Here is a 115,343-nt window from a genome sequence, read left to right as displayed (position 1 = left end):
TGTCATCCCAGGAAGAGTGTGCACATCGTGAAGGAGATCGTAGAGAAGTTCCGCAGCGGAGAACAGGACAAGGCGGAGTTCTGGATCAACAAGCCGGAGGTGTTCCTCTACATTGTCTATATTGCCGTGCGTGATGCAGAGGGACGTTTCCGTGGTGTCTTGGAGATGATGCAGGACTGTACGCATATCCGGAAGCTGACAGGCTCGCAGACCTTGCTTACCTGGGTCGGTACAGAAGATGCGCAGGACGGATCCGGCGGTTCTGCACGTCCGGAGGATGCGGCGGAGACAGCAGCCTCGCAGGACGGAGAGAAAGACGGTGCGGAAAAGACCTCCGATGCTCTTGAACTTTCTCCTGACACACGTCTGAAAGACCTCTTTGCCGCTTATCCTCACCTGAAGAAGGAACTTGCGGCACGCTATCCCTCGTTCAAGATGATGAATACGCCTCTGGGCAAAATCATGCTCAAGAAAGCGACGATCCGTACAGCTTCCGAACGGTCGGGGCTGGGAGAGGAGCAGCTGATGAAGTTGATAAGGGAGTGCCTGTAACCCTGTCGCTGTCTGTCACGGCTGGTTGTCGCCGCCGTTCCCTCTGTCCGGACTGCCATCCGGACGGGGAACGGCGGCGACTTCTTTTCGTACCTCATTCTTGCAGGGTTCGGAGAAATTGCGTACTTTTGTGACAAGAATCATAGATTATGGCAAGACGAATATTCCGGTTCCTGCTCATGGGACTGATACTCTTAGGAGTAAGTGCCTGCAGGCAGGAAAAGAAATCAAACGATATTATCACGAAGATTGCGCCCAGGCCCAAGGTGCCCGCCGGTCCGCAGCAGATGTCCGACTTCCAGTACGAGAAGAAGGTGCAGTGGCTGGGAAGTACGTTCACAATCCGTATCCGCCGCTTCGCCGACAAGTCGCTCGCCATGGTACACGACGAGGACGGCAGGGAGTATTACGATAACAAGATCCTGCTTCAGGTGCTGCGGCAAGACGGTTCCCTGTTCTATGACCGTACTTTCACGAAGGATGATTTCAGGGATTGTACAGACAGTCAATACGGAAAGAACGGGGCACTTGTCGGTTTCATGTTCGACCGTGCAGAGGGGAAAGTGCTCTGTTTCGGCGCCAGCGTCGGATCTCCCGACCCGAACAGCGACGAGTATGTCCCCATGGACGTGACACTCGACAACATGAGCCACCTTCGCATCCGCAAGGCCACCCAGCTTGACACCTCCAGTGACCAGACTTCTCCCGAAACACCGAAGACGGAACAGGAACTGTCCGAGGAAGAAGGGGTGTGACGGATGTGTGTATGTGTGGAAACAGAAGCATCGGCATCAGGCCGGAGAACAGTTTGCAACGGAGATACAGACGCATCGTATGACGTTTTTCAAGTGACAGTCCCCCCCTGAAAACAGGAAAAGCCCATTTCTCTACTCATTATCGAGTTTGGAAATGGGCTTTTCTTCGTATGCCCAGCATGGGCATTGCCTGCCGGCTGTGAGTCCCCGGTAAGTCCTGACAGCGGGATTTGGATGGTCATAGTGCATGGCAAACATCGTCATGCTGTCGTTCTCTACTTGAGACATCAACATCCGACATCTCCTCCCTTCCTCTCGGTTCGTTTAGCCAAGTTTCATATTCAAGGGAACAGGAGGAAGGTCACCGTTGCCGTCTGTGCGTCCGCTGGTGAAGTAACGCCTCCTCTTTTTCGGGTACGTCTTGCACAACCGCCGCACCTCAGCCTGATGCCGGGTGTAGGCCGTCGTGTCAGTCACATAGAACTGGTAGCATCTTGAATCCCCGGTCTCTCTCACCGGCCCTTCGTTTACCTCTCCGACGACAACGACGCCCAGTCTGTCGTAGAACTTCCATTCGGTCGTTTCCCCGGCCTCATAAGGCAAGGGAATTTTATCAGCTGCCGTTCCGACAGCCCCCGCTTCTCACAGACGAAGGCGGCCGGACGGCAGCCGCGTTCCCCGCTCAGGACGATATGTGCGTCGTCTTCATACAGTACATCGCGCGGCGAGAAGAAGCCGGCAATGAAAATGTAGGAGATGCCTGCCAGCAGCATGACACCTGTCAGGGCGATACCCAGCAGCACCGCCCCCACCTTGCTGTAGTCTGCCACCCAGTCTACAAGCCGTCCGAAGAGATAAAGCCACGACGGTGCCGTCCACAGCATGGCATGATAGAGAGCTGTGTCCAGTGTGGCGTTGGGCAGAGCGTTGTCCGGCTGGAAGAAATGAAGCCCTAACCAGCAGAGGCTTACGAGGCAGTTCAGACAGATGATGAAACAGAAGAATCGCTTTATCGTCATATGTTTTTACGGATTTTGAGGGAAAAAGATAAGATGGGCTCATAAGAACCCTTGGCCTCTGGCGCTTTTGTTTTCATATCGGGAAGCCGTCATCCGCCCAGGCTTCAGTAGGTATGCCCTTTACAGGCTGACGGCTGTCTGCAAATTTATAAAAAACTGTGATTTACAAGCCAGTTGGATAAAGAAGGTCCTTTGTCTTTAAGGGAAAATAACAGATTATTTTCAGAAAGCGGCTGCAGACCGGCTTTTCTTATGTGTACAGACAAATCATGCCGGTCACGCTCGCCTGTTACAAAAAGATTGCGTACTTTTGCAGCACATAAAAACCGGAATCATGTACAGACTGACAACACTCATCCTTGCAATGCTGCTTACCTGCAGCCTCTCTGCCCAGCGGCTCTATGTGGGCACGTATAACATCCGGTATGACAACCCGGATGACCGGAAGGAGGGCAATGCGTGGGCACAACGCTGTCCGCAGCTATGCGACTTCATCAACTTCGAGCAGCCTGCCGTCTTCGGCACACAGGAGGTACTTGTCACGCAGCTGCGTGACCTCCTGCAGGGTCTGGAGGCCTATGCCTACATCGGTGTGGGGCGTGATGACGGCAGGGAAGAGGGCGAATATGCGGCAATATTCTATCGGAAAGACCTGCTGAAACTGCTCGACAGCGGTAACTTCTGGCTCTCACAGACGCCCGAACGCCCTTCGCTGGGATGGGATGCAGCCTGCATCCGTATCTGTACGTGGGGGAAGTTTGAGGACAGGGCGACGGGAAAGCAGTTCTATTTCTTCAATACCCACATGGACCACGTGGGCACTGTGGCACGGCGGGAGAGTGCACGGCTCATCCTGCAACGTATCGGGCTGCTCGCCAAGGCGCAGCCGACGATTCTGACGGGCGACTTCAACGTTGACCAGACGGACGAGATTTACGGGATATTCTCCCGTTCGGGCATCCTGCGCGACTGCTATGCCAATGCCCGACAGCGCATGGCACCCACCGGTACGTGGAACGACTTCATGCAGGACAGCCGCAGCAATGCCCGCATCGACCACGTCTTCGTCTCTTCCGATTTCGACATTCCGCATTATGCCATCTTCACCAACAGCTACTGGACCGGCAAGTCGCGCCGCAACATCTCAGACCATTATCCGGTCATGGTAAAGCTCTCATTCTCCCCATGCGGTACGCCGGAGAAGTGATCCGAATCGTCTTTTGTCCCGGTCGATTATTGAGGTCTGAAAGGGTCTGATGTCCAGTGTGAATCCTCAGAATATGCCTGAAAACAAAGAAAAGCCCATTTCTCTACTCATGAGCGAGTTTTGAAATGGGCTTTTCTTCGTATGCCCAGCATGAGCATTGCCTGCTTGTGAGAGGTTCCGGGTAAGTCTGTATTCAGCATACCTGTCCGGCGGTATTCGGATTCCCAGCCGTTGGGAATGCGAGTACCAGCCGTTGGGAATACGAGTACCAGCCGTTGGGAATCCTGTTCCCGGTGGCTGGAAAGACTGTCTTTGCAGTCCTCAAGAGAAGCAGGAGGCCTTCCCTGTTCCCTCGACCCGTCTGTAGAGAGGGGCAGGGCGGTCTCTTCCCGGGTTACAACGTGCCGTTGTTAGCCTGGCGGACCATCTCGGAGGAAGCATAGAGATAGACCTCAACACGACGGTTAGCCTGGCTGACGGTCTTGTTCTCGATGGGGTTGGCACTTCCGAAGCCCTGTACCGAGCGGATCTGCCTGCCGGTGACGCCCTGCCCTTTCAGATAGGACGATACAGACTCGGCACGACGCTGTGACAGTGGGATGTTGATGTTGTCGTTGCCGGAAGCATCGGTGTAGCCCTGGATAGCAACGTCGCAGTTGGAGTTGCGTTTCATCAGTCCTGCGAACTTGGTAAGGTCGTTCTTGGCAGATACGTTCAGGTTGGAACCGTTCAGCGGGAAGAGAATTCCTGAATCGAAGGTGACCTTCACGCACTGCAGTCCGTTGGCATCTGTCACCTTGTCGACGCGGGCATTCGGCAGCGCCTGGGCTGCCTCGCGTGCCACTTTGTCCATGTGACGGCCGATGAGTGCGCCGGCTCCTGCACCGATGGCGCCGCCGATGGCTGCACCGATGGCCGTGCTCTTGCCATTGTGACCGATGATCTGACCGACAATGCCGCCAAGTGCCGCACCGGCACCGCCGCCGATCAATGATCCTGTACCCTGTTTCGTCTGGCAGCTTACGACAGTCAGTAAGCACATGCCGGCTGCCATTACTTTCATATTCTTCATAACCAAAACTGTTTATGGATTAATAATTATCTTTTACCTTCAGTGTCCGACATTGTCGCCGCACCGATTCTGTTTTATTCATGCAAAGTTAAACAAATATATGCTATGGGGCATTTATTGCCAACATTTTTTTGTATTTTTGCAGAAAGTTAGCTGCACTCGACAAATGGAAGCAAGCTTCCTTTGTGCTCGTTTGCATAATTTTTGCAGAGAATTAGCTGCACCCGACAGATGGAAATAAACTTTCCTTCGTGGTCGCCTGCTGATTTCTGTACAAAGTTAGCGTTTCCTGCAAAGGGGACAAAAGGGAAACTCCTATAAGAAAATGGGAATCCCCTAAAGAATTAGTATAAAGCAAAAAAATATAATTATGGCAAAAGAACTGAAACACATGACCAAGAGAGCGGAGAACTACTCTCAATGGTACAATGACTTGGTAGTGAAGGCAGAACTGGCGGAACAGTCTGCCGTACGTGGCTGTATGGTTATCAAACCCTACGGCTATGCGATATGGGAGAAGATGCAGGCGCAGCTCGACAGGATGTTCAAGGAGACCGGCGTGCAGAACGCTTATTTCCCGCTGCTGATTCCGAAGAGCTTCCTCTCCCGTGAGGCTGAGCACGTGAAAGGATTTGCCAAGGAGTGTGCCGTGGTGACGCACTACCGCCTGAAGGCAACGGAGGACGGCAACGGCGTCGAGGTCGACCCCAATGCGAAACTGGAGGAGGAACTCATTATCCGCCCTACGAGTGAGACCATCATCTGGAACACCTATAAGAACTGGATCCATTCGTGGCGTGACCTGCCGCTGATGTGCAACCAGTGGTGCAACGTCATGCGGTGGGAGATGCGCACACGGCCGTTCCTCCGCACGTCGGAGTTTCTCTGGCAGGAGGGACACACCGCCCACGCCACCCGCGAAGAGGCGGAGAAGGAGGCGCAGACCATGCTGCGCGTCTACGCCGACTTCGCCGAGAAATGGCTCGCCGTACCGGTTGTGCAGGGTGTGAAGAGCGAGACGGAGCGTTTCGCCGGTGCGCTGGACACCTATACCATCGAGGCGATGATGCAGGACGGAAAGGCTCTGCAGAGCGGTACGTCCCACTTCCTGGGACAGAACTTCGCCAAGTCGTTCGATGTCACTTATCTCAACAAGGACAACAAGCCGGAGTATGTATGGGCAACATCATGGGGGGTCAGCACACGCCTGATCGGTGCGCTCATCATGACCCACTCCGACGACAACGGCCTGGTGCTCCCTCCGCGTATCGCACCGATTCAGGTGGCCGTCATCCCTATTTTCAAGGGGGAGGAGCAGCTGAAGGAACTTTCCGAAAAGCTGCAGCCGGTCATCGACGATCTGCGCTCGCTGGGCATCACGGTCAAATACGATGATTCCGACAACAAGCGTCCGGGATTCAAGTTCGCCGATTACGAGTTGAAAGGAGTGCCGGTGCGGCTGGCTATGGGCGGCCGCGACCTGGAGAACAACACCATTGAGGTGATGCGCCGTGACACGTTGGAGAAGGAGAGCGTCAGCTTCGACGGCATCGTCGGGCGTGTGAAGAGCCTCCTTGACGACATTCAGGACAACATCTTCAAGAAGGCAAAGGACTTCCGCGACGCACACATCTACGAGTGCGAAGACTATGAGGAATTCAAGGCGAAGGTAAAGGACGGGGGCTTTTTCCTCTGCCACTGGGACGGTACCGAAGAGACCGAGGCGAAGATCAAGGAAGACACGCAGGCCACTATCCGCTGCGTTCCTTATATGTTCGAGCAGACACCGGGTACGGACATGGTAAGCGGAAGGCCGGCCAAGTATCGCGTCATCATTGCAAGATCCTATTGACAGCCGGAGGCAGGGATTGGACCATCATCCCTGCCTTCCAACACCTAATAAACATTTAAACTAAACAACAACGCTTATGAAAAAGACATTTCTTACTTTTGCACTGCTTCTTGCCGTCACGGCACTGAGTGCACAGACACTCCTCAAAGTCAGCCTGCAGAAAGGCGACAAAGCGACCTATGAGAATGTTACCAGCATCGGCATGACGGCTCCCATGGGGGGAGGCTCGCAGAGCGTAAAGGTGACCAACAGGACATTTGTCGAGGTGAAGGATGCCACCCCTGATGGCTACAAGGTGGAGTTCCTCACGAAAGACACGAAGACGGAGGGGAATACGGAACTGGCTTATCAGGTGGGCGACCGGCTCAGCCGTTTTGTCGACAACGTGCCTCTTCTTTTCCAGACGGATGTGAACGGTGGACTGCAGAAGCTGTTAAACTATGAAGAGGTGGTAGGGAAGATGACGAGGGCTGCCCTTGCCGAAATCGATTCCACCTACAAAAAGAATCCCGATATGGAGAAGGTTTCGCCGAAGGCAAAGATGATCATGGCATTGAACGACCTGTTCTCTGAAAAGAGCGTCACAGACAACTTCAAGGAGAAGAGCCTCTTCAATCTTTATGGAAAGACCCTGAAGACCGGCGACAAGGAGGACAAGGAAATACAGGGCATCAAGTCGATTGTCAGCTATGAGGTAAGCAATATTCTCGGGATGCTCACGGTAGTGTCGCAGAGCAAGGCCAATATGGGAGAGAAGGATGTCAAGGCTTTCCTCATAGGCAATATGAAGAAGATGGGAATGGGAGAAGAGGTCACTTCCCAGATTGAGAACAACTGGGAACAGATGAAGGCCATGGGAATGACCGACATCGACTTCAACGGTACGGACACTTATCACTTTCTGAAGAACGGATGGTTGAACGACCAGACCGGGAAGGGGAAGATGAAGATGATGGGAATGAACATGGAGATGGAATCCACCTCAAAACTGATAGAACATAGTTGGAAATAACGATTTCCTCCCGGTCAATTCCTCTCCAAGGAGTTCACAATCACAATCCGACCTATAAAAAAACGTAAAAAATCCCAAACGGGACACGCTCCGTTTGGGATTTTACCTATTTATATGTACCTTTGCACGCCGTATCAGATCTGGATAACGGGAAACAGCTATATTTTAAGGAGGAAATAGTACACAATTCATGAGACAACTTAAGATTTCGAAGAGTATCACCAACCGATCGAGTGAGGCACTGGACAAGTATCTCGTTGAAATCGGGCGTGAGCCGATGATTACTGTTGACGAAGAGATTGAGCTGGCACAGGAAATCCACAAGGGCGGTCGCAAGGGCGAGCGTGCCAAGGAAAAGCTGATCAAGGCCAACCTCCGTTTTGTCGTTTCCGTGGCCAAACAGTATCAGCATCAGGGACTCTCTCTCACCGACCTTATCGATGAGGGGAACATCGGTCTGGTAAAGGCTGCCGAGAAATTCGACGAGACGAGAGGGTTCAAGTTCATCTCGTATGCTGTCTGGTGGATTCGTCAGAGTATTCTGCAGGCCATTGCCGAACAGAGCCGTATCGTGCGCCTGCCGCTGAACCAGGTGGGAGCCATCTCGAAAATCAATCAGGTCACGAATGAGTTTGTGCAGAAGCACAACCGCCGTCCGTCCATCCACGAGCTGGCCGAGCTGACCGGCATCGACGAGGCACGTATCCGTCAGAGCCAGAGCGCCGACAACCACCACATGAGTATCGACGCGCCGTTCAGCGATGACGATGACAATTCAATGAGTGATATGCTGTCATCGGGTGATGACTCGCGCACCGACCGTGGCGTTGACTTCGAGTCAATGTCTGACGATCTTCGTGCTGTTCTTCAGAACACGCTGAAGGATCGTGAGATCAAGATCGTCACGGAGTGTTTCGGCATCGGCTGCCAGGAGAAAGGGTTGGAAGAAATCGGTACGGAAATGGGACTGACCCGTGAGCGTGTCCGCCAGATCCGTGAGAAGGCTATCGAGAAGATCCGTGAGAGCGGCAATGCCCGTGTGCTGATGAAGTACTTGGGCTGAAACAGTCAAACCCATAAGAAGAATGATTCGGAGAGTCCTGCAATGTCGATTGCGGGACTTTTTCTTTTAAAGAATACCGGCCGTGGCGGCCGGGTACGTCGGGGGGATGCTCTTTCTCTCCGGAGACTGTCGGGCGAATGCAATAAAACAAAGGGCTCTGCGTTATATAGAAGTTATGAAACGTAAGGACATCCGAAAACATATATTACTGCTGTTGCTCCTTCTGACAGCTCAGCTGGTACCGGCACAGACATTCACGCTTCAGGGAAAGGTCTCCGACAAGGACGGCAATCCGATAGAACTGGCCTCTGTCATGGTCGTGTCGCAGGGAAAGCTGTCGATGACCAACCTCAAGGGAGAGTTCAGCATGCAGCTGCACAGCGAAGACTCCGTAAAGGTGCGCTTCTCGATGATAGGCTATAAGTCCAAGACGAGGGTGCTGCGCCGTCCGAAGGGGAAGCAGACACTGCTTGTCCAGCTCGCTGACGACAATGCGCTGCAGGAGGTCGTTGTCGAAGGGAAGAACAAACAGCACGGAACAACGGAGGAACTTGATGTCCAGAAGACAAGGCAGGGACCGTCTGCATCAGGCAATGCGGTGGAAGAGATGGTGCAGACACAGGCCGGTGTATCGACCCACTCGGAGCTGTCTTCACAGTACAACGTGCGCGGCGGTTCATTCGATGAGAACTCCGTATATATCAACAATGTAGAGGTGTTCCGTCCTTTCCTCGTGCGTAGCGGACAGCAGGAAGGCCTTTCCGTCATCAATCCGGGCATGGTGGAGAGTGTCGGCTTCTCGGCCGGCGGGTTTGAAGCAAAATATGGGGACAAAATGAGTTCCGCATTGGATATCACCTATAAACGGCCAAAGAAGACGGAAGCCTCTGTTTCAGCCTCGCTCTTAGGAGCAAGTGCCTACTTCGGACTGGCTACAAAGAAGTTGACATGGACCAACGGCGTGCGCTATAAGACCAACCGCTACCTTCTCGGTTCGCTCCAGACGAAGGGAGAATACCGGCCGTCGTTCCTTGACTATCAGACTTATCTGTCGTGGCAGCCTGATAAACGCTGGCAGATGGACTTCATCGGGAACATGTCCGACAATCACTATGACTTCCAACCGGAAGACCGTGAGACGAACTTCGGCACACTGCAGAACGTAAAGAAATTCCGTGTCTACTTCGACGGACAGGAGAAGGATCTCTTCCGCACGTTTTTCGGTTCGCTGGGCGTTACACGCCATCTGTCGTCCCGTACAGATCTGTCGCTCCTTGCATCCGCTTTCACGACCAAGGAGCAGGAGCGGTACGACATTCAGGGACAGTACTGGCTCACGCAGACCGAGACCTCCGAGAACCTGGGTGTAGGAACCTATATGCAGCATTCACGTGACTATCTCCATGCCGATGTGAAGAGTCTGAAGCTGATGGTGCTGCATCGTGCCGGCAGACACAGAATAGAAGGGGGACTGACTTATAAGGTGGAAAAGATAACGGAGAACTCGGCTGAATATGAATACCGTGATTCAGCAGGTTACAATATTCCTCATACAGGACGTGACCTGAAGATGATCTACTCGCTGCGGGCACGCAACGATCTGAATGCGAAACGCTTCGAGAGCTATCTGCAGGATGCGTGGAATTTCCAGACACGCGATTCCGTGCCGACGCTCTTCACCTTGAATTACGGTGTACGATTCGCCCACTGGGACTTCAGCGGTGAGAGCCTCTTTTCGCCCCGTGCTTCCCTCACCATCACGCCGGGCAGGAACCGCAATCTCAGTTTCCGTATTGCAGGCGGCCTCTATTATCAGGCGCCGTTCTACAAGGAACTCCGCGACACGTCGATGGTCAACGGCATCACATACGCCACACTCAATCAGAAGATCCGGGCACAGCGTTCCATCCATGCCCTGGCCGGTATGTCCTATCGTTTTGAAATGCTGGGCCGTCCTTTCAAGTTCACGGCCGAGGCCTATTACAAAGCGCTCTCACGACTTGTTCCTTATTCTGTTGACAACGTGAAAGTGACGTACTATGGCGATAATACGGCTACAGGGCATGCCGCAGGGCTCGACCTGAAACTCTTTGGCGAGTTCGTCCCAGGTACTGATTCATGGCTGACGCTCAGCATCATGAACACCAGTATGAAGCTGAACGGCAGGCGTATTCCGCTCCCGACGGATCAACGGTATTCGTTGAATCTCTACTTTACCGACTTCTTCCCCGGGTCGACACGCTGGCGGATGTCGTTGAAACTGGCTTTTGCAGATGGACTTCCCTTCTCTGCTCCGCATAGGGAACTGGAGAGCAATACTTTCCGTGCACCTGCCTATCGTCGTGCTGACATCGGCATGAGTTACCGTCTGCTGGACAACCATGATGGCAGTCGTAACATCATCTTCAAGAACATCTGGCTCGGCATAGACTGTCTCAACCTTTTCGGTATCAATAATGTCAACTCCTATTATTGGGTGACGGACATTGCCGGTCAGCAATATGCCGTCCCGAACTATCTCACGGGAAGACAGATCAACGGAAGGCTCACGGTAGATTTCTAAAGTGCGGACGGAAGACCGTGTCTTCGGATGAATCTCTTTGCAAAGGGCACATCATGCAATCGGGATTTACGGTTACAAAAGAAACAGGGACAGGCTGTCAACCTGTCCCTGCTGCTTTTGCTTTCTGTCCTGTCTGCTGCAAAGAGGACAGGACGACTGTCTGTCATCTCAGTTGTTCACCGTACCACCGACAATATCAAGAAGTTCTGAAGTGATGGCTGCCTGACGCGACTTGTTGTACTGCAGGTGAAGCGAACGAAGCAGGTCATCGGCATTGTCCGTTGCCGTCTGCATGGCGACCATACGGGCTGCATGCTCGGAAGCATTGCTGTCCAGAAGCGCCGTGAAGACCATGTGATGGAGCAGCTTGGGCACCAGTGTCCGCAAGACGGTCTGCAGGTCGGGCTCGACGATAAAGTCGTCGTTGAGGGGGACGACCGCCTCTGTGTCCGACTTCCGTGCGGTACTTTCCCCCTTTTTCTTGAGATACTCCTGTGCGGCTTTTGAGGAGACGTTCGACGAGAGGTCACGTTCCGTATCTGCATTGAGTTCCTCCTCGAGGTCGATCGGGAGGAAGTTCTTGCGTTGGAGAATCTGACTGCCTGCACTTTTGAAGTGATGGTAGATCATTTCTACTCTGTCAAACTCACCGTCCAGCCACTTCTGTCCCAGTTCCTTTGCAATGTTGCGGCAATCCTCGGAGTTGGGTTTCTCGGCAAGGTTAGGGTAGGGGTACACGCAGGTATATCCGCACTTCTTCGCTTTCTCTGCGACCTTCCGTCCGATGGGATAGATGACAATATCCTTGTCGGTCAGTCCCATGGCGTGATACTCGGCAATCGCCTGTAGCATGAGCTTGATGACATTGGCATTGAATCCGCCGCAGAGAGAACTGCTGGAGGAGAACACAAGCAAGGCGACACGCTTCACAGGCCGCTGCACATCGAACGGAGTATCCGTATCGGGCGTAGAGACAAGGAACGTCTTGAGAATGTGTTCGAGCATAGCCTCGTAAGGAAGCATACTCTCGATGGCATTCTGCGCATGGTGCAGCTTGCTCGAGGCAACCATCTTCATCGCACTCGTGATCTTGCGAGTACTCTGAACACTGGCTATACGGGTCTTGATTTCCTTTAACGATGCCATTCCTTATTGTCTTTATTTGTATTGTCCGGCAATATTGCCCATGACTTCCTCAATCACCTTTACAGAAGTTTCTTCCAGCTTCCCGGAAGCCAGTTCGCTGATTACGTCGGCATGAGCAGAGCGCATACTGTCGAGGAACTGGTCCTGGCAGCTGCGGATCTGGTCGACCGGCACATCCCGCATCAGTCCGTGTACGCCGCAATAGAGGATGGCTATCTGTTCTCCGACCGGCATAGGATTGTACTGCGGCTGAATCAACAGCTGGTTGTTCTTACGGCCGCGGTCGAGGGTCATTGCGGTGACCTTGTCCATATCGGAAGAGAACTTGGAGAAAGCCTCCAGCTCCCGGTACTGCGCCATGTCGATTTTCAACGTACCGGCCACTTTCTTCATGCTCTTCACCTGTGCCGATCCGCCTACACGGGATACGGAGATACCCACGTTGATGGCGGGACGGAAACCTTGGTTGAAGAGGTCTGTCTCAAGATAGATCTGACCGTCAGTAATGGAAATCACGTTGGTGGGGATGTATGCTGACACGTCACCTGCCTGTGTCTCGATGATGGGCAGGGCGGTGAGTGATCCGCCACCCTTTACATGCCCCTTCATGCATTCGGGCAGGTCGTTCATTCGTTCGGCGATCTCCTGCTGGTCGTTGATGCGTGCGGCACGTTCCAACAGACGTGAGTGGAGATAGAATACATCTCCGGGATAAGCTTCACGACCGGAAGGGCGACGGAGAATCAGGGATACCTCACGATAGGCAACCGCCTGCTTTGACAAGTCGTCATAGACGACAAGGGCAGAGTAGCCGCGGTCGCGGAAGTACTCGCCGATGGCTGCACCGGCAAACGGAGCATAATACTGCATGGCGGCCGGGTCGGCGGCTGTCGCGCTGACGATGATCGTATAAGGCAGTGCTCCATGATCCTTCAGGTTCTGCACCAGGGTCGCTACGGTAGAAGCCTTCTGGCCGATGGCGACATAGATGCAGTAGACCGGTTTCCCCTGTTCGTAGAAGCTCTTCTGATTGATGATGGTATCTACGGCGATAGCAGTCTTGCCGGTCTGCCGGTCGCCGATGATCAGTTCGCGCTGGCCACGGCCGATAGGAATCATCGAGTCGACAGCTTTCAGACCGGTCTGCAAGGGTTCTTTCACCGGCTGACGGAAGATCACCCCCGGAGCCTTGCGGTCCAGCGGCATCTCGAAGGAGTCGGCCAGATCAATGTCGCCCTTTCCGTCGATTGCCTCTCCGAGCGGGTTGACTACACGTCCCAAGAAGTTGTCATTGACACGGATGGAGGCAATGCGGTGCGTACGTTTCACGCTTTCTCCCTCTTTGATCCCTGAGGTAGGTCCCAGGAGAATACAGCCGACATTGTCTTCCTCGAGGTTCATGACAATTGCCATGGTGCCATTCTCAAATTCAAGCAACTCATTGGCTTCAGCGTTGCGAAGACCATAGACACGCGCCACGCCGTCGCTGACGGTCAGGACTGTGCCGACTTCCTCAAACTTCTCCTCAGAGTTGATGCCTTGAAGCTCCTTTGCAAGAATCTCAGACACCTCACTTGGTTTAATTTTATCTGACATGTTATTAATTTATTACTTTTTTAATTGTGTGAGGATAGCATTCAGTTTGTTCTTCACGCTGGCGTCCATTCTGTAAGTATCATACTCGAGGATAAATCCGCCGATGAGTGAAGGGTCGACCTCGGTGTTGAACTCGACAGCTCCCTGTGCCCTGGACTGGACCAGTGCCTTCATCTTGTCTTCTGTCTGCGGAGAAACAGGTGAAGCGGTGATGACTTTTCCGCGAATGATGTTCTTCTGCTTGCGGTACAGGGTAACATAGTCATTCGCCATGAACTGCAGCAACTCCTCCCTGTCCTTCTTCATGACGAGGGACAGGAAGTTCGCGATCAGTTCAGGGCAGTCATCTCCACAGGCCGCTTCCAGCAGCTTGCGTTTCTTCTCTTTCGGGAGCATCGGATTTTCAATCGCCGCACGGAGTTCCGGTACTTGGAGATAACTCTGGGCAAGGGTCTGCATAACGGGATAGACCTTGTCTTCGAGTTCTTGCTCACAGGCACTCTTCAGCAGCGCACGGGCATAGCGAACCGATATTACACCTGTATTCATAAGCGATTATTTACGTTCTGTTCCGTTAGAAGAAGCAACTTCATCCAACAAGCTGTCGATGAGCCGGGTCTGCTCGGCTGAACCGGCAAGCTCCTTGTGCAGAATCTTCTCGGCAATCTGTACCGAGAGTTCTGCTACCTGCGAACGGATGTCACGAATAGCAGCCTGCTTCTGGTTTTCTATCTCAGCTTTGGCTTCTGCAAGGATGCGGGCGCTCTCTCCGTGTGCCTTCTCCTGTGCCTGTCCGACTATGGCATCCCGTGTGTCAGCCGCTTCCCGTAGGATCTGTGCCTGTTTCTCACGTGCTTCCATGAGCAGCTCCTCACCTTGTTTCTGAATGTTGGCAAGCCTCAAGTTGGCTTCCTCTGCCTTGGCAAGACTCTCGTCGATGTACTCCTTGCGCTCATTCACCATCTTGATGATCGAGGGGAAACCCCATCTCCACAAGATGAAGAAGACCACCAGAAAGACAAGGGTCATCCAGAAGAGCAAGCCACCATCTGGCAATAATAATGACATAAGCTGCTAAATTACTTTTCTTACCAATTGTTTTAATAGTCCTTCCTGCGGATTAGAATACACAGAGAAGGGCGATGATTGCTGCGAAGAAAGCAACACCCTCGACCAGAGCGGCTGCGATGATCATGGAAGAACGGAGGTCACCGATTTTCTCCGGCTGGCGCGCCATGGCATCCATAGCCTGACCACCGATACGACCAATACCAAGACCTGCGCCTACGGCTGCGATACCTGCACCGATTGCGGCGCCCAACTTTGCAGTTTCTGCTGCTAATAACAATGATGTCAACATAGTTTTTGCTTTTAAATATTAATTGTTTTATTCTTGTTTCTTTTACGGTCTAATGCCCTTTCATCCGTCAGGATCGTGCCGGGCGGCCTTTGACTTTTTCTGAAAGGGACTGTCAGGACGGCAAGGCCGGTCCGGCTTTTCTTTTCGTTTTCATCCCTTTTACTTTTTCTGTATTTACCGTTTGGCTTCCTCTTAGGCTTCAGCTTCGTGTACACGGGCCAGTGAGATGAATACTGCGCTCAGCATCGTGAACACCAGTGCCTGAATGAAGCTGACCAGGATCTCGAGCAGCATCATGAAGATGCTCATGCCCACGCTCACGACCGTCATCGAGGTACTCAGTACCACGCCCATTGTCGCCATGATGAAGATGATGCACGTCAGGGCCAGGGCTATGGCATGGCCGGCCATCATGTTGGCAAAGAGACGGACCATCAGGGCAAAAGGTTTGGTAAAGATACCGAAGATCTCGATGACCGGCATCAAAGGTACCGGTACTTTCAGCCATGCAGGCACCTCCGGCCAGAAAATGTCTTTCCAGTAATGCCTGGTTCCGGAGAAGTTGGTTACCAGAAACGTGCATGCTGCAAGGAAGAATGTAATCGTGATATTGCCCGTCAGGTTGCCGCCGCCCGGTGGGAACGGTACGATGCCCATCACGTTGGCGACGAAGATGAAGAAGAAACAGGTAAGCAGGTAAGGCGCGTATCTGTCGGACTCCTTGCCCAATGTCGGCCTGATCACCTCATCATATACGTACATCACAAACATGTGCATCAATCCTGTGAAACCCTTGGGAGCCTTGTCTGTGACCTTGTGCTTCCGGCACCAGCGTGCGGGAATGAGGATGCACAGCAACAGGAGGATCGCATCGATGAAGAGCACGCACACTGACTTCGTTATCGACAGGTCAAAGGGGCGCACTTCCGTCCCGTCCTTCTGCAGTTCGACGATTCGCCGTTCGTAGTTGCCCTTCGTTGCAATGAACAGATTCGGGTTGTTCCTGCAGGGGCGGTAGCCGGCGTGCGGGCCGCTTTCCAGCGGCTCTTCGGCAAAGTCCTCTGCCCATCCTGCGTACCACCCGTCGGATGTTTTCACGATGACCGGCAGGTTGATGATGACCGGCCTGTCACCGATGTTCGTGACATGCCACTCATACGAGTCCTTGATGTGTCCCCACAATATACCCTGCAGATCAACGCCTCCTCCCTTGCTCTCGGATGCTGCTGCCCCCGGCAGAAGCAGGAAAAGCATTGCGGTCATGCAAAGCAAATGCTTGAGATATTTCATTTGTCAGTTATTGGTTTATTGTTCTTTTCCACTTTTGAAAAATAGATGGTGTCGAATGCCAGCAGCACGAGATAGAAAACCATGAAGACGGCAGCAAAGCTGATGACCGCCTTGCGGTCTTTTGTCACCAGTGCGTAGACGAGGATGACCAGAAAGGCCAGCAGCATGCGCAGGAGCGACCCTGCAAGATAAAACTTGCCCAGGACCGCCGGCGACCTGCTGGCTATTGCTTTCCATGCCCCGCCATAGACGGATGCGGCAAGGACGGAAAAACAGGCGCTGATCGTTAGCATGCTGATGTAAGCAGCGTGTGCCGTCAGCTGTACGACAAGCAGTCCGACAAGGTAGAGCGCGGCGGTTATCCACAGGCTCACTTTGCTGTATTGCTTTTGTATCTTGTTGTAGTCCATCCTTTATGTCTTGTTACCGGTGTCTGCCGGATCCTCATATCTCCACGCAGAGGCTCACCTCGTTCTTCTTCACTTCGACGAAGCCGCCTGCGATCTGAAGTTCTTTCTTTGTGCCCTTTACGCTGTAGACGACCTTGCCTTCAACCAGTGTCGAGATGATAGGAGCATGGTCGTTGAGAATCTCGAACTGCCCCACAGTCCCTGGGACCAGCACGCTCTCCACCTCACCTGTAAAGACAATCCTTTCGGGGGAAACTATTTTAAGTGTCAACATAGACAAATCTATTATTATTCTGTTTGCACAAGGAGCTGTTATTGTGTAGCCTCCAGAAGTCTCTTGGCCTTCTCCTTGGCATCCTCGATTGTACCTACGTTCAGGAACGCCTGCTCCGGCAGGTCGTCGACCTCACCGTTCAGAATGGCGTTGAAGCCCTTGATGGTTTCCTCGATAGGGACCATGACACCCTTGACGCCCGTGAACTGCTCGGCGACTGTGAATGGCTGGGACAGGAACCGTTGCACACGGCGCGCACGGTTCACAACCTGCTTGTCCTCGTCTGACAGCTCGTCCATACCCAGGATGGCGATGATGTCCTGCAGTTCGTTGTAGTGCTGCAGCAGCTGCTTTACGCGCTGTGCGCAGTCATAGTGTTCCTTGCCGACAATCAGCGGGTCAAGGATACGCGACGTGCTGCCCAGCGGGTCTACGGCCGGATAGATGCCCAGCTCGGTGATCTTACGGCTCAGCTCGGTTGTTGCGTCCAGGTGAGTGAAGGTCGTCGCCGGAGCCGGGTCGGTCAGGTCGTCAGCCGGCACATAGACGGCCTGTACGGAAGTGATGGAACCGCGCTTTGTCGATGTGATACGTTCCTGCATGGCACCCATTTCACTGGCCAGCGTCGGCTGGTAACCCACGGCTGAAGGCATACGCCCCAGCAATGCAGAAACCTCTGAACCTGCCTGTGTGAAACGGAAGATGTTGTCAATGAAGAACATGATGTCGGCCGGCTCACCGTTCTTGCCTCCGTGGTCACGGAACTCCTCTGCAACGGTCAGTCCTGAGAGAGCCACAGAAGCACGTGCCCCCGGCGGTTCGTTCATCTGTCCGTAGACAAGGGTGGCCTGCGATTTCTGCAGTTCCTCCTGGTCGACAAGCGAGAGATCCCACTTGCCTTCCTCCATGGCCTTCCGGAATTTCTCGCCATAGCGGATCACGCCGGATTCCAGCATGTCCCGGATCAGGTCGTTTCCCTCACGGGTACGTTCCCCTACACCGGCAAACACGGAGTAGCCGTTATGCCCTTTGGCGATGTTGTTGATCAGCTCCATGATCAGCACCGTCTTGCCCACGCCGGCACCGCCGAAAAGTCCGATTTTGCCACCTTTCATGTAAGGTTCAAGCAGGTCGATGACCTTGATGCCCGTCTGGAGCATCTCCTTGTGCGTAGACAGTTCTTCGAACTTCGGCGCCTCGCGGTGAATGGGGTAAGCCCCCTCCATCTTCAGAGGCTCCATGCCGTCGATAGGCTGGCCGATGACGTTCATCATGCGTCCCTTGATCTGCTCTCCTGCGGGCATGACGATAGGGCTGCCTGTCGGTACGACCTCAAGACCGCGCTGCAGCCCTTCGGTATTGTCCATAGCCACACAGCGCACGGTATCCTCCCCGATGTGCTGCTGTACCTCGATGATCAAATCCTGCCCGTTCGGACGCTTTACGCGCAGGGCATCGTAAATCTTAGGCAGAACCTTCTCAGGATTCTCTCCCTTGGTATCAAAGAAGACATCGATAACAGGACCGATGATCTGGGAGATACGCCCATTAATCTGTGACATAAATATCTTTGTTGTTTTTTATTATTACTTTCTTCTCTATATATAATAAGGTGCACGTCATGCCCTGGAATCAGATGCTCAGTTCGTCGAGAACCTTGATCAGTTTCCTGTCGAAAGGCTTGTCGGACCGGATGGCCTCTGACAGCGGAACGTAAGCCACCTCATTGTTTCTTACTCCTACCATGATGTTGCGCTGTCCCTGCATGATGGCCTCGATGGCACCGACCCCTGTCCGGCTTGCCAGAATGCGGTCACGCGCCGACGGCCGGCCGCCGCGCTGCAGGTGTCCGAGGATTGACACACGCACGTCGTAGTCGGGAAACTCCTTGCGCACACGGTCGGCATAATACATTGCACCGCACTTCGGACTTTCGGAAACGATGACGATGCAGCTTCGCTTCGACTTGCGGATGCCGCGCTCCATGAAACGTGCCAGCTGATCCACATCCGTCGAGTCTTCCGGGATGATGGCTGCTTCCGCACCGCTTGCAATGGCGGAGTTCTGGGCAAGAAATCCTGCGTCGCGTCCCATCACCTCGACGAAGAAGATGCGTTCATGGCTCTGTGCCGTGTCACGGATCCGGTCGACACACTCCACGATGGTGTTCATCGTCGTGTCATAGCCGATGGTGTTGTCCGTCCCATAGAGGTCGTTGTCGATGGTGCCGGGCAGGCCGATGCAGCAGATGTCAAATTCCTGTGCGAATTTCATGGCGCCAGTCAGCGATCCGTTCCCGCCGATGACCACCAGTGCGTCAATGCCTGCGGCAGCAAGGTTGTCATGTGCCTTCTTCCTGCCTTCTTCCGTAGCGAACTCCTTGGAGCGTGCCGTCTTCAGAATCGTTCCGCCTTGGCCGATGATTCCGCTGACATTCTCGGTTGTAAAAGGACGTATATCGTTTGTAATCAGTCCGTCATACCCACGATAGATGGCCTTTATGTCAAATCCGTTGTAGATACCCGCTCTTGTCACGGCACGGATGGCCGCATTCATACCCGGTGCATCACCGCCGGAAGTCAAAATACCGATTGTCTTTATTTTAGCCATTTTATAATTTAAGAAGTCTCTTTTATTCCATGCGCAAAGATAGCAAATAAAAAAGATATAAGCAAAGTACAAAAGAAAAAGTTGCCTGCAATTTTGAAAAAAAAGAAAAAGTATCGGCGGTGAAACACTGTTTTCCGGCAAGAAAGCAGAAACGTCAACAGCCGCATGGCAGCCGGCCGTCGCAGCGGAAGGCGTACCATGCGTCCACGGACCTCCCCCGGCCGTTTGCCAACCGGCTGTCTTTTTACTTACGGCAACACCTTCTTCTCCATCCTGCACCCTCCATACGGATTTCTTCCTCCGACAGCCTCAGGTACGGCAGCATCCGGCTTGTCTCAAAAACGGAGATACACGGCCTTGCCTATATGTCAGAAGAGGAGGAAATGTCACTCGAGAGGCAGGAAATATCTGACAACAAACCGGAATTGACGGTTGATTATTTGTCTGTTAACACGGAAAAACGTAATTTTGTGACGTGACAAACTTTGGCAATATTATGATCAGGTCTCAATGCGGAAAAATAAAGTCATTCGTCCAATGCAAGGAACTGGTAATTGCTGCGACTTTGCACTTTGGATCGATGATGCTCTGTGGATTGATCTACATCCTGCTGCCTGAAGATACCCACTTGCGCTGGGGGCTGACTTACTGGCTGATCTGGGTGGCTCTCTTGTCGCCCTTTGCGCTGATGATGGCTGCACGGAAACGCAGGTGGAAGCTGGCCGTACGCCTTTACGGAGGATTGACGGGGACGTTTCTGTGGATGTCCGCCTTTTTTCTTCACGTCATAGGAAGCGACATCTTTTTCCCTCCCACCTGCTTTTGCAAGGACGGAGATTACCTTGCACGGCAATACAGATATGACTTTTTCGACAACGACATGACAGCTGTTTACAAAATCAGCGGGCTGACGGAAAAGGAAGTAGCTTTCTACAATTATAGAGCTCCCGACTCCATTAAAGTTTACGAATCCCTGAATGCCATCGTATTCTACTGTCCTTCCGAAGTAGTGGATGATCCTTTTCCCAACGACACTATCGGTCGTTTATGCGTCATCGAACAGCTCTATGACCGCCCCATGGAGTCTGGGCGGAAGAAAGAACTGGAACGGCTTTCCCGGCGGCTCAGCATCCCACTTGGCCGTATGCTTATGGAAAAAATGCACTGAGTCCGATCATAAAAGTACAATCATGATCTATATGGCTCTTAAACCAAAAGGTGTCAGCCTCGTCTCTGCCTTCCTTGTCCTGATATTGCTTATTTGCAGATGCCCTCACAACCGTACGGTTCCCTGTCAGCGGAATCATTCCTGCTGCAAGCTCGAATCCTGCTGAAGCTGTGCCAGTAGTTTTTTGTCCCCAATGCAATTAAGCCATCTTCTGTATTTCCCTTTATGAAAAATGAGCTGATGAGTACAGAGGCAGACCGTTTAACCGGTTGCTTGTAAAAGGATAGCGACATGGGAAAGCAGAGGCGTAATGTCAAAAGAGCAAAACGGAAGAGACGGTCTGTCTGCTGTTTTTTGTCAAGATAATTCATGCGTGCGAATCAATAGACGCTTGTTTGCATTCCAATCAGGCCTCACTTGGGACGTTGTCGGTGCTTGGCAAGGGGCTAAGGGGTGCTTGTTTGAGATGCAACCGGGCATCTGTTGAAAGCCTGCTTTTCAATTACTTGACTTCCTGTCAGTTGTAGCGTGACGATTGGCTGAAGATTTTGATGTTTCCAACGGAGTCTGCTGCTGTGTGATGTCAATATATTTTATCTTTTTATATCCGACCTCAGATGTTCCCCTTTTGATTCTTTCCTTTCAGCTGAACAGTATGCTCCGGCATGTTTGTGGAAAGTTTCCGACTTTTCTTTCTGCCGGCAGGTGACGACCGGAGCCGGTGTGTTTCTGGCGCTCCCCCTCCATGCACTTTTTCTTTGGATCTCCTTGGAATTATTGATCTTTTTTGTATCTTTGTGCAGCATTCCGGCAGGTTCTGAAGAAGACACGAAGTGTTGACCGCTTCTATACGGTCTGCTCATGTTCCCTCTTTGGCATCAGCCTGCATGCAGGCTTACTTCATAAAGACCTAAATACCCATCATCCAGTAAAAGACAGCATGAAGAAAATCTTGTTTTCCGTGGCTATGATGATAGCGTGCCTTTCGCTCCATGCCACAGAGGCCAATTATCAGGTAGTTCCTTTGCCGCAGAGCATTACGGCAGGGAAAGGAGGGGCATTTGTCCTGGACGGAAATTCCGTCGTCAACGTTGTGGGGACGGACGAGGCGATGTATCGCAATGCTTCGTTCCTGAAGCAGTATATCCGGGAGGCTACGGGAATCGCAGTGGGGGGCGCCGACAAGAAGGGGACTGCCATCACACTGAAGCTCAACACCGGGATAGAGAACGAGGAGGGATACGTCATCACCGTGAAGCCCAAGGGCATCACCGTGGAGGGCAGAACTCCTCGCGGAGTGTTCTATGGAATCCAGACGCTGCGCAAGTCGCTTCCGGTGGAGCAGACGGAGACCGTCGGTTTTCCTGCCGTCCGAATTGCCGACCATCCCCGTTTCAGCTATCGGGGGACGATGCTCGACTGTGCCCGCCACTATTTCAAGCTGAGTTTCATCAAGGAGTTCATTGATATGCTGGCACTCCACAACATCAACATTTTCCACTGGCACCTTACCGAGGATCAGGGATGGCGTGTGCAGATCGACCGCTATCCCCGGCTCACCGAGGTGGGGTCGAAGCGGGCACAGACCGTTATCGGGCGCATGACGGGGCTCTATGACGACACGCCTTACGGTGGTTATTACACTAAGGAGGATATGCGTGAAGTCGTGAAGTATGCTGCCGACCGTTACATCACCGTGATTCCCGAAATCGATATGCCGGGACACATGCTCGGTGCTCTGGCCGCCTATCCCGAACTGGGCTGTACCGGAGGCCCTTACAAGGTAGCGGAGGAGTGGGGCGTATTTCCCGATATTCTCTGTGCAGGCAATCCCAAGACCTATGAGTTCGTGTACAATGTCCTGGACGAACTGCTGGAGATCTTCCCGTCGAAGTACATCCATCTCGGCGGAGATGAGGCTCCGCGCGACCGCTGGAAGTCGTGCCCACGCTGTCAGGCGGAGATTCAGCGTCTGGGACTGAAAGGGACGGATGGGTTCTCTGCGGAGGGCCGGCTGCAGGTCTGTTTCATGAACCGAGTGGCAAAGCATCTGGCAGAGAAAGGACGTAGGATCATCGGATGGGACGAGATCCTCGAAGGGGATGTAGACAAAGGGACGACCGTCATGAGCTGGCGAGGTGTGTCTGGAGGACAGGAGGCTGCCCGCCGTGGACTGGATGCCATCATGTCGCCGACGGCCTACTATTATCTTGATTATTACCAGACGAAGAACGATGCCCTGACCCTCATCGGAGGTCTGCTGCCGGTGGAGACGACCTACGGTTATAATCCGGTGCCCGAAGATGCGTCTCCCGAGCTGAAACAGCATATAAAAGGGGTACAGGCAAATCTCTGGACAGAATATATCGTAGGGCGTGATCTGGCCTTCTACCAGCTTCTTCCGCGGGTCGCCGCCGTGTCGGAGACAGGATGGACGGAGAACGGCAGGAAGGACTTTGCCTCCTTCAGGGAGCGGGAGGCACGCCTCAACCGGCTCTACAGGCATTTCGGCTGGAAAGCCTGTCAGGATCTGTTCAAGTGAGCGGCATGAGGCCTCTGTCCCCTGCTCTCAGGGCATGGCCTCTGTGAACTGTACTGTAAGGCGAGGTCTGTGGGAAGACCGTCGATGGACTTCTGCCGATCTGTCCGGGCGGATGCTGCTTTCTTCTTATGTGTCCATAGCAGGCTGTGCATGCATGCGAAGAAAGCAGGGGAGGCTGCAGGTAACGGGATGGGACGACAGGCATTATGGGGTCGGCAAGGTCAGTTCCGGCTCGTTTCTTATGGTATAAAATACTTCAATATCACATCATATCTTTCAAAAATACCGTACCTTTTCCGGTCAGGAACTGGTATTCATATTCAACTGGAAGCCCGAAAGTGGTCTGAGGTCAGGGATTGAGGTCTCGGCGCAAGGACACGACATGTATAAGAATGAACAATATAAAAGCAAAGACCTTGTTTGCCGCCCTTTCTCTGGCGGTCTGTGGTTCGCTATCCGCTGAAGGAAAGTCGGTCGGAAGGTGCGGCCGTGCGGCTCCCGTAAGGGGCGTATGCTCTTGGATGGGCGGAGCCCGTGGAGGCGGCGGCGTGCCTGATGATGATTCGGTGTCCGTGACAGGCATTGCTGCATTCAGGCCTGCCAACAGATACACGCTTTGGTACACCAGGCCTGCGACGGACTGGATGACTTCCTGTCTGCCCGTCGGCAACGGCCAGTTCGGGGCGACCGTGATGGGGCAGATTGTCGTTGACGACGTGCAGTTCAATGACAAGACGCTATGGAGCGGCAAGCTCGGCGGTCTGACCAGCACGGCCGCTTATGGCAGTTATCTGAACTTCGGCAATCTTCTTATCCGCAGCCGCGGCATGAAAGGAGTGACGGACTATGTGCGTTACCTTGACATCAACGACGCCGTGGCAGGCGTACGGTTCAGTATGGATGGAGTAGGGTACAGCCGTACTTACTTTGCGAGCAATCCGGACAGCTGTGTCGTGATCAGATACACTGCCACACGGGGCGGGATGATCAACACGACGCTTGCCCTGAAAGATCAGAATGGGTCGCATGTAAGCTATACGGTAGACGGTCCCGGCCGGGCTACGATTACCTTTGACGGACAGGTCGGGCGGCAGAACGATGAGGGGGAGGCCACCCCGGAAAGCTACTGCTGTGCAGCACGCATCGTAGCGGACGGCGGTACGGTCACAAAGAATGCGGAGGGTCTTGTCGAGGTGAGTGACGCCAACAGCATGACGGTCTATCTCCGTGGTCTGACCGACTTCGATGCGGCAGCTCCCGAATATGTTTCCGGTACGGAACAGCTTGCCGGCCGTGCGATGGCCGCTGTCGACGGTGCCCGGCGTAAGGGGTATGATGCCCTGCTGGCTGCTCACAAAGCCGATTACAAGTCGCTCTTCGACCGTTGTCTGCTTACCCTCTGCAGCACCGGGAGTGACGTTCCGACCCCGCAGCTTATCAGCGGCTACCGCGCCGATCCGCAAGGCAACCTCTTCCTGGAAGAGCTTTATTTCAGTTACGGGCGTTATCTGCTGATCAGTTCCAGCCGCGGCGTCTCTCTCCCTGCCAACCTGCAGGGAATCTGGAACAACAGCAACGCCCCTGCCTGGCACGCTGACATCCATGCCAACATCAATGTGCAGATGAATTACTGGCCGGCAGAGCCGACCAACCTTTCGGAGCTGCACCGTCCGTTCCTCGATTACATTTACCGTGAGGCGTGTGTGAAGCCTGCCTGGCGACGCTTTGCCAGGGACATGGGAAAGGTGGATGCCGGCTGGACGTTGCCGACCGAGAACAACATCTATGGCTCTGGCACCACCTTCGCCAACACCTATACGGTCGCCAACGCATGGTATTGCCAGCATCTGTGGCAGCACTATGCTTACACGCTGGACAGGGAATACCTGCGTAGGCAGGCTTTCCCGGTGATGAAGTCGGCCGTTGACTATTGGCTGCGGAAGCTGGTGAAGGGCGCCGACGGCACATACGAGTGTCCTGAAGAGTGGTCGCCGGAGCATGGCCCGACGGAGAACGCCACCGCGCACAGTCAGCAGCTGGTCTGGGATCTGTTCAACAACACCCGCAAGGCCATCGAGGTGCTTGGTGACGAGGTGGTCTCAAGGACGTTCCGTGATTCCCTTGCGGCCTATTTCACCCTGCTCGACGATGGCTGTCATACGGAAGTCAACCCTGCTGACGGACAGACCTATCTGCGGGAGTGGAAGTACACGTCACAGTTCAACAACCCCGGCAAGATCGGAGTGGACGAGTACAGGGCACACCGCCATATCTCCCACCTGATGGGGCTCTATCCTTGCAGCCAGATCAGCGGAGATGCGGACAAGGCCGTGTTCCAGGCCGCACGCACATCGCTGATTGCCCGCGGCGACGGTCATGGCACCGGGTGGTCGCTCGGTCATAAGATCAATCTCAATGCCCGTGCGCACGAGGGGCAGCACTGTCACAACCTCATCAGGCGGGCCTTGCAGCAGACGTGGACGACGGATGTGAATGAGGGGGCAGGCGGCATCTATGAGAACCTGTGGGATGCCCATGCACCCTATCAGATTGACGGCAACTTCGGCTATACGGCAGGTGTCGCAGAGATGCTCTTGCAGAGTTATAGTGGAAAGCTCGTTCTTCTGCCGGCTTTACCGGCAGCTTTCTGGGACAAAGGATCGGTCAAGGGACTGAAGGCTGTCGGCAACTTCACGGTCGACATAGCATGGGAAAAGGCACGGGCTGCGAAGGTGCGGATCGTCTCCGGTGCCGGTTCCACCTGTGTGGTGAAGTATGCGGGTCTGGCAAAAGACTTCATCGTGACGGCAGGTGACGGGCGGCCCGTTGCTTTTCGATGTGCAGGCGGAGACGAAATCAGTTTCCCGACGGTCAGAGACGGTGTGTATGTCCTTGTTCCTAAGCACAATCCCGGCAGGGCATGCAAGTGCAGATAGTGACCGGAGCGTCCCTCCTGCCTCCTCGGATTGCTTTCTGACCGTAGCCGTGGCGGGACGGTGCCGCTTCTGCATCTGTGCGGTCTACATTCTCAGACAGGTATTACCGTTTAACCGGATGTTCAACTAAAATAAGATAAAATGGAAATTGAGAACGGGAGACTCAGAGCGAAAAAGAAACTCATCCGTGTTACTTTTCCTGATGGGAAGGTGATCTGCTGCAACAATGCTTCTGCAACGATGATTGCTGTATTGAGGACGATCGGGTCGGACAAATTCCCTTTGATAAAGCTGGATTTATGCCATCTTCCGATACTTGCCAGGGAGATTTATCCCAAATACAAGGCGTGGATGAAATCCGTCTGTGACGGCTGGTATCTGAATACCCAGTCGTCGACCGACAATAAGTATATGCAGCTGCGGGTCATCAGCGATCAGTTGTCATTGAATCTGTCTATTGAGACAGGTACGGATTTTGAAGTCCAGGTTGATGCCGACAAAGAAAAGAGGAGCCGGACGAAAGACCGGATCCGGGTCAGGTTGCCCGATGGGATATACGTTGCAAACGGAAGTGCACTGGATGTCTATCTTGGGACGATCCGCCGGCTCGGCGTTGACAATGTGATGCGTTTACATCTGACGTGGAGCGGCCATGAACTGATAGCAACCTCCCGGAAGGTTCATTCTCAGCTGCAGATCGTCGAGAACCGCTGGATAATGGTTCCTAACACGACCAAGGACAAGGCGAAGCTGCTGCGGGTGATAGGCCTCATGCTGCGGATCAGACTGGAGGTGACGATTGTCTGACCTGCTTAAAGACATCAGATATAAAAAACAGTGCAAGAGCAAGAAAAGTATGGCTGACCGTATCTCCTCGCAGGACGGTCTCTTCCATACTTTTCTTGCTCTTGCGCTGTTCTTTTATCGTTTTCTATCGCTATCGGCAAGACCTGCATTGCATAGATTCCTGCACGCAGTTTTCTTTCAACCGGTGGTTTCTCGTTTTCTCTTGGGAAGCGGATCCTTCTTACAATAAGTTACGTTGTGTTCGGACAGTACGTATCTGTTTGTCCTACGGGCTGTCCCCATCCGGGCAACAGATTGTAAACGTACAAGGCTTCATCACGACTGGTGTCGGACATCAGCACGGTATGTGTCGGGCATCAGCACATCGGCAGGAGACGGTGCAGCCGGTTCGTCCCGGTCATCGTCCTATATGCGTTGAGGAGCGGATGCCCGGCTTATACGGAGTCCCGTTTACCAGACTGCAGCGGTTGTCCTTTATGCCTTGGGCGGGGTTTTCCGTTCGTGCTCGGTGAGGAAACCGCAGCGATAAGCGTAAAGCAGTTCCTTGAGAGCTTCAATCTGAAGCCGCAGCTCTTTCCCCTTGTCGGTATCTTCGACCCGGAGCCGATGCTGATTCATCTCGACGATCTGGGTCGTCGAAACGATGTCCGTACCCCGTTTGATGGCATCTTCAGCGGATGTGAACGGCTCGTGCTGGACAAGCTGGAAACCGCGGGAATGGTAGACGAGGGTATAGCCGGCGATGCCCGTCTCCTTGTGATAGGCCTGTGAGAATCCTCCGTCGATGACCATCAGCTTCCCGTTGGCTTTGATAGGGCTTTCTCCCTTGACGACATGGACGGGCACATGGCCGTTGATGATGTGGCGGTTGGGCTGTTGTACACCGAACTCGTCCATGATCATGTCGACGGTCTGTTCATTGTCGCGCATGGTGAAGTAGTAACCCTTTGCCTCCTTGTGCGTCTCTTTCTCGGTCAGGAAATACCGTTCGAAAGTAGCCATCTTGGCTTTATCGAAGAGCGGGCTGTCCGGTCCGCACCATAGATAGAGGAAGAAGTCGACGGCATCCTGGTGTTCCTCCTCCGTCTGCAGGTCGCTGTTCGTCTGGAAGGCGGAGCGTATCTTCATGCCGGTCTGATAAAGCAGTTCCTTGCCTTTCAGTTTCTCACCCGGTGCGATTTCCACCTCTTTCAGCTTTCCGTCTTTTGTAAGCGGAATGGATGCGTGATAGAGCAGGTTGTGATTGACGATGTTGTACATACAGCCGTGACGGAGCAGCGCCCGGATGTGGCTGCGCAGTTTCTCGCTGGAAGTGAAGGAGTGGTGCAGGCGGTCGATGAGAAGCTGCTCCTCCTCAGTGAGCTGGTCGGGCTGGTCAGGGTTGATGGTCGGGAAATTGCAGGAACGCATCTTGTATTCTTTTCCGTCCACGACAATCGTGCCTTTCTTGTAATCGACGGCATGGAGCAGGCGGCGGTCATCCATCTTCCAGAGCGGGTGGCGGGCGATCATCTGCGACTCGATCTTGAACTGGAGAATACTGATGGCCTTGTGCATCTGTGCGGTCAAGGTCAGGCTGCGCTCGTCAAGCGGATTGTCCTTCGACACTTTCGGCATGAATTCCTCGCAGGGGTCGTTGCCGTACACGTCCATGGCGAGTGTCGCCAGCTGGATAAGGTTGATTCCGTACCCGTCTTCTATGGTCGCCATGTTGGCATAACGCAGGGCGATGCGGATGACGTTGCAGATGCAGGCGTCATTGCCGGCGCAGGCCCCCATCCACAGGATGTCATGGTTCCCCCAGGTGATGTCCCATGTGTGATAGTTCTGCAGGGTGTCCATCACGATGTGGGCACCCGGCCCGCGGTCGTAGACATCGCCGAGGATGTGCAGCTGGTCGATGGCAAGCCGCTGGATGACCTCGCAGACGGCGATGATGAAGTCGTCGGCGCGTCCGGTCGATATGATCGTCTTGATGATGGCGCTCACGTAGTCGGTCTTGTCCTTGTCGTCCGAGTGTTCGTGCAGCAGTTCCTGGATGATGTAGGAGAAATCTGGCGGCAGGGATTTGCGTACCTTTGACCGGGTGTATTTGCTGGAAACATCTCGGCAGACCTCTATCAGCCTGTAGATCGTAATATGGTACCAGTCATTGATGTCCTTCTCCTCATGCTTTACGAGTTCCAGTTTCTGTTCCGGATAGTAGATCAGCGTACACAGCTCGCGTTTCTCCGTACTGCGGAGCGTGTCTCCGAAGAGTTCGTTTACCTTTCGTTTTATATTGCCTGAAGCGTTCTTCAGTACATGCTGGAAAGCCTGGTATTCGCCGTGTATGTCGGCGAGGAAGTGCTCCGTGCCCTTGGGGAGGTGGGCAATGGCTTCAAGGTTGATGATTTCTGTGGTGGCATCAGCAATGTTCGGGAACGACTGTCCCAGCAGCTGTAAGTAGCGTTCGTCTTTCTTCAGGTCGTAATGCTTGTGTGTCATATACTAATGTCTTTGGTTGTAATTTCTTTTTATGATCTTCCTTGTCTGTCTGTCGTTGAGTGGAGCGAAGGGCATGAACCCCTCTTTCAGCTGGATCTTTTCGGAGAGGACCTGTATGATGCGGCGTGCATAGCGGTAGATGCGCATGTGACGGAGCACTTCCCCCAGACGGTCTTCGTCATAGTCATTGTATTTGATGGCGGTATAGAGGTCTGCCAGCTGCCGCAGCGAGAGGTTGCCTTCCTGTTCTATCCGCTGTGTGTTTGCCAGCATGACGGCGATTTCTCTGACCAGCGTCTCCTCCCGGTTGAGATTGTCATTGAGCCGCTGCCGTCGCAGGAACTGGTTGCCGGACAGTTCTTTCGTGTCTACGGATCGGGTCTCCTTGGGTGCCAGCAGGGCATACCGCCGGATAGCCGTCGTGTCTATGTCCGGTGCTTGGATCTGCAGACGGCTGATGCCGTCGTCTATGATGTCTCTTATCCCTTCGTCGTCGGCGTAGAGCAGGATGCGTTTCCATTGCTCAGGATGCAGGCTCCGCAGGTTTAGCAGCTGGTCGCTGGGCAGGAGATTGTGTGCCGGTTCCTGTGCCAGTCCGGCGTGCAGCAGGCTGGGTATGGCTTCCCGCTCCATGGCGGTCATGGCAAGCTGATAGCGGGTGTCGCATACCTTTCGGTAGAAAGCAAGTGTCTGCTGCGCCATCCGGTCGTCGCTCTGCCGGCTGTCCAGCACGCTGTCTGCCACTACGTCGATGCGTTTTGTCCACCCCAGTCCGAGTATGTCCTGCTTCTCCCGTTCGTTGGTGACGAGGAGTGCATCTGCACATCGCACTGTCTTCGCCTGATAGAGCAGTGCCTTCGTGCGTTTTGTGAGCCTCTGTTCCGTTGTACGGATCCGTGTGTCGAGCCCCCAGTGCGGTGAGAGTACGACGGGAAGCCCCTTCCCGGCAGCCTGTCTGACGCATCTTGCGGCCTTGTAGTCCCAGCAGGCATGGATGTGTATGATGTCTGCTGGGCCGTCGGCAAGTACACTAGTGAACCTGTCGGACTGTGTGACCGTCCTGACATCTGCATATTCCCGCTGTGCCGCAGCCAGCCGCAGGAGGTGATCCGACAGCAGGTTGCCGGCTTCTATACCGTCTATGTAATGGAGGATATGCATTTATAGTTTATGAGAAATGAAGTCGTACTTGTCAGCACGGCGGTATTGAATCCTGTAACCCAGGTAGTGCCATGCTATTGCTATCTCGTAAGGGAGTACTTTCCAGGCCGGGATTCCCACGTCGAAACGCTCCAGGGCTTTCCTGCCGATGAGCAGGCGGAGGACGAGCGTCAGTATGAGTGCCAGTCCTGCGGCAGCGGCGACCGTCCACCGGCCGAGCAGCATGGCGGCAATGAGCGCCGTGCTCTGTAACAGGTAGTTGCCATGCAATGCCGCCTGGTCCAGAAAGGGAAGGAGACGATGGCGTGCCGTATTCGCCAGATGCCGCCGGTTCTCCATATAGAAGAGGTGGCTTCCCGTCCAGCTTTTTTCCGTTGGTGTCTCCTCGATGAGTGTCCCCTCCGGAGCATTCTCCATTACGAGCTTGCCGGCACGGGCGTATTTGTTCACCATGAAGTCGAACTCTCCTCGGAGATACTTGAGGTTTCCGCGGAATCCCTCTTCGTGCAGGAAGATGCTTCTGCGGAACAGCAGTGCGTTGAAAGGACAGGCGTAAGCCCTGTCGTGCTGGTATTCGCGCATGGCGTAGCGTGCCCTGTAATAACGTTCGAAGCGGCGGTAGCCGGGAGTCTCATCCTCATAGCGGGTGTATCCCACCACAAGCTCTCTTCCGTCGGAACAGTTGCCGGCAATCGTCCGCAGCCAGTCATCGCCTTGTGGGCGGCAGCCTATATCAGCCATCATCACCCACTCGTATTTCGCCGCTTTGACTCCCAGCGTGACGGCGAGTTTCTTCCTGCTCATGTAGCGGGACGACTCGGGGATGAAGGTGGTGTAGAGGCGGCTGTTGCCGGCAAAGCGTTTCAGCACATCACTTGTCTCATGGTCGTTCTGCGGAGCGACGACAATTACCTGGAAATCTGCCGGGTAGTGCTGGCCCAGATAGCATGGGAGGTTTTTCGAGAGCTCCTCCGCATTGTCATGCGGCGTGAAGATGATGGAGACGGCCGGAAGCATAGGGATAGCCGAACTTCCGACAGCTTTCCCTCCTTCGTCTGTTCTCTCCGTTGTGTCTTCTCCATCAGCCTCGGGCGTTGCTGTCCGGTGTTCTGATATCCTCACTCTGCGGAAGAAAGGATTGCACAGGGCTGTCAGTAGTGCCACGGCCAACAGCACAGCCGAGAAGAGGAGGGTTGTATGATCAAAGGTGAACATTTACTTGTTGCATTGTTTTTGTTAAAGCTCGTCAGACAGGTAGCCGACAGGCAGCCGGCGGCAGTTGTATTGCGAAGCCATGATTTCTCCGTATGCCCCGGCCGACCGAAGCGCAATCAGGTCGCCCCGGTGGACGGTGTTCAGCGGGATGTCCTTGGCGAAGACGTCACTTGACTCGCAGATGGGCCCCACAACGTCATAGATCTGTTCCGGCCCATCGCTCGACAGATTTTCTATCTCATGTCTGGCATGGTAGAGGGCTGGACGGATGAGGTCGGTCATGCCGGCGTCCACGATGGCGAACTGCTTTGCCGTTCCCTGTTTTACGTAGAGCGTGCGTGTGATGAGGCTTCCCATCTGTCCGACGACGGCACGTCCCAGCTCAAAGTGCAGCTTCTGCCCTTCCCTTAGTTTCAGGTAATGGGCAAAGACATAGAAGTAGGCCTTGAAGTCGGGGATGGGATGGCTGTCCGGACGTTCATAGTCGATACCCAGTCCGCCTCCGACGTTGATGTGCCTGACCTCTATCCCCTGCTCCTCCAGACCGTCTTGTATTTCGTTGATCCGGCTGCACAGATGGCGGTAGTCCGTCATGTCGAGAATCTGTGAACCGATGTGGAAGTGCAGTCCGATAAAGCGGATGTTCGCCATCCTTTCCGCCTCCCGGATGGCCGGCACCATGTCCTGCATGGCAATCCCGAACTTGTTCTCTGCCAGTCCGGTCGTGATCATCTTATGCGTATGCGCTCCTACATCCGGGTTGATGCGGAAGCATATATTCGCCACTTTCCCTTTCCTCGCAGCCAGACTGTTGATGACATCCAGTTCAGCGACGCTCTCCACATTGAAGCAGAAGATGTCGTGGTCGAGTGCGAGATTGATTTCCCAGTCTGCCTTCCCCACGCCGGCATAGACAATGCTGCCCGCAGGGAAGCCACTGTCCAGACAGCGTTGTATCTCGCCTCCGCTCACACAGTCGGCCCCCATTCCTGCCCGGCTGATCATCTTCAGCACCTTTGCGTTGGCATTGGCCTTGACGGCATAGTGGACGATAAAGTCTGCGTGTGTCCTCGCTTCTTCATGGATCGCCTGCAGAGTTTCCCGAAGGAGGTTGCAGTCGTAATAGTAGAAAGGGGTCTCGATATGCTTGAACTTGTCTGTCGGAAATCTGTTGGTCATCTGTCTGATTTGTATCGTATCGTGGCGTTATCCTATATGCGGCTATCCGTAAGGACGTGTGGAACATAGGGCTGTAAAGTCATCTGGTGGCGGCCCACAAGCCGTGCGTCAGCTTCCGCGACGGGTGTCCTGTAAGCCGGTCTGCTGCCGGTTCTGTTACTTGAATAGGACATCCGACAGCGACTGCAGTGCGCGCTGCTTGTCGGTCTCCCTGATCAGGAAGGAGATGTTGTAGTTGCTGCCTCCGTAGCTGATCATGCGGACCGGGATGTCCTTCATGGCATCCGTCGCCAGTGTCTCGAAGCCGACATTGCTCCAGTCGAGGTCGCCGACAACGCAGACGATGCACATCTCTGCATCGACGGTGACGGTGCCGTACTTCTTCAGTTCGTCGACGATTTCCGCCAGATGGCTGTCGTTCTCGATGGTCATCGACACACCCACCTCGCTGGTCGCGATCATGTCAATCGATGTCTGGTAGCTCTCGAAGATCTCGAATACCTTGCGCAGGAAGCCGGATGCGCCGAGCATGCGGCTCGACTTGATCTTGATGGCCGTGATGTCATCTTTGGCGGCGACCGCCTTGATCTTTCCTTTCACGAGGGTGTTGTTGATGATGGTTCCTTCAGCATCCGGATCCATCGTGTTCTTCAGCCGGACCGGGATGCCGGCATATTTCGCCGGCTGTACGCAGGTGGGGTGGAGGATCTTGGCACCGAAATAAGCCAGCTCTGAAGCCTCTTCAAAGTTCAGCTGGCGCACGGCTTCGGTCTTCTCAACGACACGCGGGTCGTTGTTGTGCATTCCATCGATGTCGGTCCATATCTGGATTTCTTCGGCATTGACGGCAGCCCCGACAAGCGATGCCGTGTAGTCCGATCCGCCGCGCTGCAGATTGTCGACTTCGCCGTAGGCGTTGCGGCAGATGAACCCCTGTGTGATATAGATCCGATAGCCTTCGTTCTCCTTCATGATGGCGGTCAGGTGCTCTCTGATGTACTGACCGTCGGGCTCGGCATTCTTGTCCGTCCGCATGAAGTCGAGTGCGGGCAGCAGGACGGCCTTGACTCCCTGCTCCTGCAGGTAGTTCACCATCATGTTGGTCGACAGTATCTCGCCCTGTGCCACGATGCTCTTCTCCTCGAACGAGGTGAACAGGTCTTTTGTGAAGGAACGCAGATAGTTGAATTTCTCCTCCAGAAACGCACGTGTTTTCTGCCTGTATTCTTCCGTGGAATACAGCTCCCCGATATGTCCGAGATATTTCCGTTCCAGCTGGTTGATCAGTTCGTTGGCACCCTCTGGATTCTTCCGGTAGAGGTAATCCGATATTTCTATCAGGGTGTTGGTCGTTCCACTCATTGCGGAGAGCACGATGAATGCGGACTCCCCAGACTTTGTAATCAGTGAGGCTACATCCTTCATCCGCTCGGGCGAGCCGACGGATGTGCCCCCGAATTTCATTACTTTCATCTTCTTCTGTCTTTTCTGTATGTGGATTCACGCTGGACGACGTCTGTCTATTCGTCCTGCGCCGGCTCGATGATGGGCTCGATGAGTGCTGCTTCCTCGTCCAGGTCGCAGGCATCCTGCTTGTCGTTGAGCTGGGAAAGCCCGCCGTCCTTGCAGCGATAGACCCTGCCCGGGAAACGGTCGAGGAGACTGATGTTGTGGGTCGACATGATGACGGTTGTCCCCGTCTGGCAGGTGTCTTTCAGGATGCTGACGATGTTGGCGGCCGTCTCCGGGTCGAGGTTGCCTGTCGGTTCGTCGGCAAGGATCATCTTCGGCATGTTCAGCAGCGCACGAGCGATGGCGACACGCTGCTGCTCGCCGCCCGACAGCTCGCTGGGCATTTTGTCCTTTTTGTCGGTCATGCCCACCTGCTCCAGCACTTCCCCGATCCGCCGGCTGATTTTCTTCCGGTCGTTCCAGCCTGTTGCCTGCAATACGAACTTGAGGTTTTTGGCTACGGAGCGGTCATGCAGCAGCTGGAAGTCCTGGAAGATGATACCCATCTGTCTGCGGAGAGCTGGGATACGGCTCCGTTTGATGTCGAGCATTTTCTCGCCCAGAACAACGGCCTTCTCGGCATCCTCACTGTCAATGTCCAGTTCACCGTAGATGGTTTTCAACAGCGAGCTCTTACCCGATCCGACACGTCCGATGAGATAGATGAACTCTCCCTGTTCGGCCTGAAAGTCTACATCTTTCAGAATCAGGCGTTCGTCCTGATATATGTTTACTTTCTTATAGTCTATCAGCATGATTCTTCCTGTATGGTTTTATGAATAGTGAATCTATATTCTTTCACGCATTGCCTTTGGCAATTGTTTATCTTGCAAAGATACTAAAAAACTTTTTATTGCTGTTGTTTTGCGTCATGAATTGTGTTACATTACAGAAGTTTCACAGTACGCTCAGGCATCGGCGGGTGTCAGCAAGGGAGGTGTGTACATTGTCTCCTTGCATTGCTCTGCCGTTCCCGCACCTTGCCGCAGCCCTCCTGTAGAACCTCCGAGGAGGCCTGTCGCTGTGGTGTATCTGCGGATTCGGCAGGGGAATTGTCTGCGGCCAGAGCCTTTTGAAAGGTCATTTTATCGTTGCTGCCCGGTAGACTTTCTCCATGCAGGCCGTCCATTCGACGCCCGCTGTATGCGTTGCAGTGTCCGGAAGCGGTCTGTCTTTCCACCTCCTGCCGTCATGTCGATGTCTGGCACCATTCATGTTCACGCTTCCGACTGAAAGGGAAAGCGGAAGATACCGTATAAAAGCAGGACATGACGGGTTGACGAGCTTTCTGGCAGCGACAGGGCGATGTGGAATTTTTAGGACAGGCCATTTACTGACTTATGTCATTCATGTTCTCCGTACAGTATAATATGGCTTTATAATACATTGATGGACAACAGGTTGCCGGACACGCAAAAAAACGGTGCCTGTTTGCATTGCAAGGGGGCGTTGGTTTGAGCCCAAAGGGGCGTTCCTTGCCGTGTAAGGAACGCCCCTTTGAATGGCAGATGATGGCCTGTTGTTGAGTGTGCGGTTGTGCGAACAAAGAAAGCCCCCAAAGCATACGGCCTGGAGAGGCTTATGCTTTGGGGGCTTTTTCAGAAGTATGTGTCCGCCGTAGCGAAGAGATTCGTCCGGGGCTGCTTATTCAAACGCCCATATCTCGCTCACGGCAAAGAGGGGTCTGCTGCTGGTATGGAAGGAGGAGAGAATTTTCACCTTTGCATACTTGCAGGTTACCGGTGCAGAGAAGACGATGGGCAGCGGGGTGTCGTCGTCATAGGGGGATGCTGCCGTAACCGTCCCCTGCCTTGTCCATTTCATGCCGTCCATGCTGGTGAACACCTCAACTTCCTTGACGCCGTAGTTGTAGTACGTGTATGCGGAAAGGACGCCGATGCCGGTGAGGCGGGTCTCTTTCTTGAACGCCATTGTGAATGTCGGGCCGTAGGACATATAGGTGTAAATGAGGGTGCTTTTACTGCCGTCGTTCAGTTTGCCGGCATTTACTCTCCTGAGGTTGGTCGACATGGTGTACTGGTCGTAGCTGATGCTCTTGTCGTAGTTCAGTTCACCGTCGGTCGTGACGTTCTCATAGCTGAAGTTGGTTGCTACCAGTACCCTGTTGTAGGAGCTGCCGGCGGCCGCACCGTCAACGGACGTGATGGCTACGGCAACGGCACCGTTCTTCAGCATGGGGATTTTCTTGAGGCCGTCGCCCGCCTTCAGCTTTACGGCGATAGGTTCGGAGGCGGTCACCTGCCCTTTGGGTATGGTGACGGTCGTCCGGTTCAGCTGGATGGCATCCTTGTCCATCACCTCCTCATTGCCTTGCGTCTTGACATTCTCGGCGGTAGCAGCCACGCTGACGGTAACGTCCTTGTCTGCCGGTGAGGAGAGGCGCACGTAGATCAGCGCACTGTCGTTCGCCAGGGTGACATCCGTCGCCGATTTCACGCCGCCCAGCGTGACTTTGTTGTCATCGCCGGTGCCGGTGTAGAGATAGGCCTTTGTGTCGTAGTTCTCTTCTGCTGTAGGGTAGAGCGAGCTTCCCACTTCCGGTTCGCTCTGGCAGGCTGTCAGTGCGGCGGCTACCATTGCGCCTGCCAGCACTGTCTTGATCATATTCTTGTTCATGATTGGGTCTTGCTTAAAAACTTATTTACCATCGATTCTCACGTTCTGTTCCCAGTTGGGGACGGACACGCACTTACCGGTGTTGCCGTGCCCTGTCGCATCGGCGAAGGTGTCGCCCTGTCCCTCGTTCAGTTTCCAGTAGGCTTCCAGACCGTCGCTCTTCGGGTCGCAGGCGTACATGTTGTTGAGCACCTGTGCCTGTGTGCGTGCCTTGGTCCAGAAGCGCAGCTCACTGACTTTCACGTCGGCTTTGAGATAATCGGTGTTGCCGAAGTTGATCGGGCTGGCGATGTTGGTCGTGTTGCCGGGCAGCGACATGGAGTTGTCGAGCACGCCGTTGACGTAGAGGTAGAGCTTCGTTCCTGTGCAGACGAAGGCGATGTGATACCATTTTTTCGCATCAAAGAGCATCTTGCTGTTCATCTGCGTGCCCTGCGTCTTAATCTGCAGGCGGTTGCCCTCGATCGGAGCGTCGCCGAAGCGGGTGTAGATTTCACCGCCGTTGCTGCCCCATGCACCGAAGAGTGCCTGGTTGTTCAGCTCGCCCAGGCCCTTGCCCAGCTCGCTCATGTTGACGTTGAACTCCAGTGTCCACTCGTTCAGGTCGTATGCCTGGCGCATGGTGAAGTGGATGTTGTGCGATGCGTTGATGGTCGGTACTGCCTGGTAGATGACCTGGTCGAGCAGGTAAACCATCGTGCTGCCGGAGTTCAGCACGTCATATTTCCCGTCCTTGCTCTTCAGGCGAAGCGCGACGGCATACTTCTGTCCGCTTTCCTTCAGTGCTTGTGTCAATGGGTTGATGGTCAGTGTTACGGCCGATGAGGTTGTCTTCCCGGCTTCAATGGTCACTTCAGAACCTGACAGGCTGTAGAACTCTTTTGGCAGAACCTTGTAGGAAGTCTCGTTGCGCTGGTTGTAGGCATCGAGCGCGCTTTCGTCTGTCACGACCTCGAAGGTGCAGTCTTCCGTTGCCGGGTCGGAGAGGCGTACATTCACAGTGGTGGTTACGGCGGTGTTGCCGATGGTCACCTTTTCGTTGGAGTTGCCGTTGGTATTGGTCTGTGCGATGTAAGCCTGGTTGGAAAGTGGAGAGTATTCCGCATTGTTGCAGGCTGCCAGCAGCATCAGGGAGGCTGCTGCGAGCCCTCCCATGACGTGCTTTGAAATGTTGTATTTCATCATTTGATAGTCTTGATTAATGGATAGATGGATTCATGATCTGGATGGCCTTGCGCAGGAACGGATAGTTGCCGGTCTGTCCGGAAACGTTGTATTCGTATTCCATGTGGTAGGTGCCGACGCCGCCTTTGCTGTAGGACACGCCGTCATAGGTGGGTCGCCAGTAAGCCATACCCCACAGGGAGGGAACGACCGTACCGTTGTCCAGGGTGAACCTGGCGCCGCCTGTGCCGGCAGAACTTTCGAAGTTCTCGCATACGATGATCTTCCTGGCCACCTGTGCCGGTGTAAGATGATCCTTGAAGTGGTCTGCCTGTACGGCGAAACGTTCGTTCAGGCCGTAGTTGCTTGAGCTTGCATAGGCCTGGAGGATGAAGTAGTTGAGGTCGTTGCCATACTCTGCCGGGATTCTTTCAGGCTGTCCGTCGACGACGAACATACGTCCTGTGCCCGACTTCGGGCCGATGCGCTTGGACATGGTCTTTACGAAAGCCTCCATGACTTTGGGGTTGACCCACAGCTCTTTGTCTGTAGCGAAAGGCTGTGCATAGTCTGGCTCGGCATCGAGGTCGAAGCCGTCGTAGCCGTACTTGTCGATCGTGTCGCAGATGGCATTGGCATACTTTTCGGTAGCGGCGATCTGTGAAGCCTCGTCGTCGCCCCATCCCCAGAACTTGTGCCGCCATTCCTTCCAGGAGATGGACTTGTCCGTCTGTGTCGGGGTAATCTGGTCGCCGATGTCGAAGACAAGGCAGGAAATGAGCACCTTCGTGCCCTTGGTCTGCTGCACGAACCGCAGGTCGTTGAGCATGGCCTCGGTCGGGTTCTTCCAGTTGCCCCACAGAGAGACGAAGTCGGTGCTGTCAGGAAGGCCTGCCAAGGAATTCTCATACGTCACGCCTGTTCCTGTCCAGTTGCCGAACCAGCCGAAAGCCACGGCATGGTCGGTCTTCTTGTAGTCGCGGAGCTGTGCGTAATACGCCTCGGACTTGTTGGAGTGGGTGAGGTCGGCTCCGTTCTTTGTCTCTGTCTCTGTCCAGTCGCTGCAGGCTGTGAAAGCCGTTGCAGCGCAGGCAGAAAGCAGGAATATCTTGATTATATTCTTCATTTTCTATCGAGTGTTTGTTGATGAATGATGTTTTATCTGCGCTGCCACCACATCTTGGTAGCGTAGTCGTCTGCTCCGTTCAGCAGCTGTACGGCCTTGAGGTAGTTGTCCTTGTTGTTGGTAGCCTCGTCTATGTCGAAGGGAATGCGGTTGGCGACCTGGATGCTGTAGTCGGTCGGCTGTGCCAGAGGGAACACCTTCGGATAGCCTGTACGGCGGATTTCGCACCAGCCTTCCTGCCCGTTCGGGAACATGGCGATCCACTTCTGTGTGGCAAGCCGCTCCAGCTTCTGGTCATCGGTGGCCGCATTGTCCCACTTGATGGTGATGTTGCTTACGGCACTGACATTGCCGCCGTATTCGCTGATGGGGTCGACATAATCGGCTTCGGTGGACGTGTTGTCGGCCAGATAGCTTGTCGCATCGCCTGCGCCCCACTGCTCGAAGGAAAGTCTTACGCCCTCTTCGTAGAGCGACTGGGCTGTTCCGCCCATGTTGCTCCAGCCTGCCAGCGCACCTTCCGCACGGCAGAATGCCATCTCGGAAGCGGTGAGCCATACGCCCTCGCTGTTCTGGTTGATGTTGGCGGCAGAGTAGGCTTTGTCGGCTGTGGCTTTGTTTCCGATTTTGGCAGCGGCCCGGCAGCCGATGATGGTACGCGGACCTACATCCTCGGTCGGCTTGAAGAACTTGGCAAGACGTGGGTCGTTATAACCTGCAAGATAGCATTCAAGGTCGGCACAGGCACGGCTGTCGCCCCACTCAACAGAGGTCTTGTACTGTCCGTTGGGTGTGTAAGCGATGGTGCAGTTGTCCTCATTGCTCGTGATGACCCCATCCTGTACGGCCTGTTCGCCCAGCTGTTTTGCCAGTGCAGGAGCAACGAAGCGGATGCGGATGGCAATGCGGAGTTTCAGCGAATTGGCATATTTCAGCCACTTGGCGAACTTGCCCTGATAGACCTTGTCGTGCTCTGCAGAGACGGTAAGGTCGGGGTTGGCAGCCACCAGCGGGCTGATGATTCCGGTTGCTTTATTGAGATCGGCAATCAGACTCTTGTAGACTTCCTCCTGTGAAGAGTAGGCGTTGCCGTCGTTGGGATCAGCCCCGATGGGAATCGGACCGTACATATCCGTGAGCCGCATGAACGACTGTGCGCGGAGAATCAGTGCCCAGGCATAGTTCAGCCCCTGCCCGTTGGTGACGCGTGCAATCTCCTTGAAGGCCGATACTGTCTTGGGCATGGAGTCCTTGAACGGATAGCGCACCCATCCGTTGGGAGCATTCAGGCGGGCGAAGTTCTTCTCGGCAAAGCCGTTGTTGGCATAGGTCATGTAGCGGCTCAGGTAGTTGCCGATGAGGTCCTGGTTCATCTGGTAGGTGTTTTCCTGCTCAGGGAAAGCTTCGTTTTCCATCTGAACGATGAACGAGGATGTCATGTAGTTGTCACGGTTCAGATCCTCTGCAGAGGCTCCTGTCCCCGGGCGGTTGGCCTCGTGGAAGCCATCCGTACAGGACGGCATTGAGAATAGTACCGCACTCGCAAAGGTGCAGGCAGTGACAGCTCTGTATATATTGTTCTTTTTCATTTCGAATTGATTAAATCAGTGTGATAGTTAGAACTTCAGTTTTACGTTGAAACCAAGCGTGCGGAGACTCGGCTGCATGAGGTAGTCGAAGCCCTGGTAATAGGTTCCTGTCGATGCTGTTGCCTCCGGGTCGAACGGTGCCTTGTTGTAGATCATGAACAGGTTGTTGGCTGTCAGACCGAGCGTCAGCTCCATGCCGGAAAGCATTCGGCGTGGGAAAGTATAAGCGAGGTGGGCCTCCTGGAGACGTGCGTTGGTTGCACTGTAGATGTATTCGGACCAGATGGGGTTGTCACCACCGACTACAGAGTAGTACTTCTCGGCTGAAACCAGACCCTTGTTGACGGCTATGCCACCCTTGTCGCGCGCCTCTGCAGAAGCCTTGGAAACGCCGTAGGCATCCATCAGCGCCTGTGTCTGCGACATGACGATACCGCCGAAACGTGCCGTGACAACGAAACCGAGGTTAAAGCCTTTCCATGAGAAGTCGTTGGAGAAACCGATGTTGCCCTTCGGCAGTACGGATCCACGGTAGGATGGATTGGGAAGGTTCACCTGTGATACATTGCCGTCCTTGACAGCGATGTTGCCTTCGGCATCGCGCTTGAAGTCGCTCGTCATGTAGACATCTCCCATCGTGCCGCCCTTTTTCAGGATGATGTTCGCACCGTTCAGACCGCCCTGGTTGATGACCTCGTTCGGGTCGTTGAGCAGCTCGACGATCTTGTTGCGGTTGGCACTGTAAGTGAAGCTGCTGCTCCATGCGAAGTCGCCCCATGTGTGGTTGTAGCCCAGTGACAGCTCGATACCGCGGTTCCGCACGTTACCGGTCTGTACATACTCGGAAGTGAATCCCTGTCCGCCGGTGATGGGACGGAGGAACGTCTGGTTCTTGGTGTTCGACTGATAGAGCGTGACATCCAGGGTCAGAGCGTTGTTGAAGAAACGCGTCGTCAGACCGGCCTCCCACGAGTTGGTACGCTCGGGACGGAAGTTCTTCGGGAACTTGTAGGTAACGGTGCTGTAAGTGCCGGATGCCGGGTTGTAGACGTAACGCCACGGTGAGGTGATGTTGGGCGAGATGGCAGAACCCACCGATGCCCATGAGCCGCGCACCTTCATGTAGCTGATCCATGACGGGAGCTTCGCCATCTGCGAGATGACGGCGGACATACCTACTGACGGATAGAAGAAGGACACGTTGTCGGTACCGTCCAGCGCCGAATCCCAGTCGTTACGGCCGGTGAGGGTCATGAACAGCATGCTGCGCCAGCCCAGTTCGACGTTGGCAAAGAGGGAGTTGATCTTGTGGGCATTGTCAGTATAAATAGGACGGTTGTCTGCCGTAGCCGTACCGTAGTCGATGGCGTTCGGTGTGAACAGGTTGGACGGAGCTTTCAGACCGCCTTGGAAACCGGTTACATTGTACTTGATGCGAGAGAACGAACCACCGAGGTTGGCCGATACGGAGAAGTCGTCCAGCGTCTTGTTGATGTTGAACATCAGGTCGCCGTAGAGGGAACGGTCGTTCACCTTGTCATATCCGTAAAAACCGTATTTTGAGTGGGCAAAGAGGTTCGTGGTAGAAGCATGACGCTTGTCCTCCTGCTTCGTGTTGGCATCATCCCAGCGCAGGCGGCCCACTACATCCATCCAGTCGAAAATCTTGTACTTCAGGCTTGCGCTGACCATGTAGCGGCTGCGGTTGTTGGAGCGTACCATGCGCTTTGCCACCCAGTAAGGATTCTGCATGCTCAGTGCATCGCCGAAGTTCCAGTTCTGCACATTAATGCCTCTCGACTCGTCGTAGATTTCGAATGTGCGGATGGCATCGAAGCTCTCACCGCGTGGGAACAGGTAGACGGCTGTCAGCGGGTTGAAGTACTGGCCCTGAGCCGTCAGGTTCGTATCGTGCTCCTTGATGTAGTTGAAGCTGAAGTCGAGGGTCATCCGGTCGTTCAGGAACGTTGTCGTATTGCGGAACGCAAAGTTGTAACGGTCGTACTTGTTGTTGGGGATGATACCTCTTGCGTTCGTCGTACCCAGAGAGATGTAGGTCTGGTTCTTGTCGGTACCGGCAGTCAGCGACACGTTGTTCTGTACGTTCGTACCGGTGTTGAAGAAGTCCTTGGGGTCATAGTTCCCATAGGCTGACGGAGTCTTGGCACCCCACGACTTCACCTCGCCGGCACGGTTGATGTAGGAGTTCTGGAACTCCGGCATCACGAACGGGTTGGCAAACTGCGTGCTGTTGCTGACCGTCACGCTCACCTTGCCTTCCTTGCCTTTCTTGGTGGTGATCATGATGACACCCTGTGCGGCAGCCGAACCGTAGAGGGCTGCAGCGGCAGGACCACTGAGGACGCTGATCGACTCGATGTCCTCCGGGTTGATGTCGGCAATGCCTTCCGAACCCGGCTGCGAACTGAATGCGCCGCCGCTGATTTCACCCTGTGAAGTGTTGTTCACCGGCACACCGTCGATGACGTACAACGCCTGGTTGCTGCGGGTAATGGACTTCGGACCGCGCATCACGACTCGGGCAGCACCACCCATGCCGGCAGAAGAGGCGTTGATGTTCACACCGGCCACCTTGCCGGAGAGAGAGTTCATGAAGTTGGGGTTCTTGACCGTTGTAAGGCTCTCACCGCCTACTTTCTGTACGTTGTAGCTCAACGCCTTTTCCGATCGTTTGATGCCCAGGGCCGTTACCACGACCTCTTCAATCTGGTGTGCCTCGGCTTTCAGCGTAACCGTCAGCGGAGCATTGCCGGTGACTTTCACTTCTTCGGTGTTCATTCCGATATAGCTGATGACAAGTGTCGCACCCTTGTGAGCCGTGAGTGCGAACTTGCCGTCGAGGTCGGTCGTCGTGCCGTTCTGCGTGTCCTTGACGCGGACTGTCGCTCCGATGACCGGTTCGCCCGTGTTGTCAACGATGGTTCCGGTGACCTTTACATCACCATCCGACTGCTGTGTCCCCTGAATCTTTGAGGCATTCGCCTTTACAGCTGCGGCAATAACGTTCTTGCCAAAGTTGCCGGACAGACCGGCATGGTCGCTGGCAAAAGCATTCAGACAGCAGCAAGACAGGAAAACACTTACTGGTAGAATCTTTCCTTTTCTCATTCGTAATTTATGTTTGTTGATAATCTTATTCGATTTAGGTGAAACCTGCCAAGGCGTGGTCTGCGGTATAGGTTCTATGCCTGATACCCCCTCTGCTGATACTCTCTCATTTGTCTGTTCTTTGCTTAGGTAAGAGGAGATGTACCATGATGTTCATCGGAAACAGCAACTCCTTTTTAGGTTTTGTGCTGCAAATATAACATTTCATAAGGCAGAATTACGCAGCATACATCCAATAATTAACATATATAAATATTAGTAATCGTTTTTTAGTGATTATGCTGGGGTTGTCTTTATGGCAGGAGGCGGAAGCCTCTTTCTTGCTTTCCCGGTCATAGAACAGAATCCGTCCTGCTGGTGCCGGAGGGTCTTTTCAGGTGCAGAGCAGCCGATGTGCGGGATGGTGCTGCCGTGTCCGGTTTTTCCTGACAGCGTACAGCCTGTCGCCCCGGTAAACGGATGACAGGCTGTGATGATGTGGGGACACACGTCCGTTCACGAATCATTCCTGTGAACGGAACCGGTGTAAGACAACGGCTTACAGGTGGATGCTGAAACCGGCGACAATCCACGTGCCGGGCTGTGGTACGTTGCCGTAATCGACATAATGTGTTCCGAAGAGATTGTCGGCTTCAACGTATGCGGTCCACTTCCCGGCGTTCCAGCTCATCCTCGCATCTGCGACACCATAGCTCCTGTAATCGTGCTCTTGGTTGTTCTTGTCGATATAACTTCCCATGCGGTGCTGGAAGCGATAATTGATGCCGAGGTCGAGGCTGCGCCAGAGGTTCAGCTGGAGCGTACCGACCAGCTTGTGCTTCAGATACTCTAAAGTGTATTTGCTCACTTTCCCTTTCTCTTCCGCTTTGTCCTGGCTGATGTAGCTGTAGGCCATCCCCAGCTTTTTGAAGAACCGCTGGGCAGGGAAGATCTGCCGGAAGTCAAAGTCGAGTGAGACCTCTGTACCGAAATCGTTGATTGTTCCGAAGTTCACGCTTTTCCATATCAAGGCCCCGTCGGCGTCCTTCGTCCCGTCCGTGATCCAGTCGATGAGGTTCCGGTGATGGTTCCAGTAGAGGCTTGCCTTTGCTGCGACACCCTTCTCTTCGTATCTCATACCGGTTTCGATTGCCGATAGTTCCTCCGGCCGGAGGTGCTTGTCGGCCTTGTAGCCGCCGACGGAATAGAACAGCTCGGTGACAGAAGGCATGCGGAGCGACGCATTGTAGGAGGCATACAGCTTCCATGCTTTCCCGATACGGTAACCCGCATCGATGCCCGGATAGACACGCATGGGCATATCCGCCTGGCTGTTTCTGACGGCAGTCAGACCGGCGGAAAGCGTGAAACGGTCGAGAATGATGTTGTGCTCAAGGATGAACTGGATGTTTGTCCGGTTCAGTCCTACGGTGTAGTCACGGTCTGTCCCGTGGATGTGTTTCGGCCGGGAGAGCGGTTCGCCGAGGTTGCCGCTGACGAGGTCTTCGTTGCGGAGTTCCGCACCCACAGCCGTCCGTCCGAGTATCCAGTCGAAATAAGCATTGAGATTGACACCGTAAATATCCGTACGGTGATAGTTGAACGGATATTTGTCAGGCGCATCACGGAAAAGCTCGAAGCGGTCCATGCTGCGGTTCCAGTAGATGGCCGGCCGGATGTGGAAGCGTCCGCGGAGGTTTTCGGCCTGCAGGGCGGTGAAGGTCTTGAAGGTATGTTCAAACTGGTCGTCATACCGTGAAGAATAGAACGTGTTGGCTCCAAAGTCCTTTGCGCTCAGTCCGGCGTGCCATCTCACGGTTATGTCCTCATCCGTGTAGCCGCCCTGGTAGAAGGCTTTTGCCGTGCGGTAATCGGCATTGAGACGGCCGGTCTTGCTGCGGAGATAACCGTCGCTGCGGGTGCAGGAGGCCGACAGCTGGTTGTTCCACCGGTTTCCGGATGCGTGGTTGCCGCGCACGCCGGCACTGAAGTAGCCGTAGGAGCCGCTTTCTGCATGGGCGGAAAGACTCGTCTGCCGTGGTGTCCGGGTTACGATGTTGATGGCACCTAATAAAGAAGACGTGCCGTAAACCCGGGCTGCAGGCCCTTCGAGGACTTCGATCCGTTCGATTTCGCTGATGTCGACAGGGAAATCAAAGGCGTTGTGTCCTGTCTGTGCATCACAGATGTTGATGCCGTTGAGGAGGACGGTGATCTGTTCGGAGTTGCCGCCGCGGATGCTTACGTCCGTCAAGGCGCCCAAGGGGCCTTTCTGCCGGACATCCACGCCGGCGGCATACTTCAGCAGATCGTTTACACTTTGTACCGGCGCCGCCTGGATGTCCTCGCGGCTCAGTACAGTTACCATTCTCGCCTGCTGACTGACCGTCAGCGGTGCGCGCGTCCCCGTCACGCTTACTTCATCCAGCATCACTCCCCGGCCGGTAGCAGCTGAGTCGGTCTCGGCCTTGTCGGCCTCGATACTGATGCCTTTGGCGGTGGCATGCTGCAGAGTAGCGACGCTCAGCACCCCGACCAGCACCTCTTTGCCGAGGACGGCGAAGAGCGAGTAGCCGTGGTTGGAGAAGTGTTTGAACTTCAGAACGCTGCGCTTTTGAAATGTTGGTTTGTACATATAATGAATGAATAAAAGACCGGTCCGGGCAGTCATTCCCCTTCCGGCAAACGGCTGCAAAAGTAATAAATATTTTCATAATAAAGAAGCTTTGTCTGCAGTAAGTAGGCCTGCATGATTCTTTCTGGCCTGCACCAGGGATGCAGGAGAAAAAGGCCGATTCCTGCAAAATGTGCAAAGGTCAGGTTGTCTGTTGATTGCAGAGCTGTGCAATTGTCTGTGCTTGATTGCATCGTAAGTAAGGCTTGGTTGCGTGTGAAGTAAGGCTTACTTGTATTTCAAGTAGGGCTTTGGTTGCAATGCTGTCTGGCATCCGTTGTTTTCTACACAATATTATTATGGCCAAGGAGCGCATTGCTCCCGATGCCTCGTTGGGTTTTCCGTCATCGGAGGACTGTGGAATTTTCCAGAGAAACCCCGGGATTGGCAACCAATATGACCAAGCCTGCTTCCCGCCCAACAGCCCTTGCTACGGCAAACGTTCCCCTCTGTGCAGTTTTCCTTTGTATGATTTTTTTAAAAGAAAATTGGTTTTTTTTTGTCTGATTATTTGGAAGTTATTTTTTTATTTCCTATATTTGCGACATAGATTTTGCGTTTGTTTTTAAAACGAAGGCCACAGTGATCTATATAGCTGAATAACTAACCGGACGTGGCAGGATTTATACAGGTTCTATCCTGTCAATCTGTCCATTCAAAGAACCTGACTAAAAACTTAACACTATGGGAGTAACTGGTAAAACTATCCGAACGTTGCAAGGACTTCCTTTCGACAACTTAATTGGTGGTCCGCTGAATGCCTGTATCCTGGCACAAGCACAAGCAGCGCAGACTACGGTGAATTTCATCCAAGAGGTAGGTCTGAACGAAACGCAAGACGGTACGAAAGAAGCTATCTACGTGTACTTTAACTTTGTACAGAATGGGCGGAAGGTGACTATCAGCGTTCCTCTGCTGACGATTCTGCCTATTCCGTACATTGCAATCAACTCTATTGACATCAATTTCAAAGCCACGGTAAACGGTGTTGAAAACACTTCTGATACGAGTGAATACTCCTCAGAGTATAAACGAGACTACAAGAAGGACACAAAGAACGGGTGGCGTTCGAAAAGGACAACCAGCCTGACCACATCCTATTCGTCCAAGTACGATTCCAAGAGTACGAAGGACTCATCGTTCAGTGTTGAGGCTACGATTGACGTTGCTGTACATGCCGGTCAGGAGTCCATGCCTGCGGGTATGGCAAAGATTCTTGAATTGCTCGGTGCAGCGATGGACCTCTGCTCACCCGACGGCGAGCTGACCGTAAACGACACCACGTTCTATGTGGCGAAGGATGCGAAAGCAAAGGTGATTGCCCAGTATAAGACACCTGCGGGACTCTATGATTCCACCCAGATAAAATGCAAGGATGCTGCCAGCGCCACCAAAAACGACATGGACAAGACCATGGAATTTGAGTTTACACCGAGAGACAATGCTTATGTAATCGAGTGTGGTGTACAGAAGATAAATGTAAGGGTACTCGAACAGAAAGCACCCACACCTGCTGCTCCGGCCCAGTCTTAACAGCATGCCTTTCGGACAGAATCATCGAATTATTAATTTCTAAATCTTTCCAAGGTTATGGCATCCATTGACACGACTCCTTCTCAAGTCGCTACCAATGCGCTGCAGTCGTTGCCTTTCGGTACGCTCATAGGAAGTCCGCTCAAAGCCTGCATTGATGCGCAGGCTAAGGCGGCACAAGCATCCTGGGAGTTTATCAGAGATGTGGGGCTGACTGACGCCGAGGGCGGTGGAAAGAAGGCGATTTACGTGAGTTTCGAATACCGCAAAGACGGGCGTTCGGCAACTCTGTGCCTGCCATTGCTGACGATAGTTCCGATTCCTTACCTTACCATACGCGAGATTGACATTGCTTTCAAGGCACGCATCTCTGCGGCAGCATCCACTTCAAAAACCGAACATAAGTCCTTCGGATTTGAAATGGGGACGAAGGTAAAGGCGGGATTCAACCTACTCGTAGCAAGTGGCAGCGTGGAATTGAGCACCAGCATATCAAGCAAGAAAGACTCCACGGCAACGCGTGATTCCAAATACAGCGTGGAATATACGATGGACGTGAACGTCAAAGCCGGACAGGACGACATGCCTGCCGGAATGTCGAAGGTGCTGGAAGTACTCAGTAGCTCTATTGACTCTACGGACACAAAGGGTGAAATGCGCGCCTCTGACCAGGTAGTCAGTCTGGGTGGCGGCGGAAGCACCTATATTTCTTACAAGAATAAGGAGGGATATTACATGCCCGAGGACATTCGCCTGTATGAATATAAGGGCTCCAAGTTGGGCAGTGAAGTTACAGACAAAAAATGTGAGAAGGCTGCTGACGACGCTGGATTACTCTGCAAGTTCAATGAAGAGGGAGATTATTGTGCAAAGGCCGGCGAGAGAAAGCTGGTCATCAAAGTAATTAAATAACAGTTGACTATGCCAGATGACAATAATAAAAGCAAAGATGAAAATCTTGCCAACAACTCTCCGCCTGCGGAGCAAGCCCCGAAAACGGATGGAGATGCCGCACAAGGCGCATCCGGAAAAGAGGGTGGTGGCTTCCTTGAAGGCATTATAGATACAGTCAAGGAGACTGTTGAAAACAAGGTTAAGGATCTGAGAGGCACAGACAGTGGTAAAGATAAGGACACCAATAAAGATGCTGGCGGTGAAGCTGATCGTAAAGACGGCAACACCGGGGACAAAGACAAGAACGATGCCGAGTCCCCGAAAGAGGAAAAAGGCGGAGTTGTTGAGGAAGGCAAGAGTATTCTTGAGGGTGTCAAGGACACTGTCGGAAAGGGCGAAAAGGGCGGCGCAAGCCAACCGTCCCTGGCTGAACAGATGAAGGAGTTGAACGAAGTGCAGATTGACAAGGCTTTCGTGGAAGATTCCCTGAACCTGCTTGACAAGCTGTCGTTCGATAAGCTCATTGGCAATCCGCTGCGTGCAGCTATCAAGGCACAGCGTGACCTGGCGAAGGAGACGCTCGGTTACATCCGTGAAGAAGGCATAAAAGTGGACGAGGACGGACAGGGACAGATAGCCTATGTCACGATGAACTTCGTCCGCGACGGTAAACAGGTGAAGATGCGGGTACCGCTGCTCACGCTGATGCCGGTGCCACGCCTCTCCATAACGTCCATGAACTACACGTTCAAGGCCAAGGTGGATGCAGTCTCGTCGGTCGTGGCTTCGGTAGGAAGCGGCGGAACACCTGTCAATACCACTTTCAGATTGGGCAGCAGTGACAAGCCTGCCAAGCCGTCTTCTTCTGGTGGAGGAGCACAGAAGCCTTCAGCAGGGAAGGGGGAGACGGCAGAGAAGAGTGCCAAACAACCTGAAACGGAGAACAGGTCAAGTCCTGCGGCAACTTTGTCGGCGAGCTATTCGTCAAAGAAAGACTCTGGTGCAACCCGTGACTCGCGCTACAGTGTGGAAACAACGATGGACGTGACCATCACTGCAAGCGAAGGGGATATGCCTCGTGGAATCGACAAACTGTTAGATGTACTCAATGAGTCGGCGGAAGTCATCGACCCCAATGGTGTTCTTCAGGTGTCGGCAGAACAGGTGTCGCTTACCAACGGGTATGCTGCCATATCGGTAAACTATCGTGACGAACAGGGAGCTTGCCAGCCGACGGCGGTGAAGTGCGTTCAGCTTAACGGCGCGAAAACTCCTGTTTTGCTGCAGAGCGGTGACAACATGCTGCTTGTGTTCAGCGAAAAAGGAGTCTACAAAATCACTGCGGGAAAACTGCAACGCATAGTATTTGTATCATAAAAATAATTTCAACATGACGAAATTACAAGACGTAATAGCCTCAGTGCTGCGCGACGTACTGTCGGCGCAGCATGAGGCTAACCTCCTCACAGAATCACTCGCTGAGCAATATGCCGATGCGGGTGTCATGAATCAGCTGAATCTGCCTGCCGTGACTATTGGCGACATGGAGATAACCTTCCGCTTCGCTATCGCTTCTGACGGTGAACTGCAGGGGAAATCGCCGGAAGACGGCATTCAGTCGATGGATGTCATTGTCGATGCTGACCGTCTGGCATTGCTGCCCGGGCATGCTGTCCACAGTGTCACATTGACGGTCTCACCGCAGGAAAGTATAAAGAAGTCTGAATCATAAACTCTGACAATTCATTATGGACAATGACATTACCAATACCCAAGAGATACGTCCTGAAGACCTTGCAGGTGGCAAGGGGGGAGATTCGATGGAGATGACGTTGGCTGATATGCTGACGGGAATGATCCAGTCAACTGTTGCTGCCGACCAGAAGGCTGCCGAAGACTATCTGAAGGTGCTGCGTAACTATGCACTGGTACCCTCGAAAATAGGAGATGGACATGAAAGGCTCAAGATGGTTGACTTTGAAATGACCGATTCTGACGGGCTGCAGCAGATTGTCTCCATACCCAAGCTGTCGTTGTTGCCGCTTCCTGTGCTGCGTGTTGCGGAAGCTACGTTTGACATTGAGGCACAGGTTGACATCAAAACCGATGTAAACGAGAAAGAACGGCACCTTTTTCTGGAGCGTTATCCGGTGTTCAGGGATCAGCTGAGAAGTGTTCCGGAGGCGAAAATGTCAGCAACGCTGGAAAAGGAAATACTGCGGAGAAGGATAATTGCCCCCGGAGTCTGCGTCAGGCTCAAGCGACCTGTACCGACAGAAATGCCAAAAGCTAGGAGATTGGAACAGAAGATGACAAACATCAAGGTACATGTAAAGCTCGAACCAGTCCAGTTGCCTGATGGCATGCGTGGATTGCTGCAGGCAACAGACAGCAGCATAAAGGTGATATCAAAGAATAAAAACCAAGAATAATATCAAAACCTATAGCTATGACAAATAATCAGCAGAAAACCCCGGGGCTCAACTGTCCTAAATGTGGAACATTCATTTCTACTTCCATCACTGAACTGCTTTCGGCAAGCGGACTGCATTGTCCACACTGCCACCTCGTGCTGAACATCAACCGTAACGAGTCAAAGCGTGCGATGGAGATACTGAAAAACGTCGAAGAGGCACAACAGAACCTCAAGAAGGCAAGTTCATTCCAACGATAATTCCGTAACATTATGCAAGATGGAACTAATATAAATGCAGGCAGTAAGGTCGTGAGCGCCCTCAATTCCATCCCCTTCGGAAGCATCATCGGCGGACCATTGGCTGCATGCGTACATGCGCAGGCTGAGGCCGCGCAGACCACAATGGATTTCATCCGTGGTTTTACGATGACCGATTCAAGTCTTGATATCGAGGGTAGAGAGCCTGTAACTGTTACTTTCTCCTTCATCATGGAGGGAGTTCCCATGCTCATGACGGTGCCGCTCATGACCATTGTCCCCATTCCGTATATGCGCATCAACTATGTTGACCTCTCTTTTACGGCCGACATCACGGCATGCGACAGCGAGAAGATGGAAGCGAAGTATGCGTCAGAAGGGTATAAACGCACGGAAGAGGATGAAAAGTCTATTTCGATGCAGAGCAAAATGGGTATCAGCATCCGTGCTGCAACCAGCGATATGCCGTCGGGTATGGCAAAAATGCTTGATTTCTTTGGCAACAATCTCATCATACAGGAGACTTTGACAGCTGAAGAAGTGGATGAGATGCGTTGGGAAGCGGATCGGCAACGTGCTATCATAGCTGCAGATTGCGAGGAACAGAAACGCATTGAAGAAGAAAGGGAACGCGAAAGAAAACGCCGTAAAGAGGCTGAAAAAAAGCGCCACGACAAGATTGCTGCGCTTGTACAGGCGGTCAGGCTGCATAAAGAACAGTCAGAGGAGGAACGGATAAGAGAACAAAAGCTGAAGGAAGAGAAAGAACGGTGGAGAAAAGAAGCGCAGGAAAAGCGCATCCGTGAGAACCGTCCTGACCCCCGGAATCCGTTTGCACTGCCTGAGACCAACAGGAAGAAACCACATCCGGAGTGCACTTTCGACCCAGAACAAAGCATACAGTGGAACATTGATCGGCAGGAAACACTCCGTGGCAGCAACAGGCATGACTGGCTGCGCAACCATCTGCTGCTTGCCCTCAGGACGGCACAGCGTATCTATCCCAATGACATTAATTCTACTGACGGACAGCGTATTCTCAAGGAAGATCTTGCAAACTTCGGCAAACGGTATAATGGCTGGTACACATACGGCGAACTCAACAACAAGGATTTGCCCAAGGGGTATCGGAAAAACGGCTATATTGATACCGCTTATACCGACTTTGTAGGGTATGTGCTTGACAATGAACGGCGCCGTAATGCTCCTGACCTTTTAAATCCAACCGATCCTATATTTCGACCTCGGCCAGGCAGACTGCCCCAGGACGGGCATCCTAAGCCGTCGGATTCCTCTATAGATATAGAATACGGCCGTAGACCTAGTAGACCTATAGTTCGCCCTAGTATAGACAATATACGTCCTGTAGCACGTCCCAGCGCAGAAGGGAGTAGTTCTTATGTCCGCCCCGGCAGAGTGGGAGATCGTCCTGTAGTTCGTCCCAGCAGAGTGGAAGACCGTCCTGTGACTCGTCCCAGCGCAGAAGGGAGTAGTTCTTATGTCCGCCCCAGCAGAGTAGGAGATCGTCCTGTAGTTCGTCCCAGCAGAGTGGAAGACCGTCCTGTGACTCGTCCCAGCAGAGTGGAAGACCGTCCTGTGGTCCGTCCCAGCGCAGAAGGGAGCAGCCCTTATGTCCGCCCCGGCAGAGTGGAAGACCGTCCTGTGGCTCGCCCCAACGCAGAAGGAAGCAGTTCTTATGTCCGCCCCGGCAGAGTGGAAGACCGTCCTGTGGCTCGTCCCAACGCAGAAGAAAGCAGTTCTTATGTCCGCCCCGGCAGAGTGGAAGACCGTCCTGTGGCCCGTCCCAACGCAGAAGGGAGCAGTTCTTATGTCCGCCCCGGCAGAGTGGGAGACCGTCCTGTAGTTCGTCCCAGCAGAGTGGAAGACCGTCCTGTGACTCGTCCCAGCGCAGAAGGGAGCAGTTCTTATGTCCGCCCCGGCAGAGTGGGAGATCGTCCTGTAGCTCGTCCCAACAGAGAAGAGAACAGTTCTTTTATTCGTCCCAGCGAAGAGTGGCGCATACCTTTAAAACGCTCCATGCTAGATTGTACTGAAGCTGTGAGAAGGGCAGATGTTGTACGTTTAGGAACGGAAGGAAGACCTGCTGACCCAGATAGGACTGTTGACGCAGATAGGACTGTTGACGTAGATAGACCTGTCGACCCTCGCATTATTAGGCGTCCCACATCCAGTGACTGGAAGCCGGATGAGGAAAAGGGTTAGTAGCGGAAAAAACGCTTAGAAGATGAAGATTTCAAACCCGATGTGAGCGGGAAGGGAAGGCAGGAGCAGTGCAGAAGAATCTTAAACGAAGAATCAAATCACGTAGGAAGAAATGAGTGACGGACAGAAAAGCAACCCCCAGAAGAAGACGTATAGAGATGTCATGTGGCTCTCTGACATCATGTGCAAGACGCTTACCGACTGCATCGAGGCGCAACATGAGACTTTGGAAAAGTCGCTTGACCTCATTGAGCGCACTGCCTTCCATGCTACTGACAATGGTTCTGAACCCGTAATGGTCAGTTTCTCGTTTCAGCAGGATGGGAAAAACCACACGCTCCGTGTGCCCCTCTTGGTACTGGTGCCCTTTCCTTTCCTGCAAATCAGCCAGGCGGATCTTTCTTTCTTCGTAAGTATCATGTCTTCGAACACCCATCAGCTGAAAGGATTAAAGGTGCGTTTCTCACCCTCCAATCACCTGCTTGCCGAGTCACGCCAGGAAAAAAGCGATGTGCGCAACAACATACGTGTGAACATCAAGGCGGTTGCCGCAGCCCCTTCAAATGGCATGTCGCGTCTGTTGCAGATAGCAGGCAGCAACGGTATGCGCATACGGAAGGCTGACGAACCAGCGGATAACCCGTAAGAATCAATTCCAAGAATCTCTAAAACAGAAAGAATATGCCTGAATTAAATAACCCCAAACAAAGCCAGCAGAATTCTTCGCTGAGCGAACTTGATTTCAATCGCATCATCGGCGGACCTCTTTCAGCCTGTGTAAATGCACAGGAAGAGGCTGCCCGAGCTACCCTTGAATATCTCTACGGGGTGGTGTTCAGAAAGAAGCCCGGCCACTCTGAAAATCTTGAGCCTGTCACCGTGACCTTCTACTTCGAGAGTGGTGGACAGGTAAACCGTCTCATCATGCCACTCATCTGCATCGTGCCCGTTCCCTACCTGCAGATAGAACAGGTTAACTTGACCTTTCAGGCAACGGTGACGGAGAGCAGCATGCAGGATGACAAGGTGGAACTCAAGGCCAAGTATTCTGCTCCAGGCGACTCTGCTGCAATGACGGATGTTACCAAGGAGGAGTTCAAGAGCAAGCGATGTATTGACGTCAATCTTTGCGTGACTGCGGCTGACATGCCAATGGGCATCTCCAAGCTGATCGAGATCTTTAACAACCAGCTTGTAGAGATAAAAGAGGGTGAGCCTGTTCCAGTGGTTCAACCGCCAATTCTCTGGCCATCTGAACCGCATGACCAGCATGGGGAGCCAGTCTCCAAACCAGTTGACAAGCAGGGAAAGGAAACGAATCCTGATCTGAAGGGTGAGGAAGAGAAGCCTGCTCCTCCGCCAGTCGATTCGCATGAGCAGGAAGAAAAACCGGCTCCTCCAGCTGATGAACCGCAGCCTCGCTATAATATCAAGTTGATTACCGTGCCCCGCAAGCAGCAGAAGTCTGCGGTTGTGAACATTGTCAACTCGCTTTCCGGCAACAGTAATGCGCTCACGGGTAATTCACTCAACAATATTCTTAAAAGTGCGCAGCGGACGATTCCGATCGAAACGGACTTGGAAACTGCCAAAGATATTGTGGCAGCATTGAAGAAGAAGTCTATTTCCACTACCGTGGTAGTGGCGTTTTAGCTGCTCATCTCATGGAGAAGTGGGACTGAAAAATGACTCGTTGAAGGCGCAGGTACAAACATCAGGTGGTCAGCATGTTGCAAGATCGTGTAATAATTGTTGCTTGATTGCTTCTCAACCAAGCCTTGATAAGCCGTGAAGTAAGCCTTACTTGCACGTCAAGTAAGGCTTAGTTGCGATGGTGCCGGGTACCTGCTATCCACAGCAGGAACTCCATTATCGGGGAAACAGAAAAACACAGGTATTTTTCGTTATATTTAATCTTTTTAGTACTTTTGCAGGCAATTAATTCTCAAAACCGACTAACGATTCATTGCACAATGAAAGCATTACGCGACCGTATCCTCAAGGATGGAAAGTGTTACCCGAACGGTATCCTGAAAGTAGACAAGTTCATCAATCACCAGATGGATCCTAATCTGATGAAGCAGGTCTGTGTGGAGTTCATCCGCCGTTATGCTTCGACCGAAATCAACAAGATCATCACCATTGAGGCAAGCGGCATCGCACCGGCCATCATGATGGGCTTCCTGCTCGACCTGCCTGTGGTCTTCGCCAAGAAAAAGAAGCCCTCGACGATGGGCGATATGCTTTCGACGACGGTCTTTTCGTTCACCAAGCAGCGGGAATACCACGTCGTCATCTCCAAGGAGTATCTGGGCAAGGGCGACAAGGTGCTGTTCGTCGACGACTTCCTTGCCTATGGCAATGCGGCGAAGGGCATCATCGATCTCTGCCGGCAGGCCGGGGCCGAACTGGTGGGGATGGGCTTCATCATCGAGAAAGCGTTCCAGCACGGCCGTGAGGTGATAGAGGCGGCCGGTGTGCGCTGCGAGAGCCTGGCGATCATCGAGTCGCTTGAAAATTGTGAGATAAAACTGCGAGAAGAATAAAACCAAGGTGGGCTTTCATGCCTGCCTTTTTTGTTTCGGCGGATTCCATGCCCGCTGCCTTTGCTGGATGAATCCGTCTGCCTCCGGGGCGGCAGGCCGTCGGCCGTTGAAGCGGCATGCCAGCCACTCCCGCTTCCTGAAGCATGGTACACCTTATTATATATAGCATTTAAAAAGTAAAAGAATGGAAAAGTCCAAGGAACTCATCTATGGTCTGAACGACCGTCCGCCTCTCCGTGAGACACTGTTTGCCGCCTTGCAGCATCTGCTGGCGATCTTCGTCGCCATCATTACCCCTCCGCTCATCATCAGCTCGGCGCTGAAGTTCGACCTGGAGACGACCGGCTTCCTCGTGTCGATGTCGCTCTTCGTGTCGGGGCTGGCCACATTCGTCCAGTGCCGCAGGTTCGGTCCGGTCGGGACGGGGCTGCTCTGCATCCAGGGAACGTCCTTCTCGTTCATCAGCCCGATCATCGGTGCGGGGATGCTCGGCATCGTCGGCGGCAAGATGGATGTCGGACTGGGGCTCAGCTACATCTTCGGTGCCTGCATGGTGGCATCGGTCGTCGAGATGGTCGTGAGCCGTCTGCTGCCTTACACCCGTAAGATCATCACGCCGCTGGTATCGGGCATCGTCGTCTCGCTCATCGGTATGTGCCTGATCAAGGCCGGCATCACCTCCTGCGGCGGCGGCCAGTCGGCGGTGGACGGCGGGACTTTCGGGTCGTTGCAGAACCTGGGGCTGGCATTGCTGGTGCTGGTGAGCATCATCTTCTTCAACCGTTCGTCCAACCGCTTCCTGCGCATGGGCTCCATCGTGCTGGGGCTGCTGATAGGCTGCGTGACGGCCTATGTGCTCGGCATGATTGATTTTTCACGCATCAGCGGTGCGGGAAACCTGAACATCCCTGTGCCTTTCAAGTACGGTCTGCACTTCGACGCGGGGTCTATCATCGGCCTGGGGCTGATCTATCTCGTCACGGCGGTTGAGGCTTTCGGCGACATCACCGCCAATTCGCTTATATCAGGCGAGCCCGTCGAGGGACCCGTCTTCCTGAAAAGGGCGCAGGGAGGTGTCCTTGCCGACGGCTTCAACTCCTTTCTGGCTGCCGTCTTCAACAGCTTCCCTAACTCCATCTTCGCCCAGAACAACGGTATGATCCAGCTCACAGGCGTCGCCAGCCGCTATGTAGGCTACTTCATCGCCGGAGCTTTGGTGCTGCTGGGGCTCTTCCCGGTCGTCGGCCAGCTCTTCTCCCTCATCCCCGATGCGGTGCTGGGCGGAGCGACGCTGCTGATGTTCGGTACGGTCGCAGCAGCGGGCATCCGCATCATCGCCGCCACGGAGATAACACGCAAGGCGGTGCTGGTGATGGCCATCAGCTTTGCCATGGGCCTGAGCGTGGAGTTAGTGCCCGGCATCCTCGACAAGATGCCCGATATTATCAAGAACATCTTTTCGAGCGGGATCACGACGGGAGGTCTGACAGCCATCCTTGCCAATGCGTTCATCCGCATCAAGGAATAGCCGGCGCACCGGCTGTCCGGAGGCTGGGCAGCCGGGACAGGCCGCTCCTGCCTGTCGTCGCTGATCCGGACGCTGGGACTGCCGTTCCCAACGGCCGGGAATCCTGCTCCCAACGGCTGGGAACCGGATTCCCGACCGGTTGGGAATCCCATTCCCGTTTGTCCTCCGGCCGGTCGGGGGTAGACATCATCGGGTGAACCGGCAATTTTCATCCTCTTTCCGTCAGGTTCATATTGGGGATATTCCCGTAATCGCAAAGTGAAAAAGAACACGGATTATCCGTATGGTGCGTATAAATGTCATCTTGTACTGGGGATACTTTATAAGCAAGGTGTCAGTACTGAGGATGAACTGAAAGTATATAGCATAAACGAGCTTAATGCAATAAAATCGGTTATTGAGCATTTTATTTTCTTTGTCCAGCCCAAATGGAAAATTGCATGTGACAGACCGGGCAGTGGAAACACGAGGAATATCGGAGGGGTCATAGAGATTGACAAACTCACGAAGGGAGAAGGCACCTTTGCTATACTCGGAGAAAAGGTGTTTGACCATTATTGGATGAATTTCTATAATGCAGCAGATGCAACTAAAGCCGGCATTGGGAAACCTCATTATAATAATCTTGAGACTTACCGGGAATATCTGGAAAAAGAGAATAAAATACTTACCGAATTGAAAAAATAAATATGCAAGTCATCATTCCTCCTATAAAATCGCAGGGTATTAAGACCAAATTGCTCCCATGGATTAATGACCTGATTCTGACATCGGGAATTTCACTTAATGCACGTTGGATAGAACCTTTTTTCGGCACGGGTGCTGTCGGCTTCAATTCGCCTGTCAATGGTATTCATATCGTAGGGGATACCAACCCGCATATCATAAATTTCTATCGACAAGTCCAAAGTGGGATAATTACGCCTTATACTATGCGTACATATCTTGAGCGTGAAAGCAAACTCTTAGAGATGGCAGACGAAGATGGATATGCGTATTACCGGCTTGTCCGTGACAGGTTCAATCAGGATCATAGTCCTTATGACTTTATTTTTTTGTCTCGGGCAGGGTTTAACGGAATGATGCGTTTCAACAGACGCGGCGATTGGAATATACCCTTTTGTAAAAAACCTGGACGATTTGCACCTGCATATATAACGAAAATCTGCAATCAAATAGGAAGTGTCGCTCAGGTCATCAACAAGAAAGCGTGGAGTTTCAATAATGTTTCCTTCCTTGAAACCATAGCACAGGCTGGTGAAAACGATATTATTTATTGCGACCCGCCATATTATGGTCGATATGTAGACTATTACAATGGATGGACGGAGAAAGACGAAGAGGAACTTTTCGATGCTTTGTCACAGACCCGTGCGAAGTTTATTCTTTCTACCTGGCATCACAATGATTACCGGCCCAATGAGATGATAAAACGTCTCTGGCAGCGTTTCAATGTCGTGACGAAAGAACATTTCTACCATAACGGTGGGAAAATTGAGAACAGACACTCTATGGTCGAAGCCATGGTCTTCAATTTTGATTTACAGGAGAGGGTTGAGGTTGTAACTCCTCATAAACAACTGGAGTTATTCACAACGATATAAAACGGTCACGTATTCCATCGAGACCGTCATCCATACTGATTGACAAGGTCTTTCTTATGTACGTCAAAAAAGTCGAAGAGAGTCCATTGGGTGAACTTCTGTGCGGAAGCAGGTGTCCGGATCTGCCGTTTCATAAAGCTGCCCCCCCTCTTTCCACGGCTTCTACACAGCATGCTGGTCTTGAAGAATTCAGACCTTTTCAAACATCAGGAAAGGAGTATTCGGAGGCATTCATTTTGGTTTTTTATTCCAATTGGCTTATAATTCGGGATTTTTATCTAAATTTGCAGGGGGAAGGAGAACATATAGGATTGTGTTTCTTCCGGGAGCATAAACAGGACTTCCCATGAACAGAATAATTATACAGCAAGACGATGTTGAAGCAGCATATACAGCATAGATTTACCGGGACCCTCACCTTTAAGGTGCTTCTGGGTCTGATTGTCCTTGTTCTCCTGGGACTGGCCTATAATTTCATTGTGGCTGAAGATGATGCGCCGTTGGCTGACGATGCGCAGGAAGAAGAGCTCCAGCACGATGCCGACAGGGACACAATAGACATTGTGGGCGATTATCTCTGGCCGAAGATGAAGGCTTCGAAACAGGACATGATGACGGATGAGGCGAAAGCCGGCGATGGAGGAAAGGGGAAAGATGCCCGGCCGGCGGAAGAGAAAGCGGCGGGGGCGAAGACTGGTGACGACCATAGCGAGGCTCCGGTTCCGGTGCCTGCTCCCGATGTGACTTCTCCTGCGGAGCAGCCTGCCCGGCAGTCGGCTCCCGCCATAGAAAAGATGGAGGCGCCGAAGATCGAGAAGATAGAATAAGGCATGCTGTCTCCCCGCAGCCGGCTTCTCTGCTTCTGTACACGCCTGCTTTGAGGGAGAGGACAGCAGGAACATTAAAAGAAAGCGAGGTAAATGATGAAACATTTGATTTTGTCCCTTTCGGCAGCCGCCCTGCTGGCAGGCTGTGCTACGGCTTATTATGACTCAGAGGGGAACCCTGTCTCCAAGGAGCAGATGGCGCACCTGCGGACGGCCGCTGTGAAAGCGCATCTGGGCGAACGCCGCTACCGTGTCTTCGTAGACCGGATGTATCCCATGCGCGGCCCTTCCGTCTATATGGCGGAAGACTGGTGCATCGAGGTGAGCGGCGATTCAGTCGGTCTTTCCCTTCCGTATATCGGCCGGGCGTACCAGATACCTTATGGTTCGGGCGGGGGCATGCATCTCCTGGAACCGCTGACCGACTATAAGGAAGAACTGATCAGGGACGGGCGGCGTGTCGTCATGACGACACGCGATGAATACGAGAGTTTTCAGATCGTATTGGAGGTGTTCGACAATGCTGCGGCCTCGCTCATCGTGAGCCCCAGCGGAAGAGAGTCCATCCGCTTCACGGGCGAGATGCAGCTCGACGACTCCTTCACGAGGAAGAAATAAAGTACAGCGGAAACGACAGACAACCTTTTATGAAATGATGACCGGCAGACTTTTCCCCTTGCTTCTCTCTCTGGCCGTAGGCCTTACCGCAACGGCACAGACATCGATGAATGTCGCTTCCCGCGACGCCATGCTCTATGAGGCGTCCTGCCATCTGTATGAGAAAGGCGACACGCTGACCAGTGTCTCCATGGACATGGAATGGCCGGAAGGACTGAATGGATCGGTGCTGCCGGAGCTGCAGCATTGTCTTACGGCTTTCTTCTTCGGACAGCCGTCCGCCGGTTATAGGGAAGGATGGCGGAATTTCCAGCTGCAGAGGGGCAAGGAGATTCGGACGATGAAGGATGACAGAGCGTCCGTCCGCCGGTATTGCGACATGAAGCTGCATTGTCTCTGGCTGGAGCCGGGGCGGTACATCTCTTTCCTCGCCTGTCTGGAAGAACGGGGAGAGCAGTCGGTCATTGCCTCCAGACACCTGTACTTCACCTTTGACCTTATCCATCAGAAGATCCTGACACAGAGAGATGTGTTCAATCAGGAACGTCTCTGGAGGAATGCCGGCATACGTTATCAGTTCTGTGAGGTACTTGACACGACGTCGAATGCCCCTCTCACCGATACTGTCGACTGGGAACATCTGCCCGGCCAGTTTGCCTTGGAGGGGCCGTACGTGCGCTTTGATCTCGGTACGGACAGTGTCGGGGGCACGTATTCTTTGGTGAGCAATGAGGTGATAGATGTGCTTTTCTCAAGGAATTTCAGGAGATGGCTGCGACAGCCGCTTCCTGCCGCCGGCACAGCGCACCTCCCCGCCGAGGCGGTATATGCAGCTCTTCCCGCCGACTCGGTTTTCCCAGAGACAATGCCCCGGTTTGAGGGGAATATTTCTGAGGCTGTCGGACAGAATCTCTTTTATAGTGACAACCACCGGGAATCGACACCCAGGGGGAAGGTGATCGTGTCCTTTGTCGTCGATGTGGATGGATCGCTGAAGGATATGGTCTTCTTGACGGTAGGCAATGTCGTTTTGAACCGTGCTGTCGCCGCTGCCCTGCGGTCGATACATGGCTGGAAACCGGCTATGCTGCACGGCCGGCCCGTTGCCTGCAGATACAATCTGCCGTTCATCTTCTGCTTCCGATAGTGTCTTCGTGACAAAATGCAACACTGTCGTTCCGGTTGTTTGCACACGGAATTGATATAGGTCAATCATGTGACAGATAGACAGGGAGAAGGTCTTGTATTCTTGAATTTTGTATAGTCTGCTTCTTTTTCTGAACTAATCTGCTTGGTTTTGTTTACGTTTTGATATTTTCTTCGACCGTAAATTACAACTGAAAACGCATGAAAAATAATCGGAAAATACCCTTGTTTTTATTTGGCGGTGTCATTTCTAAGCACTAATTTTGCGGTGTCAAAACGATAATTAAAGACCTATACAACAATGAGAAAATTACTTTTGTTAGCACTGGTGTGCTTGGTTTCTGCAACATCTTTTGCGCGTGAAGGCGTTACAACAGTGGTGGTATCTCGTGATACGATATTCTACAATCAGCAGAAGAAAGTAGTGGCCGACCGTGATGCGGCGGCTTATTACCGTCTTCTGGCGAAAGAAACTTACAAGGGACAGGAGCGTGACATCTTCCAGGACTTTTATCCAGACGGTCAGAAGCGGCTCGAAGGAGGCTATGCTTTCCTCGATCTGGGGAACGACGCCAACACGGTGCTTGACGGGCATGTGACCTCTTACTATCCAAATGGAAAGGAGAAATGGAACTGTAACTATGAGAATGGGAAGCGTAACGGCTATCTCACACTGAACCTTCGTGATGGAAGCGTGGGAGTCGTGGCTTATGCCGAGGGACATGTACGGTTCAATTACATGATGGTGACCCATCCTGACGGGAGAATGGAGAAAGTGAATCTCAAGCACTATGCGGAACTGCTCCAGTAGTGGTTTCGCCCCTGCGGACACCATGGACTGTCGCATGCTTTTGCCTTGGCGGGCATTCGGCGGCGTCCAGTCCCGTCCAGGAGATGTATTGGTTTTTTCAATGCAATAAAGTTAAAGGGATTAGATCTGTCGTCTCTGCATCGGGAGATGCGGCTTCAGAGTTGCACTTTAGGCTTGCTCTGTCAAGCCGGATTGTAAAATCCTCTATAAAAACCGATCCCCGGCAGGCTGAGCGAAGCCTGTCGGGGAATATTCGATTTGGGGCATCATGCCCTTCAGCGAAGAAAGTGGATGTCGGTGTCTGGCGATGGAATATCCGTCTGCCGTCCTGTCTCCGGTATCAGAACTGCGTGTAGATGAAAGGTTGTATGCTGTGCTGGCTGAAGTTGATGGCCAGCTGCAGCACCAGGGCGAATATACCCAGTTTTACGAGCCATGGAGCATGGACGAAGCGGTCCTGCAGCCAGCTGTAATCGTTGCCGCGGATGCTGTGAAGCTCCAGGCTGATGAGGACGACGATGATCCACAGCGGGTATTCCATGAGGAAGGTATAGGCATCGGAAAGGCTTGTCGTCTGGAGGATGTTTGTCATCAGGGTCGTGGCTGTCGCCATGTCAGGTGAACGGAAGAAAATCCACGCAAAGGTGACATAGCCGAAGGTGAGGCACCAGCTGATGGCCTTTACTGCCGTATTATCGGGAATGCGGTCCAGTCCGTTGTTCTTGCACAGCTTATGGACGACCAGACCGATACCGTGAAGCACGCCCCATGCGACGAACATCCACGATGCCCCGTGCCATAATCCGGCGACAATCATGGCCAGGAAACTGTTGAGATAGGTGCGCAATGCCCCTCTCCGGTTGCCTCCCAGAGGAATGTAGAGATAGTCGCGGAACCATGTGGAGAGGGAGATGTGCCAGCGATGCCAGAACTCGGTGAGGTTCAGACTCTGGTAAGGGAAGTTGAAGTTGTCTTTCAGTTCGTACCCCATGAGTGCTGCGACACCGATGGCAAGGTCGCTGTATCCGGAAAAATCACAGTAGATCTGTACCGAAAAGCCCAGCACGCCCATCAGGTCTCCGAAGCCGCTCTGTACGGCCGGAGCGTCAAACACGATGTTGTTGTATTGTGCAATGTAATCGGCAATGAGTGCCTTCTTGACCATTCCGCAGATGATAAGCCACAGCCCCTTATATACAAGTCCGCTGTCGATGTCCTCTCTCGGTCTTCCGACTTGTGGCAGCAGCACTTCGGCACGGGTGATAGGACCGGCGATGAGGAGCGGGAAAAAGGTGAGATAGAAGGCATAGTCGGTCAGTTCTGCGGTCTTGGGGTAACGTCCCTTGTAGACATCGACCGTATAGCTGATGGCCTGAAAGGTGAAGAAGGAGATTCCTACGGGCAGCAGCATCTTCTCCGGAGAGAAGTTGCTGTGCAGGATTTCATGGAGTATTTCGAGCGTGAAGTCCGTGTACTTGTAATAGAGCAGGGGAGTGAGTTCCGCCAGTATGACGATGGCAAGTCCTGACCTCCGTATCTTCCCACGTTTCAGTCGCATCATGAAGCGGGTAAGATACCATGAGGAGATCGCCGTTATGGGGAGCATGAGCATCAGTATCCCATTGGCTTTGTAGGCAAAGAAGAGGCTGAATGCGATGACGTATGCCTTTGTCCACGGCTGACGGTAGCGGTTCAGTCCGATATAAATGGCAAAGAACACGAGGAAGGATGCCATGAACGACAGCGTACACAGCGACCAGCTCTTGTCTTGTGTGGACAAGAAATCAAGCAAGGTGGTTGTCAGCTGTGTTATCTTTGCCATGAGTCAGTCTCGTTTTTAGCTGTCTTCGTCTCATTTAAAACCTTCGAAGGAAGGTTGCAGGAGCTTCGTACGGGTTGCCTTATGGTGGGTGTTGGGCCTGTTCAACTGTAAGGGAGCAGCACACTGTTGGCTGGAAATGAACCTGGCCGCCGTGTCCATCCAATAGGCTGCGGCCGCCCATGTCGGGTGATAATGGTCGCTCCCGCGTCTGAGCTTGAGATTGCGGCTGTCGAAGAAACGTCCTGTACCGACATTCTCCTGTATGACATCATTGATGCCTGTGTCGCCGTTCCAGTCAGAAGGGCTTATCCAGACAAAGGGTATGCCGTCCAGCTTCTTCACGATGTTGCGTACATATTGCGCCCGGCTGGCAAGGTCGTTGACGAAGAGTTCATTGCTTCCCAGACAGATGAGAACATACGTCGGCCTGTATCGGGCTATGTAATGCTCCAGTGTGTGCGTCGTCCCCCAGCTTTCGGTGGATGAACTGTACCAGATGACGGTGTAGAGCCTGTGTCCGTTCTCACTGGCATAATCGCCCATTCGGCGTGACAGTCCCTCTACCATGGAGTCTCCGATGAAAAGGACAGTCTGGTTCCGACGTGTCTTTTTCACAGCCCGCCTCTTCTGTCTTGTCTGTTCAATGTGCAGGCGGGAGAGGCGGGCAAGTGTTATCTTCCGGATCGTATAGCTGCCCAGTGTTATCTCCGCAGGGATAACAGCATAGACGACGATGGCTGCCAGTACAGCAGCCATCAGAAGTAATGTCTTGATCTGGGCACGCATACGAAGGTCCTACTTCAGGTCGACTTCTATCGGACAGTGATCGCTTCCCATGATTTCCGTGTGGATCTTGGCATCTTCGAGACGGTCTCGCAGACGTTCGGAAATGAGGAAATAGTCGATACGCCAGCCTGTGTTCCGCTCTCTCGCACGAAAACGGTACGACCACCAGGAGTAGGTTACCTGCTCCGGATAGAGCGAACGGAAGGTGTCGATGAATCCGCTGTCCAGCAGCTGAGTCATCTTTTCACGTTCCTCATCGGTGAAACCGGCATTCCTGCGGTTCGTCTTCGGGTTCTTGATGTCGATCTCCTCATGGGCCACGTTCATGTCACCGCACACCACGACGGGTTTCTTCTCATCGAGCCAGTGGAGATAATTCTGGAAATCTTTCTCCCATTTCATTCTGTAGTCCAGTCTGCGAAGACCGTCCTGCGAGTTCGGTGTGTAGACCGTTACGAGATAGAAGTCGTCCATCTCCAGCGTGATCACACGTCCCTCATGGTCGTGCTCGTCCATGCCGATGCCGTAGGTCACGTCCAGCGGCTTGTGCTTCGTGAAGATGGCCGTGCCGGAATAGCCTTTCTTGTCAGCGTAGTTCCAGTATGACGTATATCCGGGGAAGCTGATGTCGAGCTGTCCGGCCTGCATCTTGGTCTCCTGCAGGCAGAAGAAGTCGGCATCCAGCGCCTTGAACTGCTGCTCGAAGTCCTTACCCACACAGGCGCGAAGTCCGTTTACATTCCATGAAATCAGTTTCATCTTATTTCTTGTTTGCTTTCAGATAATAGGTAACAGGCCTGTCAAAGTCTTTCTGTACCTCTGATGTACCATGCGCATTGTTCACCTTTACCAGCTTCTCCACCGTGAATTCGAGGACCATCTCTGAGTTGCTCATCGTGTAACGGCTGCTGAACATGGGCTTGTCGTCCGTGATATAGCCTTTCATTTCATAGGTGTCACCATCGATTGTCACGTTGAACTTGATTTGCGGTATGATGGTGAGTGAGGCGTTGCTGTCAGACAGCCCGATCCCTTTGATGACGGCTTTGAGCGGAGCGTCCTTTACCTTGAGCAGGGCGGCATGAAGCGGTGACTCTGTTCCTGTCGATCCTTCCTTTGATACGCCGTTCGCCAGCGTTCGATAAGGGAACTTGTCAATCGTGATGATGCGCGTCTCATCCACCTTCCAGCTGGTTGTCCATCCGGAAATTGTTGATGTACTATATGAGAAACCCAGCGTACCCTCATAGGACCCGAGCATATTCTTGAGCATCTGGTCAGCAGAGTTCTGATGATTATCATCACTGGAACAGCTTACAGCAGTCCATGCCATTGCGAATAAGCATATTGCTGTGGCGGCAGCATTCATAATCTTTTTCATTTCTTTGATGTGTTAAGTGTGAATTGTATCTGGTTAGGCCCATATCGAAGAAAGCCCCCTGTCATATTCTCTTAGTCTCTCCCCGCAGCAGGTCCATGAACTCGTTGCGCGTCTTGCTCGACCCGAACACGCCGCTGTATGCGCTCGTGGTGGTGATGGAGTTCTGCTTCTCCACACCGCGCATCTGCATGCACATGTGCTTGGCCTCTACGACCACCATCACCCCCTGCGGCTTCAGCGTGTCGTTGATGCACTGCATGACCTGTTCCGTCAGGCGTTCCTGCACCTGCAGCCGATGTGCGTAGATGTCCACGACACGGGCGATCTTGCTCAGTCCCGTGATGTGTCCGTTCGGGATGTACGCCACGTGCGCCTTGCCATAGAATGGCAGCATGTGATGCTCGCACATGGAGAAGAAGTCAATGTCCTTGACAATGACCATCTGATTGTATTTTTCTTCAAACAGCGCATCGGTCAATACTTTGTGCGGATCCTGCGTATAGCCGCGTGTCAATACCTGCATGGCCTTGGCAACACGCATCGGGGTCTTCTCCAATCCCTCTCTTTCAGGGTTCTCTCCTAATAGGGTGAGCACCTTTCGGTAATGTGCTGCCAGTTCGTCTAATCCTTCACGGAATTGTGTTTCTGGAGTCATATTATTCTTGTTTCTGGTTGACAGCGTCCCTTGGGGCGGGCATATCTTGTCCGGGATATATTGCCTGTTCCCATAGTCTGGCTGTCGCTGTTATATTATATAAGGTGTAACTTGTATTTAATTGTCGACAAACTGTGAAGTCTTGATGGTCACCATCGTGCGGATTACGTTGGCGTGCGGGTAGCCTCCTTTGCGGATGGCCCGCATGACTCTTCTTGCTGTATCATAGCTGGTGAAGTTGCCTACGAGACACATCCAGCGCGGGGGATAGAAATGGACGTACACGGGCTGCTCCGGGAACAGTTCCTTGGCTTTCTGTCCGGCCTTGTCCGCCTGTTGATGTGCTATGCGTGTGTTGCCGCCGCTGAAGACCTGTACACGGAATCCCCTCACCTTCTTTATCCCTTTCCTGACCCGTCTGGTCACAAGACGCGTGTCTTCCATCTCGTCCGGTGCAGGGACGTGCGGTCTTCTGACTAAACGTTTCACCAGTTTCGTCCTTACGGCCTCACGGGGCTGCAGGGTGCTGTTGTCCGGCCGTGCGATCTCCGGCTTGTGGTCGTTGAGCTTAGGTACAGCCAGCTGTCTTGTTTCCTGTGGCTTGACCGCCGGGCGTGTTGTCTCACGCTGACTCTCTACTTTCTTCCGGTCTTTGTTCGTTTTCTTTGCCGGCTTCTTTCCGTTGACAAGCGCGTCGATTTCGGCACTCTGTGTCACCGTCACCGACCCCTGGGCATCTGCCGCCGCAACGGCTGTCAGCATGAACACTATGATTGTAAGGAGTCTTCTCATTCTCTGTAATGGTTAAAACAGGATTCTATTGGCGCAAAAGAAGGCCAATAGAATCCTTTTTTTTGTTTCTGTTGGTTACTTCTTCCAAGCATCGATGATGCCCTTGAAGTCAGCAGCCTTCAGCGAAGCACCGCCGATCAGGCCGCCGTCGATGTCAGGCTTGGCGAACAGTTCGGGAGCGTTGCTTGCCTTGCAGCTGCCGCCGTAGAGGATGGAGGTCTCTTCGGCCACTTCCTTGCCGTACTTCTCTGCAACGATCGAACGGATGTAAGCCAGCATCTCCTGCGCCTGGTCGGATGTGGCGGTCTTGCCGGTACCGATGGCCCAGATCGGTTCGTAAGCGAGGATGATGCTCTTCCACTCCTCTGCCGTGAGGTTGAATACGGAACCGTCGAGTTCTGCCTTTACCACCTCGTTCTGCTTCTCAGCCTCGCGCTCCTCGAGGGTCTCGCCGCAGCAGAAGATGACCTTCAGGCCGTTGGCCAGTGCCAGACGTACCTTCTCCTTCAGAATCTCTGCCGTCTCACCGTAGTACTGGCGACGCTCCGAGTGCCCGAGGATGACGTACTGTGCGCCCGTGCTCTTTACCATCGCTGCTGACACTTCGCCCGTGTAGGCACCTTTTTCCTTGTCGGCGCAGTTCTCTGCACCCAGACCTACGAGGCTGCTGTCCAGCACCTGTGCAACACTTGCAAGATGGATGAACGGCGTACAGATGACAACGTCACAGTTCGGCTTCTCTGCCTTCAGCGACTCGTTGATTTCCTTTGCCAGTGCGACACCCTCCTGCAGGGTCTCGTTCATTTTCCAGTTACCTGCTACAATTTTCTTTCTCATTTGTCTTTTACGTTTTAAGAGTTGATATAATCTGTTTGACTGTTCTTTCTGCTTCAGCCAGTCTTCCTTCTGCCTGAGCCATTCTTCCCGTTTCCGCACCCATCTTGTCCACGACCAGATGCGGTCGGCGGCAATCAGGAAAGCCAGTGGGAAGACATAGCAGACGATGATCAGTACAATCTTTGTCCATGTCCTGTCTTCCGGCTCCCGTCCGGTTTCTATCAGCGAGAGCGGTGCGTTGAGTTCGTCCTGCTGCGGCAGGTCGTTGTGGCTCCATTTGTTGATGATGGTTCCCTTGTAGAGCAGCACCAGCCCCGGATTGCTGCGGATGACGGTCTTCAGTGTCGTGCCGTCCGTCGTATAGAAAGGATATTCCGCACCGGTGATGTCCCGCCAGTGCTTCACGGCCTTGTCAGTACTGGCTGTGAGACCGTAGAAACCGTATCCGTTCTCCTTGGCGTATTCGTAGACGGCATCGATTTCGCCGAAGTTGCTGTCGTCGGCACGCTCCAGCACGGGAGCGATGAGCAGGAAGGTATATCCGTCCCGGGTCAGTATGCTGTCCGTCAGGTCGTCGCCGGTCTGCTGGTCGGTGATGGAGAAGTCGTGGATGGGCGGCTCGTAGCCCTGCTCCAGGATTTCCTGATGGGTGTCCTTGAACACCCATGTCGAGTCGTCATAAGGGTAGTTGTCCTCCGTGAACTCCTTGGTAACGCCGTTCTTCTCGCAGATGAAGGTGGTCTTGTAGACAGTCTGCTTCGCCCCTTTCGGTATCTCCATTCCCTTCTTGATGTTCTGACCGATGTGATAAGGGCGGAAGTCGAAGATGGGAAGGTGGTAGAGGCTCAGCAGGGAGGCCGTGAGGATGAAGGCGATGGTGAAGTAGAAGGCTATCCACTGGTTGGTCTTCGAGATGAACCGCACCTGATACAGCGGCCATCGTGTCAGGACGATAGAAGCCGACAGCAGGACGACGTTCTTGAGAAACGTCTGTGTGTTCGTAAGGCGTATCGCATCGCCGAAGCAGCCGCAGTCCTGTATGGGGTCGCTGACGGTGAGCCACAGCGTCACGGCCGTCATCACGGCCATGAATGCCAGCGTCACCTTGCTCGCCAGCCGCCGGCGGATGGCGAGCAGCAGCAGTACGCCCAGCGTGAACTCTACGGCCGACAGTCCCACGGCCAGCATCAGCTGTGCCCAGTCCGGGACGTATGCCGACAGCTGTACGGCCTCCAGGTATTCTGCAATCTTGTACTGCGATCCCAGCGGGTCGATGGCCTTGACGAATCCCGAGAAGATGAACGTCAGTGCCAGCAGCGCACGGCACGCATTTACCGATATGGACTTGGTTTTATTCATGCAGTTTGATGGCCCCGAAAACGGCATAGTTCATTATGTCCATGTAATTGGCATCGATACCCTCGCTGACGAGTGTCTCTCCGCCGCGGTCCTCGATTTCCTTGATGCGTTCTATTTTCGTGAGGATGAGGTCGGTATAGCTGCTTACACGCATATCGCGCCATGCCTCGCCGTAGTCATGGTTCTTCTTTATCATCAGCTCGTAGGCTTCCTTTGCATAGCTGTCATAGAGTGTCAATGCCTCGTCCGGACTCATGTCAACGCTGTCGACAAAGCCTTTTGCCAGCTGGATAAGTCCCACGATGCTGTAGTTGATCAGGGCGATGAACTCCGGACGGACAGCTTCTCCCACCAGGTTCTCCCCCGTGATTTCCAGCGATCGGATGCGTTTCGCCTTGATGAAAAGCTGGTCGGTGAGGGATGACGGGCGCAGGATGCGCCATGATGCGCCATAGTCGTGGAGCTTCTTTGCAAAAAGGCTTCTGCATTCAGCGAGCACGTCCTGAAATTCCTGCTGTGTCTTTGTCAGTTGACTTGTCATTGTCTTATCTTGATTTGACTGCAAAAATACTTATTTTCATTGTAATAAACGAATGAATTGACAACTATTCCCATACGGAAAGGTGATTGCAAGGCATCGATAGGGTATCGGCAAGGAGGGGGCGCAGGATGACCGGGTACGCAAACAGACACCCGGCAGTCAGGATGGTAGCTATGGTGTGGTCGTAACCACACACAACAGCTACTGTATTCCCAACCGCCTGGGACTTGCATTCCCGATTGCTTGGGAACAGCTGTCCCGAGGCTTGGAACTCGTATTCCCAAGCGGTTGGGAATGTTTGCTGCATATACTTTTTTCGTTGTATTTGTTTATCTTATGAAATTATCCTTCAAATGTGCAGTTGATGATACAGTAGAGGTCTGCTCGTTTTTCACCTTATTCTCCGTATCATTTGTAGAACTAAAGTAATTTGTGTAACTTTGCAATGCTTTTTATTTATAAAAGACAACATTATTCTATGCGAGATCTCTCTGATGCCGAACTGGCAGAACTATTAGATAACGATATATTCCATCACATTTCAGATGCTGCCGACAGGCTCGGTCTGGAGTGCTATGTGGTCGGCGGATACGTGCGCGATCTGTTTCTGGAACGTCCCTCTAACGACATTGATGTGGTGGTAGTGGGCAGTGGCATTCAGGTGGCGAGTGGGCTGAAAGGCATCCTCGGCAGGAAGGCGCACCTGTCCGTCTTCCGCAATTTCGGTACGGCGCAGGTGAAGTACAAGGACACGGAGGTGGAGTTTGTCGGGGCGCGGAAGGAAAGCTACAGCCACGACAGCCGGAAGCCTGCCGTGGAGGACGGTACGCTGGAGGACGACCAGAACCGCCGCGACTTCACCATCAATGCGCTGGCCGTCTGCCTGAACAGGGAACGCTTCGGCGAGCTGGTGGATCCTTTCGGCGGTGTCGACGACCTCTGGGACGGCATTATCCGTACACCGCTCGACCCTGACGTTACCTTTTCTGACGACCCTTTGCGCATGATGCGCTGTGTCCGTTTTGCCGCACAGCTTAATTTCCTCATTGAGGAGGAGACCTTCGAAGCTCTGGAACGCAATGCCGAGCGGATCAGGATCATCAGCGGGGAGCGCATCGAGGAGGAGCTGAACAAGATCATGATGACGCCGACGCCCAGCAAGGGCTTTGTCGAGCTGTACCGCTGTGGCCTGCTGCAGCTCATCCTCCCGGAACTCGTCGCGCTGGATGTGGTCGAGACAAGGAACGGACGGGCGCACAAGAACAATTTCTATCATACCTTGGAGGTGCTGGACAACATCTGCAGGCATACGGACAACCTCTGGCTGCGATGGGCCGCCCTGCTGCACGACATCGGGAAGGCGAAGTGCAAGCGTTGGGATACGGCAGCCGGCTGGACCTTTCATAACCATAACTTCGTGGGGGCGAAGATGGTGCCGGGCATCTTCCGGCGGCTGAAGCTGCCGATGGACAGCAAGATGAAGTATGTCCAGAAGCTGGTCGACCTGCATATGCGGCCGATTGTCATTGCCGACGAAGAGGTGACGGATTCTGCCGTCCGGCGGCTGATGAACGATGCCGGCGACGATATAGACGACCTGATGACGCTCTGTGAAGCGGACATAACGAGCAAGAACGCCGTCAGGAAGAAACGCTTTCTTGACAATTTCCGTGTTGTCCGCGAGAAGCTGAAGGATCTTAAGGAGCGTGATTATAAACGGCTGCTGCAGCCCTGCATCGATGGCAATGAGATCATGGAGATGTTCCATCTCAGACCGAGCAGGGAAGTGGGAGTGCTGAAACAGACACTGAAGGATGCCGTGCTCGACAACCAAGTGCCCAACGAACGTGAGCCGCTGCTGGCACTATTGACTAAAAAAGCGGTGGATTTGGGATTGGTATAGACAATTATTGTTAAAAATGGGACAGGGCATCAAAGGCCTGCGATAGAAATGAGTATATTTGCAAATCGGAAACTGACTAATGGTAATATAGTTTTCGACACGCCTGTTCTGGTGGAGGACAAAAGGGCTCCATGTCCGGATGAGACTTTCGCCTGTTGAGATAAATAAGGAAAAGAGAATATACAACTATTTGAATATGAAAAATAACAGAATCTTACTGTTTGCGCTGGCCGTAGTGACGTTGCTCGCCAGTTGCGGCGGCGGTCAGCATGGACTTCCGACAAGTAATGAATACCCGGTGATTACAATCGGTGCATCCAATGCACAGTTGAAGACAACTTATCCTGCCACCATCAAGGGCATACAGGACGTAGAGGTGCGTCCGAAAGTGAGCGGATTCATCACCAGGCTGAATGTGCATGAGGGCGAATATGTCCGTGCCGGACAGGTGCTTTTCGTCATTGACAATGCGACCTATCAGGCTGCAGTCCGTCAGGCACAGGCGCAGGTGAACTCGGCACAGAGCAGTGTCGCACAGGCACAGGCCAGTGTCGTGCAGGCGAATGCCAGTCTGAACTCTGCCAGTGCGCAGGCGGCTACCTCCCGTCTGACCTACAGCAACAGCAAGAACCTCTATAACAACAAGGTAATCGGCGACTATGAGCTGCAGACGGCGAAGAATGCCTACGAGACGGCACAGGCCGCTGTCCGTCAGGCACAGAGCGGTGTGGCATCGGCCAATGCTGCTGTGCGTCAGGCGGAAGCAGGCGTTCGGCAGGCACAGGCCATGCTTGCTTCGGCGAAGGATAACCTTGGCTTCTGCTACGTGAAGAGTCCGGCATCCGGTTATATCGGCAGCCTTCCCTTCAAGGAGGGCGCGCTGGTCAGTCCGTCATCCGCCCAGCCTGTGACGACGGTCAGCAACACATCTTCCATGGAGGTTTACTTCTCCATGACCGAGTCTGACATATTGAATCTGAGCCGCAGGAACAACGGACTGGACAATGCCATCAAGGCTTTCCCGGGTGTCAGCCTGCTGCTGGCCGATGGCTCTACGTATGGGCATGAAGGAGCCATTGTCAAGACAAGCGGCGTGATTGACGCTGCAACCGGAACGGTGAGTGTCATCGCCCGTTTCCCCAACCCGGAGCATCTGCTGAAGAGCGGCGGCAGCGGCCAGATCGTCATAGCCAAGAACAACAACCATGCGCTGCTGGTGCCGCAGGAGGCAACTGCACAGGTGCAGAACAAGATCTTTGTTTATAAGGTAGACGGCGACAACAAGGTGCATTACAGCGAGATCACCGTCGATCCGCAGAATGACGGTGTCAATTATATCGTGACGAGCGGTTTGAAGATGGGGGATCGCATTGTGAGCAAGGGTATCTCTAACCTTGAGGATGGCGCACAGATCAAGGCTCTTACGCCGGCACAGTATGACGAGGCCATCAAGAAAGCCGAGAAGCTCGGTGAGAACCAGAGTTCTGCATCAGGCTTTCTGAAGGCTATGAAAGGAGAGGACAAGTAGGTGACTAACAACCAAGCATTATGACATTTACTAATTTTATCAAACGGCCGGTACTCTCGACGGTTATATCTATCTTCTTCGTACTTCTGGGTGCGATCGGATTGGTTTCATTGCCTATCGAGCAGTATCCGGATATTGCTCCTCCTACGATCTCTATCATGACTTCGTATCAGGGTGCCGATGCCCAGACGGTGCTGAACTCCGTCATCACGCCTTTGGAGGAAAGCATCAACGGTGTGGAGAACATGACCTACATCCAGTCTACCGCCACGAACAATGGTTCGGCCATGATCACGGTCTACTTCAAGCAGGGGACTGATCCGGACATGGCAGCCGTCAACGTGCAGAACCGAGTGTCGCAGGCACAGGCACTGTTGCCCGCCGAGGTGACGCGTGTGGGTGTCACGGTGTCCAAGCGGCAGAGTTCCAACGTGATCATGTACTCTCTGACAACGGACGACGGCCGGTATGATGATGAGTTCCTGACGAACTACAACAACATCAACATCGTGCCGATGCTCAAGCGTATCAGTGGTGTCGGTGATGTCCAGACGCCGGGTGTGAAGACTTACTCCATGCGCATCTGGCTGCGGCCGGAGAAGATGAAACAGTACGGACTGGTGCCTTCCGACGTCTCCGCAGCCCTTGCCGAGCAGAACATCGAAGCTGCCCCGGGTTCCTTCGGCGAGCAGAGCAGCCTCAAGTATGAGTACACCATGCGTTATAAGGGACGGCTGAAGACGGCTGAAGAATACGGGAACATCATCATCTCCAGCAATACCAGTGGACAGACGCTTCACCTGCGTGATGTGGCGAAGGTGGAGTTGGGCGGTCTGCAGTATTCTGTCGCAATGAAGAACAACAACCGTCCGGCGGTGATCGGTATGGTCAATCAGGTGGCCGGATCCAATGCCACGCAGATTGCCGATGACGTGAAGACGGCTCTGGCGGATGCGCAGAAGCAGATGCCGCCGGGCATGAAGGTGACGATTGAGCAGGATGTTACCGAGTTCCTCTTCGCTTCTATTGCGGAGGTAGTCCGTACATTGTTCATCACGCTGCTGCTGGTGTTCTTCGTCGTGTATGTCTTCTTGCAGGACTTCCGTTCGACGCTGATTCCTATGATTGCCGTGCCGGTGGCCCTGATCGGTACATTCTTCTTCCTCTGGGTATTCGGCTTCTCCATCAACCTGCTGACGCTCTCGGCCTTGCTTTTGGCGATTGCCATCGTGGTCGATGACGCCATCGTGGTGGTCGAGGCGGTCCATGCCAAGCTCGATCTGGGCTATAAGAGTGCCCTGACGGCCGCCATCGATGCGATGAACGAGATCTCAGGTGCGATCATCTCCATTACCCTGGTGATGTCGGCCGTGTTCGTCCCGGTATCATTCATCGGGGGGACTTCCGGTACGTTCTACCGTGAGTTCGGAGTGACGATGGCGGTGTCTATCGTCATCTCCGCCCTGAACGCCTTGACGCTTTCCCCTGCGCTCTGTGCCATCTTCCTGAAACCGCACGGCAGGGAGGCGGGAAAGAAGCTCTCGCATATCGACCGCTTCCATGCTGCCTTCAATGTCCAGTACGAGAAGGTCAACCGCAAGTATCAGAAACTGGTAGAGAAGATGATCAGCCATCGGCTCATCACCGGGCTGTCCGTGGTGGTCGGGATCATCGCACTCGTACTGACAATGACCTTCACCAAGACCGGCCTCGTGCCTGATGAAGATACCGGAACGCTGTTCGCCATGGTAAGTATGCCGCCGGGAACATCGCAGGAAGAGACGCAGAAGGTGACCGACCAGATTGACAAGATGCTGGCAAGCAACCCGTATATCGAGCGCCGCGAGCAGATCGTAGGCTACAACTTCCTCGCCGGACAGGGCTCCAACCAGTCTACGTTTATCATCAAACTGAAGCCTTTCGCCGAGCGCGAATATGGTGTGTTCGACCGCATCAAGTCTGTCTTCTCGGGTGCGGGAATCGCTGGGCTGTTCATAGACCCGGCCTCCTCCAACATGATTCTGGGCATGATCTACAAGCAGACCGCCAGCATCAAGGGGGCGCAGGTAATTGCCTTCGCACCGCCGATGATCATGGGTTACGGCGTGTCAAACGGTCTTTCTTTCTCTCTGGAAGACAGAACGGGCGGCGACCTCAACAAGTTCTTCAAGGTGACCCAGGATTATCTGGCCGCCCTGAACAAGCGTCCGGAGTTCAGCCGTGCGCTGACGACATACAATCCTAATTATCCGCAGTATATGGTCGACGTGGATGTGGCAAAGGCAAAGCAGGCCGGGACCTCTCCCGCTGCCATCCTTTCCGTCCTGCAGGGCTACTACGGCGGTCTGTATGCTTCCAACTTCAATGCGTACGGCAAACTCTACCGTGTCATGATCCAGGGGACGGTCGAGAGCCGGATGAGTGAGAGCGGACTGAGCAATATCTATGTCAGGACAGCTTCCGGGATGGCGCCTGTGAGTGAGTTCTGTACGCTGAACCGTGTCTACGGTCCCTCCAACATCACCCGTTTCAACCTCTTCACCTCAATTGCCGTCAATGCGACTCCTGCCGACGGCTACTCTTCGGGACAGGCTATCCAGGCGGTAGAGGAAGTGGCCCGGCAGGTCCTGCCGCAGGGATACAGCTACGAGTTCTCCGGTCTGACGCAATCAGAACAGCAGTCATCGAACTCTACCGCAATCATCTTCGTGCTGTGTATCGTCTTCGTCTACCTGATTCTGAGTGCTCAGTATGAAAGTTACCTCCTGCCGCTTGCGGTAATCCTCTCCATTCCGTTCGGTCTGGCGGGTGCTTTCATCTTTACGATGGTCTTCGGTCACAACAACGACATCTACATGCAGATCTCTCTGATTATGCTGATCGGTCTGTTGGCGAAGAATGCCATCCTGATCGTTGAGTTTGCCCTTGAGCGCCGCCGTACAGGCATGGCCATCAGGTATGCGGCTATCCTGGGTGCCGGAGCACGTCTCCGTCCTATCCTCATGACCTCGCTGGCCATGGTCGTCGGGCTGCTGCCGCTGATGTTTGCAAGCGGCGTAGGACATAACGGCAACCAGACGCTGGGTGCGGCCGCTGTCGGCGGTATGCTGATCGGCACGCTCTGTCAGGTCTTTGTAGTTCCGTCCCTGTTCGCCATCTTCCAGTATTTGCAGGAACGCATCAAGCCGCTTGTCTTCGATGACGAGGCGGATGCAAACGTCAGGAAGGAACTCGAACAGTATTCCAAGGGACCTGCTACCGATTATGTTGTTGAGGAATAATAAGAAAGGTATGATCATGATGAAAACGAACATATACGTCATTGCTCTTGCGGCCCTGTCCCTGACAGGCTGCAGGAGCCTCTATGGCACTTACGAGCGTCCTGACGTGAAGGTGAACGGCATTGTGCGTGACCCGGTTGACGACAAGGCGACGCTGGAGGGCACCAACGACTTCGGCAACCTGCCGTGGCGCAGTGTCTTCACTGATCCGCAGCTGCAGGTTCTTATCGAGAAGGCGCTCGATAACAACCCCGATCTGATCAACGCTGCATTGAACATAGACATCGCCGAGCAGCAGGTCAAGACCTCCAAGCTGGCTTTCCTGCCGTCGGTGGTGTTCGCACCGACAGGTACGATTTCCCATTTCGGGTCGCATGCCTCCCCGACGCAGGCTTACACCCTTCCTGTCTCTGCCAGCTGGGATGTGGATCTCTTCGGCAGGCTCCGTTCGGCGAAGAAGTCGGCACAGATGCTGCTCATCCAGATGCGCGACTATCAGGTGTCTGTGCAGACGACGCTTATCTGCAACGTCGCCAACCTCTATTACACGCTCCTGATGCTCGACCGTCAGCAGCAGATCGTCGATGACATGTCCGGCCTGACGAAGAACACGTGGGACATGATGAAGCTGCAGATGGACTACGGCCGTGCCCGTTCGACAAGCGTGCAGAGTGCCGAGGCGGCCTATTACAGCGTGCAGACGCAGGCGGCCGACATCCGCCGTCAGATCCGCGAGACGGAGAATGCGCTCAGCCTGCTTCTCGGCGAACCGGCACAGGGCATCGCCCGCGGCAGCCTGGACCGTCAGCATCTGCCGTCCAGCTTCTCCGGCGGTATCGGGGTACAGCTCTTGAGCAACCGCGCCGATGTCCATGCCAACGAGATGGCGCTGGCGCAGTGCTTCTATAACGTTCAGGAGGCGCGGAGCCGTTTCTATCCGGCATTGAACATATCACCTACGGGGGCCTGGACCAACAGCAACGGGATGGTGAACCCGGGCAAGCTGCTGCTGAGTGTCGTGGGGAGTCTCACACAGCCTGTCTTCATGCGCGGACAGCTGAAGGCCGGCCTGCGTGTGGCGCAGGACAAGTACAGGCAGGTTTACAACACCTGGCAGAACAGTATTCTCAAAGCCGGGTCGGAAGTCAGCAATGCCCTGGTCGCTTACAATTCGGCGCATGAGAAGGAACAGCTTCAGGAGCAGCAGATCGGTGTGCTGAAGAAGAACGTCGACGATACCCGACTGCTGTATGCCCAAAGTTCAAGCACCTATCTGGAGGTCATCACCGCCCAGCGGAGTCTGCTCAATGCCGAGATCTCACAGGTCAAGGAGCAGTTTACAAAGCTGCAGGCGATCGTAAACCTTTACAATGCACTTGGCGGCGGATCCAAGTAATTCATCATTAATAAAATCAAGATTATGAGTAGCGTAATCAGTCCAAAGGCCGAGGTTTCTCCGAGAGCAAAGATCGGAGACGGCTGCAAGATATTCCCGTTCGTATACATAGAGGACGATGTCGTCATCGGCGACAACTGCATCGTCTTTCCCTTTGTAAGCATTCTGAACGGTACGCGCATGGGAAACGGGAACAGGGTTCACCAGGGTTCTGTGCTGGCCGCCCTGCCGCAGGATTTCAACTTCGTAGGCGAGAAGAGCGAACTTGTCCTGGGCGACAACAATGTCATCCGTGAGAATGTTGTCATCAACCGTGCCACCCACCGCGGCTGTAAAACCGTCCTCGGTTCAAACAATTTCCTGATGGAAGGAGCGCATATCAGCCACGACGCTGTTGTCGGCGACCATTGCGTCTTCGGCTATGGTGCTAAGATCGCAGGAGACTGCCGGATCGGTACGGGTGCGATCATCTCCTCGAACGTCGTCGAGCAGGCGAACACCCGTGTGGGACAGTATGCGGTGGTACAGGCCGGTACGACCTTCTCCAAGGACGTTCCGCCGTATATCATTGCGGGCGGAAGTCCGGTAGAGTACCATGGCGTGAATCCTACTATCGGCGATGCGGCCGGGGTCGAGGCGAAGGTGCGGAAGCACATTGCCAATGCCTACCGGCTGCTGTTCCATGGCCAGACCTCCGTGTTTGATGCCTGCATCCAGATAGACCAGCAGGTGCCCGATTCTGCCGAAATCCGCAGCATCGTAGACTTCGTGCGTGGGACAGAGGAGGGAATCATCAGCAAGATATAAGAGCCATGCCTTATAAACAGTCAAAGAAAGCTGACCGAAAGGCCGGCTTTTTTTGTCGGGCGCAAGGGTGTCGCCTGGCCGGTCTCCGTGTCCCGGTGAAGGCTTGTCGGGCGGCGGACCGTCTCCCTCCCCATTCTCTTTGCCGGCCCTTCCCGTCTGTTTCCTTTCCTCTTCGTCTCTTTCATGCAGGTTATGCCTGGGAGGGACTTCCCCGCCCATCGCAGGAATCGGTCTGCTTCATGGGACGGCCGTACTGATTGGAGCAGGGGGTATGTGGGGGCTGCATGGTGAGAAATATGTTTACATTTCTTTATGTCCCAGCCCTCATTTGTCCGTGCCATGATACGTGTCAGGAATGTAAGAAACAGCACCCTGTGGAGGAATCGGGCACTCCCTGTGTTCTAACTAACGCCCGTCAGCATTGCAACCAACGCCTGATAACCTGTCAAGTGACGCTTGTTTGCAACGCAACTAAGCACCTCTTGCTTTCCATTGTGTATATACTTGATAAATAAGTGGTTACAATCTTTAAAATAACATGGTTTCCTCCTCTCCTGCATCGTTCTTCTCCATCAGTGGGTGAGAGGTGTCCTCACGCTTCCAAGGTGTAAACAGGGTGGTAATAATTCAGGACAAAACAAAGCGTTTTATCCTCCTTTCCTCATTTCGTCAGCTGTTTCTGCTGAGCATGGAGAGGATAAGGCGTGCCCGGCATCTGGCAGGGTGCGGCACGGAAGATCCGGCGGCGGAAAGTGTGAAGACATCCCCGGTAAGGCGGACGTTTCTGCCGGTCCGGACAGCCGGTCTTCCTCAATAGGATGCCGTACAGGGAATGCCCAATGCGATGACACGGTCGCGGATGGCATTCAGCTCTTCGGGAGCTGCCTTGCGGAGAAACTGGTCGGGAGTCTCACGGTCGATGGTGTAGATCATGACTTCCCGGGGGGCAATCTCCCTGACAGCCTCAAGCCATGGAGCGACGAAGGCCTCCGAGGTGTTGTCGACATCGGTTCCGTCCTCGGTCGTCCCCTTCAGGAACATGGTCTGGACGATCGCCTGTCCTTTGAAGGCCTTTATGCCGGCGATGATTCGGTTCACGTCGTAAGAGGGCTGTGCAGGACGGTCCACCTTGTTTATATAGGCCGGGTCGATGGTGTCGAGTTTCAGGATGTTGTTGTCTACCTTTGACAGTGCCTCGTGTATCTTCGGGCGATGGATAAAGGTAGAGTTGCTGAGGACGGAGATCTTGGCCTTCGGGCAGTACTCGTCGCGCAGACGGATGGTGTCGTCGATGATTTCGGCGAAGTGGGGGTGTGAAGTCGGTTCGCCGTTGCCGGCAAAGGTCAGCACGTCAGGGTGTACGTTCTGCCGCTGCATCTCTTTCAGCTTGGCTTCCAGGGCGCGGGCGACGGCCTCCCGGGAGGGGTGGGGCGTCTTTGTCCGGTGGTCTTTGTTGAAACCGCACTCACAGTAGATGCAGTCGAAGGTGCATATCTTTCCGTCTGCAGGCATCAGATTGATGCCTAACGAGATGCCCAGCCGGCGGCTGTGGACAGGGCCGAAGACGGGGGAAGGGTAGATGATCGTGCTCATTTTTCTGAATTGTTTGAGGCCCGTGTCGTAGGGCGTGTGTGCAAAGATAAGACAAATTAACCACACCTGTCGGATGGGAGGATGGAAATGTGTTGGCAAGTCTAAATAAACTATAAAATCTTTTGCCATTCTTTTATTTTGCAGTATCTTTGCATCAATTTCGGTGTATTATACCCTTTTTCGGAAATGGCAAAAAGAAGAAACAAAGCCCGCAGTCATCACAGTCTGCAGGTTGTTACGCTGTGTATCAGTACGGCAATGGTACTGATGCTGATTGGTATGGTCGTGCTGACAGGCTTCACCAGTCGCAATCTCAGCTCTTATGTAAAGGAGAATCTCACCATCACGATGATTCTCCAGCCCGATATGAGTACGGAGGAGAGCGCAGCACTCTGTCAGCGTGTGCGTACGCTGCATTATATCAACAGTCTCAACTTCGTCAGCAAGGAGCAGGCCTTGAAGGAGGGCACACGGGAGCTGGGAGCCAATCCGGCCGAGTTTGCCGGCGAAAATCCGTTCACCGGAGAGATCGAGGTGCAGTTGAAGGCCAACTATGCCAACAATGACTCCATCCGGAATATTGTCCAGGAGCTGCGTACCTATCGTGGTGTGAGTGACATCACTTATCCCCAGAGCCTGGTAGAAAGCGTCAACCACACGCTGGGCAAAATCAGTCTGGTGCTGCTGGTGATAGCCGTGCTGCTGACGGTCGTCTCCTTCTCTTTGATCAACAATACGATCCGGTTGAGTATCTATGCGCGCCGCTTCTCCATCCACACGATGAAACTCGTCGGTGCTTCCTGGAACTTCATCCGTGCACCGTTTCTGCGGCGTGCCGTGCTGGAGGGACTGGTTTCCGCCCTGCTGGCCATTGTCGTGCTGGGCATCGGAGTCTGTTTCCTCTACGATTATGAACCGGACATCACGAAAATGCTGTCGTGGGAGGCACTGGTCATCACGGCGGTCGTCATGGTGGCCTTCGGCGTGCTCATCGCCGTTTTCTGCTCGTGGCTGTCGGTAAACAGGTTCCTGCGTATGAAGGCGGGCGACCTGTATAAAATCTGAACCATAAGTAAAAAGGAAAAAAGAAAAAGGAAAAAGTAAAAGGGTGAAAAAGTAAAAATGCCGCCCCTCATCACCTGTCATCGCCTAAGAAAATATGGACAAAAGAAATTTAGCTTTCGGAAAAGCCAACTTCATTCTGTTGGCAGTCGGGGTCTTCATCGTCGTCATCGGGTTCATCCTCATGAGCGGCGGTTCCTCGACAGAGACCGTGTTTGACCCGAGCATCTTCAGCGCACAGCGCATCAAGGTCGCTCCGGTCGTGACTTTCATCGGGTTTGTCTCTATTATCGGTGCAATACTCTATCAGCCGAAAGAGGCTAAAGACGCGGAGGCAGAATGACGCTCTTACAGACTATCATCATCTCCATCGTCGAAGGGCTGACCGAGTTCCTCCCAGTGTCTTCTACGGGGCACATGATCATTACGCAGAATCTTATGGGGGTTCCGCAGGGCGACTCCTTTGTCCATGCTTTCACTTTCATTATCCAGTTCGGTGCCATCCTTTCAGTGGTATGCCTGTACTGGAGGCGGTTCTTCCGGATTGACCGTACACCTGCCCCGGCCGACTGTCGGTCTCCTTTCCTCAGGATGATCCATCCTGTACGGTTTTACTGGCTGCTCTTTGTCGGCGTGCTTCCGGCCGTGGTCATCGGGATGGCTGCAAAGAAGAGCGGTCTGCTCGACTGGCTGCTCGACTCCGTATGGGTAGTCGCCGTGATGCTTGTCGCAGGCGGTGTGTTCATGCTTTTCTGTGACGACATCTTCGACAAAGGGCGGGAAGAGAACGAGGTGAATGAGAAGCGCGCCTTCAATATCGGTCTGTTCCAGTGCCTGTCGGTCATTCCCGGCACGAGCCGTTCGATGGCGACCATCGTAGGCGGCATGGCGAACGGACTGACACGCAGGCGTGCGGCGGAGTTCTCTTTCTTTCTGGCGGTTCCTACAATGGCCGGTGCGACACTGCTGGACCTGCTGGACCTGCTGAAGGAGGACGGTTCATGGGCTACGGCACATAACCTGGCGATGCTGGCAGTAGGGTGCATCGTGTCTTTTGTCGTCGCCCTGCTGGCGATGAAGTGGTTTGTGAACTTCCTGGCAAAGTACGGTTTCAAATGGTTCGGCTGGTACCGCATCATCGTCGGTGCCGTCATCCTTGTGATGCTGCTCTCCGGTGCGTCTTTGAACATGGTTGACTGATTCCCATCTACAATAACATTCTGATGAACTTCAAAGAAGGGGTGATTATCCCCATTGACAAGCCCTATGGGATTACGAGCTTCAAGGCTCTGGCACACATACGCTACCTTTGCACACAGGCGAACGACGGGAAAGTGAAAATCGGCCATGCCGGTACATTGGATCCTCTGGCGACAGGCGTACTCATCCTTGCAACAGGCAGGATGACCAAGCAGATAGAGACCTTGCAGGCGCACACGAAGGAATATACGGCGACATTCCAGCTAGGTGCGACCACACCCAGCTATGACATGGAGCATGAAGTGAACGGGACTTTCCCGACGGAGCACATCACCCGGGAACTGATAGATGCGACACTGGCACGGTTCGTGGGTGACATCGAGCAGATCCCCCCGACGTACAGTGCTGTAAAAGTGGATGGGAAACGTGCTTTCGACTACCGCAGGAACGGTGAGGATGTGGTGTTGAAGCCCAAGCATATCCACATTGACAAGATAGAGGTCCTGCACTTTGATGCGGAGAAAATGCAGCTGACAGTCCGTGTTGTCTGCGGCAAGGGAACCTATATCCGGGCGCTGGCACGCGACTTCGGGCGTGCACTGGACAGCGGGGCATACCTTACGGCATTGCGTCGCACACGTGTCGGAGACGTGCAGGTGGAGAACTGCATCAGCTATGAACGGTTTGAAAGCTGGCTCCGGCAGCAGACAATAGAGAAAATGTAAAACTCCCCAGAACATAACAATAAACACCTCGTTATAGAAATATGAAGCTTTCACAGTTTAAGTTCAACCTGCCGAAAGAGCAGGTAGCCCTGTATCCTCATTCTTCTGACCGTGTGCTCACACGCAGCGACGGCAGCACGCAGACCTTTACGGTCACGCGCCGGGACGAAGGCCGTCTGATGATACTCCACCGTAAGTCGGGCAGGATTGATATGTTCAAAGGGGATGTCAAAGGTGAGCCGAAAGAAGAAGACTTCATCCGGTTCAAGGATGTTCTCGATTATTTCGATGAGGGTGATGCCTTTATTTTCAATGATACCAAGGTGTTCCCCGCCCGCCTGTATGGAACGAAAGAGAAGACGGATGCCAAGATCGAAGTGTTCCTGCTCCGTGAGCTGAACCAGGAGATGCGGCTCTGGGACGTGCTGGTAGAGCCCGCACGCAAAATCCGTATCGGCAACAAGCTCTTCTTTGATGAGTCGGGAACGATGGTGGCGGAAGTCATCGACAACACGACCTCCCGTGGCCGTACGCTACGGTTCCTCTACGACTGTCCGCACGATGAGTTCAAGCGCGAGCTGTATGCGCTGGGAGAAGCGCCGCTGCCGCGTTACATCATTGACAACCGTCCGAAGGAGAAGGGAGCGGAGTTCGCTCATGCGTCGGCTGATGACATGGAGAATTTCCAGTCGGTCTTTGCGAAGAATGAGGGCGCCGTCTCCGCACCGGGTACCAACATCCATTTCTCGGAACAGATGATGAAGATGATGGACATCCGTGGAATCAAAAAGGCCTTCATCACGCTGCATTGCGGCCTGGGTACTTTCCATGACATCGAGGTGGAAGACCTGACGAAACACAAGATGGATTCCGAGGAGATGCACATCAATGCCGATGCCTGTCGCATTGCAAACGGTGCCAAGCAGGCAGGACATCATCTCTGTGCCGTCGGTGCGAGTGTCGTAAAAGCCACGGAGACGGCTGTCGGTACGGACGGAATGATGAAGGAGTATGACGGATGGACGAATGAGTTTATCTTTCCGCCTTATAATTTCGGCTTTGCCGATTCCATGCTGGTCAACTTCTACCACCCTTATTCTACCCTGTTGATGGAGACCGCCGCCTTCGGAGGTTACGAGCTTGTGATGGAGGCGTACGACAAGGCGGTGAAGAACGGTTATATGTTCGGCTGTTTCGGCGACTCTCTGTTGATTCTCGACGATTAGTATGCATACTGTTTACTTAGCCCTCGGTACGAACCTCGGCAACAGAAGGGCAATCATGCGTGAGGCGATAGACCAGATCGGAAAGAAGATTGGCACTGTCCTGCGCCAGTCTTCTTTTTATGAGACGGAACCTTGGGGATTCGAGAGCCCCAACCGCTTCCTCAATGCCTGTGTATGTGTCTCAACTCCGCTCGCTCCCCGTCAGCTGCTCGAGACATCACAGGCGATAGAACGGGAAATGGGCAGGACAAAGAAGACTGTCAATGCACAATACACCGACCGTATCATTGACGTGGACATCCTGCTTTATGACAAGCTAAGTACCCATGAACCAGACCTTATCATTCCCCACCCGCTCATGCTGGAACGTGAATTTGTAATGACCCCATTAAAAGAAATATGGGAAGAATAACTTATCTACACAAAGAGAAGCAGACGTGGCCTGTTTTTTAATCCCCCCCAAATTCCTACAAACTGATTTTAATATAACGAATCAATAGATTCGGCTGATAGATATAGACAAATGAAGAAGATATTTTTAGCACTGACTTTGTTTGCAGACATCCTTTTCGTTAACGCCAACCCGATTACGAAAGAACAGGCCTTAAAGATTGCATCCAAATATATCAACCATCCGAAACTTGCAGTCAACACACCCCGGACACGCTTGTCAGAAACGCATGAACAGCCTGCATATTATCTGTTTACAAATCCTGACGATAAGAAATTCGTCATCATATCAGGCGAAAACAGGCTGAATGAAGTTGTTGCTTACGGAGATTGTAAGTCGGACAATGTCAACAGTCAGTCACCTTACGTCACCCAATTCTTAAAAGACTATGAACGCATAGTGAAAGCTGTGCGCGCCAATGTTCTACAAGTACCTCAGACACAGGGTCCGATCAAGCGGAGAGTAGAGCCATTACTCACTTGCAAGTGGAGTCAATACTACCCTTTCAATAAATACACACCGGTTATCAGCAGCCAAACAACACCTACCGGATGCGTTGCAACAGCTACCGCACAGTTAATGTTCTATCATAAGTGGCCCCAGAATCGCCCAATCGACTATGTATCAACTACGGGAGATGAAGCAAGGAAAAGCACAGCTTATTGGTGGAATGACATGAAAAATACCGTTGCGGAGATGCGCTCAGAGCGTTCAGCACAGGCAGTCGGTGTCTTGATGCGTGATGTTGGCAAAGCTGTCAGGATGAGATACTATCACAAAGGAAGCGACTCTAATCTGCAATACGCCTGCAATGCCCTTCGGCACACATTCGATTATACAGTGAAGTTCCTTGATAAAGACTTCCTGCCTGCAAACGAGTTCCACAATGAGGTAGTGAAAGAAATATCTGAAGGGTATCCTCTTTTAGTTGCAGGAGGCAACCACGCTTTTGTTTTTGACGGCTATGATGAACGAGGATATATTCACATCAACTGGGGTTGGGCAGGTGAATACGATGGATATTTCGATATCAACACTGTCTATCTGAATGTTCAAGGATATGGGTTAACAGGTTCTTTCTGGGATGAAATGCAGGTCTTGTGTGTCCATCCAAACAACGGGAAAGCCACTCCTTTACCAGACATACCACGGGGATTAGACGCTCGGGCAACCACGACTTTTTCAATTGACAAAACAAAAGGGACAAGAACTGATACCTTTACTGCCGAGATTAAAAAATTAGGAACATATAGTTCCGTTAAGGGCGAGCTGGGAGTATTTACAGGAAGGGTAGGCCTTGCACTGTATGATGGCTGTGACAAGCTGGTAAAGGTCTATCAGACAACAGGTACAGACCATGTTTGGGCATCCATCTTTACTTCCATGTCATTCGATGTAAACAACTTTAACTTCGACGGAGTTCCTAATGGAAACTATCGTTTAGTACCTGTTTACTCAGAGATGCTCGATACACAGACCGAGGAGCATGGGGAATGGACACGTGTCAACCATACCAATGAGATGCAAGTACAGCTGACAGACAACGAAGTGAATGTCGAAACAGATAATCCAAAGGACATCGTTGTGATGGAGAAGGCGCCAAGTCTGCTTGCCCCGTTCTATTTTGACTCTGGAAATTACGCAGCTTTCAGTTTCACCCTGTACAACCCCGGACGAGAAGAAGTGCGCGGCGACTTGGTGATGACACTTAGAAATACCGCGACAAACGAGGAGCTCAATGGCTTTCTACTCACTCCAAATATTGTGGCACAGCGACTGGGAAACACTTCTTTTGCCATCAATATGCTTCCACAATACTATAATTCCGGAAGAGTCGGTGCCTTGGAAGTAGGAACCTACAAAGTAACCTTTTCTATAAGAGCCACTCGCAATGGATCGGACGTGCTGATTCCTGTTACAATGAAGCAACCTTTCGAGATAGAAGTGCTGCCACATAATGATGAAGGTACAATTGAATTTAATTATGTTGACTTCTTGGCGGATGGTAAGGACGCAAACTATACAACCTTTGAACTCAACAAAACAAAAGAGATAGGCCTGCAAGTCCATTCAAGAGTCAGTGGATACCGGATCAGAAATGGGTATCGCGGCCCCATCTACTATCGTCTGCTCGATCTGACAAACAGCAGATGGATTGATTTGGGCGCTGTCAACAACGTATACCTGCCTTGTGATGCTGCAAATAATGCCCCCCAGACACGTATCACCTTCCCTGCATCTAAGTTAGAAGCCAATCACACTTACGAAGTACACATAGATATCGAACGGAAAGGAAAACGTCAGGATGTGTGGAATACGCTTGCAATGCGTCATGTCTTTTATACTGTCAACGAGTTGGGACCTGCAGGAATAGACTGCTCAAAGAGTGATGTTAAAACCTCAGATGTCATCTTCTCTCTACAAGGTGTGCGGCTTCATCAGTCATGGAAAGATCTCCCAAAGGGGATTTATATCATCAATGGGAAGAAAGCAATAAAGAGATAAAGAGGGCATCCAGAGCCCGGAATGATAAAGCCTATCCGCTATGAGGGAAAGCTTTACACCTCTCACAATATAAGTTCATTTTTCTCTTGCTGTCATTTTCATTCCTCGTAAGCATTCTGTCAATCATCAATTTATATGATTACGAGGAGTGACGGAAGTGGCAGGAAAAAACGTTTGAAGAAAATGACAATGTACCCCGGATGCAAGATGATGTATAGAATAAAAAGGTAGGAGAGAGAAGCCTAAAGGAAATCGCTTCATCTCTTCTACCTTTTATTTTTGCTGTCGGCAGATCTTACTTGCGGAGACCCAGTGCCTTGACAATAGCACGGTAACGGTTGACGTCACGATCGTAGAGATAGTCGAGCAGTGCGCGACGCTTGCCTACGAGCTGCGTCAGTGAGCGTGTAGTAACATAGTCCTTGCGGTGCTTCTTTACATGCTCGGTCAGGTGCTTGATACGATAAGTGAAGAGTGCGATCTGGCTCTCAGCAGAACCCGTATCTGTCGTGTTCTGTTCCTTACTGTACTGTGCGAAGATCTCTTCTTTCTTAGCTTTGTCCAAATACATGATTTTGTTTTGATTAATACGTTTCGCAATTACATCTTTCCGTCGTTAGCCGCCTTAATCACAACGGGTTACGACTTCAAATGCATCGGACTCTCCGAAAATGCTGTGCAAAGTTACAACTTTTTATTGGAACGACAAGCGATTTCCATTTTTTATTCGTAATTTTGCAGCGTAATTTAGCGAACGCTTTTTTAAGGTAAATCAATGCAAGATATTCGTAACATCGCAGTTATTGCGCACGTTGACCACGGCAAAACGACTTTGGTTGACAAGATGATGCTCGCTGGTAAACTCTTCCGTGACGGACAGGACAACAGCGGTGAAGTTCTCGACTCTAACGATCTGGAGCGCGAACGAGGGATAACAATTCTGAGCAAGAACGTAAGTATCAACTGGAAAGGAGTCAAAATCAATATTCTCGATACGCCGGGACACTCCGACTTCGGCGGTGAAGTAGAGCGTGTGCTGAACATGGCAGACGGCTGCCTGCTGCTGGTAGACGCTTTTGAAGGGCCGATGCCGCAGACGCGCTTCGTGCTGCAGAAGGCTTTGCAGCTCGGACTGAAACCGGTGGTTGTCATCAACAAGGTTGACAAGCCCAACTGCCGGCCGGAAGAAGTCTATGAGATGGTGTTCGACCTGATGTGCGACCTCAATGCCACGGAAGAACAGCTGGACTTCCCTGTTGTCTACGGTTCGGCCAAGAACGGCTGGATGGGGGCAGACTGGAAGAAGCCGACGGACAACATCGAATACCTGCTCGACCTTATCCTTGAGGCCATCCCTGCACCGAAGCAGCTGGAGGGAACGCCGCAGATGCTGATCACCTCTCTGGATTATTCAAGCTATACAGGACGCATCGCCGTAGGCCGTGTACACCGGGGGACTTTGAAAGACGGACAGAACATCACGATCTGCCATCGTGACGGTACGCAGGAACGCACGAAGATCAAGGAACTCCACACTTTCGAGGGAATGGGGCACAAGAAGACAGACCATGTGGATTCCGGTGACATCTGCGCCGTAATCGGTCTGGAGAAGTTTGAAATCGGTGATACCATAGCCGACTTCGACAATCCGGAGCCGTTGCCGCCGATTGCGGTGGATGAGCCTACCATGAGCATGCTCTTCACCATCAACGACTCTCCTTTCTTCGGCAAGGAGGGAAAGTTCTGCACATCGCGCCATATCAGCGACCGTCTGAACAAGGAATTGGAGAAGAATCTTGCCCTGCGTGTCCGCCCTGTAGAAGGCTCCATGGACAAGTGGATTGTCAGCGGGCGCGGTGTGCTCCACCTCTCCGTCCTCGTCGAGACCATGCGCCGTGAGGGCTACGAGCTGCAGGTAGGGCAGCCGCAGGTCATCTACAAGGAAATCGACGGACAGAAATGCGAGCCTGTCGAGGAACTGACCATCAATGTGCCGACGGACTTCTCAAGCAAGATGATCGACATGGTGACACGCCGCAAGGGCGACCTGCTCGGCATGGATGCCGAAGGCGACCGTGTGAACATCACCTTCGAGATTCCGTCACGCGGCATCATCGGCCTGCGTACCAACGTGCTGACGGCCAGTCAGGGCGAGGCGATCATGGCACACCGCTTCAAGAACTACCAGCCGTTCAAGGGCGAGATAGTCCGCCGCACCAACGGTTCGATGATTGCCCTTGAAAACGGTACGGCCTATGCCTACGCCATCGACAAGCTGCAGGACCGGGGCAAGTTCTTCATCGATGCAGGTGAAGAGGTCTATGGCGGACAGGTCGTCGGCGAACACGTCCACGACAATGACCTCGTCATCAACGTCACCAAGGCCAAGCAGCTGACCAATGTCCGTGCTTCCGGATCAGACGAGAAGGCGCGGGTTATCCCCAAGACGGAAATGAGTCTGGAGGAGTGTCTGGAGTATATCAAGGGCGACGAGTATGTCGAAGTGACCCCGAAGAACATCCGTATGCGCAAGATTATACTCGACCATCTGGAGCGCAAGCGTCAGAACAAAGATTAAGTCTTGTTACAATTATAGGTCAGAAGGCGGCCGTCCACAATGTGGGCGGGCCGCCTTTTGTCATTTTCCGCCGTCGCCTTTTATGTACACCTTGTTGCGCCAGGAGCCGCCGTTGCGGATCCGCCCCTCCTTCTCCAGCCGTTCAGCGATGCGGTAGGAATTGGCAGGGGAGAGGTTGAGGTGGCGGCGCAGGTCGGCGACGGTGACGAATGGTTTTTCCGCGAACAGCTCGCGGAGCGCCTTGTCGACTTCCTCCGGCTCAGGAACCGAGCTCGTGCCCCGGGTATAGGTGGCGTTCTTGAATACCGTAGGACGCAGCCTCTCTTTCATTTCTGTATCTGGGCGGAACTTCACGGTGCGCACCTTGGGGTTTTGCAGGCGGAGATGGTGGGAGCGGGGATCCTCGTAGAGGTCTCCCTTCACGGCGATCGAGAAGTATCCGAGTCCGGGCAGATGCACGGCGTTGCCCGACATGAGCTGGAGCACGATTTCGTCTTTCAAGGCACTGACTGCTCCGAGGATGTCCGTGCGGGTCAGCGTCGTTGCCCGTTGTATCTCTTCCCCGAGCTGTTCCAGCCCCACGGTCCGGTTCTCTATGGTGACGGCCCTGTATTCTCTGTTCTTCGGCAGTCTGCCATGTGTTTTTAAAAGTTTGTAGTCGACGGTCATTTCTTTCAGTATTCTGGAGTTTTCTGTTCACAACCTGCGCCCTGCACGTTTTAAATCGTGCGGTGTCGTAGTATTATTTACATGTAGATAATGTTTTATCAACATGTAGAGGTTTGACTATTTACATGTAGATAATATTTTCTCTACGTGTAGATGATTTCTCTAACTGTATGCAAAGATAATGCGAAAAACCTGGATATGAAAGTGGAACGGCAGGAAACAACTTTTCGTTTCCGCTTTTTCCCCCTTCCCCTGGCTCATCCGGAGCTGCGCCCAGGAACATTGCGGATCGTCCCTCCCCCCAGCCGTCTCTCCGTCGTTGCCCGGCATGTCGGATTCCGCGTCCCCACGCATGGAGGGCGAGCCCCCGCAAGTCCGGAGCGGCACCGGCAGGAAACGGTCGCATGCCGTGCGGCGTGCCCCCGCACTTGGGGCTGTGACATTTTTGGCATTGCAAGATGGCGGAGTTTCCCATTTTTTTTGCTACCTTTGCAATTCGAACAATTATATAAACCATCTATTCAGAAAGAAAATGAAACCTACATTATTGCTTCTTGCGGCAGGAATGGGAAGCCGCTACGGCGGGCTGAAGCAGCTCGACGAACTGGGACCCAACGGTGAGACCATCATGGACTACTCCATTTATGATGCCATTCAGGCCGGATTCGGAAAGATAGTCTTCGTCATCCGCAAGGATTTTGAAGAGCAGTTCCGCCGTCAGGTACTGTCGAAATACGAAGGACATATCCCTGCCGAGCTTGTCTTCCAGAGCATTGATGCACTGCCGGAGGGATTTTCCGTACCGGAAGGGCGCGAGAAGCCATGGGGCACGAACCATGCCGTACTGATGGCGAAGGATGTCGTCAAGGAGCCTTTCTGCGTCATCAACTGCGACGATTTCTACAACCGCGACTGCTTCAAGGTCATCGGGAAATTCCTTGCAGACCTTCCGGAGGGAGCCAGAAACCGCTATGCCATGGTGGGCTTCCGTGTCGGCAATACGCTGAGCGAGAACGGTACGGTGGCCCGCGGCATCTGCTCGACCAATGCGGAAGGCAATCTGACGACCGTTGTGGAACGAACGGAGATCGAACGCCGAGAGGGTGAAATCAAGTACAAAGATGAGAAGGGCGACTGGATTGCAGTCGGTGAGAACACGCCGGTTTCCATGAATGTATGGGGTTTCACGCCTGACTATTTTGAATACAGTGAGGCCTATTTCAGGGAGTTTCTCTCTGATCCGAAGAACATGGAGAACAAGAAGTCGGAGTATTTCATTCCGCTGATGGTGAACAAACTGATCAACGACGGTACAGCCACCGTGAAAGTCCTCGATACCACCAGCAAGTGGTTCGGCGTCACTTATGCTGCCGACCGGCAGAGTGTGGTCGACAAAATCCAGGCGCTGGTCGACGGAGGTGTCTATCCGACCAAGCTGTTCTGATGTCCATCCCCTGTTCCCGATGCCTGTCCTGTGCCTGTTCAGAGGCAAGGCCGGCGTGGGGGACAGGGGCTGCCGGGTTCCCCTTCCATTGCCGGGGAGGCGCCACATCCTTCTTTATTGCCCTCATAAACGCCTTATACCGCTTACAACGAATGGATTTGAACTTACTGTCCACGGAAGAGACTGCGACCCTTCGCAACCTTCTTTCCCATGCCACACACATTGTAATCTGCGCCCACAAGTCGCCGGACGGTGATGCCATCGGCTCTTCATTGGCATGGATGCACTATCTGCAGCAGATCGGCAAGACCGACATCAAGGTCTGCATGCCCGATGCCACGCCCGATTTCCTGCACTGGCTCCCGGGACATAATTGTGTCATCCGTTACGACAGGCGTCCCAAGGAGGTGGAAAAGGCCTTCCGGGAAGCCGACCTCGTCTGCTGTCTCGACTTCAACCAGAACTCGCGTGTGGATGCCATGCAGGAGGTGCTCGAGCACAGTAACGCCCTGCGCCTGCTCGTCGACCATCATCTGGAGCCTGACACGGACAATGCCCTGACCGTCTCTCACCCGGAAATGTCGAGTACGAGCGAAATCGTCTTCCGGCTGATCAGCCAGCTGGGAGGATACGGTGAAATGACAAGACAGTGTGCGGCCTGCATCTACTGCGGCATGATGACGGATACGGGCGGTTTCACTTACAATTCCTCCCGTCCCGAGATATTCTACATCATCGGCCAGCTGCTGGCAAAGGGAATCGACAAGGATGAAATCTACAACCGGGTATTCCATAATTATTCTTCCAATGCGCTGCGCCTGCGTGCCCACATCATCCTCAACAAGATGAAGGTCATAGAGGAGCTGCACGCCTCCTATTACACGGTGACGAAAGAAGAGATGACGAAGTTCCATTTCATCAAGGGCGATATGGAGGGGCTTGTGAACGTCCCGCAGCAGATCAAAGGTCTCAAGCTGAGCATCTCTTTACGTGAGGACACGGAGAAGCCCAGCCTCGTACTGGTCAGCCTACGTTCCAGCAACGGTTTCCACTGCCAGCCCATGGCGGCAAGATTCTTCAACGGCGGCGGCCATGCTGACGCGTCCGGCGGCAGACTGCACTGCACCATCGAAGAAGCAGAACAGATTGTCATCAAGGCGATACTCTATTACAAGGAAGAACTGCGGTAGATCCCCCCTGCCGGGTTCTCCGTCTGCCGCTTCCAGCCCCATCCCCCTTTCTCGCTCTTCTTTATCCTCAATTCCGTCCGCCGGTGTCCGGCGCATGATGACGTCCCGGACATCCCGTCAGGCATGGTACCGGAACCGTCGGTCCGGGAAACCTGCCGTATTGCAGGCAGACGGGAGCGGGTGTCCCTGCTGACCGACCGTCAGTCGCCTGTCAGCCGCTGCTCTCTTGAGCGGGCACTTTATCCTCCTCCCACCTGCTAAAAAGTCTTATTTTTTCTTGGCAGAACAGTGAAAAGTCCGTAACTTTGGCGAAAACAATAAAAGACAAAGCCCATGATTACGCAAGACAACTTCAACCAGGAGTATGCTGACCCCATAGAAGAGCAGCAGATCCGTCATTTCGTATGTATAGAGATGGGACGGCAGATACATCGATATATCAAGGCCATGCACGGCAGCAAACAGCAGATGCTGCGCTTTGAAGAGCATCTGAAAGACCTTCCGCTGCGCGAGAAGGAAACCGCCATAGCCCGGTACATCGACCTCAACCGGAAAGCCATCAAGGGACTGGACATGAAGATTGTCCTGGCCCGTGCAATGGCCAACTACTCCGACACCTTCGCTTATCTTGTCACGCTGGTAAACGACAAGCGGAAGATGGTCAGATACCTGAATCTCATCCGTGAGATATACATCCAGTATCATGAAGTGATTGAACGCAGGGGAAAGTTCGGAATCCTCGACCACAGAGGGCGTACGCTCGTCGAACCCAAGTACGAGTTCCTGCGCACCTGTTATGTCTATGTCGACGACCTGCGTACGATGCCGGTCATTGCACAGCTGGGCGGGAAGCTCGGTCTGATCCTTCCCGACGGAAGAGATACGGTCGTCGCCCCTTTCAGTTACGACAGCATCTCCCTGAGGGACGAGCCGCCTTATTTTGAAGCGAGGAGAGGAAAGAAGAAAGTCCTGCTGACCACTGAAGGCATGGAGCAATAGAGCCGTCCCGTCCCGCAGAACGTGTGTGAAAGAAATCCAGCCGGCAGATACTGACGACCTTGTCAGTCTCTGCCGGCTGGACTTTTTGCATGCCCCGCCCGTGAAATTGCGTGGAAAGTCTCTGCTAAATCTTCTTCAGCAAGGCTGCCAGACCTTCGAGCTGGCTCTGCCACATGTTTATCTTGCTGTTCACTTTCTCTACGTCCAGGTCCTGGTTCAGATCGGGTGAGTCACGCTCCTGCTTCAGCAGACTGATGTACTGGTTTACCAGTGCCATCTTCGCCTGTACGGTCTTTTTCTTCGGATAGCCGCGCTTCTCGACTTCCCGCTGGTACTGTTCGGACACCTCATTGATCTTGCGGCCGCACTCCTCGTACTGGCTCAGCCACTGCTGGAAAGCCTCACTCACCTTCTTGTTCTCCACCTGTGTTGTCCCGGCAGGGTCGCCGATCTGCTCGTATGTGCTTTGTGCCATCCCCATTAAGGGACACGCCATCAAAGCCATCACCAATAGTTTCTTAACTCTCATAATTCTGTTCTTAAAAATAAAATAGTGGCTGCAAATATAAATCAAATATCAGAAAGAACCAAAAGTTTTTTGTAATTTTGCATATCCCCATGACTCCTTTAAAACTCTTTTAAAAGTTGATGGGGACTGTACAGAAGAAAGTTGAAAGGAATGAAAAAAGATACAACTGTGAAGTATATTGAGGTGAAAGGCGCCCGGGTCAACAACCTGAGGAACATCGACGTGAAGATTCCGCAGGAGCAGTTCGTGGCCATTACCGGAGTGTCCGGGTCGGGTAAGTCCTCGCTGGCCTTCGACACGCTTTACGCCGAAGGGCAGCGCCGGTACGTGGAGAGCCTTTCGGCCTACGCCCGCCAGTTCCTGGGCAGAATGTCGAAGCCGGAGGTAGACTTTATCAAAGGCCTTCCCCCTGCCATCGCCATCGAGCAGAAAGTCATCTCGCGCAATCCCCGCTCGACGGTGGGTACTTCCACCGAGATCTACGAATATCTGCGCCTGCTCTATGCCCGCATAGGCCGCACCTTCAGCCCCGTGTCGGGCGTGGAGGTGAAACATCATTCTGTGGAGGATGTGATAGAGAAGGTGAAGTCCTACTCGGAAGGGACAAAGTTCTGCATCCTCGCCCCGCTCCATGTCGTGGATGGCCGGAGCACACGCCAGCAGCTTGAAATGGAACTCCAGGAAGGCTATGCCCGCATCTATGCCGATGACGACTTCATGCGCATAGACGACTGGCTGCGTACGCATCCTGATGTGGAAACCAAGGAGAAAGAGAGGGAAGGACTGGAAAAGGAAATCTATCTGGTCATCGACCGTATGTCAGTCGACTGCTCCAAAGACGCTGTCAGCCGGCTCACCGACTCCTGCGAAACCGCCTTCTATGAGGGCGACGGCAATATGCAGCTGATGATTCTCCCCGCCAGGATCACCTACGACTTCTCTACCCGGTTTGAGGCCGACGGCATCCGTTTTGAAGAACCGAACGACAATATGTTCTCTTTCAATTCCCCTCTCGGGGCCTGTCCCGCGTGCGAAGGGTTCGGACGCATCATCGGCATCGACGAGAAGCTGGTCATCCCCGACTCCTCCCTCTCCGTCTATGACGGCTGCGTGCAATGCTGGCACGGCGACAAGATGGCCACGTGGAAAGAGGAGTTCTGCCGGCGGGCGGCAAAAGACGACTTCCCCATCTTCAAGCCCTACTATGAACTGACGAAGGCCGAGAAGGAGAGCCTTTGGAAAGGACTGCCCGGCGAGAGGAAGGCAGACATCCACGACCGTGTCTGCATCGACTCCTTCTTCCAGATGGTGAAAGAGAACCAGTACAAGATACAGTACCGCGTCATGCTGAGCCGCTATCGGGGCAAGACGGTCTGTCCGGACTGCCACGGTACGAAGCTGAAGAAAGAGGCTACGTGGGTGAAGATCGGTGGAAAGGCCATCACAGACCTTGTCGATATGCCCATTGTCAGGTTGAAGGAATGGTTCGACAGGCTGGAACTGACAGCCCACGAGCAGGAAGTCAGCAGGAGACTGCTGGCCGAGATAAAAAGCCGGCTGCAGTTCCTGCTGGACGTCGGTCTGGGCTATCTGACGCTCAACCGGCAGTCGAACTCGCTGAGCGGCGGCGAGAGCCAGCGCATCAACCTCACCACCTCCCTCGGCTCGTCACTCGTCGGATCACTCTACATCCTCGACGAACCCTCTATCGGACTGCACAGCTGCGACACAGCCCGCCTCATCCATGTACTGAAAGAACTCCAGGCACTGGGCAACACGGTGATTGTAGTAGAGCATGATGAGGAAATCATGCGTGCCGCCGACTACCTGGTTGATGTCGGGCCGGATGCAGGCCGCCTGGGCGGCGAAATCGTCTTCGAGGGAAAAGTGTCGGACATCCAGCAGATAAAGAACAACGTTGAAGATGCTGCCGACAAGGCATCGCGAAAGCTGCTGGAGCAATATCCACGCTCTTATACCATCAAGTATCTCACCGGTGCAGAAGTCATCAGAATTCCTGCCGGCCGACGTCCATGGAACATGGCGATAGAACTGAAAGGGGCACGCATGAACAACCTGAAAGGAGTGGACGTAAAGTTTCCGCTGAATGTACTCACCGTCGTGACAGGAGTCAGCGGCAGCGGAAAGTCATCCCTTGTAAAGGGAATCCTCTATCCTGCCCTCAAACGTCACCTGGACGAGATAGCCGATACGCCGGGCGAATATTCATCACTGGGCGGCGACTGGAAACAGATCAGACACGTAGAGTTTGTAGACCAGAATCCCATCGGCAAGAGCACACGTTCCAACCCGGCTACCTATGTGAAGGCATACGATGAAATCAGAAAGCTCTTCGCCGAACAGCAGCTATCCAAACAGATGGGCTACACACCGCAGTATTTCTCGTTCAACACCGAGGGCGGCCGATGCGAAGAATGCAAGGGGGCGGGAGTCATCACGGTGGAAATGCAGTTCATGGCCGATCTCGTGCTGGAATGTGAAGAATGTCACGGACAGCGTTTCAAACGTGAAATCCTCGACGTACAGTTCCAGGGAAAGAACATCAACGACGTTCTGAACATGACCGTTTCCGAGGCTATCCAGTTCTTCAGCAAGCATAAGCGCAGGGCGATCGTCAGCAGACTGAAGCCCCTGGAGGATGTCGGCCTGGGCTATATCAAGCTCGGACAAAGCTCGTCGACACTCTCCGGCGGCGAAAACCAGCGTGTCAAACTCGCCTGCTTCATCGGACAGGAGCAGCAGGAACCGACGCTCTTCATCTTCGACGAACCGACGACAGGCCTGCACTTCCACGACATCCAGCGGCTGCTGCATGCCTTCGATGCCCTCATCGACCGTGGGCACAGCATACTTGTCATCGAGCACAACCTCGATGTCATCAAATGTGCCGACCACGTCATAGACCTCGGGCCCGACGGCGGCGACAAGGGCGGACAGCTCGTCGCAGCAGGTACGCCCGAGGAGGTTGCCCGATGCAAGGACAGCCTGACAGGGAAGTATCTGGCGGAGAAGCTGGCGGCCGACGGCTGACCATCTATACGCCGGACAGCTACAAAGCTCCCGTCATAGGGAGTATCGTGAACTGCGTTCCCGGCACTTGGGAACAGGATTCCCGACATCTGGGAACAGCATTCCCAACGCCTGGGAACAACATTCCCATAGGACCGGACACCGACCCGGCCGTATGTAAGGACTCCGGCAATCGCCTGTCCCAGGGATTCAAGCCAACGCATACAATTGAAACAACAAATACATAACAGAAAATGAACTGCTACCCAAAACAGCTATTCCTGTCAGCAGGAGCTGCAATGCTGATGCTGGTACCATCGGCATCGCACGCACAACAGTGGGACGACCAAATTCTCGTCTCACAATGCAACGAACAGTACACCTTGACGCTTGAACATGGAAAACCCATTGTGAAGAACTCAAAGGAAATTACCTATCAGTCGAATTCGACCGGCACGGTACGTCCGGAGACCGACATACTGTACGGCGAGTTCATCGCTTTGGACGACGTGTCGGGAAGAGGACAGAAGACCTATCGGAACGTCACGCCTGAAAACGTTTTCTATGACGACACGAAGGCCTGTGTCGTACAGGGCTATATCGACAAGAAAGGGAAGACCTGTACCGTCTCTTACGACCGGACTTTCAAGGACATCAAATACTTCACGAGGCTGTACCTGCTGGAGGACTACTTCATCCGCAGCAAGACCGTGACGGTCACCATACCCAGACAGCTGGCAGGATACCGCATCAAGGAGATGAACTTCCAGGGATTCAACATCCGGACAGACCACAGGACGACTGCGGATGCCGACATTTACCAATACACCATGACGGATGCCGACCGGATGAGGCAGGAGAAGAGGATGCCGCCGATGTCGAGCGTCTATCCTTATCTGCTGATCATAGGTCCATTCAAGGATGTGAACGGGCTTTACAGCTGGTCGAAGGAAATGGCAGATGTAGACTGTGAGATACCCGGTCTGAAGGAACTGCTGCAGGAAATCAACCGGGACAGCAGGACGGAAGAGGACCGTATCAGCAATACTTATCGGTGGGTTCAGGACCATATCCGCTATGTGGCTTTTGAAGCCGGACAGTCCGGACACCGCCCGGACACCCCTAAGGAGGTGCTCCGCAAACGGTATGGAGACTGCAAAGGCATGGCTCTGCTGCTGAAGACGCTCCTCAAGGCACAGGGGTTTGATGCCCGGCTGACGGACATCGGTACGGATGAGATTCCTTACAGAATGAGCGACGTGCCGACACTCGCCAGTGCCAATCACGTCATCTGCACACTCTTTTACAAGGGGAAGACACGGTATATGGACGCTACTTGCAACCACATCCCGTACACCTATACGCCACAGTACATACAGGGTTCGGAAGCGATGATCGAGAATGGGGACAGACCGCTGATGCAGATCGTACCGATACAGAGAGCTGACGCATCCATCGACAGTCTTGTCTATCAGTACAGCCTGCAGGGAGATGCGCTTGTCGGAAAGGCAACCTACAATCTCCGCGGCGACATGAAGGAGTGGTTCATGAGCACGATAGACGATGCCGGCAACAAGAACCGTGACGACATCCTGGGCAGCAATCTGAACTCCGATGCCCACAGCATGACCGTGACAGACGTGAAGTGGGCCGACAAGGACGCCCGCCACGAATGGGCACGCTTTACGGGCAGCATCACCAACAAGGCAGCCGTGCAGTTGATGGACGGAGAAGTCTACATCGAGCTGAATCCGCACAACAACCTCTTCGACAGCCGCATCGACACCGCCCGGCGTGTCAACGACTATTATCTGCCTGTGCGGTGTAACATCGTAAGGCAGGCGGTGCTCACCGTCCCTGCAGGTTACAAGGTCGACTATCTGCCACCTTCCAAGACTTTTTCGACCCCGGAAGGTGTGCTTACCTGCAGGTTCTCAAGGAAGGGGAACACCATTGTCTTCCATCAGAAAATGCAGATCAATCACCGCCGCATACCGCTTGCCAATATCCCGAAATGGAACGAGGCTGTAAGCAAATGGAAAGACGCCTGCAACGAACAGGTGGTGCTCAAGCGGTGAAGGAGGCAACGGGGCTTGACTTTTCAGCTCCAGACTGGTTTCCGCTTCTGCTACAACAATAAAAACATCTGACAACATACGAATATGAAAAAACAATTAGCAATGCTGCTGCTGGTGCTTCTTTCACTGCCGGCAATGGCTTTCGACAACGACGACTATCTGAAGTACGTCCAGAAAGTGAAAGAAGAAGTGTGGGGCAAAGACCTGCCACAGTTCAACAATCGCACCGTACCTGCCCGGTACAAGAACGAGTCGGCCGTGGTCATGGCTTTCTACGAGGAGCTGACTGTTGACAAAGGCACGAGTTTCAATTTCTTGGAACTCGGAGTCACCGCCAACAACAAAGCCGTCCATATCCGGCGCTACCTCGTGAAAATCAACGACAAAGCTGCTCTGGAGAAATACTCTACCTTCGATATTCGGAGCTATGAGAAGTCGCACAACGCAGGATGGTGGACGGACATACACAAGAGTGTCCTCGGTGTGAAGGTCATCAAGCCGGACGGCACCGTCAAGGAAGTGAGCAATGACGAATACAAGAATGACGACGAAGGCAAGAACGGAAAGGACAAGCGTGCCAAGCTGGCCGTACCCGACCTGCAGGTAGGCGACATGATCGACTACTTCATCTACGATTACGACAAGCTGAAAGAGGAGAACATCGATCCGGTGCTGTTCCTCTTCGGCGGCAAATATCCTATCCTCGACTACCAGATCCACTGCGCCATCGACAAGCACCTCTGCACGCAATACCGAACAATGAACGGTGCTCCGGACTTCACCGCCAGCGAGAAAGACGGCGACATCGTGCTGGATGTCCGTGCAAAGAACCTCGACAAGACGTTCCCCGACTACGCCTATAATCCTATCATGCAGGCACCTTACACCATGCTCTATGTGACGGCGGACGTCACACTGGAGTATATGCCGAAGAGTGCGAAGAAGAAAGGGCTGCAGGCGAACCCTCCGGCTGAGGTCATACAGGAAGATGCCTGGACTCCCTGGGCTGAGTACAAACCGAAGTGGACGCTGAACAAGAAATTTGAAAAGGCTGTAAAAGATGCGAAGAAACTGGGCAGTGACGAGGAAAAGGCCGATTACGTGTATAACTTCATGGTGATGAAGACCCTGGTATTCAATAAACCTTACGAAAAATCATTCGATTTCTCAAGCCTGTTTCCTTATGTCCTCGACAAACTGAAGATTCCTTACTCACGTGCACTGGTTACCAACAGTTATAACGAGCCTATGGACAAGCTCATCAACTACGGCAACGCGACACGTTTCATCATGCTCAAGAGCGGTAAATGCTACTTCCCGCTCGAGAATGCCATCAGCTCGGACATCATCCCGTCCATCTATCAGAACCGGGATGCCATCAGCACCGACAAGCCCAAGAAATTCCAGAAAGGACCGTTCACAAGGTTCAGGCTCGCTCTGAGCAAGGCTTCCGACAATGTGGAGAAAGAGGAAATCGAAGCTGCCATTGACGGTACGATGCTGAACCTCATCCGGAAGACGACACTCACAGGATGTGAGAAGGAGAATGTCATCCCAGGATTGACGACAGCCGACGAACTGAGCAAGGCATGGGGTGCGCCCTACGGCTACCAGGGCTTTGCCGACGAGCTTTTCCTGAAGCCGAACGAGGCGAAGGCAAGGGCGGCAGAGCGTGCCGAACAGGACAAGAAAGCGGTGGCGGAGAACTTTGCCGAGGAAATCAAAGCCTATCATGACAAAGCTCCTGTGAAGATCAATGCGACAACCGTGAACAGCTGCGGAGAGAACAACAAGCCGTTTGCCTATACGACCGACTATCAGATGGACGGACTGGTAAAGAAAGCCGGCCGTAACCTTGTCGTTTCCGTGGGGCAGCTTTTCGGGCAGCAGGCGCATATCGAGGGCCGGGACCGCCAGCGCGACACTGATGTCAACTACGACTATCCCAGCACACTCGCTGTTACCGTCAGGCTTGATATTCCGTCAGGCTATGCCGTATCAGCGGAGAGCCTGCGGAAACTCAACAATAATGTTGACAACGAAGCCATGTCTTTCAACACAAATGCTGATGTAGACAATGACAAGCTGATCATCACATTCCAGAAGGTTTATAAACAGCAGTGTGTCCCTGCTGCCGGATGGAGCCAGCTGCTCGGTGTCCTCGATCGTGCCTATGAATTTACAAGCCGGCAGATTGTCCTGAAGAAAAAGTAGCCCCGGCTACAAGCGAAGCGCTTCAGGGCGGTTCCGGCCGGTATCCGAAGGCAGGAGGGGATGCCTTTCTGTATGCGTAGAACCTGCAGCAGGACGGGTGTCCCCTTGGATCCCCTTGCTTGATATGCAAAAAAAAGTGCATCCGGAAGATTGCCACCGACAATCTTCCGGATGCACTTTTTCTTTTTGTCGACCGGATGCTATGCCACCTTTTCCAGCCGCTTCATCATCAGGAACATGAAAGCTGCGGAGAGGAGGCAGAGTACAATGAATACAGACCAGACAACCGTCAGGGACAAACCGCCCCAGAGGTAGCCACCCACACTTACGAGCAGGTTGCCGATGGCCGTGGCAACAAACCAGCCGCCCATCATCGCACCCTTGTATTTCGGAGGAGCGACCTTGCTGACGAAGCTGATGCCCATCGGACTGAGCAGCAGCTCGCCGAAGGTCAGTATGAGGTAAGTACCGATCAGCCAGTTGGCGGAGGCATACGGGACAGTCTCACCGGCAGCCTTTGCCATTTTCTGTCCTACCGGTGTGAGCAGACCTTGTGAGGCCATTACCATGAGGAAGTAAGCACTGCCGGCAACGATCATTCCGTATGCAATCTTGCGGGGAGCAGACGGCTCTTTGCCCTTGGCTGCCAATGAACTGAAGATGGCCATGCTGATAGGAGTCAGCGCAACTACATAGAAGGGGTTGAACTGCTGGAAGATCGGTGCGCTGACACTGACTGTGCCGGAAATGTTGTTGTACTTATAGACCAGGATGCCCAGTGCAAAGAGGAATACGACAGCCGAGATACTTTTCGCCTTGGGGGTCTTTCCCTGGAAGAATGCCATCAGGCTGTAGACCATGAAGACGATCATTACGAGATTGACGACGTCGAATGCCATGCTCTGGATGCCCGAGGAGGTAGGATTGACAAATTCGTCCGCGAAATACGTCAGGGTGAGTCCGTTCTGGTGGAATGCCATCCAGAAGAAGATTACGACTGCAAAGACAAGGCAGAGGGCGACGATCCGCTCCCGGGTCTGCTGCGGTGTCAGTTCTTCTACGGCCACCTTCTGGCTCTTGTCTTTCTTGGGTTCGCCGCCTTCTACGTGTTTGAAGGTGCTCCGGAAAGCATAGTAGATGGCCATTGACACAATGAGTGATATGCAGGCTACGGCAAAGGAGAAATGATAGGCATCATTGCCCGCATAGCCGAGCGAGTTCTCTGCCCATTCCTTGATTCTTACGGCTGCTGTCGGTGCGAAGAGCGCACCGATATTGATCGCCATATAGAAGATGGAGAATGCGGAATCGCGCTTGTCTGCCAGCTCCGGTGTGTCGTAGAGATTCCCTACCATTACCTGCAGGTTACCCTTGAACAGACCTGTCCCGAAGCTGATGAGGAACAAGGCCGCCAGCATGGCAATGAATGCCACGGTCCCGCCTCCCAGAGGCACGGACAGGAAGAGATAGCCGGCAAACATGACCAGAATGCCGATGGTGACCATCTTGCCGTAGCCGAACTTGTCTGCCATGATGCCGCCGATCAATGGTAGAAAATAAACAAGGCCTAAGAAGATGCTGTAGATAAGTCCTGCCGTTCCCGGCTCCAAGCCGAAATTTGCTCTCAAGAATAATGCGAACACGGCAATCATGGTATAGTAGCCGAATCGCTCGCCTGTGTTGGCAAGAGCCAATGCGTACAGTGCTTTTGGTTGGTTCTCAAACATAATGATAAAAATTTAGGTTAATGATTACTTTGTTCTTGTTAGGTCGAAGAGGTAGGTTGCCTTGATGACGATATTGCCATGGTTCGATTTCCCGAAATAGTCTTTCTTGGAACTGCCGTAGATGTTGCCGAGTCCATAGTAATAGCGTCCTTCGAAGAGGAAATGGCCGATGTGCCGGTTGCTGTATTCCATGCCCAGTCCGGCGGCGATGCCATAGTCGAACTTCTTCTCTACCGGCATGGTCTCCTGTGCGACCGTCACATTGCTGCGCCCTGTGCCGTCGGTTGCAAGATTGGGCGTTTCGAAGTTCCTGGAGGTTGACTCTTTCAGGTAGATGCCTATCTGCGGTCCTGCCTGGAAGAAGAAGTTAAAACCGTGCTGTTCGCGCCCCCATGCAAGATGGGCGAAGACCGGTATCTGGATGTAGTCGACTGTGCGTGAATAGGATTCGGCGGCCCCGTTGGCATTGATGACAGGCTGGTCAGTGCCCGTCTGGATCTTCTCTTTCCATCCGATGGAGGCATAGTTTACTTCTCCATAGATGGAGCAGATGGTATTGAAATACTTTTCACATACGTACCGGATGCTCAGTCCGCCTGTTACGCCGCCGTGTAAAGACTGTGTTACGCTGGGGCTGAAGCCTACGTTGGAGAGCACGCAGCCGCCGTTCACGCCGATGGCGAAATCGTTCCGGTGCTGTCCCACTTGCGCTACGGCGGTCATCGGCAGCAGAAACAGAGCGGCAAACAGTATTTTTGAGATTTTATAATTCATCTGTTCAGAAAAGTGCTGTTACACTTCGCAGGGGTTAGTACACAAGATTCTCCATGGTCTGGTCTGTCTTGAAATGAACCAGCTGGAAATGGTCGTTGACATATCCGCCCTGCCCTACACGCACAAAGTCGTAGCGTGTCTGCAAAGGCCGGTACTTCACTTCGGCGGCGGTTCCTTTGAAGTTCTTTCCATACGCCTTCAATCCACGGACAAAGAACTCCGCCTGATCGTATCCGGTAAGTGCCATGCGGGGAATATACTGTTTCGACATAGGCTCTCCGTACCTCTCGCTGTATTTTGCCTCCAGGCTCTTCGTCTTGTCCGCAGCCTTGTTATAATAATAGGTGGACGGAATGTAGGTGTTGTACCTGAAGAACTGGTCGAGGTCATAATCCTGATAGACAAACCACTGGTTGTAGCCGAAGAGGCTGACGGCAATCCCCGGACGTGTTTTCTTCATCTGATCGAGTTTTGCGAACACCTCATTGAGCTGCGGGCTCTTTTCGGAATTGACGATTACGACATTGGGACGGGTCGCATCAAAATGTTTGGAGAAATCGGTGGCAGAAGAACTGGTGCTGGTCAGGTCGTACTTGATCTTCTGTAGTTCAAGCTGTCTTCTCAGGCTGGAGGTGAAATCTCCTACCTGGCTGCTCGCATCCTTGCAGTTGATGAATACGGGGTGATGCGATTTCTGGAAACGCTCCAGGAAAGCGGCTATTGCCTTGTTGTTCAGTGTGGCGTCGGTCTGATAGACCTGGAAGACGTTGGGATTCGACCCGACCTCGTTGCTGGTGGTGGAAAACGGAATGACGAGTTTGATGCCGTTGTTGCGGCAGAAGTCTGCCAGCGGCTTCACCTGTTCTGAATATAGCGGCCCGAAGATGATGTCCAGCTTGGCTGCGTTCGGCTCGAGCAGTGTGGTATGGATATCGGTGCCCTTCGGCACATTCCAAGCATGCACGTCTGTCGTGATTCCTTCGCTTTTCAGCTGGTCAAGAGCCAGCAGTACGCCACGATAATATTCCACCATCCGTCTGCCGTCGCCGTCCTGATTGTGCAATGGAAGCATGATGCCGACGCGGACGGCATTCACGGGGACTGGTGCAACGGGATTGGCGGGCTTTGCCGTTCTGCCGGTTTTCCCCATGATGGTACCGTCAGGCTTGAAGTCCCCCTCCTTGGAGAAGGGAACAAAGATGAGCTCTCCTTTCTTCAGCTCGTATCCGGGCTGCTTCATGGAGGGATTTGCTTCAAGAAGCTGTGGTATCGTTATGCCATACTCTTTTGCAATGCCGAAGATCGTCTCCTTGCGCTTCACCTTGTGCTGGTCGCGCCATTGGACGGTTTGTGCAAGGACACTATAACTGAATGTTACAGCGAATAATAACAAGAGATATTTCAGATAACTTCTCATGCACCTATGTTTTGAATTTAAAAGCAACAATTTAAAATCACAAGTGCAAATATACAAAAGAAATCTGTAACCAAAAGGGGTAGAGTGAAAAAAAACACAAAAACACAGCTGCCCCGTTATTATAAAGTTCTGGCAGGTGCTTTTGCTTGTTTGAATGAGAAAAAATATGTACTTTTGCATGATTCTACAATTTACAGTAACGCATAAAGAGCAGACAGGATATGAAACCACGTAAGACAAGTTTGCTTGCTGCAATGCTGACAATCCTGTTCTCCGTATCCAGTCGGGCGCAGGACTGCCAGCCTTCAGGCAAGTTCACAGATAAGGAGGGAGAAGCAGGTACGATAGCAGCGGGCGAGACCTATGCCGGTTCGGCGCCATTGACGGTGACCTTTTCGGCCAATCCGCCATCCGGCCATGATCCTGCTACAAATTATGAGTGGCATTTCTTCAACCAGAACAACACCCGTGAAGCCTACCTCATCCGCTATGATGAGGATACGGAATACATCTTTACGGAGGCTGGAACGACACGGGTTGTGCTCTATGAGATCCTGAACGGCGATACCACACGCTACAATGCGATCAATGTCTCCATCAGTGAGAGCAGTCTGCAGATGCCGAACGCCTTTTCACCGAATGGTGACGGAATCAATGACGTGTACCGCGCCAAGCCCGGCTACAAGAGTATTGTGTCGTTCAAAGCTGTCATCTTCAACCGCTGGGGACAGAAACTCTATGAATGGGACGACCCCGCCGGCGGCTGGGACGGTAAATACAAGGGCAGGGACGTTGCCCAAGGGACATACTTTGTCAATGTCACTGCCAAGGGTGCTGACGGGAGAGAGTTCCGTATCCGAAGGGATGTCAACCTGCTCCGAGGCTATACGCAGGCTGCACACTGATTGCGCATCACTTTTCCCGCTCTCCTGTCAGAGGTCATTATCACTTTTCATCGCCTATTATTTCCCTTTTAATGAACGAAAAAATTGAAGTCTTCGGTGCCAGAGTGCATAATCTGAAGAATGTTGATATAACCATTCCCCGCAACTCCCTTACTGTCTTCACGGGACTGTCGGGTTCGGGGAAGAGTTCACTTGCTTTCGACACCATCTTTGCTGAAGGGCAGCGCAGGTACATCGAGACTTTCTCGGCGTACGCCCGCAACTTTCTCGGTAACATGGAGCGTCCCGACGTAGACAAAATCACCGGATTGTCTCCGGTCATCTCCATCGAGCAGAAAACCACAAACAAGAACCCGCGCTCTACGGTCGGTACGACGACGGAGATTTACGATTATCTCCGTCTGCTCTATGCCCGGGCCGGAGAGGCCTACTCCTATATGAGTGGTGAGAAGATGGTGAAATACACGGAAGAGAAAGTCGTCGATATGATCCTGTCAGATTATCAGGGTCGTAAGATCTATATCCTCTCCCCGATTGTACGCAACAGAAAAGGGCATTACCGTGAACTTTTCGAGCAGATGCGGCGCAAGGGCTACCTGTATGTCCGTATAGACGGAGAGGTGCAGGAACTGGTACGGGGCATGAAGGTCGACCGCTACAAGAACCATAACATCGAGGTTGTTATAGACAAGATGAAGCTTGGCAGTACTGAGGAAGAGACACTTCGGGAACGGCTGGCAAAGACGGTGTCGACTGCCATGAAACAGGGAGACGGTCTGATTATGATCCTTGACAGTGAAAGCGGGGAGGGCAAGTATTTCTCCAGACGGCTTATGGATCCAGTGACGGGGATCGCCTATAAGGATCCGGCTCCCAATATTTTTTCTTTCAACTCTCCGGAAGGAGCGTGTCCACGATGCAAAGGGCTTGGGGTCATTGACGAGATAGACTTGAAGAAGGTGATCCCCGATGACAATTTGAGCATCCATGCGGGGGGCGTTGTCCCTCTTGGGAAGTACAAGAACCAGATGATTTTCTGGCAGATTGATGCCTTGTTGAAAAGATACGACTGTAATCTCAAAACCCCCGTCAAGGATATTCCCAAGGAGGGAATGGAGGAGATTCTATATGGTTCACTGGAGAAACTGAAGATCCCGAAGGAGCTGGTTCATACGACATCAGATTATTTTGTATCTTTCGACGGCATTGTCAAGTACCTCCGTACGGTCATGGAGAACGATGCTTCGACTGCCGGAAAGAAATGGGCGGATAAGTTCATTGCCGAAGCTCCCTGCCCGGAATGTCATGGACATCGTTTGAACCGTGAAGCACTGTCCTATCGGATTGCAGGAAAGAATATCGCCGAACTGGCGGAGATGGACATTGCTGACTTGAAGGAGTGGATCGGTCATGTCGAGGAGTCCATGAACGAGAAACAGCGTGTAATCGCTTCCGAGATCGTGAAGGAAATCCGCAAGCGCATCGACTTCCTGCTCGACGTGGGACTTGACTATCTTTCCCTGAACCGGCAGAGTGCCACGCTGTCCGGCGGTGAGAGCCAGCGTATCCGACTTGCCACGCAGATCGGTTCTCAGCTTGTCAATGTCCTGTATATTCTTGACGAACCGTCCATCGGGCTGCACCAGCGCGACAACGAACGTCTCATCAATTCGCTGAAAGAGCTGCGCGATATGGGCAACACGGTGATTGTGGTAGAACATGACGAGGATATGATGCGTGCTGCGGACTGGATCGTAGATATCGGACCGAAGGCCGGGCGCAAGGGGGGAGAGGTCGTATTTCAAGGTAAACCTTCTGACATGCTCAAGACGCATACCCTTACCGCCCAGTATCTGAATGGTGAACGGGCTATTGAAATTCCCAAGAAGCGTAGGGAGGGAAACGGAAAGACGATCCGGCTTGTCGGCTGCAGGGGGAACAATCTTCAGGATGTAGACGTGACGTTCCCTTTGGGCGAGCTGGTCGTCGTTACAGGTGTATCGGGTTCGGGCAAGAGTACGCTGATCAATGAGACCCTCCAGCCCATCCTTTCGCAGCATTTTTACCGTTCCCTCAAGCGCCCGATGCCGTACGAGAAAATCGAAGGCATCGACAATATTGACAAGGTGGTGAATGTAGACCAGAGCCCTATCGGACGTACGCCCCGCAGCAACCCTGCGACCTATACAGGTGTGTTCTCTGATATCCGTCAGCTTTTCGTTAATCTTCCCGAGGCTAAGATACGGGGGTATAAGCCCGGGCGTTTCTCCTTCAATGTAAAAGGTGGACGCTGTGAAGCCTGTGGAGGGAACGGCTATAAGACCATTGAGATGAACTTCCTGCCTGATGTGATGGTTCCCTGCGAGGTCTGTCATGGCAGGCGTTACAACCGCGAGACACTTGAGGTACGCTTCAAGGGCAAGTCTATTGCTGATGTTCTGGACATGACGGTCAATATGGCGGTGGAGTTCTTTGAGAACGTACCGCAGATTCTTCCGAAGATCAAGGCTTTGCAGGATGTGGGTCTGGGATACATCAAGCTCGGGCAGAGTTCTACCACGCTTTCCGGCGGCGAGAGCCAGCGTGTCAAGCTGGCGACGGAACTCGCAAAGCGAGATACGGGGAAGACCCTTTATATCCTTGATGAACCGACAACCGGCTTGCATTTTGAGGATATTCGGATCCTTATGGATGTACTGGAGAAACTTGTCGACAGGGGCAATACCGTTCTTATCATCGAGCATAACCTTGATGTCATCAAACTTGCTGATTACATAATCGACATGGGGCCGGAAGGTGGTCGTGGAGGTGGCCGCCTGATGGTCTGTGGAACACCGGAAACTGTGGCGAAGAACAAGGAAAGTTACACTTCCCGTTTCCTCGCCAAGGTGCTGAAATAGATATTCCTTGCCTTTGCATTCCAAAAGGTAAGGCGCGAGAATGATGCCCCATGCCTTTCTGTTCCAGGGATGACGGCTCTTTGCAGTCTCGGCAAGTCTAAGATGAGGCAAGGCCAGGTTACTTCTACTGATTTGCTCTAGTGCTCTCATTTTCCCACCAGCCCGCAAGGAATCCTCCTCGGCAGCCGGGCTGTTCGGGAATGGGAGACACCATCCTGCCAGACGATGGATAGTGAGGACGGGCGTCTCTGTTGGGATAGTGCCTTCTCCTTCTTGGCTTATCTTGTCTGTCTATACGGTGTACCGGCCCGGTTCTTCCGGTATTCGGCTAAAGATCAAACTTGTAAGCTACTGCTACTTCCAGGACATTGCTCCGTCTGCTCGCATTGCCCTTGAAAGTGTTGGTCAGTCCCACATGATAGCGGGCATCCAGCACTACATGTTCATACTCGTAGCTGATTCCGACAGGAAGCGAGAGCGCAAAGGTACGCAATCCACTCCTGATGTTCTCGTTCATTTTAATCTCATGGGCATTGGATTTTTTCCCCTCTGCATCTTCGTCGAAGAACAGATGCTCTTCATGTGATTTCCCCCTGACCAGACAGGATGGCTCTACGCCGACTTTGACGGAGAGTCCAGAAGTCACGTGACTGTGGAACAACAAGGGTACTGCGATATAATCCATGCGGACATAATAATCGTGAAGTATGTCACCCTTCATCATCATGTCTTTGTACTTGCAGCCGCCTTGTACATAGGATATGCCGGCTGACAGCCCGACCAGATCCGAAGTCTGATACATCACTTCCAGCCCGCCGGTAAACCCCAGCAGGGTGCGGGGCTTTGTCTCCAGAGATTCTCCGTCTGCATTTTCGTAGATTATAGAACTGTTGGTCAGGGAAGCGATTGACACTCCTGCCCGAGGCATCACCGACCATGTTCCTGCTTTTCCCTGTGCCATTGCCGTCAGTGCTGCTGCAATCGATAATACTAAAAAGACTGTTCTTTTCATTCATTTTCCCCGTCAAGCCGATAGGCAAGCTGTTTGGTTTTTCAATATAAGAGCCTATGTAACACAGGCAAGGATCTCTTTCACATAAAAAAGAGCTTCTGCCACATTCCCTAATTAAACGGTTTATCCACGTCCGGCCGGAATTTCGTGTGCGGAGTCTTCTTCCGAAGACTTTTTTGTTTCCGCCACTTGACAGCAATTTGCATAACAGCCTTTATTCCTCCAGACACGCCCTTTATGTTCTTCGGCATAAGAGGCTTCTTTTTTTATTGTCCGTTTGTTTCAATAGAGGTCTTTTATCGTCCACTGTATCTCCACACACAGTTCGGTTTTCAAATCATCTGCAGGATATTCAAGTGTTGTATTTGACACCTGAATGTCCTGCCCGATTCAGCCCTGCCATTTGTTCCATCAGTTTTCCTCGTCCACCTCCGTAGCAGAACAGCTGGAATCATGCCTTTTTCAGGCTCAAGCATACATACGGTTTCAGACGTAGTCTGCCGTGGAGGAACATAGAAGGAATGAGGAGGATGCGATTTGTTATAGAGGCCGTCAGAGCCGTTCCTTTAGGGGCAGGCAGCAGTGGACGCTTGTGTCAGCGCACCCCGGCAGACGTTCTTCCTCATCTTTTCTTCATTCTTTCTATCGTCAACTCATCCTTGTTTCCTTTGTAGAAAGTGTCCAGGACTTTTCCGAAGACATCGTTTGGACAGACAGCATCAAAGAGCGTCATGGACGACCTGAGCTTCAGCGTGTCAATATGGCCGCCCATCACCGCTTCAATATCCTTTCCGCCATGTGTCAGTACGGCATGGGCAGCCTCGCGCAGCCGGCTGCCCAGAAGGGGATGAGCAAGGTAGGCGGATGCCTCGTCGGCATCAGCTATACCGTAGTACTGGGCATAGGCACTGTGCCCGAGACCTTTCAGCTGCGGGAAGACATACCATATCCAATGCGTCGTTTTATGCCCATGCTCCAGTTCTACAAGAGCCTGCTGGTATTTGCCGTTTGTCTCCTGTGCCTCCACGAACCGTTCAAGACAGAAAGGATCGCTTTCACGGCAGCCCAGCATCTCCTCGAAGTTGTCAAGGATAGTGCGGAGAGGGGGTGTCAGGAGGGCATAGCAATAGGTGGCGAGTTTTCGCGGAACACCATAGAAAGCCTGTGCGATACCGCCTGCCATGGCCGCTATCGTGTCGGAATCACCTCCCAGGGAGACCGCAAGGCGGATTACTTCCTCAAAGTCATGACCCTCCAAGAACGCCAGAATAGCCGGAGGAACGGTCTTCTGGCAGGACATATCGTAAGTGTAGGCGGGGCGTAAATCGTCCAGAGACCGGTGCAGATCATACAGGAAGTTCTCTTCCACATAGGACCTGATCTCTTCCTTCGTCGCCTCTGTGCGGGCAAGGTAAATCGCCGATGCGATGGCCTTTGCCCCTTTAATGCCCTCGGGATGATTGTGCGTGACTTCCGCAGACAGTTCGGCCAGATGCAGCGTCTCGTCAAGACTGTGTGCGTAGAAGGCAACCGGGCTTACCCTCATGCCTGATCCGTTCCCGTAACTGTAATAAGGTTCCGGCTTCGGATTGTACAGCCACCGCATGAACTTCCCGCCATAACCGGCAGTCGGATACTGTCTGCCTAATGTCTGCATCCGGCGCACGAGTTCTTCTTTGCCGTGACTTCTGTCTTCCGTCAGCCATTCGGCCACAGCCAACGTCATCACAGTATCATCCGTAAACCTGCTTTTCGGCGTGAACAGATGAAAGTCTTTCCGTTTCGTATTATGGAACTCGTACACGGAACCGATAATATCACCAATGATTGCTCCCAGCATAATGAACAGAATTTCAGTAAATAGATTCTACTGCAAAAATAATGTTTTATTTTTGATTCTCCTAATTCTTCCAGACCTTTTTCCATGTACTTCCCGAACATTGATTCATACGGTGGAAATGTTGTTCATGCCATCTTTCCATGTCATCGGAAAGAAAGTGTAAACTTCTAACATGATTGAAACAAGATGCGGCAGACGACGTTTAAAAACAAGTTCTTGCCCCGCCATCCGGTTTAGAAGTAAGACGAAAAGCAGCCAGCCAAAGACATGAGACTGTACAATATATCCTGCAAGCGGCTACATGGGAATGATATTCCCGACCGCTTGGGAATCCTGTTCCCAACGTCTGGGAATGAGCTTCCCAGGCACTGGGAACAGTATTCCCGGCGTATGAGGGCGGTGTGTAGTCTGTCCCTGGGCATACCTGGATACATCTTTCTCTGCCCTTTCTTTCATCCGAATGGGCTGTTGTACAGCTTTCAGGGAGAGAGCCGGCTAAGGACAGACACAGGGGAGAGTTCCACCGGAAATCCGCCATGGGGGAGTGCTTGAGGAGGGCAATGATTGTAACCGGGATTGTACCCGGGAGGTGTTTCTGACTAAAAAAAAGCGGAAAAGTTTGGCTGGTTCACGGAAAAGTTATACCTTTGCACTCGCAAAACGAAAATGAGCGCCCTTAGCTCAGCTGGTAGAGCAA

The 115,343-nt window shown here is 53.1% G+C and carries 92 protein-coding genes and 1 tRNA gene (2 of these 93 only partly in view); 50 read left to right on the top strand and 43 right to left on the bottom strand.

Annotated elements, in window-relative coordinates; translation table 11 throughout:
• A protein-coding gene (locus HMPREF9141_RS10880; protein WP_007368810.1) for a DUF438 domain-containing protein crosses the window boundary here: on the top strand, positions 1-552 show its 3' portion. It extends 1,008 nt beyond the left edge of the window; the window shows 552 of its 1,560 coding nt (coding positions 1,009-1,560); its start codon lies beyond the left edge, outside the window; it ends in the stop codon at positions 550-552.
• Between the two features lie 15 nt (positions 553-567).
• Here the strand turns inward: HMPREF9141_RS10880 and HMPREF9141_RS13935 are convergent, their stop codons facing one another.
• Positions 568-696: a hypothetical protein gene (locus HMPREF9141_RS13935; RefSeq protein ID WP_007368809.1), complete on the bottom strand. Its 129-nt coding sequence runs from the start codon at positions 694-696 to the stop codon at positions 568-570.
• A gap of 5 nt (positions 697-701) precedes the next feature.
• Here HMPREF9141_RS13935 and HMPREF9141_RS10875 point away from each other — a divergent pair, with 5 nt between their 5' ends.
• On the top strand, positions 702-1,307 hold the full coding sequence (locus tag HMPREF9141_RS10875; protein WP_007368808.1) for a DUF4738 domain-containing protein: 606 nt from the start codon (positions 702-704) through the stop codon (positions 1,305-1,307).
• A gap of 132 nt (positions 1,308-1,439) precedes the next feature.
• Here HMPREF9141_RS10875 and HMPREF9141_RS13455 read toward each other — a convergent pair whose 3' ends face one another.
• Entirely contained in the window at positions 1,440-1,601 is a 162-nt protein-coding gene (locus HMPREF9141_RS13455) for a hypothetical protein (RefSeq protein ID WP_007368807.1), read from the bottom strand.
• A gap of 233 nt (positions 1,602-1,834) precedes the next feature.
• Positions 1,835-2,326, bottom strand: coding sequence for a hypothetical protein (locus HMPREF9141_RS10870; protein ID WP_007368805.1), 492 nt, complete (start codon positions 2,324-2,326; stop codon positions 1,835-1,837).
• A 334-nt stretch (positions 2,327-2,660) separates the two neighbouring features.
• Here HMPREF9141_RS10870 and HMPREF9141_RS10865 point away from each other — a divergent pair, with 334 nt between their 5' ends.
• A complete protein-coding gene (locus tag HMPREF9141_RS10865) occupies positions 2,661-3,533 on the top strand; it encodes an endonuclease/exonuclease/phosphatase family protein (protein WP_007368803.1) in 873 nt (290 codons plus the stop codon).
• Positions 3,534-3,927: 394 nt separating this feature from the next.
• Here the strand turns inward: HMPREF9141_RS10865 and HMPREF9141_RS10860 are convergent, their stop codons facing one another.
• A complete protein-coding gene (locus HMPREF9141_RS10860; RefSeq protein ID WP_007368802.1) occupies positions 3,928-4,605 on the bottom strand; it encodes an OmpA family protein in 678 nt (225 codons plus the stop codon).
• A gap of 370 nt (positions 4,606-4,975) precedes the next feature.
• Here HMPREF9141_RS10860 and proS point away from each other — a divergent pair, with 370 nt between their 5' ends.
• The 4 genes from proS to HMPREF9141_RS10840 all read left to right on the top strand — a co-directional run bounded on the left by proS (position 4,976) and on the right by HMPREF9141_RS10840 (position 11,095).
• The gene (gene proS, locus HMPREF9141_RS10855) at positions 4,976-6,457 is read left to right on the top strand and encodes a proline--tRNA ligase (RefSeq protein WP_007368800.1); all 1,482 of its coding nucleotides are present in this window, start codon (positions 4,976-4,978) and stop codon (positions 6,455-6,457) included.
• A 76-nt stretch (positions 6,458-6,533) separates the two neighbouring features.
• Complete coding sequence (locus tag HMPREF9141_RS10850; RefSeq protein WP_007368799.1) at positions 6,534-7,469, top strand: hypothetical protein; 936 nt, start codon at positions 6,534-6,536, stop codon at positions 7,467-7,469.
• A 190-nt stretch (positions 7,470-7,659) separates the two neighbouring features.
• A complete protein-coding gene (locus HMPREF9141_RS10845; protein WP_004352439.1) occupies positions 7,660-8,532 on the top strand; it encodes a sigma-70 family RNA polymerase sigma factor in 873 nt (290 codons plus the stop codon).
• A 175-nt stretch (positions 8,533-8,707) separates the two neighbouring features.
• Positions 8,708-11,095: a TonB-dependent receptor gene (locus tag HMPREF9141_RS10840; protein ID WP_040554848.1), complete on the top strand. Its 2,388-nt coding sequence runs from the start codon at positions 8,708-8,710 to the stop codon at positions 11,093-11,095.
• Between the two features lie 168 nt (positions 11,096-11,263).
• On the opposite strand, the gene HMPREF9141_RS10835 is transcribed toward HMPREF9141_RS10840, so the two are convergent.
• The 10 genes from HMPREF9141_RS10835 to pfkA all read right to left on the bottom strand — a co-directional run bounded on the left by HMPREF9141_RS10835 (position 11,264) and on the right by pfkA (position 19,781).
• Positions 11,264-12,241, bottom strand: a complete 978-nt coding sequence (locus tag HMPREF9141_RS10835) for a F0F1 ATP synthase subunit gamma (RefSeq protein ID WP_007368796.1) — start codon at positions 12,239-12,241, stop codon at positions 11,264-11,266.
• Between the two features lie 12 nt (positions 12,242-12,253).
• Positions 12,254-13,837 (bottom strand): F0F1 ATP synthase subunit alpha, encoded by a 1,584-nt coding sequence (atpA, locus tag HMPREF9141_RS10830; protein ID WP_007368795.1) that lies wholly within the window; start codon positions 13,835-13,837, stop codon positions 12,254-12,256.
• A 12-nt stretch (positions 13,838-13,849) separates the two neighbouring features.
• On the bottom strand, positions 13,850-14,386 hold the full coding sequence (locus tag HMPREF9141_RS10825; protein WP_007368794.1) for a F0F1 ATP synthase subunit delta: 537 nt from the start codon (positions 14,384-14,386) through the stop codon (positions 13,850-13,852).
• 6 nt (positions 14,387-14,392) lie between these two features.
• Positions 14,393-14,905, bottom strand: coding sequence for a F0F1 ATP synthase subunit B (atpF, locus tag HMPREF9141_RS10820; protein WP_007368793.1), 513 nt, complete (start codon positions 14,903-14,905; stop codon positions 14,393-14,395).
• Between the two features lie 52 nt (positions 14,906-14,957).
• Complete coding sequence (atpE, locus tag HMPREF9141_RS10815; protein WP_004352373.1) at positions 14,958-15,197, bottom strand: ATP synthase F0 subunit C; 240 nt, start codon at positions 15,195-15,197, stop codon at positions 14,958-14,960.
• Between the two features lie 192 nt (positions 15,198-15,389).
• Entirely contained in the window at positions 15,390-16,487 is a 1,098-nt protein-coding gene (atpB, locus tag HMPREF9141_RS10810; protein WP_007368791.1) for a F0F1 ATP synthase subunit A, read from the bottom strand.
• Complete coding sequence (locus HMPREF9141_RS10805; protein WP_007368790.1) at positions 16,484-16,897, bottom strand: hypothetical protein; 414 nt, start codon at positions 16,895-16,897, stop codon at positions 16,484-16,486. Before HMPREF9141_RS10805 ends, atpB begins: the two co-directional genes overlap by 4 nt.
• Positions 16,898-16,931: 34 nt before the next feature.
• Positions 16,932-17,171, bottom strand: a complete 240-nt coding sequence (gene atpC, locus HMPREF9141_RS10800; RefSeq protein ID WP_007368789.1) for an ATP synthase F1 subunit epsilon — start codon at positions 17,169-17,171, stop codon at positions 16,932-16,934.
• 38 nt (positions 17,172-17,209) lie between these two features.
• Positions 17,210-18,733, bottom strand: a complete 1,524-nt coding sequence (gene atpD, locus HMPREF9141_RS10795; protein ID WP_007368788.1) for a F0F1 ATP synthase subunit beta — start codon at positions 18,731-18,733, stop codon at positions 17,210-17,212.
• 70 nt (positions 18,734-18,803) lie between these two features.
• Positions 18,804-19,781, bottom strand: coding sequence for a 6-phosphofructokinase (gene pfkA, locus HMPREF9141_RS10790; RefSeq protein WP_040554845.1), 978 nt, complete (start codon positions 19,779-19,781; stop codon positions 18,804-18,806).
• A gap of 496 nt (positions 19,782-20,277) precedes the next feature.
• Between pfkA and HMPREF9141_RS10780 the strand changes: the two genes are divergently transcribed.
• The 4 genes from HMPREF9141_RS10780 (at position 20,278) to HMPREF9141_RS10760 (ending at position 27,234) form a co-directional block, all read left to right on the top strand.
• Positions 20,278-20,949: a hypothetical protein gene (locus HMPREF9141_RS10780; RefSeq protein ID WP_007368786.1), complete on the top strand. Its 672-nt coding sequence runs from the start codon at positions 20,278-20,280 to the stop codon at positions 20,947-20,949.
• A 940-nt stretch (positions 20,950-21,889) separates the two neighbouring features.
• Positions 21,890-23,491: a beta-N-acetylhexosaminidase gene (locus HMPREF9141_RS10770; protein ID WP_007368783.1), complete on the top strand. Its 1,602-nt coding sequence runs from the start codon at positions 21,890-21,892 to the stop codon at positions 23,489-23,491.
• A 392-nt stretch (positions 23,492-23,883) separates the two neighbouring features.
• Positions 23,884-26,427 (top strand): glycoside hydrolase family 95 protein, encoded by a 2,544-nt coding sequence (locus HMPREF9141_RS10765; protein WP_007368781.1) that lies wholly within the window; start codon positions 23,884-23,886, stop codon positions 26,425-26,427.
• Positions 26,428-26,568: 141 nt separating this feature from the next.
• Positions 26,569-27,234, top strand: coding sequence for a hypothetical protein (locus HMPREF9141_RS10760; RefSeq protein ID WP_007368780.1), 666 nt, complete (start codon positions 26,569-26,571; stop codon positions 27,232-27,234).
• Between the two features lie 474 nt (positions 27,235-27,708).
• On the opposite strand, the gene HMPREF9141_RS10755 is transcribed toward HMPREF9141_RS10760, so the two are convergent.
• The 12 genes from HMPREF9141_RS10755 to HMPREF9141_RS10700 form a co-directional block, all read right to left on the bottom strand.
• Positions 27,709-29,721, bottom strand: coding sequence for a fructose-bisphosphatase class III (locus HMPREF9141_RS10755; protein WP_007368779.1), 2,013 nt, complete (start codon positions 29,719-29,721; stop codon positions 27,709-27,711).
• A 3-nt stretch (positions 29,722-29,724) separates the two neighbouring features.
• Positions 29,725-30,882, bottom strand: coding sequence for a glycosyltransferase (locus HMPREF9141_RS10750; protein ID WP_007368778.1), 1,158 nt, complete (start codon positions 30,880-30,882; stop codon positions 29,725-29,727).
• On the bottom strand, positions 30,883-32,097 hold the full coding sequence (locus HMPREF9141_RS10745; RefSeq protein ID WP_007368777.1) for a glycosyltransferase family protein: 1,215 nt from the start codon (positions 32,095-32,097) through the stop codon (positions 30,883-30,885). It abuts the gene before it with no gap.
• A gap of 21 nt (positions 32,098-32,118) precedes the next feature.
• Positions 32,119-33,276 carry a diaminopimelate decarboxylase gene (gene lysA / locus HMPREF9141_RS10740; protein ID WP_007368776.1) on the bottom strand — a complete coding sequence of 386 codons (1,158 nt, stop codon included), beginning with the start codon at positions 33,274-33,276 and terminating at the stop codon, positions 32,119-32,121.
• Between the two features lie 156 nt (positions 33,277-33,432).
• A complete protein-coding gene (locus HMPREF9141_RS10735; protein ID WP_007368775.1) occupies positions 33,433-34,749 on the bottom strand; it encodes an aspartate kinase in 1,317 nt (438 codons plus the stop codon).
• A gap of 47 nt (positions 34,750-34,796) precedes the next feature.
• Complete coding sequence (locus HMPREF9141_RS10730; protein ID WP_007368774.1) at positions 34,797-35,543, bottom strand: cell division ATP-binding protein FtsE; 747 nt, start codon at positions 35,541-35,543, stop codon at positions 34,797-34,799.
• A gap of 889 nt (positions 35,544-36,432) precedes the next feature.
• On the bottom strand, positions 36,433-37,425 hold the full coding sequence (locus HMPREF9141_RS10725; RefSeq protein WP_007368771.1) for a discoidin domain-containing protein: 993 nt from the start codon (positions 37,423-37,425) through the stop codon (positions 36,433-36,435).
• Between the two features lie 21 nt (positions 37,426-37,446).
• Positions 37,447-38,610, bottom strand: a complete 1,164-nt coding sequence (locus HMPREF9141_RS10720; protein WP_007368770.1) for a DUF1735 and LamG domain-containing protein — start codon at positions 38,608-38,610, stop codon at positions 37,447-37,449.
• Between the two features lie 13 nt (positions 38,611-38,623).
• Positions 38,624-39,715 (bottom strand): glycoside hydrolase family 18, encoded by a 1,092-nt coding sequence (locus tag HMPREF9141_RS10715; protein ID WP_007368769.1) that lies wholly within the window; start codon positions 39,713-39,715, stop codon positions 38,624-38,626.
• A gap of 32 nt (positions 39,716-39,747) precedes the next feature.
• Entirely contained in the window at positions 39,748-41,304 is a 1,557-nt protein-coding gene (locus tag HMPREF9141_RS10710) for a RagB/SusD family nutrient uptake outer membrane protein (RefSeq protein ID WP_007368768.1), read from the bottom strand.
• Between the two features lie 27 nt (positions 41,305-41,331).
• Complete coding sequence (locus tag HMPREF9141_RS10705; protein WP_007368767.1) at positions 41,332-44,433, bottom strand: SusC/RagA family TonB-linked outer membrane protein; 3,102 nt, start codon at positions 44,431-44,433, stop codon at positions 41,332-41,334.
• 538 nt (positions 44,434-44,971) lie between these two features.
• The gene (locus tag HMPREF9141_RS10700) at positions 44,972-47,047 is read right to left on the bottom strand and encodes a TonB-dependent receptor plug domain-containing protein (protein ID WP_040555079.1); all 2,076 of its coding nucleotides are present in this window, start codon (positions 47,045-47,047) and stop codon (positions 44,972-44,974) included.
• A gap of 723 nt (positions 47,048-47,770) precedes the next feature.
• Between HMPREF9141_RS10700 and HMPREF9141_RS10695 the strand changes: the two genes are divergently transcribed.
• From HMPREF9141_RS10695 to HMPREF9141_RS10615, 17 genes are all read left to right on the top strand, one after another.
• A complete protein-coding gene (locus HMPREF9141_RS10695) occupies positions 47,771-48,619 on the top strand; it encodes a DUF2589 domain-containing protein (RefSeq protein WP_007368763.1) in 849 nt (282 codons plus the stop codon).
• A gap of 57 nt (positions 48,620-48,676) precedes the next feature.
• Positions 48,677-49,531, top strand: coding sequence for a DUF2589 domain-containing protein (locus HMPREF9141_RS10690; protein ID WP_007368762.1), 855 nt, complete (start codon positions 48,677-48,679; stop codon positions 49,529-49,531).
• Positions 49,532-49,540: 9 nt separating this feature from the next.
• Positions 49,541-50,890, top strand: a complete 1,350-nt coding sequence (locus tag HMPREF9141_RS12485) for a DUF2589 domain-containing protein (protein WP_007368761.1) — start codon at positions 49,541-49,543, stop codon at positions 50,888-50,890.
• A gap of 13 nt (positions 50,891-50,903) precedes the next feature.
• Positions 50,904-51,245 (top strand): hypothetical protein, encoded by a 342-nt coding sequence (locus HMPREF9141_RS10680; protein ID WP_007368760.1) that lies wholly within the window; start codon positions 50,904-50,906, stop codon positions 51,243-51,245.
• Positions 51,246-51,261: 16 nt separating this feature from the next.
• Positions 51,262-51,945 carry a DUF2589 domain-containing protein gene (locus tag HMPREF9141_RS10675; RefSeq protein WP_007368759.1) on the top strand — a complete coding sequence of 228 codons (684 nt, stop codon included), beginning with the start codon at positions 51,262-51,264 and terminating at the stop codon, positions 51,943-51,945.
• Between the two features lie 17 nt (positions 51,946-51,962).
• Positions 51,963-52,187 carry a hypothetical protein gene (locus HMPREF9141_RS10670; protein WP_007368758.1) on the top strand — a complete coding sequence of 75 codons (225 nt, stop codon included), beginning with the start codon at positions 51,963-51,965 and terminating at the stop codon, positions 52,185-52,187.
• 12 nt (positions 52,188-52,199) lie between these two features.
• A complete protein-coding gene (locus HMPREF9141_RS12480; protein ID WP_050788050.1) occupies positions 52,200-54,410 on the top strand; it encodes a DUF2589 domain-containing protein in 2,211 nt (736 codons plus the stop codon).
• 112 nt (positions 54,411-54,522) lie between these two features.
• Entirely contained in the window at positions 54,523-55,056 is a 534-nt protein-coding gene (locus tag HMPREF9141_RS10660) for a DUF2589 domain-containing protein (protein ID WP_007368757.1), read from the top strand.
• A gap of 35 nt (positions 55,057-55,091) precedes the next feature.
• Complete coding sequence (locus tag HMPREF9141_RS12475; RefSeq protein WP_007368756.1) at positions 55,092-56,063, top strand: DUF2589 domain-containing protein; 972 nt, start codon at positions 55,092-55,094, stop codon at positions 56,061-56,063.
• Positions 56,064-56,383: 320 nt separating this feature from the next.
• A complete protein-coding gene (gene xpt, locus HMPREF9141_RS10650) occupies positions 56,384-56,956 on the top strand; it encodes a xanthine phosphoribosyltransferase (protein WP_007368755.1) in 573 nt (190 codons plus the stop codon).
• 184 nt (positions 56,957-57,140) lie between these two features.
• Positions 57,141-58,484 (top strand): nucleobase:cation symporter-2 family protein, encoded by a 1,344-nt coding sequence (locus HMPREF9141_RS10645; RefSeq protein ID WP_007368753.1) that lies wholly within the window; start codon positions 57,141-57,143, stop codon positions 58,482-58,484.
• A 258-nt stretch (positions 58,485-58,742) separates the two neighbouring features.
• Complete coding sequence (locus HMPREF9141_RS10640; protein ID WP_007368752.1) at positions 58,743-59,171, top strand: type II restriction endonuclease; 429 nt, start codon at positions 58,743-58,745, stop codon at positions 59,169-59,171.
• Between the two features lie 2 nt (positions 59,172-59,173).
• Entirely contained in the window at positions 59,174-60,088 is a 915-nt protein-coding gene (locus tag HMPREF9141_RS10635) for a DNA adenine methylase (RefSeq protein ID WP_007368751.1), read from the top strand.
• Between the two features lie 374 nt (positions 60,089-60,462).
• Complete coding sequence (locus HMPREF9141_RS10630; protein WP_007368749.1) at positions 60,463-60,915, top strand: hypothetical protein; 453 nt, start codon at positions 60,463-60,465, stop codon at positions 60,913-60,915.
• A gap of 93 nt (positions 60,916-61,008) precedes the next feature.
• The gene (locus tag HMPREF9141_RS10625) at positions 61,009-61,533 is read left to right on the top strand and encodes a DUF4251 domain-containing protein (protein WP_007368748.1); all 525 of its coding nucleotides are present in this window, start codon (positions 61,009-61,011) and stop codon (positions 61,531-61,533) included.
• Between the two features lie 34 nt (positions 61,534-61,567).
• On the top strand, positions 61,568-62,680 hold the full coding sequence (locus tag HMPREF9141_RS10620) for an energy transducer TonB (protein WP_007368747.1): 1,113 nt from the start codon (positions 61,568-61,570) through the stop codon (positions 62,678-62,680).
• A 300-nt stretch (positions 62,681-62,980) separates the two neighbouring features.
• A complete protein-coding gene (locus tag HMPREF9141_RS10615) occupies positions 62,981-63,490 on the top strand; it encodes a toxin-antitoxin system YwqK family antitoxin (protein ID WP_007368746.1) in 510 nt (169 codons plus the stop codon).
• Between the two features lie 340 nt (positions 63,491-63,830).
• On the opposite strand, the gene HMPREF9141_RS10610 is transcribed toward HMPREF9141_RS10615, so the two are convergent.
• The 8 genes from HMPREF9141_RS10610 to HMPREF9141_RS10575 all read right to left on the bottom strand — a co-directional run bounded on the left by HMPREF9141_RS10610 (position 63,831) and on the right by HMPREF9141_RS10575 (position 71,663).
• Positions 63,831-65,312, bottom strand: coding sequence for an MBOAT family O-acyltransferase (locus tag HMPREF9141_RS10610; protein ID WP_007368745.1), 1,482 nt, complete (start codon positions 65,310-65,312; stop codon positions 63,831-63,833).
• Positions 65,313-65,342: 30 nt separating this feature from the next.
• Complete coding sequence (locus HMPREF9141_RS10605) at positions 65,343-66,098, bottom strand: SGNH/GDSL hydrolase family protein (RefSeq protein WP_007368744.1); 756 nt, start codon at positions 66,096-66,098, stop codon at positions 65,343-65,345.
• Between the two features lie 9 nt (positions 66,099-66,107).
• Positions 66,108-66,857: an exodeoxyribonuclease III gene (locus HMPREF9141_RS10600; protein WP_007368743.1), complete on the bottom strand. Its 750-nt coding sequence runs from the start codon at positions 66,855-66,857 to the stop codon at positions 66,108-66,110.
• A gap of 1 nt (position 66,858) precedes the next feature.
• Positions 66,859-67,479, bottom strand: a complete 621-nt coding sequence (locus HMPREF9141_RS10595) for a DUF4840 domain-containing protein (protein WP_007368742.1) — start codon at positions 67,477-67,479, stop codon at positions 66,859-66,861.
• A 61-nt stretch (positions 67,480-67,540) separates the two neighbouring features.
• On the bottom strand, positions 67,541-68,134 hold the full coding sequence (folE, locus tag HMPREF9141_RS10590; RefSeq protein WP_004352441.1) for a GTP cyclohydrolase I FolE: 594 nt from the start codon (positions 68,132-68,134) through the stop codon (positions 67,541-67,543).
• Positions 68,135-68,251: 117 nt separating this feature from the next.
• Complete coding sequence (locus tag HMPREF9141_RS10585) at positions 68,252-68,926, bottom strand: SPOR domain-containing protein (protein ID WP_007368741.1); 675 nt, start codon at positions 68,924-68,926, stop codon at positions 68,252-68,254.
• Positions 68,927-69,001: 75 nt separating this feature from the next.
• Positions 69,002-71,122, bottom strand: coding sequence for a BT_3928 family protein (locus HMPREF9141_RS10580; RefSeq protein WP_007368740.1), 2,121 nt, complete (start codon positions 71,120-71,122; stop codon positions 69,002-69,004).
• The gene (locus HMPREF9141_RS10575; protein ID WP_007368739.1) at positions 71,115-71,663 is read right to left on the bottom strand and encodes a DUF1599 domain-containing protein; all 549 of its coding nucleotides are present in this window, start codon (positions 71,661-71,663) and stop codon (positions 71,115-71,117) included. The genes HMPREF9141_RS10580 and HMPREF9141_RS10575 overlap by 8 nt, the downstream gene beginning before the upstream one ends.
• 478 nt (positions 71,664-72,141) lie before the next feature.
• On the opposite strand from HMPREF9141_RS10575, the gene HMPREF9141_RS10565 reads away from it, so the two are divergent.
• The 5 genes from HMPREF9141_RS10565 to lpxA all read left to right on the top strand — a co-directional run bounded on the left by HMPREF9141_RS10565 (position 72,142) and on the right by lpxA (position 80,578).
• On the top strand, positions 72,142-73,566 hold the full coding sequence (locus HMPREF9141_RS10565) for a CCA tRNA nucleotidyltransferase (protein WP_040554835.1): 1,425 nt from the start codon (positions 72,142-72,144) through the stop codon (positions 73,564-73,566).
• A 196-nt stretch (positions 73,567-73,762) separates the two neighbouring features.
• A complete protein-coding gene (locus HMPREF9141_RS10560) occupies positions 73,763-75,094 on the top strand; it encodes an efflux RND transporter periplasmic adaptor subunit (RefSeq protein ID WP_040554833.1) in 1,332 nt (443 codons plus the stop codon).
• A 20-nt stretch (positions 75,095-75,114) separates the two neighbouring features.
• Positions 75,115-78,375, top strand: a complete 3,261-nt coding sequence (locus HMPREF9141_RS10555; RefSeq protein WP_007368734.1) for an efflux RND transporter permease subunit — start codon at positions 75,115-75,117, stop codon at positions 78,373-78,375.
• Between the two features lie 16 nt (positions 78,376-78,391).
• Positions 78,392-79,771, top strand: a complete 1,380-nt coding sequence (locus HMPREF9141_RS10550; RefSeq protein WP_040555065.1) for an efflux transporter outer membrane subunit — start codon at positions 78,392-78,394, stop codon at positions 79,769-79,771.
• Positions 79,772-79,795: 24 nt separating this feature from the next.
• Positions 79,796-80,578 carry an acyl-ACP--UDP-N-acetylglucosamine O-acyltransferase gene (gene lpxA / locus HMPREF9141_RS10545; RefSeq protein WP_007368732.1) on the top strand — a complete coding sequence of 261 codons (783 nt, stop codon included), beginning with the start codon at positions 79,796-79,798 and terminating at the stop codon, positions 80,576-80,578.
• Positions 80,579-81,388: 810 nt separating this feature from the next.
• Here lpxA and HMPREF9141_RS10540 read toward each other — a convergent pair.
• A complete protein-coding gene (locus HMPREF9141_RS10540) occupies positions 81,389-82,171 on the bottom strand; it encodes a radical SAM protein (RefSeq protein ID WP_040554831.1) in 783 nt (260 codons plus the stop codon).
• A 186-nt stretch (positions 82,172-82,357) separates the two neighbouring features.
• On the opposite strand from HMPREF9141_RS10540, the gene HMPREF9141_RS10535 reads away from it, so the two are divergent.
• From HMPREF9141_RS10535 to HMPREF9141_RS10505, 7 genes are all read left to right on the top strand, one after another.
• Positions 82,358-83,236, top strand: a complete 879-nt coding sequence (locus tag HMPREF9141_RS10535) for a cell division protein FtsX (protein WP_040554829.1) — start codon at positions 82,358-82,360, stop codon at positions 83,234-83,236.
• Between the two features lie 94 nt (positions 83,237-83,330).
• Positions 83,331-83,576 carry a DUF3098 domain-containing protein gene (locus HMPREF9141_RS10530; protein ID WP_007368727.1) on the top strand — a complete coding sequence of 82 codons (246 nt, stop codon included), beginning with the start codon at positions 83,331-83,333 and terminating at the stop codon, positions 83,574-83,576.
• Positions 83,573-84,433, top strand: a complete 861-nt coding sequence (locus HMPREF9141_RS10525; RefSeq protein WP_007368726.1) for an undecaprenyl-diphosphate phosphatase — start codon at positions 83,573-83,575, stop codon at positions 84,431-84,433. The genes HMPREF9141_RS10530 and HMPREF9141_RS10525 overlap by 4 nt, the downstream gene beginning before the upstream one ends.
• Before the next feature lie 23 nt (positions 84,434-84,456).
• A complete protein-coding gene (gene truB / locus HMPREF9141_RS10520; protein WP_007368725.1) occupies positions 84,457-85,158 on the top strand; it encodes a tRNA pseudouridine(55) synthase TruB in 702 nt (233 codons plus the stop codon).
• Between the two features lie 41 nt (positions 85,159-85,199).
• Entirely contained in the window at positions 85,200-86,384 is a 1,185-nt protein-coding gene (locus tag HMPREF9141_RS10515; protein ID WP_007368724.1) for an S-adenosylmethionine:tRNA ribosyltransferase-isomerase, read from the top strand.
• Between the two features lies 1 nt (position 86,385).
• Positions 86,386-86,796 carry a 2-amino-4-hydroxy-6-hydroxymethyldihydropteridine diphosphokinase gene (folK, locus tag HMPREF9141_RS10510; protein WP_007368723.1) on the top strand — a complete coding sequence of 137 codons (411 nt, stop codon included), beginning with the start codon at positions 86,386-86,388 and terminating at the stop codon, positions 86,794-86,796.
• Between the two features lie 111 nt (positions 86,797-86,907).
• Positions 86,908-89,340 carry a C10 family peptidase gene (locus tag HMPREF9141_RS10505; RefSeq protein ID WP_007368722.1) on the top strand — a complete coding sequence of 811 codons (2,433 nt, stop codon included), beginning with the start codon at positions 86,908-86,910 and terminating at the stop codon, positions 89,338-89,340.
• A gap of 295 nt (positions 89,341-89,635) precedes the next feature.
• Here HMPREF9141_RS10505 and rpsO read toward each other — a convergent pair whose 3' ends face one another.
• On the bottom strand, positions 89,636-89,911 hold the full coding sequence (rpsO, locus tag HMPREF9141_RS10500) for a 30S ribosomal protein S15 (protein WP_007368721.1): 276 nt from the start codon (positions 89,909-89,911) through the stop codon (positions 89,636-89,638).
• Between the two features lie 204 nt (positions 89,912-90,115).
• Between rpsO and typA the strand changes: the two genes are divergently transcribed.
• Positions 90,116-91,918, top strand: a complete 1,803-nt coding sequence (typA, locus tag HMPREF9141_RS10495) for a translational GTPase TypA (protein WP_007368720.1) — start codon at positions 90,116-90,118, stop codon at positions 91,916-91,918.
• Positions 91,919-91,978: 60 nt separating this feature from the next.
• Here the strand turns inward: typA and HMPREF9141_RS10490 are convergent, their stop codons facing one another.
• The gene (locus HMPREF9141_RS10490) at positions 91,979-92,587 is read right to left on the bottom strand and encodes an HU family DNA-binding protein (RefSeq protein ID WP_007368719.1); all 609 of its coding nucleotides are present in this window, start codon (positions 92,585-92,587) and stop codon (positions 91,979-91,981) included.
• 532 nt (positions 92,588-93,119) lie between these two features.
• On the opposite strand from HMPREF9141_RS10490, the gene HMPREF9141_RS10480 reads away from it, so the two are divergent.
• The 3 genes from HMPREF9141_RS10480 (at position 93,120) to HMPREF9141_RS10470 (ending at position 96,220) form a co-directional block, all read left to right on the top strand.
• Entirely contained in the window at positions 93,120-94,031 is a 912-nt protein-coding gene (locus HMPREF9141_RS10480) for a glycosyltransferase family protein (protein ID WP_040554826.1), read from the top strand.
• Between the two features lie 152 nt (positions 94,032-94,183).
• A complete protein-coding gene (locus HMPREF9141_RS10475; protein ID WP_007368716.1) occupies positions 94,184-95,221 on the top strand; it encodes a DHH family phosphoesterase in 1,038 nt (345 codons plus the stop codon).
• A 333-nt stretch (positions 95,222-95,554) separates the two neighbouring features.
• The gene (locus HMPREF9141_RS10470; RefSeq protein ID WP_007368713.1) at positions 95,555-96,220 is read left to right on the top strand and encodes a hypothetical protein; all 666 of its coding nucleotides are present in this window, start codon (positions 95,555-95,557) and stop codon (positions 96,218-96,220) included.
• Between the two features lie 124 nt (positions 96,221-96,344).
• Here the strand turns inward: HMPREF9141_RS10470 and HMPREF9141_RS10465 are convergent, their stop codons facing one another.
• Entirely contained in the window at positions 96,345-96,749 is a 405-nt protein-coding gene (locus tag HMPREF9141_RS10465) for a hypothetical protein (protein WP_007368712.1), read from the bottom strand.
• Between the two features lie 150 nt (positions 96,750-96,899).
• Between HMPREF9141_RS10465 and uvrA (HMPREF9141_RS10460) the strand changes: the two genes are divergently transcribed.
• The 3 genes from uvrA (HMPREF9141_RS10460) to HMPREF9141_RS10450 all read left to right on the top strand — a co-directional run bounded on the left by uvrA (HMPREF9141_RS10460) (position 96,900) and on the right by HMPREF9141_RS10450 (position 104,071).
• Positions 96,900-99,800: an excinuclease ABC subunit UvrA gene (gene uvrA / locus HMPREF9141_RS10460; protein ID WP_007368711.1), complete on the top strand. Its 2,901-nt coding sequence runs from the start codon at positions 96,900-96,902 to the stop codon at positions 99,798-99,800.
• A gap of 233 nt (positions 99,801-100,033) precedes the next feature.
• Positions 100,034-101,857: a DUF3858 domain-containing protein gene (locus tag HMPREF9141_RS10455; protein WP_007368710.1), complete on the top strand. Its 1,824-nt coding sequence runs from the start codon at positions 100,034-100,036 to the stop codon at positions 101,855-101,857.
• Positions 101,858-101,941: 84 nt separating this feature from the next.
• On the top strand, positions 101,942-104,071 hold the full coding sequence (locus tag HMPREF9141_RS10450) for a DUF3857 domain-containing protein (RefSeq protein ID WP_007368709.1): 2,130 nt from the start codon (positions 101,942-101,944) through the stop codon (positions 104,069-104,071).
• 200 nt (positions 104,072-104,271) lie between these two features.
• Here HMPREF9141_RS10450 and HMPREF9141_RS10445 read toward each other — a convergent pair whose 3' ends face one another.
• The 3 genes from HMPREF9141_RS10445 to HMPREF9141_RS10435 are packed head-to-tail and all read right to left on the bottom strand — an operon-like array spanning position 104,272 to position 107,989.
• Positions 104,272-105,798, bottom strand: coding sequence for a peptide MFS transporter (locus HMPREF9141_RS10445; RefSeq protein ID WP_007368708.1), 1,527 nt, complete (start codon positions 105,796-105,798; stop codon positions 104,272-104,274).
• A 24-nt stretch (positions 105,799-105,822) separates the two neighbouring features.
• Positions 105,823-106,572 carry a porin family protein gene (locus HMPREF9141_RS10440; protein ID WP_007368707.1) on the bottom strand — a complete coding sequence of 250 codons (750 nt, stop codon included), beginning with the start codon at positions 106,570-106,572 and terminating at the stop codon, positions 105,823-105,825.
• A gap of 34 nt (positions 106,573-106,606) precedes the next feature.
• Positions 106,607-107,989, bottom strand: a complete 1,383-nt coding sequence (locus HMPREF9141_RS10435; protein ID WP_007368706.1) for an amino acid ABC transporter substrate-binding protein — start codon at positions 107,987-107,989, stop codon at positions 106,607-106,609.
• 221 nt (positions 107,990-108,210) lie between these two features.
• Between HMPREF9141_RS10435 and HMPREF9141_RS10430 the strand changes: the two genes are divergently transcribed.
• Positions 108,211-108,894, top strand: coding sequence for a T9SS type B sorting domain-containing protein (locus HMPREF9141_RS10430; RefSeq protein ID WP_007368704.1), 684 nt, complete (start codon positions 108,211-108,213; stop codon positions 108,892-108,894).
• 71 nt (positions 108,895-108,965) lie between these two features.
• Positions 108,966-111,794, top strand: coding sequence for an excinuclease ABC subunit UvrA (uvrA, locus tag HMPREF9141_RS10425; RefSeq protein ID WP_007368703.1), 2,829 nt, complete (start codon positions 108,966-108,968; stop codon positions 111,792-111,794).
• Positions 111,795-112,122: 328 nt separating this feature from the next.
• Here uvrA (HMPREF9141_RS10425) and HMPREF9141_RS10420 read toward each other — a convergent pair whose 3' ends face one another.
• Entirely contained in the window at positions 112,123-112,806 is a 684-nt protein-coding gene (locus HMPREF9141_RS10420; RefSeq protein WP_007368702.1) for a porin family protein, read from the bottom strand.
• Positions 112,807-113,428: 622 nt separating this feature from the next.
• The gene (locus HMPREF9141_RS10415; RefSeq protein WP_007368700.1) at positions 113,429-114,646 is read right to left on the bottom strand and encodes a DUF1810 family protein; all 1,218 of its coding nucleotides are present in this window, start codon (positions 114,644-114,646) and stop codon (positions 113,429-113,431) included.
• A gap of 670 nt (positions 114,647-115,316) precedes the next feature.
• Between HMPREF9141_RS10415 and HMPREF9141_RS10410 the strand changes: the two genes are divergently transcribed.
• Positions 115,317-115,343, top strand: a tRNA-Lys gene (locus tag HMPREF9141_RS10410) (it continues 46 nt past the right edge of the window).

It is taken from the genome of Prevotella multiformis DSM 16608, assembly GCF_000191065.1.
Lineage (GTDB): Bacteria > Bacteroidota > Bacteroidia > Bacteroidales > Bacteroidaceae > Prevotella > Prevotella multiformis.
Note: the sequence above shows the minus strand (reverse complement) of the source record. Positions and strands in the feature narration are given on the sequence as shown.

Bases quoted from the DNA above. Each gene is read 5' to 3' on its own strand.
- HMPREF9141_RS13935 (WP_007368809.1), bottom strand. From the start codon at position 696: ATGATTCTTGTCACAAAAGTACGCAATTTCTCCGAACCCTGCAAGAAT.
- HMPREF9141_RS10875 (WP_007368808.1), top strand. From the start codon at position 702: ATGGCAAGACGAATATTCCGGTTCCTGCTCATGGGACTGATACTCTTA.
- HMPREF9141_RS13455 (WP_007368807.1), bottom strand. From the start codon at position 1,601: ATGTTGATGTCTCAAGTAGAGAACGACAGCATGACGATGTTTGCCATG.
- HMPREF9141_RS10870 (WP_007368805.1), bottom strand. From the start codon at position 2,326: ATGACGATAAAGCGATTCTTCTGTTTCATCATCTGTCTGAACTGCCTC.
- HMPREF9141_RS10865 (WP_007368803.1), top strand. From the start codon at position 2,661: ATGTACAGACTGACAACACTCATCCTTGCAATGCTGCTTACCTGCAGC.
- HMPREF9141_RS10860 (WP_007368802.1), bottom strand. From the start codon at position 4,605: ATGAAGAATATGAAAGTAATGGCAGCCGGCATGTGCTTACTGACTGTC.
- proS (WP_007368800.1), top strand. From the start codon at position 4,976: ATGGCAAAAGAACTGAAACACATGACCAAGAGAGCGGAGAACTACTCT.
- HMPREF9141_RS10850 (WP_007368799.1), top strand. From the start codon at position 6,534: ATGAAAAAGACATTTCTTACTTTTGCACTGCTTCTTGCCGTCACGGCA.
- HMPREF9141_RS10845 (WP_004352439.1), top strand. From the start codon at position 7,660: ATGAGACAACTTAAGATTTCGAAGAGTATCACCAACCGATCGAGTGAG.
- HMPREF9141_RS10840 (WP_040554848.1), top strand. From the start codon at position 8,708: ATGAAACGTAAGGACATCCGAAAACATATATTACTGCTGTTGCTCCTT.
- HMPREF9141_RS10835 (WP_007368796.1), bottom strand. From the start codon at position 12,241: ATGGCATCGTTAAAGGAAATCAAGACCCGTATAGCCAGTGTTCAGAGT.
- atpA (WP_007368795.1), bottom strand. From the start codon at position 13,837: ATGTCAGATAAAATTAAACCAAGTGAGGTGTCTGAGATTCTTGCAAAG.
- HMPREF9141_RS10825 (WP_007368794.1), bottom strand. From the start codon at position 14,386: ATGAATACAGGTGTAATATCGGTTCGCTATGCCCGTGCGCTGCTGAAG.
- atpF (WP_007368793.1), bottom strand. From the start codon at position 14,905: ATGTCATTATTATTGCCAGATGGTGGCTTGCTCTTCTGGATGACCCTT.
- atpE (WP_004352373.1), bottom strand. From the start codon at position 15,197: ATGTTGACATCATTGTTATTAGCAGCAGAAACTGCAAAGTTGGGCGCC.
- atpB (WP_007368791.1), bottom strand. From the start codon at position 16,487: ATGAAATATCTCAAGCATTTGCTTTGCATGACCGCAATGCTTTTCCTG.
- HMPREF9141_RS10805 (WP_007368790.1), bottom strand. From the start codon at position 16,897: ATGGACTACAACAAGATACAAAAGCAATACAGCAAAGTGAGCCTGTGG.
- atpC (WP_007368789.1), bottom strand. From the start codon at position 17,171: ATGTTGACACTTAAAATAGTTTCCCCCGAAAGGATTGTCTTTACAGGT.
- atpD (WP_007368788.1), bottom strand. From the start codon at position 18,733: ATGTCACAGATTAATGGGCGTATCTCCCAGATCATCGGTCCTGTTATC.
- pfkA (WP_040554845.1), bottom strand. From the start codon at position 19,781: ATGGCTAAAATAAAGACAATCGGTATTTTGACTTCCGGCGGTGATGCA.
- HMPREF9141_RS10780 (WP_007368786.1), top strand. From the start codon at position 20,278: ATGATCAGGTCTCAATGCGGAAAAATAAAGTCATTCGTCCAATGCAAG.
- HMPREF9141_RS10770 (WP_007368783.1), top strand. From the start codon at position 21,890: ATGAAGAAAATCTTGTTTTCCGTGGCTATGATGATAGCGTGCCTTTCG.
- HMPREF9141_RS10765 (WP_007368781.1), top strand. From the start codon at position 23,884: ATGAACAATATAAAAGCAAAGACCTTGTTTGCCGCCCTTTCTCTGGCG.
- HMPREF9141_RS10760 (WP_007368780.1), top strand. From the start codon at position 26,569: ATGGAAATTGAGAACGGGAGACTCAGAGCGAAAAAGAAACTCATCCGT.
- HMPREF9141_RS10755 (WP_007368779.1), bottom strand. From the start codon at position 29,721: ATGACACACAAGCATTACGACCTGAAGAAAGACGAACGCTACTTACAG.
- HMPREF9141_RS10750 (WP_007368778.1), bottom strand. From the start codon at position 30,882: ATGCATATCCTCCATTACATAGACGGTATAGAAGCCGGCAACCTGCTG.
- HMPREF9141_RS10745 (WP_007368777.1), bottom strand. From the start codon at position 32,097: ATGTTCACCTTTGATCATACAACCCTCCTCTTCTCGGCTGTGCTGTTG.
- lysA (WP_007368776.1), bottom strand. From the start codon at position 33,276: ATGACCAACAGATTTCCGACAGACAAGTTCAAGCATATCGAGACCCCT.
- HMPREF9141_RS10735 (WP_007368775.1), bottom strand. From the start codon at position 34,749: ATGAAAGTAATGAAATTCGGGGGCACATCCGTCGGCTCGCCCGAGCGG.
- HMPREF9141_RS10730 (WP_007368774.1), bottom strand. From the start codon at position 35,543: ATGCTGATAGACTATAAGAAAGTAAACATATATCAGGACGAACGCCTG.
- HMPREF9141_RS10725 (WP_007368771.1), bottom strand. From the start codon at position 37,425: ATGAACAAGAATATGATCAAGACAGTGCTGGCAGGCGCAATGGTAGCC.
- HMPREF9141_RS10720 (WP_007368770.1), bottom strand. From the start codon at position 38,610: ATGATGAAATACAACATTTCAAAGCACGTCATGGGAGGGCTCGCAGCA.
- HMPREF9141_RS10715 (WP_007368769.1), bottom strand. From the start codon at position 39,715: ATGAAGAATATAATCAAGATATTCCTGCTTTCTGCCTGCGCTGCAACG.
- HMPREF9141_RS10710 (WP_007368768.1), bottom strand. From the start codon at position 41,304: ATGAAAAAGAACAATATATACAGAGCTGTCACTGCCTGCACCTTTGCG.
- HMPREF9141_RS10705 (WP_007368767.1), bottom strand. From the start codon at position 44,433: ATGAGAAAAGGAAAGATTCTACCAGTAAGTGTTTTCCTGTCTTGCTGC.
- HMPREF9141_RS10700 (WP_040555079.1), bottom strand. From the start codon at position 47,047: ATGTACAAACCAACATTTCAAAAGCGCAGCGTTCTGAAGTTCAAACAC.
- HMPREF9141_RS10695 (WP_007368763.1), top strand. From the start codon at position 47,771: ATGGGAGTAACTGGTAAAACTATCCGAACGTTGCAAGGACTTCCTTTC.
- HMPREF9141_RS10690 (WP_007368762.1), top strand. From the start codon at position 48,677: ATGGCATCCATTGACACGACTCCTTCTCAAGTCGCTACCAATGCGCTG.
- HMPREF9141_RS12485 (WP_007368761.1), top strand. From the start codon at position 49,541: ATGCCAGATGACAATAATAAAAGCAAAGATGAAAATCTTGCCAACAAC.
- HMPREF9141_RS10680 (WP_007368760.1), top strand. From the start codon at position 50,904: ATGACGAAATTACAAGACGTAATAGCCTCAGTGCTGCGCGACGTACTG.
- HMPREF9141_RS10675 (WP_007368759.1), top strand. From the start codon at position 51,262: ATGGACAATGACATTACCAATACCCAAGAGATACGTCCTGAAGACCTT.
- HMPREF9141_RS10670 (WP_007368758.1), top strand. From the start codon at position 51,963: ATGACAAATAATCAGCAGAAAACCCCGGGGCTCAACTGTCCTAAATGT.
- HMPREF9141_RS12480 (WP_050788050.1), top strand. From the start codon at position 52,200: ATGCAAGATGGAACTAATATAAATGCAGGCAGTAAGGTCGTGAGCGCC.
- HMPREF9141_RS10660 (WP_007368757.1), top strand. From the start codon at position 54,523: ATGAGTGACGGACAGAAAAGCAACCCCCAGAAGAAGACGTATAGAGAT.
- HMPREF9141_RS12475 (WP_007368756.1), top strand. From the start codon at position 55,092: ATGCCTGAATTAAATAACCCCAAACAAAGCCAGCAGAATTCTTCGCTG.
- xpt (WP_007368755.1), top strand. From the start codon at position 56,384: ATGAAAGCATTACGCGACCGTATCCTCAAGGATGGAAAGTGTTACCCG.
- HMPREF9141_RS10645 (WP_007368753.1), top strand. From the start codon at position 57,141: ATGGAAAAGTCCAAGGAACTCATCTATGGTCTGAACGACCGTCCGCCT.
- HMPREF9141_RS10635 (WP_007368751.1), top strand. From the start codon at position 59,174: ATGCAAGTCATCATTCCTCCTATAAAATCGCAGGGTATTAAGACCAAA.
- HMPREF9141_RS10630 (WP_007368749.1), top strand. From the start codon at position 60,463: ATGTTGAAGCAGCATATACAGCATAGATTTACCGGGACCCTCACCTTT.
- HMPREF9141_RS10625 (WP_007368748.1), top strand. From the start codon at position 61,009: ATGATGAAACATTTGATTTTGTCCCTTTCGGCAGCCGCCCTGCTGGCA.
- HMPREF9141_RS10620 (WP_007368747.1), top strand. From the start codon at position 61,568: ATGATGACCGGCAGACTTTTCCCCTTGCTTCTCTCTCTGGCCGTAGGC.
- HMPREF9141_RS10615 (WP_007368746.1), top strand. From the start codon at position 62,981: ATGAGAAAATTACTTTTGTTAGCACTGGTGTGCTTGGTTTCTGCAACA.
- HMPREF9141_RS10610 (WP_007368745.1), bottom strand. From the start codon at position 65,312: ATGGCAAAGATAACACAGCTGACAACCACCTTGCTTGATTTCTTGTCC.
- HMPREF9141_RS10605 (WP_007368744.1), bottom strand. From the start codon at position 66,098: ATGCGTGCCCAGATCAAGACATTACTTCTGATGGCTGCTGTACTGGCA.
- HMPREF9141_RS10600 (WP_007368743.1), bottom strand. From the start codon at position 66,857: ATGAAACTGATTTCATGGAATGTAAACGGACTTCGCGCCTGTGTGGGT.
- HMPREF9141_RS10595 (WP_007368742.1), bottom strand. From the start codon at position 67,479: ATGAAAAAGATTATGAATGCTGCCGCCACAGCAATATGCTTATTCGCA.
- folE (WP_004352441.1), bottom strand. From the start codon at position 68,134: ATGACTCCAGAAACACAATTCCGTGAAGGATTAGACGAACTGGCAGCA.
- HMPREF9141_RS10585 (WP_007368741.1), bottom strand. From the start codon at position 68,926: ATGAGAAGACTCCTTACAATCATAGTGTTCATGCTGACAGCCGTTGCG.
- HMPREF9141_RS10580 (WP_007368740.1), bottom strand. From the start codon at position 71,122: ATGAATAAAACCAAGTCCATATCGGTAAATGCGTGCCGTGCGCTGCTG.
- HMPREF9141_RS10575 (WP_007368739.1), bottom strand. From the start codon at position 71,663: ATGACAAGTCAACTGACAAAGACACAGCAGGAATTTCAGGACGTGCTC.
- HMPREF9141_RS10565 (WP_040554835.1), top strand. From the start codon at position 72,142: ATGCGAGATCTCTCTGATGCCGAACTGGCAGAACTATTAGATAACGAT.
- HMPREF9141_RS10560 (WP_040554833.1), top strand. From the start codon at position 73,763: ATGAAAAATAACAGAATCTTACTGTTTGCGCTGGCCGTAGTGACGTTG.
- HMPREF9141_RS10555 (WP_007368734.1), top strand. From the start codon at position 75,115: ATGACATTTACTAATTTTATCAAACGGCCGGTACTCTCGACGGTTATA.
- HMPREF9141_RS10550 (WP_040555065.1), top strand. From the start codon at position 78,392: ATGATGAAAACGAACATATACGTCATTGCTCTTGCGGCCCTGTCCCTG.
- lpxA (WP_007368732.1), top strand. From the start codon at position 79,796: ATGAGTAGCGTAATCAGTCCAAAGGCCGAGGTTTCTCCGAGAGCAAAG.
- HMPREF9141_RS10540 (WP_040554831.1), bottom strand. From the start codon at position 82,171: ATGAGCACGATCATCTACCCTTCCCCCGTCTTCGGCCCTGTCCACAGC.
- HMPREF9141_RS10535 (WP_040554829.1), top strand. From the start codon at position 82,358: ATGGCAAAAAGAAGAAACAAAGCCCGCAGTCATCACAGTCTGCAGGTT.
- HMPREF9141_RS10530 (WP_007368727.1), top strand. From the start codon at position 83,331: ATGGACAAAAGAAATTTAGCTTTCGGAAAAGCCAACTTCATTCTGTTG.
- HMPREF9141_RS10525 (WP_007368726.1), top strand. From the start codon at position 83,573: ATGACGCTCTTACAGACTATCATCATCTCCATCGTCGAAGGGCTGACC.
- truB (WP_007368725.1), top strand. From the start codon at position 84,457: ATGAACTTCAAAGAAGGGGTGATTATCCCCATTGACAAGCCCTATGGG.
- HMPREF9141_RS10515 (WP_007368724.1), top strand. From the start codon at position 85,200: ATGAAGCTTTCACAGTTTAAGTTCAACCTGCCGAAAGAGCAGGTAGCC.
- folK (WP_007368723.1), top strand. From the start codon at position 86,386: ATGCATACTGTTTACTTAGCCCTCGGTACGAACCTCGGCAACAGAAGG.
- HMPREF9141_RS10505 (WP_007368722.1), top strand. From the start codon at position 86,908: ATGAAGAAGATATTTTTAGCACTGACTTTGTTTGCAGACATCCTTTTC.
- rpsO (WP_007368721.1), bottom strand. From the start codon at position 89,911: ATGTATTTGGACAAAGCTAAGAAAGAAGAGATCTTCGCACAGTACAGT.
- typA (WP_007368720.1), top strand. From the start codon at position 90,116: ATGCAAGATATTCGTAACATCGCAGTTATTGCGCACGTTGACCACGGC.
- HMPREF9141_RS10490 (WP_007368719.1), bottom strand. From the start codon at position 92,587: ATGACCGTCGACTACAAACTTTTAAAAACACATGGCAGACTGCCGAAG.
- HMPREF9141_RS10480 (WP_040554826.1), top strand. From the start codon at position 93,120: ATGAAACCTACATTATTGCTTCTTGCGGCAGGAATGGGAAGCCGCTAC.
- HMPREF9141_RS10475 (WP_007368716.1), top strand. From the start codon at position 94,184: ATGGATTTGAACTTACTGTCCACGGAAGAGACTGCGACCCTTCGCAAC.
- HMPREF9141_RS10470 (WP_007368713.1), top strand. From the start codon at position 95,555: ATGATTACGCAAGACAACTTCAACCAGGAGTATGCTGACCCCATAGAA.
- HMPREF9141_RS10465 (WP_007368712.1), bottom strand. From the start codon at position 96,749: ATGAGAGTTAAGAAACTATTGGTGATGGCTTTGATGGCGTGTCCCTTA.
- uvrA (WP_007368711.1), top strand. From the start codon at position 96,900: ATGAAAAAAGATACAACTGTGAAGTATATTGAGGTGAAAGGCGCCCGG.
- HMPREF9141_RS10455 (WP_007368710.1), top strand. From the start codon at position 100,034: ATGAACTGCTACCCAAAACAGCTATTCCTGTCAGCAGGAGCTGCAATG.
- HMPREF9141_RS10450 (WP_007368709.1), top strand. From the start codon at position 101,942: ATGAAAAAACAATTAGCAATGCTGCTGCTGGTGCTTCTTTCACTGCCG.
- HMPREF9141_RS10445 (WP_007368708.1), bottom strand. From the start codon at position 105,798: ATGTTTGAGAACCAACCAAAAGCACTGTACGCATTGGCTCTTGCCAAC.
- HMPREF9141_RS10440 (WP_007368707.1), bottom strand. From the start codon at position 106,572: ATGAATTATAAAATCTCAAAAATACTGTTTGCCGCTCTGTTTCTGCTG.
- HMPREF9141_RS10435 (WP_007368706.1), bottom strand. From the start codon at position 107,989: ATGAGAAGTTATCTGAAATATCTCTTGTTATTATTCGCTGTAACATTC.
- HMPREF9141_RS10430 (WP_007368704.1), top strand. From the start codon at position 108,211: ATGAAACCACGTAAGACAAGTTTGCTTGCTGCAATGCTGACAATCCTG.
- uvrA (WP_007368703.1), top strand. From the start codon at position 108,966: ATGAACGAAAAAATTGAAGTCTTCGGTGCCAGAGTGCATAATCTGAAG.
- HMPREF9141_RS10420 (WP_007368702.1), bottom strand. From the start codon at position 112,806: ATGAAAAGAACAGTCTTTTTAGTATTATCGATTGCAGCAGCACTGACG.
- HMPREF9141_RS10415 (WP_007368700.1), bottom strand. From the start codon at position 114,646: ATGCTGGGAGCAATCATTGGTGATATTATCGGTTCCGTGTACGAGTTC.